Annotated in this window: 98 protein-coding genes and 16 pseudogenes (2 of these 114 running past the window's edge); 45 read left to right on the top strand and 69 right to left on the bottom strand. The window is 63.2% G+C overall.

The window, feature by feature from the left end:
* The 5 genes from LG388_RS09125 to LG388_RS09105 all read right to left on the bottom strand — a co-directional run.
* Window positions 1-397 carry the beginning of a D-alanyl-D-alanine carboxypeptidase family protein gene (locus LG388_RS09125; RefSeq protein ID WP_225782497.1) on the bottom strand. The gene continues 776 nt to the left of window position 1, outside the view, so only the first 397 of its 1,173 coding nucleotides appear in the window; the start codon lies at window positions 395-397; its stop codon lies beyond the left edge, outside the window.
* A 77-nt stretch (window positions 398-474) separates the two neighbouring features.
* The gene (locus tag LG388_RS09120) at window positions 475-1,104 is read right to left on the bottom strand and encodes an alpha/beta hydrolase (RefSeq protein WP_225782496.1); all 630 of its coding nucleotides are present in this window, start codon (window positions 1,102-1,104) and stop codon (window positions 475-477) included.
* A gap of 103 nt (window positions 1,105-1,207) precedes the next feature.
* Window positions 1,208-1,552, bottom strand: a complete 345-nt coding sequence (locus LG388_RS09115; protein WP_225782495.1) for a ferredoxin — start codon at window positions 1,550-1,552, stop codon at window positions 1,208-1,210.
* A gap of 77 nt (window positions 1,553-1,629) precedes the next feature.
* Complete coding sequence (locus LG388_RS09110) at window positions 1,630-2,760, bottom strand: VanZ family protein (RefSeq protein WP_225782494.1); 1,131 nt, start codon at window positions 2,758-2,760, stop codon at window positions 1,630-1,632.
* Between the two features lie 40 nt (window positions 2,761-2,800).
* Window positions 2,801-3,229: a CopD family protein gene (locus LG388_RS09105; protein WP_225782493.1), complete on the bottom strand. Its 429-nt coding sequence runs from the start codon at window positions 3,227-3,229 to the stop codon at window positions 2,801-2,803.
* A 349-nt stretch (window positions 3,230-3,578) separates the two neighbouring features.
* Here LG388_RS09105 and hemB point away from each other — a divergent pair, with 349 nt between their 5' ends.
* On the top strand, window positions 3,579-4,583 hold the full coding sequence (hemB, locus tag LG388_RS09100; RefSeq protein ID WP_225782492.1) for a porphobilinogen synthase: 1,005 nt from the start codon (window positions 3,579-3,581) through the stop codon (window positions 4,581-4,583).
* A 61-nt stretch (window positions 4,584-4,644) separates the two neighbouring features.
* Window positions 4,645-5,766: a magnesium transporter CorA family protein gene (locus LG388_RS09095; protein WP_225782491.1), complete on the top strand. Its 1,122-nt coding sequence runs from the start codon at window positions 4,645-4,647 to the stop codon at window positions 5,764-5,766.
* A 104-nt stretch (window positions 5,767-5,870) separates the two neighbouring features.
* Here the strand turns inward: LG388_RS09095 and LG388_RS09090 are convergent, their stop codons facing one another.
* Window positions 5,871-6,233 (bottom strand): DUF4148 domain-containing protein, encoded by a 363-nt coding sequence (locus tag LG388_RS09090; protein ID WP_370630132.1) that lies wholly within the window; start codon window positions 6,231-6,233, stop codon window positions 5,871-5,873.
* Between the two features lie 12 nt (window positions 6,234-6,245).
* Window positions 6,246-6,674 (bottom strand): annotated as a pseudogene (locus LG388_RS09085) (DUF4158 domain-containing protein); the annotation flags it as partial.
* A 175-nt stretch (window positions 6,675-6,849) separates the two neighbouring features.
* On the opposite strand from LG388_RS09085, the pseudogene LG388_RS09080 reads away from it, so the two are divergent.
* Both LG388_RS09080 and LG388_RS09075 read left to right on the top strand, forming a co-directional pair.
* Window positions 6,850-7,320, top strand: a pseudogene (locus LG388_RS09080) (IS21 family transposase); the annotation flags it as partial.
* 23 nt (window positions 7,321-7,343) lie between these two features.
* Window positions 7,344-8,015 (top strand): ATP-binding protein, encoded by a 672-nt coding sequence (locus tag LG388_RS09075; RefSeq protein WP_003049898.1) that lies wholly within the window; start codon window positions 7,344-7,346, stop codon window positions 8,013-8,015.
* Window positions 8,016-8,272: 257 nt separating this feature from the next.
* On the opposite strand, the gene istB (LG388_RS09070) is transcribed toward LG388_RS09075, so the two are convergent.
* Together istB (LG388_RS09070) and istA (LG388_RS09065) are read right to left on the bottom strand one after the other, a co-directional pair.
* Window positions 8,273-9,088 (bottom strand): IS21-like element helper ATPase IstB, encoded by an 816-nt coding sequence (istB, locus tag LG388_RS09070; RefSeq protein WP_225782451.1) that lies wholly within the window; start codon window positions 9,086-9,088, stop codon window positions 8,273-8,275.
* Window positions 9,081-10,607 carry an IS21 family transposase gene (istA, locus tag LG388_RS09065; protein ID WP_225782461.1) on the bottom strand — a complete coding sequence of 509 codons (1,527 nt, stop codon included), beginning with the start codon at window positions 10,605-10,607 and terminating at the stop codon, window positions 9,081-9,083. Before istA (LG388_RS09065) ends, istB (LG388_RS09070) begins: the two co-directional genes overlap by 8 nt.
* Before the next feature lie 106 nt (window positions 10,608-10,713).
* On the opposite strand from istA (LG388_RS09065), the pseudogene LG388_RS09060 reads away from it, so the two are divergent.
* Window positions 10,714-11,481, top strand: a pseudogene (locus tag LG388_RS09060) (Tn3 family transposase); the annotation flags it as partial.
* Window positions 11,482-11,709: 228 nt separating this feature from the next.
* Here LG388_RS09060 and LG388_RS09055 read toward each other — a convergent pair.
* The 10 genes from LG388_RS09055 to LG388_RS09010 form a co-directional block, all read right to left on the bottom strand.
* Window positions 11,710-12,759 carry a ParB/RepB/Spo0J family partition protein gene (locus tag LG388_RS09055; protein WP_011114060.1) on the bottom strand — a complete coding sequence of 350 codons (1,050 nt, stop codon included), beginning with the start codon at window positions 12,757-12,759 and terminating at the stop codon, window positions 11,710-11,712.
* Window positions 12,756-13,520 (bottom strand): ParA family protein, encoded by a 765-nt coding sequence (locus LG388_RS09050; protein WP_011114061.1) that lies wholly within the window; start codon window positions 13,518-13,520, stop codon window positions 12,756-12,758. The genes LG388_RS09055 and LG388_RS09050 overlap by 4 nt, the downstream gene beginning before the upstream one ends.
* Window positions 13,517-13,825 carry a transcriptional regulator KorA gene (locus LG388_RS09045; RefSeq protein WP_011114062.1) on the bottom strand — a complete coding sequence of 103 codons (309 nt, stop codon included), beginning with the start codon at window positions 13,823-13,825 and terminating at the stop codon, window positions 13,517-13,519. Before LG388_RS09045 ends, LG388_RS09050 begins: the two co-directional genes overlap by 4 nt.
* 106 nt (window positions 13,826-13,931) lie before the next feature.
* Window positions 13,932-14,261, bottom strand: coding sequence for a DUF2761 domain-containing protein (locus LG388_RS09040; protein ID WP_011114064.1), 330 nt, complete (start codon window positions 14,259-14,261; stop codon window positions 13,932-13,934).
* 1 nt (window position 14,262) lies between these two features.
* Entirely contained in the window at window positions 14,263-14,589 is a 327-nt protein-coding gene (gene kleE, locus LG388_RS09035) for a KleE stable inheritance protein (RefSeq protein WP_011114065.1), read from the bottom strand.
* Between the two features lie 208 nt (window positions 14,590-14,797).
* Window positions 14,798-15,034, bottom strand: a complete 237-nt coding sequence (kleA, locus tag LG388_RS09030) for a stable inheritance protein KleA (protein ID WP_011114066.1) — start codon at window positions 15,032-15,034, stop codon at window positions 14,798-14,800.
* 157 nt (window positions 15,035-15,191) lie between these two features.
* On the bottom strand, window positions 15,192-15,449 hold the full coding sequence (gene korC / locus LG388_RS09025; protein ID WP_011114067.1) for a transcriptional repressor KorC: 258 nt from the start codon (window positions 15,447-15,449) through the stop codon (window positions 15,192-15,194).
* 16 nt (window positions 15,450-15,465) lie between these two features.
* The gene (locus LG388_RS09020) at window positions 15,466-16,674 is read right to left on the bottom strand and encodes a hypothetical protein (RefSeq protein WP_011114068.1); all 1,209 of its coding nucleotides are present in this window, start codon (window positions 16,672-16,674) and stop codon (window positions 15,466-15,468) included.
* Window positions 16,675-16,685: 11 nt separating this feature from the next.
* Window positions 16,686-16,904: a hypothetical protein gene (locus LG388_RS09015; protein ID WP_012478187.1), complete on the bottom strand. Its 219-nt coding sequence runs from the start codon at window positions 16,902-16,904 to the stop codon at window positions 16,686-16,688.
* 44 nt (window positions 16,905-16,948) lie between these two features.
* The gene (locus tag LG388_RS09010; RefSeq protein WP_011114069.1) at window positions 16,949-17,377 is read right to left on the bottom strand and encodes an antirestriction protein; all 429 of its coding nucleotides are present in this window, start codon (window positions 17,375-17,377) and stop codon (window positions 16,949-16,951) included.
* A 172-nt stretch (window positions 17,378-17,549) separates the two neighbouring features.
* Between LG388_RS09010 and LG388_RS09005 the strand changes: the two genes are divergently transcribed.
* Window positions 17,550-17,813 (top strand): type II toxin-antitoxin system RelB/DinJ family antitoxin, encoded by a 264-nt coding sequence (locus LG388_RS09005; RefSeq protein WP_011114070.1) that lies wholly within the window; start codon window positions 17,550-17,552, stop codon window positions 17,811-17,813.
* A complete protein-coding gene (locus LG388_RS09000; RefSeq protein WP_011114071.1) occupies window positions 17,800-18,081 on the top strand; it encodes a type II toxin-antitoxin system YafQ family toxin in 282 nt (93 codons plus the stop codon). The genes LG388_RS09005 and LG388_RS09000 overlap by 14 nt, the downstream gene beginning before the upstream one ends.
* 1,121 nt (window positions 18,082-19,202) lie before the next feature.
* On the opposite strand, the pseudogene LG388_RS08995 reads toward LG388_RS09000, so the two are convergent.
* Window positions 19,203-20,900 (bottom strand): annotated as a pseudogene (locus LG388_RS08995) (Tn3-like element IS1071 family transposase); the annotation flags it as partial.
* Between the two features lie 82 nt (window positions 20,901-20,982).
* Here LG388_RS08995 and LG388_RS08990 point away from each other — a divergent pair.
* Window positions 20,983-22,071, top strand: a complete 1,089-nt coding sequence (locus LG388_RS08990) for an IS5-like element ISCte5 family transposase (protein WP_225781276.1) — start codon at window positions 20,983-20,985, stop codon at window positions 22,069-22,071.
* A 151-nt stretch (window positions 22,072-22,222) separates the two neighbouring features.
* On the opposite strand, the pseudogene LG388_RS08985 reads toward LG388_RS08990, so the two are convergent.
* The 10 genes and pseudogenes from LG388_RS08985 to LG388_RS08940 all read right to left on the bottom strand — a co-directional run.
* Window positions 22,223-23,443 (bottom strand): annotated as a pseudogene (locus LG388_RS08985) (Tn3-like element IS1071 family transposase); the annotation flags it as partial.
* 294 nt (window positions 23,444-23,737) lie between these two features.
* Window positions 23,738-23,887 carry a hypothetical protein gene (locus LG388_RS08980; RefSeq protein WP_225782783.1) on the bottom strand — a complete coding sequence of 50 codons (150 nt, stop codon included), beginning with the start codon at window positions 23,885-23,887 and terminating at the stop codon, window positions 23,738-23,740.
* A gap of 323 nt (window positions 23,888-24,210) precedes the next feature.
* A complete protein-coding gene (locus tag LG388_RS08975; RefSeq protein ID WP_225782490.1) occupies window positions 24,211-25,134 on the bottom strand; it encodes a hypothetical protein in 924 nt (307 codons plus the stop codon).
* Window positions 25,131-25,961: a hypothetical protein gene (locus tag LG388_RS08970; protein WP_225782489.1), complete on the bottom strand. Its 831-nt coding sequence runs from the start codon at window positions 25,959-25,961 to the stop codon at window positions 25,131-25,133. Before LG388_RS08970 ends, LG388_RS08975 begins: the two co-directional genes overlap by 4 nt.
* Before the next feature lie 551 nt (window positions 25,962-26,512).
* Entirely contained in the window at window positions 26,513-27,835 is a 1,323-nt protein-coding gene (locus tag LG388_RS08965) for a TRAP transporter large permease (RefSeq protein ID WP_225782488.1), read from the bottom strand.
* Between the two features lies 1 nt (window position 27,836).
* Complete coding sequence (locus tag LG388_RS08960) at window positions 27,837-28,283, bottom strand: TRAP transporter small permease (protein WP_225782487.1); 447 nt, start codon at window positions 28,281-28,283, stop codon at window positions 27,837-27,839.
* Window positions 28,284-28,418: 135 nt separating this feature from the next.
* Window positions 28,419-28,991, bottom strand: a complete 573-nt coding sequence (locus LG388_RS08955) for a hypothetical protein (protein WP_225782486.1) — start codon at window positions 28,989-28,991, stop codon at window positions 28,419-28,421.
* A gap of 66 nt (window positions 28,992-29,057) precedes the next feature.
* Entirely contained in the window at window positions 29,058-30,260 is a 1,203-nt protein-coding gene (gene pcaF / locus LG388_RS08950) for a 3-oxoadipyl-CoA thiolase (RefSeq protein WP_225782485.1), read from the bottom strand.
* Between the two features lie 21 nt (window positions 30,261-30,281).
* Window positions 30,282-30,926, bottom strand: coding sequence for a 3-oxoacid CoA-transferase subunit B (locus LG388_RS08945; RefSeq protein ID WP_225782484.1), 645 nt, complete (start codon window positions 30,924-30,926; stop codon window positions 30,282-30,284).
* A 14-nt stretch (window positions 30,927-30,940) separates the two neighbouring features.
* Window positions 30,941-31,657, bottom strand: coding sequence for a 3-oxoacid CoA-transferase subunit A (locus LG388_RS08940; protein WP_225782483.1), 717 nt, complete (start codon window positions 31,655-31,657; stop codon window positions 30,941-30,943).
* Between the two features lie 98 nt (window positions 31,658-31,755).
* Here LG388_RS08940 and LG388_RS08935 point away from each other — a divergent pair, with 98 nt between their 5' ends.
* A complete protein-coding gene (locus LG388_RS08935) occupies window positions 31,756-32,844 on the top strand; it encodes an IS5-like element ISCte5 family transposase (RefSeq protein WP_225781276.1) in 1,089 nt (362 codons plus the stop codon).
* A gap of 237 nt (window positions 32,845-33,081) precedes the next feature.
* On the opposite strand, the gene LG388_RS08930 is transcribed toward LG388_RS08935, so the two are convergent.
* Genes LG388_RS08930 through LG388_RS08915 form a run of 4 tightly spaced genes read right to left on the bottom strand, consistent with a single transcriptional unit; the run spans window position 33,082 to window position 35,638 of the window.
* Window positions 33,082-34,158: a maleylacetate reductase gene (locus LG388_RS08930; RefSeq protein WP_225782482.1), complete on the bottom strand. Its 1,077-nt coding sequence runs from the start codon at window positions 34,156-34,158 to the stop codon at window positions 33,082-33,084.
* Window positions 34,155-34,544 (bottom strand): Dabb family protein, encoded by a 390-nt coding sequence (locus tag LG388_RS08925; protein WP_225782481.1) that lies wholly within the window; start codon window positions 34,542-34,544, stop codon window positions 34,155-34,157. The genes LG388_RS08930 and LG388_RS08925 overlap by 4 nt, the downstream gene beginning before the upstream one ends.
* A complete protein-coding gene (locus LG388_RS08920) occupies window positions 34,498-34,797 on the bottom strand; it encodes a YciI family protein (RefSeq protein WP_225782480.1) in 300 nt (99 codons plus the stop codon). Before LG388_RS08920 ends, LG388_RS08925 begins: the two co-directional genes overlap by 47 nt.
* 4 nt (window positions 34,798-34,801) lie before the next feature.
* The gene (locus LG388_RS08915) at window positions 34,802-35,638 is read right to left on the bottom strand and encodes an intradiol ring-cleavage dioxygenase (protein ID WP_225782479.1); all 837 of its coding nucleotides are present in this window, start codon (window positions 35,636-35,638) and stop codon (window positions 34,802-34,804) included.
* A 108-nt stretch (window positions 35,639-35,746) separates the two neighbouring features.
* Between LG388_RS08915 and LG388_RS08910 the strand changes: the two genes are divergently transcribed.
* Window positions 35,747-36,667, top strand: coding sequence for a LysR family transcriptional regulator (locus LG388_RS08910; protein ID WP_225782478.1), 921 nt, complete (start codon window positions 35,747-35,749; stop codon window positions 36,665-36,667).
* On the opposite strand, the gene LG388_RS08905 is transcribed toward LG388_RS08910, so the two are convergent.
* A complete protein-coding gene (locus tag LG388_RS08905; protein WP_225782477.1) occupies window positions 36,660-38,165 on the bottom strand; it encodes an FAD-dependent monooxygenase in 1,506 nt (501 codons plus the stop codon). The genes LG388_RS08910 and LG388_RS08905 overlap by 8 nt on opposite strands.
* Before the next feature lie 296 nt (window positions 38,166-38,461).
* Here LG388_RS08905 and LG388_RS08900 point away from each other — a divergent pair, with 296 nt between their 5' ends.
* The 3 genes and pseudogenes from LG388_RS08900 to LG388_RS08890 all read left to right on the top strand — a co-directional run.
* Window positions 38,462-41,377, top strand: a complete 2,916-nt coding sequence (locus LG388_RS08900) for a Tn3-like element IS1071 family transposase (protein ID WP_003049965.1) — start codon at window positions 38,462-38,464, stop codon at window positions 41,375-41,377.
* A 296-nt stretch (window positions 41,378-41,673) separates the two neighbouring features.
* Window positions 41,674-41,850, top strand: a pseudogene (locus LG388_RS08895) (transposase domain-containing protein); the annotation flags it as partial.
* Between the two features lie 57 nt (window positions 41,851-41,907).
* A pseudogene (locus LG388_RS08890) lies at window positions 41,908-42,108 on the top strand (IS3 family transposase); the annotation flags it as partial.
* Window positions 42,109-42,269: 161 nt separating this feature from the next.
* On the opposite strand, the gene LG388_RS08885 reads toward LG388_RS08890, so the two are convergent.
* From LG388_RS08885 to LG388_RS08870, 4 genes and pseudogenes are all read right to left on the bottom strand, one after another.
* A complete protein-coding gene (locus LG388_RS08885; protein WP_225782476.1) occupies window positions 42,270-43,328 on the bottom strand; it encodes a YeiH family protein in 1,059 nt (352 codons plus the stop codon).
* A gap of 206 nt (window positions 43,329-43,534) precedes the next feature.
* Entirely contained in the window at window positions 43,535-43,873 is a 339-nt protein-coding gene (locus tag LG388_RS08880) for a transposase (RefSeq protein ID WP_225782475.1), read from the bottom strand.
* Window positions 43,874-44,022: 149 nt separating this feature from the next.
* A pseudogene (locus LG388_RS08875) lies at window positions 44,023-44,472 on the bottom strand (Bug family tripartite tricarboxylate transporter substrate binding protein); the annotation flags it as partial.
* A 104-nt stretch (window positions 44,473-44,576) separates the two neighbouring features.
* Window positions 44,577-44,717, bottom strand: a complete 141-nt coding sequence (locus LG388_RS08870) for a hypothetical protein (protein ID WP_225782474.1) — start codon at window positions 44,715-44,717, stop codon at window positions 44,577-44,579.
* A 125-nt stretch (window positions 44,718-44,842) separates the two neighbouring features.
* Between LG388_RS08870 and LG388_RS08865 the strand changes: the two genes are divergently transcribed.
* The 7 genes from LG388_RS08865 (at window position 44,843) to LG388_RS08835 (ending at window position 50,233) form a co-directional block, all read left to right on the top strand.
* On the top strand, window positions 44,843-45,298 hold the full coding sequence (locus LG388_RS08865) for a transposase (protein WP_225782473.1): 456 nt from the start codon (window positions 44,843-44,845) through the stop codon (window positions 45,296-45,298).
* A 15-nt stretch (window positions 45,299-45,313) separates the two neighbouring features.
* Window positions 45,314-45,724, top strand: coding sequence for a transposase (locus tag LG388_RS08860; protein ID WP_225782472.1), 411 nt, complete (start codon window positions 45,314-45,316; stop codon window positions 45,722-45,724).
* A gap of 201 nt (window positions 45,725-45,925) precedes the next feature.
* Window positions 45,926-46,336, top strand: coding sequence for a transposase (locus LG388_RS08855; RefSeq protein WP_225782472.1), 411 nt, complete (start codon window positions 45,926-45,928; stop codon window positions 46,334-46,336).
* A complete protein-coding gene (gene tnpB / locus LG388_RS08850) occupies window positions 46,333-46,665 on the top strand; it encodes an IS66 family insertion sequence element accessory protein TnpB (RefSeq protein WP_225782471.1) in 333 nt (110 codons plus the stop codon). Before LG388_RS08855 ends, tnpB (LG388_RS08850) begins: the two co-directional genes overlap by 4 nt.
* A 66-nt stretch (window positions 46,666-46,731) precedes the next feature.
* Complete coding sequence (locus LG388_RS08845; protein ID WP_370630124.1) at window positions 46,732-48,315, top strand: IS66 family transposase; 1,584 nt, start codon at window positions 46,732-46,734, stop codon at window positions 48,313-48,315.
* Window positions 48,206-48,583 (top strand): IS66 family insertion sequence element accessory protein TnpB, encoded by a 378-nt coding sequence (gene tnpB, locus LG388_RS08840; protein ID WP_225782470.1) that lies wholly within the window; start codon window positions 48,206-48,208, stop codon window positions 48,581-48,583. The genes LG388_RS08845 and tnpB (LG388_RS08840) overlap by 110 nt, the downstream gene beginning before the upstream one ends.
* Before the next feature lie 66 nt (window positions 48,584-48,649).
* On the top strand, window positions 48,650-50,233 hold the full coding sequence (locus tag LG388_RS08835; protein WP_370630124.1) for an IS66 family transposase: 1,584 nt from the start codon (window positions 48,650-48,652) through the stop codon (window positions 50,231-50,233).
* A 27-nt stretch (window positions 50,234-50,260) separates the two neighbouring features.
* Here LG388_RS08835 and LG388_RS08830 read toward each other — a convergent pair.
* A pseudogene (locus tag LG388_RS08830) lies at window positions 50,261-50,362 on the bottom strand (MerR family DNA-binding protein); the annotation flags it as partial.
* 154 nt (window positions 50,363-50,516) lie between these two features.
* Between LG388_RS08830 and LG388_RS08825 the strand changes: the two are divergent.
* Together LG388_RS08825 and LG388_RS08820 are read left to right on the top strand one after the other, a co-directional pair.
* Window positions 50,517-53,432 (top strand): Tn3-like element IS1071 family transposase, encoded by a 2,916-nt coding sequence (locus LG388_RS08825; RefSeq protein WP_225782468.1) that lies wholly within the window; start codon window positions 50,517-50,519, stop codon window positions 53,430-53,432.
* Between the two features lie 165 nt (window positions 53,433-53,597).
* Window positions 53,598-54,089, top strand: a complete 492-nt coding sequence (locus LG388_RS08820) for a DUF4113 domain-containing protein (protein ID WP_255632145.1) — start codon at window positions 53,598-53,600, stop codon at window positions 54,087-54,089.
* 644 nt (window positions 54,090-54,733) lie between these two features.
* Here the strand turns inward: LG388_RS08820 and LG388_RS08815 are convergent.
* On the bottom strand, window positions 54,734-55,183 hold the full coding sequence (locus LG388_RS08815; RefSeq protein ID WP_225782467.1) for a MarR family winged helix-turn-helix transcriptional regulator: 450 nt from the start codon (window positions 55,181-55,183) through the stop codon (window positions 54,734-54,736).
* Between the two features lie 34 nt (window positions 55,184-55,217).
* The gene (locus tag LG388_RS08810) at window positions 55,218-55,955 is read right to left on the bottom strand and encodes an SDR family NAD(P)-dependent oxidoreductase (protein WP_225782466.1); all 738 of its coding nucleotides are present in this window, start codon (window positions 55,953-55,955) and stop codon (window positions 55,218-55,220) included.
* Between the two features lie 127 nt (window positions 55,956-56,082).
* On the opposite strand from LG388_RS08810, the gene LG388_RS08805 reads away from it, so the two are divergent.
* From LG388_RS08805 to LG388_RS08785, 5 genes and pseudogenes are all read left to right on the top strand, one after another.
* On the top strand, window positions 56,083-57,678 hold the full coding sequence (locus LG388_RS08805) for an NAD(P)/FAD-dependent oxidoreductase (protein ID WP_225782465.1): 1,596 nt from the start codon (window positions 56,083-56,085) through the stop codon (window positions 57,676-57,678).
* Window positions 57,679-57,727: 49 nt separating this feature from the next.
* A complete protein-coding gene (locus tag LG388_RS08800; RefSeq protein WP_225782464.1) occupies window positions 57,728-58,774 on the top strand; it encodes a TRAP transporter substrate-binding protein in 1,047 nt (348 codons plus the stop codon).
* An 86-nt stretch (window positions 58,775-58,860) separates the two neighbouring features.
* Window positions 58,861-60,614: pseudogene (locus tag LG388_RS08795) on the top strand (FAD-dependent oxidoreductase).
* A 13-nt stretch (window positions 60,615-60,627) separates the two neighbouring features.
* On the top strand, window positions 60,628-61,437 hold the full coding sequence (locus tag LG388_RS08790) for an SDR family NAD(P)-dependent oxidoreductase (protein ID WP_225782463.1): 810 nt from the start codon (window positions 60,628-60,630) through the stop codon (window positions 61,435-61,437).
* A 22-nt stretch (window positions 61,438-61,459) separates the two neighbouring features.
* Window positions 61,460-62,401: an alpha/beta hydrolase gene (locus LG388_RS08785; protein ID WP_225782462.1), complete on the top strand. Its 942-nt coding sequence runs from the start codon at window positions 61,460-61,462 to the stop codon at window positions 62,399-62,401.
* A gap of 430 nt (window positions 62,402-62,831) precedes the next feature.
* On the opposite strand, the pseudogene LG388_RS08780 reads toward LG388_RS08785, so the two are convergent.
* Window positions 62,832-63,278: pseudogene (locus LG388_RS08780) on the bottom strand (transposase); the annotation flags it as partial.
* A gap of 145 nt (window positions 63,279-63,423) precedes the next feature.
* On the opposite strand from LG388_RS08780, the gene LG388_RS08775 reads away from it, so the two are divergent.
* The 3 genes from LG388_RS08775 to istB (LG388_RS08765) all read left to right on the top strand — a co-directional run bounded on the left by LG388_RS08775 (window position 63,424) and on the right by istB (LG388_RS08765) (window position 68,833).
* A complete protein-coding gene (locus LG388_RS08775; protein WP_003049965.1) occupies window positions 63,424-66,339 on the top strand; it encodes a Tn3-like element IS1071 family transposase in 2,916 nt (971 codons plus the stop codon).
* A gap of 159 nt (window positions 66,340-66,498) precedes the next feature.
* Complete coding sequence (gene istA, locus LG388_RS08770) at window positions 66,499-68,025, top strand: IS21 family transposase (protein ID WP_225782461.1); 1,527 nt, start codon at window positions 66,499-66,501, stop codon at window positions 68,023-68,025.
* Entirely contained in the window at window positions 68,018-68,833 is an 816-nt protein-coding gene (gene istB, locus LG388_RS08765; protein ID WP_225782451.1) for an IS21-like element helper ATPase IstB, read from the top strand. The genes istA (LG388_RS08770) and istB (LG388_RS08765) overlap by 8 nt, the downstream gene beginning before the upstream one ends.
* 41 nt (window positions 68,834-68,874) lie before the next feature.
* Here istB (LG388_RS08765) and LG388_RS08760 read toward each other — a convergent pair whose 3' ends face one another.
* Together LG388_RS08760 and LG388_RS08755 are read right to left on the bottom strand one after the other, a co-directional pair.
* Entirely contained in the window at window positions 68,875-69,033 is a 159-nt protein-coding gene (locus LG388_RS08760; protein ID WP_225782460.1) for a DUF805 domain-containing protein, read from the bottom strand.
* A 260-nt stretch (window positions 69,034-69,293) separates the two neighbouring features.
* Window positions 69,294-69,515, bottom strand: a complete 222-nt coding sequence (locus LG388_RS08755; protein ID WP_225782459.1) for a hypothetical protein — start codon at window positions 69,513-69,515, stop codon at window positions 69,294-69,296.
* A gap of 792 nt (window positions 69,516-70,307) precedes the next feature.
* Between LG388_RS08755 and LG388_RS08750 the strand changes: the two genes are divergently transcribed.
* On the top strand, window positions 70,308-70,631 hold the full coding sequence (locus LG388_RS08750; RefSeq protein WP_225782762.1) for an alpha/beta hydrolase fold domain-containing protein: 324 nt from the start codon (window positions 70,308-70,310) through the stop codon (window positions 70,629-70,631).
* Between the two features lie 213 nt (window positions 70,632-70,844).
* Here the strand turns inward: LG388_RS08750 and LG388_RS08745 are convergent, their stop codons facing one another.
* From LG388_RS08745 to LG388_RS08735, 3 genes are read right to left on the bottom strand one after another with little or no spacing between them, the layout of a single operon-like run.
* The gene (locus tag LG388_RS08745) at window positions 70,845-71,825 is read right to left on the bottom strand and encodes a ketopantoate reductase family protein (protein WP_003060866.1); all 981 of its coding nucleotides are present in this window, start codon (window positions 71,823-71,825) and stop codon (window positions 70,845-70,847) included.
* A gap of 5 nt (window positions 71,826-71,830) precedes the next feature.
* Window positions 71,831-72,622 carry a class II aldolase/adducin family protein gene (locus LG388_RS08740; protein ID WP_003060868.1) on the bottom strand — a complete coding sequence of 264 codons (792 nt, stop codon included), beginning with the start codon at window positions 72,620-72,622 and terminating at the stop codon, window positions 71,831-71,833.
* Between the two features lie 9 nt (window positions 72,623-72,631).
* Complete coding sequence (locus LG388_RS08735; RefSeq protein ID WP_225782458.1) at window positions 72,632-73,111, bottom strand: MarR family winged helix-turn-helix transcriptional regulator; 480 nt, start codon at window positions 73,109-73,111, stop codon at window positions 72,632-72,634.
* 112 nt (window positions 73,112-73,223) lie between these two features.
* On the opposite strand from LG388_RS08735, the gene LG388_RS08730 reads away from it, so the two are divergent.
* From LG388_RS08730 to LG388_RS08710, 5 genes are read left to right on the top strand one after another with little or no spacing between them, the layout of a single operon-like run.
* Window positions 73,224-74,348, top strand: a complete 1,125-nt coding sequence (locus LG388_RS08730; protein WP_225782457.1) for a nitronate monooxygenase — start codon at window positions 73,224-73,226, stop codon at window positions 74,346-74,348.
* Between the two features lie 8 nt (window positions 74,349-74,356).
* Entirely contained in the window at window positions 74,357-75,931 is a 1,575-nt protein-coding gene (locus LG388_RS08725; RefSeq protein WP_225782456.1) for an acetyl-CoA acetyltransferase, read from the top strand.
* A gap of 5 nt (window positions 75,932-75,936) precedes the next feature.
* Complete coding sequence (locus LG388_RS08720; RefSeq protein ID WP_225782435.1) at window positions 75,937-78,060, top strand: acetate--CoA ligase family protein; 2,124 nt, start codon at window positions 75,937-75,939, stop codon at window positions 78,058-78,060.
* 12 nt (window positions 78,061-78,072) lie between these two features.
* On the top strand, window positions 78,073-78,864 hold the full coding sequence (locus LG388_RS08715; protein WP_225782436.1) for an enoyl-CoA hydratase-related protein: 792 nt from the start codon (window positions 78,073-78,075) through the stop codon (window positions 78,862-78,864).
* Window positions 78,861-81,074, top strand: a complete 2,214-nt coding sequence (locus LG388_RS08710; protein ID WP_225782455.1) for an acyl-CoA dehydrogenase family protein — start codon at window positions 78,861-78,863, stop codon at window positions 81,072-81,074. Before LG388_RS08715 ends, LG388_RS08710 begins: the two co-directional genes overlap by 4 nt.
* A 29-nt stretch (window positions 81,075-81,103) precedes the next feature.
* Here the strand turns inward: LG388_RS08710 and LG388_RS08705 are convergent.
* Window positions 81,104-81,870 (bottom strand): IS5 family transposase gene (locus tag LG388_RS08705; RefSeq protein WP_225781940.1). Its coding sequence is split into 2 segments (ribosomal slippage): window positions 81,104-81,555 and window positions 81,555-81,870, totalling 768 coding nucleotides; the frame shifts between segments, so codons are not numbered across the junction.
* 78 nt (window positions 81,871-81,948) lie between these two features.
* Here LG388_RS08705 and LG388_RS08700 point away from each other — a divergent pair.
* From LG388_RS08700 to LG388_RS08690, 3 genes are all read left to right on the top strand, one after another.
* Complete coding sequence (locus LG388_RS08700) at window positions 81,949-82,923, top strand: tripartite tricarboxylate transporter substrate binding protein (RefSeq protein ID WP_225782454.1); 975 nt, start codon at window positions 81,949-81,951, stop codon at window positions 82,921-82,923.
* A gap of 395 nt (window positions 82,924-83,318) precedes the next feature.
* Entirely contained in the window at window positions 83,319-84,803 is a 1,485-nt protein-coding gene (locus tag LG388_RS08695) for a class I adenylate-forming enzyme family protein (protein ID WP_003060885.1), read from the top strand.
* Window positions 84,800-85,438 carry a MaoC family dehydratase N-terminal domain-containing protein gene (locus LG388_RS08690; RefSeq protein ID WP_225782453.1) on the top strand — a complete coding sequence of 213 codons (639 nt, stop codon included), beginning with the start codon at window positions 84,800-84,802 and terminating at the stop codon, window positions 85,436-85,438. Before LG388_RS08695 ends, LG388_RS08690 begins: the two co-directional genes overlap by 4 nt.
* 174 nt (window positions 85,439-85,612) lie before the next feature.
* Here LG388_RS08690 and LG388_RS08685 read toward each other — a convergent pair whose 3' ends face one another.
* Window positions 85,613-87,268: an NAD(P)/FAD-dependent oxidoreductase gene (locus tag LG388_RS08685; RefSeq protein WP_225782452.1), complete on the bottom strand. Its 1,656-nt coding sequence runs from the start codon at window positions 87,266-87,268 to the stop codon at window positions 85,613-85,615.
* Window positions 87,269-87,440: 172 nt separating this feature from the next.
* Window positions 87,441-87,551 (bottom strand): annotated as a pseudogene (locus tag LG388_RS26795) (type VI secretion system tube protein Hcp); the annotation flags it as partial.
* A gap of 250 nt (window positions 87,552-87,801) precedes the next feature.
* On the opposite strand from LG388_RS26795, the pseudogene istA (LG388_RS08680) reads away from it, so the two are divergent.
* From istA (LG388_RS08680) to LG388_RS08670, 3 genes and pseudogenes are all read left to right on the top strand, one after another.
* Window positions 87,802-89,328: pseudogene (gene istA / locus LG388_RS08680) on the top strand (IS21 family transposase).
* On the top strand, window positions 89,321-90,136 hold the full coding sequence (gene istB / locus LG388_RS08675; RefSeq protein ID WP_225782451.1) for an IS21-like element helper ATPase IstB: 816 nt from the start codon (window positions 89,321-89,323) through the stop codon (window positions 90,134-90,136). The pseudogene istA (LG388_RS08680) and the gene istB (LG388_RS08675) overlap by 8 nt, the downstream one beginning before the upstream one ends.
* 78 nt (window positions 90,137-90,214) lie before the next feature.
* Window positions 90,215-90,703, top strand: a complete 489-nt coding sequence (locus tag LG388_RS08670) for a hypothetical protein (protein ID WP_225782450.1) — start codon at window positions 90,215-90,217, stop codon at window positions 90,701-90,703.
* A 145-nt stretch (window positions 90,704-90,848) separates the two neighbouring features.
* On the opposite strand, the gene LG388_RS08665 is transcribed toward LG388_RS08670, so the two are convergent.
* The 5 genes from LG388_RS08665 to LG388_RS08645 form a co-directional block, all read right to left on the bottom strand.
* Window positions 90,849-91,646, bottom strand: a complete 798-nt coding sequence (locus LG388_RS08665; RefSeq protein ID WP_225782449.1) for an IclR family transcriptional regulator — start codon at window positions 91,644-91,646, stop codon at window positions 90,849-90,851.
* Window positions 91,647-91,676: 30 nt separating this feature from the next.
* Entirely contained in the window at window positions 91,677-92,687 is a 1,011-nt protein-coding gene (locus LG388_RS08660) for a 2Fe-2S iron-sulfur cluster binding domain-containing protein (protein WP_225782448.1), read from the bottom strand.
* Between the two features lie 111 nt (window positions 92,688-92,798).
* The gene (locus LG388_RS08655) at window positions 92,799-93,128 is read right to left on the bottom strand and encodes a Rieske 2Fe-2S domain-containing protein (RefSeq protein ID WP_225782447.1); all 330 of its coding nucleotides are present in this window, start codon (window positions 93,126-93,128) and stop codon (window positions 92,799-92,801) included.
* Window positions 93,129-93,139: 11 nt separating this feature from the next.
* Window positions 93,140-93,613, bottom strand: a complete 474-nt coding sequence (locus LG388_RS08650; RefSeq protein WP_225782446.1) for a nuclear transport factor 2 family protein — start codon at window positions 93,611-93,613, stop codon at window positions 93,140-93,142.
* Window positions 93,606-94,859 (bottom strand): aromatic ring-hydroxylating dioxygenase subunit alpha, encoded by a 1,254-nt coding sequence (locus tag LG388_RS08645; protein WP_225782445.1) that lies wholly within the window; start codon window positions 94,857-94,859, stop codon window positions 93,606-93,608. Before LG388_RS08645 ends, LG388_RS08650 begins: the two co-directional genes overlap by 8 nt.
* A 136-nt stretch (window positions 94,860-94,995) precedes the next feature.
* On the opposite strand from LG388_RS08645, the pseudogene LG388_RS08640 reads away from it, so the two are divergent.
* Window positions 94,996-95,259 (top strand): annotated as a pseudogene (locus LG388_RS08640) (IS6 family transposase); the annotation flags it as partial.
* Between the two features lie 53 nt (window positions 95,260-95,312).
* Here the strand turns inward: LG388_RS08640 and LG388_RS08635 are convergent.
* The gene (locus LG388_RS08635; protein WP_225782444.1) at window positions 95,313-96,050 is read right to left on the bottom strand and encodes an IS6 family transposase; all 738 of its coding nucleotides are present in this window, start codon (window positions 96,048-96,050) and stop codon (window positions 95,313-95,315) included.
* Between the two features lie 42 nt (window positions 96,051-96,092).
* Here LG388_RS08635 and LG388_RS08630 point away from each other — a divergent pair.
* Window positions 96,093-98,282, top strand: a pseudogene (locus LG388_RS08630) (Tn3-like element IS1071 family transposase); the annotation flags it as partial.
* A 144-nt stretch (window positions 98,283-98,426) separates the two neighbouring features.
* Here LG388_RS08630 and LG388_RS08625 read toward each other — a convergent pair.
* The 12 genes and pseudogenes from LG388_RS08625 to LG388_RS08570 form a co-directional block, all read right to left on the bottom strand.
* Window positions 98,427-98,798: pseudogene (locus LG388_RS08625) on the bottom strand (DUF4158 domain-containing protein); the annotation flags it as partial.
* 118 nt (window positions 98,799-98,916) lie between these two features.
* Window positions 98,917-99,657 carry an SDR family oxidoreductase gene (locus LG388_RS08620; protein WP_225782443.1) on the bottom strand — a complete coding sequence of 247 codons (741 nt, stop codon included), beginning with the start codon at window positions 99,655-99,657 and terminating at the stop codon, window positions 98,917-98,919.
* A 330-nt stretch (window positions 99,658-99,987) separates the two neighbouring features.
* Window positions 99,988-100,488: a MaoC family dehydratase gene (locus tag LG388_RS08615; RefSeq protein ID WP_225782442.1), complete on the bottom strand. Its 501-nt coding sequence runs from the start codon at window positions 100,486-100,488 to the stop codon at window positions 99,988-99,990.
* On the bottom strand, window positions 100,485-101,786 hold the full coding sequence (locus tag LG388_RS08610; protein WP_225782441.1) for a CaiB/BaiF CoA-transferase family protein: 1,302 nt from the start codon (window positions 101,784-101,786) through the stop codon (window positions 100,485-100,487). Before LG388_RS08610 ends, LG388_RS08615 begins: the two co-directional genes overlap by 4 nt.
* A 32-nt stretch (window positions 101,787-101,818) precedes the next feature.
* On the bottom strand, window positions 101,819-102,973 hold the full coding sequence (locus tag LG388_RS08605; protein ID WP_225782440.1) for an MFS transporter: 1,155 nt from the start codon (window positions 102,971-102,973) through the stop codon (window positions 101,819-101,821).
* Between the two features lie 23 nt (window positions 102,974-102,996).
* Window positions 102,997-103,311, bottom strand: coding sequence for a hypothetical protein (locus tag LG388_RS08600; protein WP_225782439.1), 315 nt, complete (start codon window positions 103,309-103,311; stop codon window positions 102,997-102,999).
* Window positions 103,312-103,494: 183 nt separating this feature from the next.
* Window positions 103,495-104,469, bottom strand: a complete 975-nt coding sequence (locus tag LG388_RS08595) for a tripartite tricarboxylate transporter substrate binding protein (RefSeq protein WP_225782438.1) — start codon at window positions 104,467-104,469, stop codon at window positions 103,495-103,497.
* A gap of 46 nt (window positions 104,470-104,515) precedes the next feature.
* On the bottom strand, window positions 104,516-106,729 hold the full coding sequence (locus tag LG388_RS08590) for an acyl-CoA dehydrogenase family protein (protein WP_225782437.1): 2,214 nt from the start codon (window positions 106,727-106,729) through the stop codon (window positions 104,516-104,518).
* Entirely contained in the window at window positions 106,726-107,517 is a 792-nt protein-coding gene (locus LG388_RS08585) for an enoyl-CoA hydratase-related protein (protein ID WP_225782436.1), read from the bottom strand. Before LG388_RS08585 ends, LG388_RS08590 begins: the two co-directional genes overlap by 4 nt.
* A gap of 12 nt (window positions 107,518-107,529) precedes the next feature.
* Window positions 107,530-109,653 carry an acetate--CoA ligase family protein gene (locus LG388_RS08580; RefSeq protein WP_225782435.1) on the bottom strand — a complete coding sequence of 708 codons (2,124 nt, stop codon included), beginning with the start codon at window positions 109,651-109,653 and terminating at the stop codon, window positions 107,530-107,532.
* A 5-nt stretch (window positions 109,654-109,658) separates the two neighbouring features.
* Entirely contained in the window at window positions 109,659-111,233 is a 1,575-nt protein-coding gene (locus LG388_RS08575) for an acetyl-CoA acetyltransferase (protein ID WP_225782434.1), read from the bottom strand.
* Window positions 111,234-111,241: 8 nt separating this feature from the next.
* Window positions 111,242-112,366 carry a nitronate monooxygenase gene (locus LG388_RS08570; protein ID WP_225782433.1) on the bottom strand — a complete coding sequence of 375 codons (1,125 nt, stop codon included), beginning with the start codon at window positions 112,364-112,366 and terminating at the stop codon, window positions 111,242-111,244.
* A 285-nt stretch (window positions 112,367-112,651) separates the two neighbouring features.
* Between LG388_RS08570 and LG388_RS08565 the strand changes: the two genes are divergently transcribed.
* Window positions 112,652-113,931, top strand: partial view of a Tn3-like element IS1071 family transposase gene (locus LG388_RS08565; protein ID WP_225782432.1) — the 5' portion only. It continues 1,636 nt past the right edge of the window; the window shows 1,280 of its 2,916 coding nt (coding positions 1-1,280); it begins with the start codon at window positions 112,652-112,654; its stop codon lies off the right edge, out of view.

Here is a 113,931-nt window from a genome sequence, read left to right as displayed (position 1 = left end):
CGGCCAGCGCCACGGTGGCGTCATTGCCCGACTGCACGATCATGCCCTTGATCAGGTCGTCCACCGGCACCTGCATCTTCGGGTCGATGAACATGCGCGAGCCCGGCATCTTCCAGGCGCGCTCGCTCACCGGCAGTGTCTGGGTCAGCGTGATCTTCTTGGACTTGAGCGCGTCGAAGACCAGGTAGGCGCTCATCAGCTTGGTCAGCGACGCCGGCTCGACCGGCATGTCGATGTCCTTTTGCGCCAGCACCTGGTTGGCCGTGACGTCCACCAGCAGGTACGCGCGGGCCGCCACTTCGGGCGGTTGCGGGGCGCCCTGGGCATGGGCCCAGGAGACGGCGAAAGTGATGACGGCCAGCGCCAGCCAGCGGCGCATTGCGGAGAGTCGGATCATCGGGAGCACGAGGATGAGAAAGGCAGGGGCCGCGCCCAGGCGGGCGCGGTCGACGGGACCGATGCGGCAGGCGGGCCTCAGGCGCGCAGATGGCGCGCCACCAGGGTCTTGAGCAGCGGCAATTGTCCGTGAAAGAAATGGCCCCCCCCGGGAATCACTGTCACGGGAAGTGACTGCGGGCGGGCCCAGTCCATGACGGCGGACAGGGGCACCGTGTCGTCCTGCTCGCCGTGCACGACCAGGGTGCGCTCATGGGCCTCGGGCGGCAGGGCGGCCACGGAAAAACGGGAAGCCGCGGTGCCCACCAGCACGGCCTGCCGGATGTCGCGGTCGGCCCACAAGGCCTGCAGCGCCTGGCTGGCGACGAAGGCGCCGAAGGAGAAGCCGGCGATGGCCAGCGGACCCTGCGGCGCCACCTGCTCCACCACGCGCAGAAAGTCCTGCGCCTCGCCGCGGCCCTCGTCATGCACGCCCTCGCTGGCGCCCACGCCGCGGAAGTTGAAGCGCACCGCGGTCCAGCCGCAGGCCACGAACGCACGGGCGAGCGTCTGGACCACCTTGTTGTCCATGGTGCCGCCGAACAGCGGATGGGGATGCGCGATGACGGCCACGCCGACCGAAGCCCTGCCGTCGGCGGGCGGGTCGCGCAGGGCCTCCACGGCGCCGGCAGCGCCTTGCAGCAAGAGCTTTTCAGTCTGCGCGTTCATGAAGTGAGCCAATGGGAAAGAGAAAAGCCAGGAAACAGGCCGAAGCCCGGCGACAGATCGCGGCCGCGGCCGAAGGTTCCGCCGCGCAGCGACGATCCCGGGGTCAGCGGCCCACGTCGGGCGGCAGCCGCAGGCGCTCGACCACCCGGCCGTTCCTGAGGTGGGACTCGACGATCTCGTCGATGTCTTCCTTGTCCACGAAGCTGTACCAGACGCCTTCCGGATAGACCACGGCCACGGGGCCGCCCGCGCAGCGGTCCAGGCAGCCGGCCTTGTTCACGCGCACGCGGCCCGGGCCGGCCAGGCCCTCGGCCTTCACGCGCGACTTGCAATGGTCGAAACCGGCCTGCGCATCATGCCGGGCGCAGGAGTCTTCTCCGTTTTTCCGCTCGTTGAGGCAAAAGAAAATGTGGCGGGCGTAGTAGCCGTCGGCAGGGGGTGCAGACATGCGGGCATTGTAGGGAGCCGCCTGGCCCCGTGCGCGCGCCGTCCGGCGGACGATGGGCCGGTGGCCGCTGCGAGAACCTACGCGGCTGCAGTGGGCGCCGGCCGGCGCGACAGCGCAACGCCGGCATAGAGGATCACCGCGAAGGGCCACAGCCAGCCCAGCCACTGCGCCAGCCCATGGAAGCGGATGAAGCGCCCCTGCTCCCAGGTGGCCAGGGTGAGGGCGAAATAGGCGTTGAGCGGGGCCTGGTTCAGCAGGCTCAGGTGCAGCGCGGTGGCGAGCAGCAGCAGCACCATGCCGAGCCGCCGCGGCACGCGCAGCAGCGCGCCCATCACCAGCACGGCGAGCACCCCGCCGGCCCACACGGGCGGGCCGACCCAGGCCCAGGCATGCACGGGCCCCCAGCTGAGCGCTGCCGACAGCGCACTGGCGGCGGTACCGGCCGCCAGCACACCCGCCGCCAGCAGCGCCCGGCGCGGCAGCGATCGCGCGACGGTGAAGGCCAGCAGGCAGGGCACCAGCAGCCCCAGCGCGACGCAGAGCATCTCGCCCGCCGGCACCAGCGGCTGCAGTTCGAACTGGCGCACCGGCAGCCATTCCAGGAAGGGCGTGTCCGTCAGCCAGACCGCGACCGCCTCCTCCAGCCGCTCGAAGACCTGGCCCAGGCCGAAGGGCACGGCCGGCGGGAACAGCAGCGCGGGCGGCCACAGCGCCAGCAAGACCAGCGCCCCGCGCGACTCGTCCACGAACCAGCGCCCCCGCGCGCGCTGCCAGCGCGAGATCAGGCCGATGCGCACCAGGCCGGCCGCAACGACGGCCCCGCCCAGCGCGCCGGCCGCGTTGAGGCCGAGGTCCAGATTCGACGGGATGCGCGCCGGCAGATAGCTCTGCAGCGCCTCCATCACGAAGGACAGCAGCGCGCCTCCCAGGCCGCCCACCGCCACGGCCACCGCGGGCCCGGCCCGCCACAGCGGCCGGGAACGCAGCACCGCCACCGCCAGCAGAAAACCCAGCGGCAGGTAGCCGACCACGTTGATGCCCAGATCGAAGCCGGTCCACCAGCGCGGCCAGGGCGCGGACAGGTAGGACCAGGGGGGCAGCCCCTGGTCGCGCCAGCCCGTGAACGGGAACAGGCTGGCATAGACGATCAGCGCCGCATAGCTCAGCGCCAGCGGCCAGGCGGCGGATTTGTGGCCCGGGCCGGTCACGGCTGCACGACGGGCATCAGGCGGCGCCGCACAGGCCGGCTCAGAAGGGCTTGACCACCGCCAGCACGACGATGCCCAGCAGCAGCAGCACGGGCACCTCGTTGAAGACACGGTACCAGCGATGGCTGCGCCGGTTCTGCCCGGCGACGAAGCGGCGCAGCAGCACCGCGCAGCCATGCTGGTAGCCCAGCACCAGCAGCACCAGGGCCAGTTTGGCATGCAGCCAGCCGTTGCCCGCGCCGCGGCCGATGCCGTAGCCCAGCCACAGCCACAGACCGAAGCCCAGCGCCGGCACGGCGAGGAAGGACGTGAAACGCCTGAGCTTGCGCGCCATCGTCAGCAGGCGCTCGCGCTCGGCCACCGACTCGGGCGGCACCATGGCCAGGTTCACGAAGATGCGCGGCAGGTAGAACAGGCCCGCGAACCAGCTGGCGACGAAGACGATGTGGAAGGACTTGACCCAGAGCATGAGCGGCAGTGTACGAATGCGTTCCAGCCCCGGGGGCCGCGACCCGGCCAGGGCCCGGCGCCCTCCCGCGCCCGCCCGCCGAGGCCAAAAAAAAGCCCGGCGTCGAAAAACGCCGGGCCTGGGAAGCCCTTTTGCTGTCACACATCAAGGCACCCGCTCAGGGAGGAAAAGCGGGGGACGGCAAGCCGTCCGAGACAGAATTTAACAAAGTCCCTCCCCCCTCACAAGAAGGTTCCTTACTTTTTTTGTAGCCCCCGAACGTGGCAGATAGTTGTAATTTATCGGCCGCCGGGCTGCTTCCATGCGTCCCTCCCCGACAGGGGATCGGGCCCTGGCTCACAATCCCGCCATGACCTTGCACGCTCCCTTTCCCGCCGGCCGGCCGCGGCGCCTGCGCCGCGACGCCTTTTCCCGCCACCTGGTGCGCGAGAACGCGCTCACGCCGCACGACCTGATCTACCCGGTCTTCGTGCATGAACAGGCGGGCCGGGCGCCGGTGCCCTCGATGCCGGGGGTGGAGCGGCTGTCCATCGACGAGCTGCTGCACGTGGCCGAAGAGGCGCTGACGCTGGGCGTGCCGGTGCTCGACCTCTTCGGCGTGCCCGATCCGGCAGCCAAGACCGCCGACGGCGCCGTCGCCTGGGACGAGAACGGCATCGTCCCGCGCGCCATCCGCGCGCTGAAGTCGCGCTTTCCGGAGCTGGGCGTGATGAGCGACCAGGCGCTGGACCCGTACACCACCCACGGCCAGGACGGGCTGATCGACGAGACCGGCTACATCCTCAACGACGCCACCGTCGAGGCGCTGATCAAGCAGTCGCTGGCGCATGCGGCGGCGGGCGTGGACGTGCTCTCGCCCAGCGACATGATGGACGGGCGCATCGGCGCGATCCGCGCGGCGCTGGAGGCCAACGGCTTCATCCACACCCGCATCATGGCGTACAGCGCCAAGTACGCCAGCGCCTTCTACGGCCCCTTTCGCAGCGCGGTGGGCAGCGCCGGCAACCTGGGCAAGGGCAACAAGTACACCTACCAGATGGACCCAGCCAACAGCGACGAGGCGCTGCGCGAGGTGGCGATCGACATCGCCGAGGGCGCCGACATGGTGATGGTCAAGCCCGGCATGCCGTACCTGGACATCGTGCGCCGCGTGAAGGACGAGTTCCGCGTGCCCACCTTCGCCTACCAGGTCAGCGGCGAATACGCGATGCTCAAGGCCGCTGCGCAGAACGGCTGGCTGGACCACGACGCTGCCATGATGGAGAGCCTGCTGGCCTTCAAGCGCGCAGGCGCCGACGGCGTGCTGACCTATTTCGCGCTCGACGCGGCGCGGCTGCTACGCCGGCAGGCCTGATCCGAGCCGGGGCGCCTGCGGCCTCGCCCGCCGTGCGCAGCCCTTCTCCTTGCCCCCGCCGATGCGCATCCTCCAGATCCAGGCCCACCGCGTGCAGGAACATGCGGCGCTCGCGCCGCTGCTGGCCACGCCGGGCGCGATGGATGGTTTCCTGTGGCTGTCGGTCACGCGCGACGAACTGCAGGCCGAACTGCCCGCGCTCCAGGGCGCGCTGCAGGCGCTGTGCGGCACGGCGCTGGTCGACCTGCACGTGAGCGACCTGCTCAACGACCAGTTGCCCTCGCATTGCGACTACACCTCGCGCTACGACGTGCTGGTGATGCGGCGCCTGGCCGCAGGCACGCCGGCCGGCGCCCTGCCCGACGCCGCGCTGCGCCACGGTCCGCCGGCGCTGCGCCGCATCGACACGCGGCCGGTGGGTTTCGCCGTCTTCGACCAGGTGCTGCTGTCCGTGCATCCGCCGGATGGCAGCATGCGCGAGGCCATGGCCGCCCGGCTGCTGGCGGCCGCCAGCGCGCCGGCGGCCGAACCGGCGCTGGATGTGCGCGCCACCTCGGCCCGGCTGCCCACCAGCCCGGCCGACCTGATGCTGCGCATCGTCAACCAGATCGTGGACGGCTATCTGGCCCTGCGGCGCGACCTCACGCGCCAGCTCGACCACTGGCAGGCCGAACTGATCGATCCGAAGACGCGCTTTTCCAACTGGAGCGCGCTCATGCATTCGCGCCAGGCACTGCACCACCTGGACGAGATCTGCGAGGACCAGCGCGCCGCCATGCAGGACTGGATCGACGCGATGGAAACGCTGCCTCCGCCCGCCACGCCCGAGGCCGCGCGCGAGCGCGAACTGCTGCTGGTGCGCAGCCGCGACCTGCTGGAGCACATCCAGCGCGTGGTGCACCACGTGCGGCGGCTGGAACAGAACGCCGAGACCGCCGTGCAGCTGCACTTCAGCGTGCAGAGCCACCGCACCAACGACATCATGCGCGTGCTCACGGTGCTCACGGCTGTGTTCCTGCCGCTGAACCTGATCGCCGGCATCTTCGGCATGAACTTCGAGTTCGTGCCGCTGATCCACAAGGCCGACGGCTTCTGGATCGCCATGGCGCTGATGGCGGTCATCGCGCTGGCCTTGGTGCTGCTGTTCTGGCGCAAGCGCTACCTGGCCCGCACGGCGCGCTGAGCCTCATGCACGCGCCCAACAAAAAACCCGGCCATGCGTGCGCATGCCGGGCTTTTTGTCGATCACCGCGCCGGACGGGCGCGATGCCTGACAAGGCCAGGGAATCAGAGCTTGCCAGCGTTGCCCTGGGCAGCGGCGCGCACGTCGACCGGGTTCTGCAGGGTGGAGATCACCTTGCTGTCCACACGCGAGCCCGAGCTCACGTTCTGGTCGGGCGCATGGGCCGTGCGCACGGCTTCGGCTTGCACCAGGGCGCGGTCCTTGGACACCGCCACGGTCTCGGCGCCGCGCGAGCCGCGGGTCACGTTCTGGTCCTTGGCGTGGGCAGCGGCCACGGCCTGGGCCTGCACTTCCGCGCGGCTCAGGGCCGACACGGAACCCTGCACGCCTTGATACTCCTCGGCATGCACGCCAGCAGCGGCGGCGAAGGACAGGGCGGCGACAGCAAGAATTGCCCGCTCGTGCACGATCACCAGCTTGTTCTTGTACAGCCATTGACGCGCCCGCACGAGTAGCTGATCGCGGTCGGCGCAGCGCGCCACTTCGTCGCGCAGTTCACGTACCAGTGAGCGGCGCTGGTGCTCGCTCATCCACTGGAATCCAAGGACCGTGCAGGCTACTTGTTGGTGATCGAATAGCGTGCGCCCGCGTTCATACATGGCTCTCAGCGAGGCGACTTCTGGTGCTGCAATGCCAAGCTCGTTGCCAAGGTGGCGCCACAAGGCTACTGGAATTACCCGAAAGGCACCGAGCAAACGCCCACTCATGCGCAGGAAACCAATATGGAGCGCCAGACCAAGCTTGTGGGAATCACCTCGGCGTGCATTGATTGCGTCGCGCTCGGCACCATCGAAGGTGAAAAATGCCTTCATCTCGAAGTCGCTGATATCGCGGGGGAGCCCACGCATCCCCAAAAACGTTGTGTGCCAACCCTGCATCGTGAACCTCAAAAGTGGGAGGCCACCATACCCGTTTACAAAGCGAACAGGAAAGTCAATGAAATCAACGGTCTACCCAGACCACCCCCGCGCCAGTGCTAGCTTTGCGTACCGTCACTTATTGCACTGAAAACGAGGAGACCCCGTCAGCCAGGTGCTGGAGGCGCGGTTGACGACTCGCGGGGTGGAGCTGCTGCATCGCGGCCAGCGGGTGGCAGCGCACGCCCGCAGCGCCCACCAGGGCGGCTTCACCACGGTGGTGGAGCACCTGCCGGCGGCGCATCGGGCGCACCTGCAGTGGACACCCGAGCGCTTGGTGCACTGGGGCCAGAGCATCGGCGTGGCCACCGGCCGCACGGTGCAGCGGCTGCTGGAGGAGCAGCGCCATCCCGAGCACGGCTACCGGGCTTGCCTGGGGCTGCTGTCGCTGGTGCGCAAGTACGGCAAGCCGCGGCTGGAGGCGGCCTGCCTGGTGGCCCTGGAGCTGGGCACGGCGCGCTACAGCCACGTGCGCGACATCCTGGCCAACGGCCGCGACCGGGTCCATGCGGCTGACACGCCGCAATGGACCAGCCCGCAGCATGCCCATGTGCGCGGCCCCGGCTACTACCAATGAACCGAGACCAGCAGGGAACACCGATGATGATGAACACCACCCTGGAGCAGCTGCGCGGATTGCGGCTGCACGGCATGGCCAGCGGGCTGCAAGAGCAGATGGCCGCCGGCGGCGGTACGCACTCCCTGAGCTTCGAGGAGCGCCTCGCGCTACTGGTCGAACGCGAGCTGCACCAGCGCGACGACAAGAGGCGCGAGCGGCTGCTGAAGGAGGCGCGCCTGAAGTACCCGCAAGCCGCCATCGAAGATCTGGACGGCCGCCCAGGGCGCGGCGTCGACCGCCGTGCGGTCATGAGCCTGGCGCTGGGCGACTGGATCGACTCCGGTCACAGCGTCCTGATCACAGGGCCGACCGACGCCGGCAAGTCCTGGCTGGCTTGCGCCCTGGCGCAGTACGCCTGCCGGCGCGGTCACAGCGCCGTCTACCAGCGCGTGCCGCGCCTGGGCGAGGAGCTACGCATCCGGCACGGCAACGGCACCTTCGGCAAGTGGCTGCTGCAGGTGGCCAAGACCGACGTGCTGCTGCTGGACAACTGGGGCATGGCGGCGCTGGACTCGCGAACGCGGGCCGACTTGCTGGAGATCATCGACGACCGGGCGGCCAGCCGGGCCACCATCATCACCAGCCAACTTCCTATCGAACATTGGCATGCCTGGGTCGGCGACGCCGGGGTCTCCTCGTTTTCAGTGCAATAAGTGACGGTACGAAAAGCTAGCACTGGCGCGGAGGTGGTGTTGGTAGATCGTTGTTTTCCTTGATCAAGCGCCAGTCGCAGGGTGCAGCGGATCAGCCCCGACGAAAACCGACACTGGCACTTCGGGCCACTCACGGCGAATCGCTTCGAAGTTGCCCTCATTCCAGCAACGCAGGAACGCCAATCTGTTGATTCATCAGCACAACTGAGCCAGTGATCACGTTGAATATTGAGCCACTGGGTTGATGGATTCTTTGACTATTCGGTTGTGGATAAGTCTATCGGGTCTGCTGTTTTTCGATCTCCTTTCTGGCTCTTTGGGCGTTGCTTTGGGGGAGCCGCGCCAGCGGCACTGGAGTGCTTGAATCGCCAGCTCTCGTTGCCCGTCTCGACGATGTGGCAATGGTGCGTGAGCCGGTCAAGCAAGGCCGTGGTCATCTTGGCGTCTCCAAAGACGCTGCTCCACTCCGAGAAGGTGAGGTTGGTGGTGATCACCACGCTCGTTCGCTCATAGAGTTTGGAGAGCAGGTGGAACAGCATCGCGCCGCCCGACTGCGTGAATGGCAGGTAGCCCAGTTCATCCAGGATCACCAGATCGACGTACATCAGGCGGTGCGCCATTTGCCCGGCCTTGTTCTGCGCCTTCTCCAGCTCCAGGGCGTTGACCAGCTCCACCGTTGAGAAGAAGCGCACCCGCTTGCCATGCATGCGAATGGCCTCGATCCCCAGGCTCGTGGCCAGGTGGGTTTTACCCGTGCCGGGGCCACCAACCAGCACCACGTTGTGCGCCGACTCCACGAAGCGAAGGGTGTGCAACTGGCGCACCAGTGCTTCGTCGAGCTGCGCGTGGGCGAAGTCAAAGCCGGCGAGGTCACGGTGCGAAGGGAAGCGCGCCACGCGCATCTGGTAAGCCATGGAACGCACCTCACGCTGAGCGGTCTCGGCCTTGATGAGCTGGTGCAGCACGGCCTCATGATCCAGCGACTTCATGCGGGCGGTGCCCAGTACCTCCGGCCAGGCACTGGCCATGCCGTGCAGGCCCAGCGCTTTGAGGGCATCAATGACGTCATGCATGGTCGGACTCCGGTGATGCCTCATGAGGCTGGACGTTGCGCAGTGCGTCGTAGCGCTGCAGGTTGGCCAGTGGCGGCGTGTTGAGCTTGAGCATCGTGGCCACCGGTGGCTCGGGCACGCGCTGCTCCTTCAGACGCGAGAGCACGTTGAGCACGTGCTCGGCACTCACCCGCCCGGACTGCAGCGCCAGCTCTACCGCCACCACCACGGCCTCCAGTCCATGCAGGCTCACCCCCATGAGCACCTGCGCCATCACCCTGTCGCCACCGCTGTGGCGCAGCAACTGGCGCTGCATTTCCTGCAGTGGCTCGGGCATGGTCTTGAAGGGCGCGCCGTTGCGCAGCGCGCCGGGCTTTCGCTCGATGAGCGCGATGTAATGCATCCAGTCGTAGAGCGTCTGATCACGTTCGAAGCTGCGCGCCAGGCGCACCTGTCGCCCATCGGGCCCGACCACCAGCAGGCCATCCGCGTAGGCCCGCAGACTGACCACCGCATGAATCCATTCACACGGCACGCTGTAGCGGTTGCGCTGGAAGTGGATCAGTGCGGTCGCAGAGACCCGTACCGGCTGCTCCACGTAGCCATCAAACGCACGGGGGTTGGGCATGAGACGAGCACGTTCGTCCTGCCAGACATCGGCCACCGTGAGCTGAGTCCATTCCGGGTGACTCATCTCAGCCCAGGCCTTCACGCAGGCCTGCTGCAACCAGTCGTTGAGTTCACCAAGCGTCCCCCAGCGCCGCTCGCTGGCCTCACGCCAGATGTCCTTGCGCCGATCCTGAACGTTCTTCTCCACGACCCCCTTCTCCCAGCCGGCGGCCCGGTTGCAGAACTCCGGCTCGAACAGGTAGTGCCCGGTCATCGCCTCGAAGCGTGCATTGACGCTGCGCTGTTTGCCATGGCCGACCTTGTCCACAGCGGTCTTCATGTTGTCGTAGATGCCCCGCCGGGGCACGCCACCGAAGAGGGCGAACGCCCGTGCGTGCGCATCGAACAGCATCTCGTGCGCTTGGCTGTAGTACGCCACCAGGCAGAAGGCGCGACTGGCCGCCAGCTTGGTGTGCGCCACTTCCAGGCGGCGGCGCAGCCCGCCGATGAACAGGTACTCGCAGCTCCAGTCGAACTGGAACGCCTCGCCCAACTCGAAGCTCAGCGGCACGAACCCCGCACCACGCGCAGCGTTGCCTTGCTCTTGCTGCCAGCGCTGGGCAAAGGCGTAGACCGGCCCTCGGCTGCCGCTGTAGCCCTGCGCGCGCAGCGCCTCAAACATGGCCTTGATCCCGCGTCGATCGCGTTTGCTGCGATGGCTATCGGCCTTGAGCCATTGGCTCAACTGCTCCTTGTACGGATCCAGGATGCTGGGGCCCGACACCCGCTGCGGGTATCGGGGTTCGGCCATCTGCCCGTCTTTGAGCCACTTGGTGGCTGTGTTGCGCGAGATGCCCAGGCGCCGGCTGGCCTCGCGCACCGACACGTCCTGCCTCAGCACGAGGCGGCGTAACTTGCTCAATGTGCTCACGTTGATCACTCCTGCTCCCCCGTGCTGAAAAATTCAGCAGGATAGAGCGGCAACGTGGCTCAAATTTCAACGTGAATGCGTCCCGAAATGGCCCAGCTTTGGAAATGAATCAACAATCCGCCAAGAAAAGCTGGAGACCAGCCAGCTTGCTGTGGATACCCATGGCTACACCGACTTTGCCATGTCACATGCCCGTTTGCTTGGTTTTGATCTTTGCCCGCGGTTGAAGGAACTCAAACAGCGCCACCTCTTTGTGCCACGCGGCACCAAAGTGCCCGCAGAAATCGCTGCGGTGTGCGAAGCCAATGTCGACGTCGCTTTGATCGAAAAGCATTGGGATAGTCTGGTGCACCTGGCAGCCTCGGTCATGAGCGGACATGCCAGTGCGGTGGCAGCTCTTGCGCGGTTCGGTTCTGCCGCCCAGGGCGATCCAATCTATGAGGCTGGCGTGCAATTGGGGCGGTTGCTGCGTACGGCGTTTTTGGCTGACTACTTTGTCAAGGACGCTTTCAGGAACGAGTTGCGCCGGGTGCTCAATCGGGGCGAGGCTGTTAACGCCCTCAAGCGCGCCATTTATACCGGCCGGATCAGCCCGGCGCAGGCCAAACGTGTCGATGAAATGCAGGCTGTGGCCGATGCGTTGAGCCTGATGGCCAACATCGTGATGGCGTGGAATACCTCACAGATGCAGGCGGTCCTGGATCGCTGGTCGAACCGCCGCCAGGTCATTCCACCGGAACTGATCGGGAAGATTGCGCCCACCAGGCTGGAGAGCATCAACTTGCGGGGTGTGTTTCGCTTCCCGGTTGACCGCTATGCTGACCAAATCCTGCCTTCGCGGCCAAATGCATCGATAACTGGCACCAATGGATGAAACCGACCACGGTTTGACGCCACGAATCGCAGATTTGAAAGTGAACAGGAAAGTCAATGAAATCAACGATCTACCAACACCACCTCCGCGCCAGTGCTAGCTTTTCGTACCGTCACTTATTGCACTGAAAACGAGGAGACCCCCTAAAACGCGGGCAAAAAAAAGCCCCGCTCGATGGCGGGGCGATGGGTGGGGGTCGGTGGTCGGCGATGCCCGGCGCTGGGCGTGTCAGCCCTCCAGCAGCGCGACAAGCTGCACGGTGCCAAGGTCGGCCTCGAACTCCTGGCCGTCATCCTCGTATTTGAGCCAGGCCCAGCCCTCGGCCGGGGGCCGGCGGTTGAGGATCAGCCGTGCCGGCCGGTCGTCGTGCTTGACCTGTATGATGGCCTTCTTGAGCTTGTCGGGGTCGGCCTCCTTCGGCTCCTTCTTCCCCTTGGCGTCATCATCCTGCGGCCCCTGCTCGCCGTCGCCGGCCTCGGCGTCGGTCTTGCCGGTCAGCGCATCGACGGTGTTGGGATCACGGTCGCCGTCCTCGTGACTGCGCTTGTCCTCCAGGAACTCGCGCAGCAGCTTCACCGAGCCGCGCGTCAGCTCCTGGCTGTCGTCGGCCAGCCAGGCGGCCACCTCGTCGGGGTTCTTCTTGTAGGCCGTCACCAGCTCGTTGATGACAGTCACGTCCTTGCCCCGGCCGCTATTGAACGCCTCGGCAATGGGTTCGGGCAAGTCCAGCAGCGTGACGTGCTGCGTGACGAAGGCCGGCGACTTGCCGATCTCCTTGGCGATCTCGCCCTTCTTCTTGCCCTTCGCCAGCTCGCGGCCGATGAAGTCGGCGATCTCACGCGCCGTCAGCTCGTTGCGTTGCAGGTTCTCGATAACCTGGTCGGCCTCGTTGTAGTCGTTGTCGATGAAGGCCGGGATCGTGGTCTTGTGCGCCCACTTCGAGCCGCGATAGCGCCGCGCGCCGTGGTTGATGAGGTAGCGCCCCGGTGCGTCCGGGTTCTCGCGCACGCTGATGGGCGACTTCACGCCGCGCGCTTTGATCGTCTCGCCGATCTCCGCGATGCTCTCCGGCGAGAAGCCGGGGTTGTCGGCCGTGCGCGGCTGGTGCGGGTCTTCGTCGATCAGGTCAAGCGGCAGCTCCTGCGGGCCTGCGCCGCCGGCGTTGGCCGCCGGCTGCTCGTTCAGCAGGCCGGCCAGGTCGCCCAGCCCGTCCAGGCCCAGCCCGGACGATTGCGGCTTGTCCTGCTCCTTCTTCTTGGCGTTGGTCTTGGCGCTCATTGCGCGATCTCCATCTTCGTGAACACGTAATCCGCCAGCGCACGCACCTCCTGGGTGGCCTTCCGCGCGGCGGTCTTCTTGATCTTCCACACCGGCATCTGCTCGCCCAGCGCCTCGGCGATGCTGTCACGCGCGCCGATGCTGAACGGCAAGATGAGCTGCGGGTATGCCTGCTGCAACGTCGCCAGGTTGTTGACGTGGCGCGGCTTCCGCGCGTCCACCTTGTTCGGCACCATGCCGAGGAAGCGCAGCTTGGGGTTCTGCTTGCGCAGGTTGCTGATGACCGCGACCATCTTCTTCATGCCCTGCAAGCTGTACGCCTCCATTTCGATGGGCGACAGCATGTAGTCGGCCGTCAGCACGGCCGCCGTCATGGCGACGCCAAGGGAGGGGGCCGTGTCGATCAGGCACACGTCGAAGAACTCGCCCAGCGCGGCCACACTGGCCCGCAGCGCGGCGGCCGCCTGGGAAAGCTCCATCTTGTCCAGGTTCGCCAGGTTGGCGTCTGCCGCGATCAGCGCCAGGCCGTCATCCTCCCGGTCAGCGAACCAGGCGCGCAGCTCGTCGCCGCCGGCGGTGAACATGCGACTGGCGGGATAGCCCGAGTCGTGGCCGGCCAGCGTCCAGCTCGCATTGCCCTGGGTGTCCAGGTCGATCACTGCAACCCGAAGGCCGCGCTCCTGGAAGTCGAACGCCAGGTGGCAGGTTGCGAACGTCTTGCCTTGACCGCCTTTCTGAATTGCCGTGACCAGTGTTTTCATGAGTTGGGTTCCTGTTTCCTCTTTCCCTTGGCGTCGGCTTCCCAACGCTTGACGATGAACGCTTGATGCTCCGGCAGTACCGCCGTCACCCGCTCGAAGCCCTGCGGGAGCACTTCCCCCGCCACTGCCCACACGCGGCTGACCGCTTGCGATACCGCCCCCTTGGTCAGCCCCAGCGAGGCCACAAACTCGGCCTGGGGCCTTCCATCGACCAGCACGCCGCGCGCTATGTCGATGGTCTGTTGCCCGATCTCCAGGCCCTTGATCGCCGCCTGGAATTGGGCTTCGGTTAGCCGTTTCTTCATGGAGAACACCCATATAAACTCCACACCCGGTTGTTGAACAAAAGGCGGTGCCAGCCGCCGACCATGTGCAGAAGTTTAGCTAAACTCGCCGCCCGCGTCAAGCGTTTTAGCGGCTAAAAATGGGCGCGTGATCTTCTTTCTTGGCGTTCAACCTGGCCGCGTCAGCGGCACTCATGAAGAACGTCATCAGCGGGCCGACCGTGCGGCTCGAACCGTTGGCAAAGCACACGTCGAACTGACCGCCGGCGGTGTGCGGATCGACGCCTTCCACCAGTCGCCAGGGGTCAAGGCCCCATTCCTCGGATTGCGCGCTGTACCAATAGGCCGGCGCATCGCCGTTCAAGTCGCTGGCCGCGTACTCGCGCACCAGGACGGCCACCCGGCCGGTGTTCGGCTCCACGAATCCCGGCGGGTAGGGTAGGGTCTGTTTTTTCATGTCAAAGCCCCTTCGGCTTGTAGATCGAAACGAAGTAGGTGATCGCGGTCAGCACCGCGAAGTACGCCAGGAACGACCAACCGGCATACACGCCAGGCGTGTTCCAGTGGTAGAGCATCCGCACGAACTGGAAGAAGGTGGCAATCGACAGCACCCACTTGAGGATCGGCCAGACCAGCACGGTCGCCACCCATACGAACTTGACCAGGCCGGCCAGCAGGCCAGCACCGGGGGCCTTGTTGGGGGCAGCAGACGCGGCGGCAGGCTCCACCGGCGCGGGCGCGGCGGGCTGCTCGATCTCCTTGGGGAACTTGATGATGTTGGACATAGCTTGACCCTCCACGCGCTTACGTGTTGAATGCTGGGTGCTCCCACTCGGAAGCATGGTTACGGTGTGCCAGCACCAGGCCAAGCGCCCCGGATCACTCCGGGGCGTTCCTCCACCTGGGGCCGCCCTTGATCTTGCCTCGGCTCACGCAATACTCCTTCTTGGCGTCCTCGATAGGCCCGGCCGTTGCCGACCGGGCCATGTGCTCTTACCAGCCGGCCCGGCGCTTGGCCTGCTCGACGGCTTCCATCGACCAATGGCCCTTGGCCTGCCCCTCCAGGGAGCATCCGGCGAAGTACGCCTTGCCGCGCAGTTCCTCGGCTTTGCACACCAGCTCGGCCGCCTCGGCCATCATGGCCGCGATCTCGTCACGGCGGGCCGGGAAGTCGGTCGCTGCCGCGCCCTCCAGCTCGTCAATCCAGGGCATAATCTTGTTGTCGCTCATCGGACTTTCTCCGGTAGTTGACCTGGGCAATGTGCCCGGCCTTCAAGTGCTATATTAGGGCAAAATGCCCTAACCTGTCAAGCACTTTAGCTAAACTTTTTTCGCTTTACCGGAATCCGAAGGCTAAACTTTAGCCGCTAAAACCTTTCCCTTGGCGTCAATCCTCTTTCCAGATCACGCCCAGCCCGGCCTGGTCGCACAGGATCGCCCATGCCGCATAGGGAATCGGGGTGTCCTCGCCGATCCAGCGGCGGATCGTGCGGTCGCCCTTCGCGCCCAGCCCCAGCGCCTTCGCGGCCTTGCTGCCGCTGAACCCGGCCAGGCGCAGCACCTCTCGGACTTCCTCGCCGGTCGGTTGCGCCCAGCGTTCGGCCGGCTTCAAGCACTCCAGCCGGATATTGGCGTCGTTCGTCATTCGTTCGTTCTCCTGGTCAAGTGATAAGCCGCAACTGGTCGAAGCCGTAGATCGACTGGATGCAGCTCGGGTCTGAATCGACCACGCGCCGGCCTGCGCGATTGGTCTTGTACGTTACCGGCCTGTCGTCGTGCGCCCACACCTGGCGGGTGTCGGGATGCACCTTCACGATGATGATGCGCTTGCCGATGTAGCGGTCGAAAACCGGGTGATGGACGCTCACGATCTCGCACCGCTGGCCGGGCTTGAACTCCACCAGGTCGGCCGGGCCTCCATCGCCATTCCTGGCGATGCTGCAGGTTGCCGCGCTCGCTCGCGGCATCGTTGTTTCCGGCGATACAGGCCCGCCCTCGCCCGGCTCGGCATCGTCGGCTTTGACGATGCTGCAGGTCATCGTCGTTTCTGGCGATGCGGGATCTCGCTCCGGGCCTGCGCCGGTGATTTTTCCCTTGGCGTCCAACCCGGCGGCCCTGGCCGCCTTGATCCTGGTCGCGGCCTCGGCCGCCCAGCGCCTGGCGATGAAGGCCCGATGCGAGGGCAGCACCACATCGACCAGGACGAACCCCGGCGGCACCAGGACGGTCGCCGGTGCGCGCCGCGCCGGCGGCTCCAAGCCGGCCAGCCAAGCGGGCAGGGGAGCATCGGCCAGGCGGTCGCGGTAGCTGGCCTCGACCATCACCGGGCGCTTCTTCTCGGCTCGCTGCGCAGCCAGGATGCCGCGCGCAACCTCGTCCACCGTCATGCAGCCCTGCGCCGTGTCGAAGTGCGAGCGGTAGCCCGTTTCGGAGATAAACGGCCTGTCCAGGTCGATGACGTGGAACTGGAAGTGGGCACCCAGCGGCCCGCCGTAGCCGGCCTCGTACTCCACCAGGGCGCGCATGTCGCCATCCGCGACCAGGAACTGGCCGCGCTGGCCCCACAAGGGCACGTCGCCAGGCACCGCCGCGCAATGGCGCTCGATGACCTGGCCGGGCGCGTCGTGGTCGGCCATGCTGCCCACGTGCGTTCCGCCGTTCATCTTCCAGATGACGGCCTCGTATCGGTCGCTGGCCGCCTCGGCGGCCGCACCGTCACCGCGCATGATCGCCGCGTCGATCTCCACCACGGCCGCCACGGCGGCGGCCAGCAGCTCGTCGCGGTCGGTGGGCAGCTCGGCCAGCAGCTCGGCCGCCGGCGCGTTCCAGTCCTGGCCCGGCTGGGCCGGCGTCTTGCGTTTCTTCGCCATCGGCCGGCCCCTCAAGTGTCAGCACGCCGCCACGCGATCACGTCGCGGGCTTCGTAGCCGTGGCGCTTGCAGTCGTCGCAGAATCCCGAGCTGAACCCCTTGTGGTTCGTGCCGATCCATGCGGCCGGCTTGCCGCATTCGTGGCCGTAGGTGCCCGGCTCGGCGTTGTGGCACTTGCCGTCCGTCGCGTAGCTGTTCGTCGGTGCCTGGGGAGCGTTGTTCCTGGTCATGGTCGCCTCCTGGAAGCCCCGGCCGAAGCCGGGGCCGCCCCTCATCAGTCAATAGCCCGGTAGATCGCGGCCGCCTCGGCGTGGCTGGCTGCGAAGCCGCGCAGGAAGTGATAGCGGTCGATCAGGGCATCGCCGGCGTCCGTGTCGGCGGCCTCGGCCGCGAGCTGACCCAGCGCGAACAGGGTTGCGACAATGCCGGCGGCGTCGGCCGACAACTCGCCTCGGAAGCCGTTGCCGTCCACCTCGATCTCCAGGCGGTCGGCCAGGTCGGGGGCCATGTAAAAACCGCCGTCCGACAAGGTGTAGTAGTGCCAATACGCGCCGCTGTAGCGTTCGCAGAGCCGGCGAAGCCAGGCATACACCAGGGCCTCGCCGCGCATCATCAGACGCGGGCCGAAGTAGGCGGGCAGGAAGTCGAGGCGCTGGGCCTCGGCGACCAGGGAAGCGGTAACGGGTTGCTCTTGGGTGTTCATCGGACTTTCTCCGGTAGTTGACCTGGGCGAAATGCCCGGCCTTCAAGTGCTATATTAGGGCAAAATGTCCTAATCGTCAAGCACTTTAGCTAAACGTTTTAGCCGCTAAACCTTGCCCTTTCCCTTGGCGTGCATTACAATGTAATTCACGAACCCAACCGGAGAACCAATCATGGCTGCAAACCAGCTCGTACAAACGCGCATCGACGGCGCGATCAAGGAAGAAGCGGCGGCCGTCCTGGCCGCGATGGGCCTTACCGTGTCCGACGCGGTGCGGCTGCTGCTCACGAAGGTGGCCCAGGACAAGGCGCTGCCCTTCGAGCCGCTGATTCCGAACGCCACCACCATCGAGGCGATGAAGGAAGCCCGCAAGGGCAAGCTGCCGCGCTTCGCCACCGTCAACGATCTGATGGCCGATCTGCATGCGGCAGATTGAGCGCACCGGCCAGTTCAAGCGCGACTACAAGCGCGAGGCGAAAGGGCAGCACCGGGCCACGCTCGACGCCGACCTGGTGCCCGTCCTGGTCGCGCTCGCCGACGACCAGCCGCTGGAACCTCGGCACCGCGACCACGCGCTGACCGGGGACTGGAAGGATCACCGGGATTGCCACGTCAAGCCCGACCTGGTGCTGATCTACCAGAAGCCCGACGCCGACACGCTGCGCCTGGTGCGCCTCGGCTCTCACTCCGAACTCGGCTTGTGATCGGCGCGGGCCTGGCCCCGCGTCTCACGTTTCATTGACACTTGAGGGGCGCTTTCCGCGCCACCGGCCGAGCTGGCCGACCCCCTTCCTTGGCGTAAAACCTGCGGCGGTGGAGCTGCTGCGATGCTTGAGGATCGCGCGGCCGGTCGAACCGCGGCGACCTGGTTGGGGAGTGTGAGGGGGCTTTGCCCCCTCGCAAGCTCTCGAACTTACTGCCTTCCGCCAGGCGCTTGCGCCTGGCTCTCCTAAGCCGTAGCGCCGAAGGCGCTCCATTGTGGGGTGAGGCCGCAAGGCGGCCGAGGGGCGTAGCCCCTGGGGGGATGGGAGGCCGCTTGCGGCCGGGTGGGATCGAGAAGGGGGGTTTCCCCCCTTCGGCGGCCGGTCATGCTGCGCGGTAGCTTGGGCCGTGTTGCCGTTTTTTTCGCCAGCCTCTGGTTAAAACTACCTGGTTATATAAAAAGGTTATAAAGACGGTTAAAAACCTGGTTAGCATGACCGAAAAACGCGCATAAACCGTTGTCACGCCAAGGAAAAGCGCGAAGAGGCCGCCCCTCAAGTGTCAATGGATAAGCCCCCCATGTGTCAATACGCTGCCCCTCAAGTGTCAAGAACCGCGCCCCTCAAGTGTCAGTAGGGCCGCCCCTCAAGTGTCAATACCGGGGCAGGGTTCCTAACAGGGTTATCCACAACTTCGGTGGATAACTCCATGCCGATCAGGCACTTAGGCCGCCTCGGCGGCCGCCTGGACGGCTCGACCAGGCCGAAATCGGCCGCTGCCCCCCAAGTGTCAACATCGCGCCGGCCCCGCTGCCCCTCAAGTGTCAACGTCAGGGCTGCGCCGGCCGGCCTCGGCCGACTTGTCCCGAAACTGTCCACAACGGCCGCGCCGGTGGGGCAGGGCAGGGAAGGCCCCGGAAACGGGCCAGGAAGGCCCGTCAGGGCCGCAAAGCCCAGCGGCGAGGGCCACCGGCCCGGTGAGGGGTCTCCTCGTTTTCAGTGCAATAAGTGACGGTACGAAAAGCTAGCACTGGCGCGGAGGTGGTGTTGGTAGATCGTTGATTTCATTGACTTTCCTGTTCACTTTCAAATCTGCGATTCGTGGCGTCAAACCGTGGTCGGTTTCATCCATTGGTGCCAGTTATCGATGCATTTGGCCGCGAAGGCAGGATTTGGTCAGCATAGCGGTCAACCGGGAAGCGAAACACACCCCGCAAGTTGATGCTCTCCAGCCTGGTGGGCGCAATCTTCCCGATCAGTTCCGGTGGAATGACCTGGCGGCGGTTCGACCAGCGATCCAGGACCGCCTGCATCTGTGAGGTATTCCACGCCATCACGATGTTGGCCATCAGGCTCAACGCATCGGCCACAGCCTGCATTTCATCGACACGTTTGGCCTGCGCCGGGCTGATCCGGCCGGTATAAATGGCGCGCTTGAGGGCGTTAACAGCCTCGCCCCGATTGAGCACCCGGCGCAACTCGTTCCTGAAAGCGTCCTTGACAAAGTAGTCAGCCAAAAACGCCGTACGCAGCAACCGCCCCAATTGCACGCCAGCCTCATAGATTGGATCGCCCTGGGCGGCAGAACCGAACCGCGCAAGAGCTGCCACCGCACTGGCATGTCCGCTCATGACCGAGGCTGCCAGGTGCACCAGACTATCCCAATGCTTTTCGATCAAAGCGACGTCGACATTGGCTTCGCACACCGCAGCGATTTCTGCGGGCACTTTGGTGCCGCGTGGCACAAAGAGGTGGCGCTGTTTGAGTTCCTTCAACCGCGGGCAAAGATCAAAACCAAGCAAACGGGCATGTGACATGGCAAAGTCGGTGTAGCCATGGGTATCCACAGCAAGCTGGCTGGTCTCCAGCTTTTCTTGGCGGATGACACCTTCAATGGCCACGCCCGCCTGGCGCTCATTGAGCACAAAGGGCTGCGCATGGAAGATGCCCCACCGGTCTTTTACATGGGAGTAGATTCCAATGGAAGGTGTGTTGCGCCGAGGATCAAGCCGGGCTTGCCACACCCGTTTGGTGGTCTCCATGCTCATCATGTCAGAAGATGCCAAATCGGACCGCCCCCAGGTGGCGGCAATCGGGTGTCGCTGCATGAATTCCAGCACAGCCTGGCAGGCCTGGCTCAGACGCCGTTCGTCCCGCGCCCAGCGCATGGCCTGGCGAATGCTGGTGGCAGACAATTGCGGAATCATGCGCGCGCATTCGACCGCAGTCAGACTGGTGCCGTGGGCCATGATGCCGGCATAGACCATCAGCAGCTCGTCGGTAGAGCGCGGCTCACGTCCGAGCATGATCCAGCTAAAGCGCACCTGGGCGTCAACGGCCAGAATCACTTCCGGCAATTGAACCTCACCGATGCGGTGATCCAAAGCCGCGCGCAGCTTGGTCACTTCTGGGTCTTCGTCCTCTGCGGGCAATGGCGACAAATGGAGTTCATCATCCACGCGCAGTACGCCACTGCGGGCTGCAGCGGCCACCGCATCGACACCGGCAGTTACTCTGGCCAGCAAAGGCTTCAAGAAAGTGGCAGCCTTGCTGGGTAACGATAGACGGGCATAGTGTTTCTTGGACTCTGCCTGCCAACGCTCGTCCGTGAAGAACAAGCGCGCACGACCCCGAAAGCTCAGGCTGTGCTCAATCCAGACCGAGCCATTGCGCACCGCGCGGCGCAGGGCAAACAGGGTGGCCACCTCCAACGCCTGAAACGCCCGTTCCCGGTCTGGGCTGGAGATCGAAACCTGCCAGATCATTCCCAGACTTGGTGCCACCACTTCAACTGGCAGCTTTCTGGATCCTTTGAGATATAACAGGCCGTTGAAAAATCCCCTGCGAGCGTCCGCGTCGGCCGCTACGATCTGAAGCCATCCCGGAACAACTGCGACAAGAAAGATGAGAGGCAACCAAGACTTCCAGGGGGCGATGTTTAGCTACATCAGCCTTGAAGAAAGAGTGCCAGCGGCACACCCGCTGCGCAAGTTGCGCGCCGTGGTGGATGCGCTGCTGTCGAGCATGAACAGCGAGTTCGAAGCGGTGTACGCCCGCCGTGGCCGCCCCTCGGTGCCGCCGGAGATGCTGCTCAAGGCCTTGCTGCTGCAAATCCTGTTCTCCATCCGCAGCGAACGCCAGCTGGTCGAGGCGGTCAACTACAACCTGCTGTACCGCTGGTTCGTGGGCCTGAACATTGAAGACAAGGTCTGGGACCACTCCACCTTCAGCGCCAACCGCGAACGCCTCTTCAACGAAGACCTGGCGCGCGCCTTCTTCGAGCGCGTCAAGCTCAGCGCCCAGTGGGGCCGGCTTGCCAGCGACGAACACTTCAGCGTGGACGGCACGCTGATTGAGGCCTGGGCCTCGCACAAGAGTTTCAAACGCAAAGACGACGACAGCGGCACGCCACCCGGACGCAACCCCGAGGTGAACTTCAAAGGGCAGGAGCGCTGCAACGACACCCACGCCAGCACCACCGATGCCGATGCCCGGCTGTTCAAGAAGAGCGCGGGCGACAAATCTCGCCTGTGCCACATGGGGCACATCCTCATGGAGAACCGCAACGGGCTGATCGTGGATGTGGAGATCACACATGCCAGTGGCACCGCCGAGCGCGAGGCGGCGCTGGCGATGCTCAAACGCCGGGGAAACAAGAACAAGCGGGCCACGGTCGGGGCCGACAAAGGTTACGACAGCCAGGCCTTCATCAAGGGCTGCCGAAAGCTCAAAGTCACGCCACACGTGGCGGCCAAGGACAAGCACTCGGCGGTCGATGGCCGCATCCGGCGCCACGAGGGCTACAAGACCAGCCTCAAAGTGCGCAAGCGCATCGAGGAGGCCTTTGGCTGGATCAAGACAGTGGGTGGTCTGGCCAAGACCAAATTGATCGGTCAGGCCAAGCTCGCGGGCCAGGCGCTGCTGTGCTTTGCCACCTACAACCTGGTGCGCATGGGCAGTCTGGGCGGCTGGTGGGACGCGCATCATGCGTGAACCATGGGATACGTGCGCCCGGAACGGGCAAAACGGCCTGCAAACAGGCCGAAATGGCCGCTCCAATCGCTGCGCAGGCCAGTTTGGGCGATCCGTTTCTTCGAAATCCACGACCCTGGCGCGTTCGATGAGCATTTTTTCAACGGCCTGATAAAGCTTGCAGCTTGGCAAGGTACTCGATGGCAGGATGCTCGCCGGTGGCCTGCCAGGGCAGCTTTGCAATGGCGACGAGCAACGACCGCACGGGGCGAATTCCATCAATCAATCCCTCGCGGACCAGGGAGGCCCTGCTCGGTGGTTTGCGTTTCTGGGTTTCGGTGATCAAGGCTTCAAGACGGGCACGCAACTCAGCATCTGGCACCGCACCTTGCGCGCTCAAGGCAACAAGTTCGCCGAGCAGCGTTTTGTACATTGCGGCCCAATTGACGGTAGCGGGGACATCGGCGGCAGCCTGACGCCACAGATCGGCGATCCGGCGCTGCACCATAAGGATCAACTGGTCTGTGGTGGTGAACAGGCAATACCGAAGAAAGCATGCGACCTCCACGGTGCGCGCTGGCTCTTTGATCTTGGCTCCGGCTGAGGGCGGCCTGGAGACAAGTCGGCGCGCGTAGCGGCGCAAGATGAGATCGGGGATGTCTGCCAGGTGCTTATGAACGTCCAGCGTGTAAAGCAGGTCGATGCGCTCCAGTACCTCGCTGATTTGGCGGGTTGAGTGTTTCGCCGGTGCAGCCCATAGCCAACTCTGCTGGGTTTGTCCATCTGGGCGCAGCTCTGAAACTGAGGCTCGCCAGCGATCAAGTGTTGCTGGATCAACGCTGGCGGCGATGGCGGTGCCTGTTTCAACTTCAAGCTGGGCAAGTGCCGCCGCAATCAGTGTCCGAATTGCCCGCTCGTGCACGATCACCAGCTTGTTCTTGTACAGCCATTGACGCGCCCGCACGAGTAGCTGATCGCGGTCGGCGCAGCGCGCCACTTCGTCGCGCAGTTCACGTACCAGTGAGCGGCGCTGGTGCTCGCTCATCCACTGGAATCCAAGGACCGTGCAGGCTACTTGTTGGTGATCGAATAGCGTGCGCCCGCGTTCATACATGGCTCTCAGCGAGGCGACTTCTGGTGCTGCAATGCCAAGCTCGTTGCCAAGGTGGCGCCACAAGGCTACTGGAATTACCCGAAAGGCACCGAGCAAACGCCCACTCATGCGCAGGAAACCAATATGGAGCGCCAGACCAAGCTTGTGGGAATCACCTCGGCGTGCATTGATTGCGTCGCGCTCGGCACCATCGAAGGTGAAAAATGCCTTCATCTCGAAGTCGCTGATATCGCGGGGGAGCCCACGCATCCCCAAAAACGTTGTGTGCCAACCCTGCATCGTGAACCTCAAAAGTGGGAGGCCACCATACCCGTTTACAAAGCGAACAGGAAAGTCAATGAAATCAACGGTCTACCCAGACCACCCCCGCGCCAGTGCTAGCTTTGCGTACCGTCACTTATTGCACTGAAAACGAGGAGACCCCTTGGCACGCGGCCACAAGTTCAGCTTTGAATTGCGGGGTGTAGGTGCGGTGCGTGCGCCGCACGGTGTAACGAGGGGTTTGAGGTTCTTTGAGCATAGTGTCCACGCAAGGTTGCGTGCACACGATCTTGCTCAGACCCCCACCTCCCTTCAAGATGGGTTCGCCGTTTGCTTACGGTCCAACTCATTGATGAAGGCATCCACGATTCGAACCGTGTTGTCCTCTGCGATGAAGTCATCCAGGCACTCCGGCAGCAATGTGACTTGCTGCCTGTCCTGACCTTCGATGAATCTGGACATATTGACCTCGCTGCTCAATATGTCCACAGACTCTACCAGCTGGGTCGCAGAGGTGAGAGAGGGTTTTCACACAGCCTCCAGCGAGTGCTGTCAGTCGCTCTGGCATAGTCGGCTCAAGCTGAGGGTCGCAAAGCTGACCTTCAACCAAGCGACCGATACTTCGATGTGCGATACCGACGGGTGGAATTGCCGAGACAGTTGGCACCCTGCCGCCTCGCGCTGTGAATGATTGATTCCCATCAGAGCGGCGGACTCGAATCGCCGCACAGCTGTCCCAGCTATGCGACACTGCGCGAAAGTAAGGTTGGAATCGCCCCGGCCGTTCAAGCCAACGCAGGCTTGGCCCAGTCATAGATTTCGCGGGCAAGATCGGCGGGCTCTTGCATGCTCACGAATCGGAAACCGTCACGTTCGAGCTTCCATTCATGTTCGCCTATCGTCTCTTCGATTCGACGGAATTCGCGAGGTTCCATTGAGCTTGGATCGGGAGTCAAGAGGAACAACCCTGCGGATTCGAGGTTCTTAACCTTTCTGCATGTTTTCAGGTCAAGACCGGCTTTCAACAGGTTCAGTTCCACAGACTGCTGCGACTTGTAGACGGCAGACGCAACTGCGCCACAGCTCTTGGGAGTCATCAGATTCAAGTCGAGGTAGTGGCGATCGTTGCCATCTCCTGGGACGAGCAGACCAGGATGGTCGACCATCACAAAGCGCTCGAAATCCATGGCGGCGATTTCCTTGAGTTTCTCGTTGACGAGCTTTCTGGCTGCTGCTGTGTCGATACTCGCGAACTCTCGGACCTTCTTCACGTTCGATGGGACCATGGCGACCACATCGCTGAAAAGTCGCTCTACAGCAGCTTCCCGATCACTGCCTGAGGTGTGGACTGGCCGGGAGAGCGAAAGTACGTGGCTGTCGAATAGGATTTGACTCAAGGGAGTCTTCTCCTTGATGGCGGCTTGAAGCACACCATAGGCATAGGCCATCAATGCCTTGGCGGAACTGTGAGGGAACCCCTCCGGATAGACACAATCGAACTTCTTGAAGTCATCAAGCAGTTTGAAGTAGAGCCTTTCGTCGTCCGCCTGCACGACCACGCCAATTGGGAAGCGCTGCGGCGAAAAGATGTCGGGTTGAAACTCGATGTAGGACCACCATCCCGAGAAGCCAGGCTTGGGAGTCGCCTTTGCTGATCGCAGCAAGGCGGAGTAGTCCAGTCTTGGCCGACTCCTTGTTGTTTCGCTCATGGCGTGTTCCCCTTTGTGGCCATATCTAGAACGCCCAACTCGCTTGCCAGCCATCCTCTTTGCGAGCGTGCAGCCAGAAAGTTCATGGCGGCTGAATGCTCCGCTGCTGCTCCCGGCAGTAAGAGGTTCAGAAGGGCATTGAGCTCTGCTTGCGCGCTGGCAAGTGCTTCAGCATGACCGGCGGCGGCCCGCGTCATATCGGCCTTAAATGCCCTGACCCGCTTGTGGTCCAAGGTCTTCTCAGCATGCTTGACAAGGCAGTTGTGGTTGAAGTCCGAGGAAACCCAGAGTATGTCGTGAAGCATCGTCTCATGGTCGATGGATGCGTAACCGCCAGCCTTGTGCCGAATTACGTTGCCCATGTTTCGGTCGCGAAGCCCCGTCCACTGATCGAAAGCCGCGAACTTGCGGGCATCGTTCGAGTTCATGAAGGTCTTGTGCTCGGTGATGAACTGCATGCCCGGCCTAGATGGCGACTTCGCGTGTGAGAGCACAGAGTTGCCCGGAATGGCTTCGCTGCACCAGGCTGGGATGAAGTCGCCTTGGAAAGCGGCGCATTCGAGAGTAAGCGGCTGGCTTTTAGCAAGCCTAGCCTTGTTCACAAGAATGATGGCTCCGAATTCGGATCGGCGCAACCCCGCGTGGCCGGCAAGAACCCAGCCGAGTGCTTCGCAGAGCAGTGTCGGCTTGTCGAGCCTGGGCGCAAGTTTTACAAAACATATGCGCTCCACACCCGCATCGTCTGCCACCACTGCGATGTGAGTGGAGTTGGCCGTCGCCTTACCTGGCTGGCCGCGATATTCACGCCATGCCGATGCGTCAAGCATGGGCACTTCTACGGGGAAAGCGTGAACAGGCGCTGAAGTCTCAATGGCGGTCGCGGGCGGTGGGGCTGCAGACTGGGTATCTGGCATGGGCTTCTCCTTGAACGGGGGCTGCGCCCTTCTATTTCTCAATGTTCTATTTTTACCGCAAATGTTTACCGCAAAGTTACCCTTTTCTGATGGGCAGCATGCGGCGTGATTTACCCGCTAACGACCGCGCGGCGCGGCTCTAGGCGACTGTGAGGCTTATGCCTAGACTCGGAGTGTCGACGATTTGGGGCAATTCAGCGGCAGGTTTCGGCCATCGCCGACAGTTGCCGACCCAAAGCGTCCGACCGCAACCAGCCTTGTAGCGACACCCGTGTCTTGACCGGCAAGTCTGCAGCGAGTGCGGTCAGTCACCTGTCCCGCACGACAGTACGGTCTGCGACTTATTCCCGCCGCCCAGGACCGTGGATTTCGGTGTCGCAAGCGGCGCCGTGAACCGCTTCCTTCAAGTTAAAACACACCTGAACATATCCGAGTCATTTGATCTGTCGGGTTGACCTTCAGACTCAGGACGTCATGCGCAGCGCAATGAGCGTGATGGCCGGGAACGCCGCCAGGATGGCCGTGCGCACCAGATCACTCACCACGAAGGGCGTGACACCTCGGTAGGTCTGGGTGATGGGCGTGTCCTTGGCCATGCTGTTGATGACGAACAGGTTCATGCCCACGGGCGGTGTGATCAGACCCACCTCCACCACGATCAACACCAGAATGCCGAACCAGATGGCCGTTTCTTCCGGGTTCATGCCAAAGTCCAGGCCCATGATCATCGGGAAAAAGATCGGGATGGTCAGCAGGATCATGGACAGCGAGTCCATCACGCAGCCCAGCAGCAGGTACACCACCAGCACCGTGGTCAGCACCAGCCAGGGGCTCATGCCCAGGCCAATGACCCACTGCGCCAGTTCCTGCGGCAGTTGCGACAGCGCCAGGAAGGTGTTGTACAGGCCCGCGCCCAGCACGATCATGAAGATCATGCCCGTGGCAATGGCCGTGCCGTAGATGGAGTTTCGCAGCGTCTTGGCGTTGATGCCGCCTGCTGCCCAGGCTGCCACACCAGTGCCGAACGCGCCGACGGCCGCGCCTTCGGTGGGGGTGAAGATACCGGTGTAGATGCCGCCGACCACCGCCAGGAAGATGACCAGCACCGGCCACACCTTGAACGTGGCCTTCCAGCGTTCAGCCATGGGCATGGGGGGCATGCTGCCAGCGCTGCCGGGCTTGAGGCGAACGTACAGCGAGATCACGATGATGTAGCCCACCGCCGCTAGAATGCCCGGGATGAACGCCGCCAGGAAAAGCTTGGCAATGTTCTGTTCGGTCAGGATGGCGTAGATGACCAGAACCACGGAAGGCGGAATCAGGATGCCCAGCGTACCGCCAGCAGCCAGCGTGGCCGTGGACAGCGCACCGGAATAACCCGCGCGCTTGAGCTCCGGCAGGGCCACCTGGCCCATGGTGGCAGCCGTGGCCAGCGACGAGCCGCAGATGGCACCGAAACCGGCGCAAGCGCCGATGGCTGCCATGGCCACACCGCCCTTGCGGTGGCCCACCCAGGCTTCAGCCGCCTTGAACAGCGCCTGCGACAAGCCGCCGAGCGCGGCAAACTGCCCCATCAGCAAGAACAGCGGGATCACCGACAGGTTGTAGTTGGAGAACGTGCTGTAGGTGACCTGCTTGAGCTGGTTGAGGATGGGTGCGTGCGAGCCGTAGATGAAGTACGCCCCCACCAGGCCGCAGACCGCCATGGCCAGGCCAATGGGCACGCGAATGAAAATCAGAGCCAGCAGGACCGGAAAGGACCAGGAGGCGAGTTCAATACCAGTCATGTCAATGTCCTCCGGTGGATTCAACCGTCCAGCCTGGCGGGTACTTGGCCAGGCCAAACTGGATCAGGGTCTTGGCGATGTACGACAGGCAACCGATGACGGCGCCCACCATGCACAGCGCATACGCCCACCACACCGGCATCTGCAGGATGAAGGTGGTTTCAAAGTATTCACGCTTTTCCAGCATGCCCTCCCACAGCATCCATGTCAGTGCCAGCCACAGCACCAGCATGATCACGTCGCTGAAGGTGTCCACCAGCCATTTCATCGACTTGGGCAGGTGCATGTAGAACAGGTCCACCGTGGCATGCCCGCCTTTGAGGTAGCACCAAGGCAGAAAGAAGAACACCGCCAAGGCCGTGCCCACTTCGACCATTTCAAAGTCGCCCGGCACAGGGCCCAGCCCCACGCCAATGAGCGCACGGCCGGTGATGCTCGCCACGCTCATGAGGGTGATGGCACACAGCACCAACCCGCCCACAATGGCAGACCACTTCGCGCTCCGGAATATCCAGGCCATCATGTCGTCGTCCTTAAAAGAACGCGCATGGCCACCATGGCCATGCGCGATTTCGGTAATCGCTTATCGGTTGTATTTGGCGATCAGCGCGCGAGCCTCGCTGGCCAGCTTTTTGCCATCAATGCCTTTCTTGGCCACTTCCGTCACCCAGTCGCTTTCCACGGAGCTGGCGGTGCGCAGCCAGCGCTGCGTCTCGGCCGCGTCCAGAGTTACCAGATTGTTGCCAGCCTTGGCCGCGATGTCACGGCCAGCCTTGTCGCCCTCGTCCATGGCACGGCCGAACATGGCAGCGGCTTCCAGGCCGGAGTTGTTGTCGATCACCTTCTTCAGGTCGGGCGGCAGCTTGTCGTAGGTGGCCTTGTTCATGCTGAAGGCGAAGGCCACGCCGTCCTTGGCCTGGTCGAACAGTTGCGCGGGCGAGCCGCCCATTTGCATGGCGTGGAACATCTGCACCTTGATCTTGCCGCCAGACTCTTTTTCGACCTTCTGCGCCCAAGGAATGATGGCCTTGGCCGGAATGGTGGCCTGCGGCGGGAGGAACTGGTGCAGACGCAGGGTGACCTGCTGCGCCATCGCGCTGCCTGCAAAGAGTGTTGCGCACACCAGACCGATGGCGCGGAACTTGAGCTTTTTCATGGGGAAGTCTCCTTAAAGATATAAGTCAATAACGCAGAAAGCTTTCAGCAGATCAAAATTTCAACCTCATACCCGCTCGATGACGATTGCAATTCCCTGCCCCACGCCAATGCACATGGTGCACAGCGCGTAGCGGCCACCGGTGGTGTGCAACCGGTTGATAGCAGTGGTGGCCAGCCGCGCGCCCGAGGCCCCCAGCGGATGGCCCAGCGCAATGGCGCCGCCCCAGGCATTGACGCGCGGGTCATCGTCTTGCAAGCCCAGCAGGCGCAGCACCGCCAGGCCCTGCGCAGCAAAAGCTTCGTTGAGCTCGATCACGTCCATCTGGGCCAGCGTCAACCCGGTCTGGGCCAGCACCTTCTGCGTGGCCGGGGCCGGGCCAATGCCCATGATGCGTGGCGCCACCCCTGCAGTGGCCATACCCACAACGCGGGCCTTCGGCGTCAGGCCGTTCCTGGCAGCAGTGGCTTCGTCGGCCAGGATCAGTGCACAGGCGCCATCGTTCACGCCCGAGGCGTTACCGGCGGTCACCGTGCCGTCAGTGCGCACCACACCCTTGAGCTTGGCCAGCGCTTCCAGGCTGGTCTTGCGCGGGTGCTCGTCCGTATCCACCACGATGGCGTCGCCCTTCTTCTGCGGGATGGTGACGGCGCAGATCTCGCGCGCCAGGTGGCCTGCCTCGATGGCAGCCACCGCACGCAACTGGCTGTTGAGCGCCATCAGGTCCTGCGCTTCACGCTCGATGTTGAAGTCCACCGCCACGTTCTCGGCAGTCTCGGGCATGGAGTCCACGCCGTACTTGTCTTTCATCAGCTTGTTGATGAAGCGCCAGCCGATGGTGGTGTCATAGACCGCGTTCGCGCGGCTGAAGGCCGATTCGGCTTTGGGCATGACGAAGGGCGCACGGCTCATGCTCTCCACACCGCCTGCGATCATCAGGCCCGACTCACCGGCCTTGATGGCACGCGCCGCAGTGCCAATAGCGTCCAGCCCCGAGCCGCACAGGCGGTTGACGGTAGCGCCTGGCACCTCCAGCGGCAAGCCAGCGAGCAGGCTGCTCATGCGCGCAACGTTGCGGTTGTCTTCGCCCGCCTGGTTGGCACAGCCGTAGATCACATCGGTCACAGCAGCCCAATCGACGTTGGGGTTGCGGGCCATCAGTGCCCGCAGCGGTACGGCGCCAAGGTCGTCGGCCCGTACCGAAGACAAGGCACCACCGTAGCGGCCGAAGGGGGTGCGGATGGCGTCACAGATAAAAGCTTGATTCATGGCAGTCATGTCGTGTGTCTGTCAGGCCTGTACCGGCAGGCCAATGAGGTGTTCCAGCTCGGTGTGTTCAAGCCCTTCGACCTTGTCAATGAGCCTGAGGCCAGACGGTGTGCACTCCAGCGTCGCCAGATCGGCATAGATGCGCTTGACACAGCCGATACCGGTCAGCGGATAAGTACAGGACTGAACCACCTTGCTCTGCCCCTGTTTGGTCAGCAGGTCCATCATGACCCACGTCTCCTTGGCCCCCACGGCCAGGTCCATGGCGCCACCCACGGCGGGGATGGCACCGGCTTCGCCCGTGCTCCAGTTGGCCAGGTCACCGGTGGCCGACACCTGGAAAGCACCGAGCACGCTGATGTCCAGGTGGCCGCCGCGCATCATGGCAAAGCTGTCGGCGTGGTGAAAGTACGCGCCACCGGGCAGCAGGGTCACGGGCTGTTTGCCTGCGTTGATCAGGTCGTAGTCTTCATCGCCTGCGGCAGGCGCCGGGCCCATGCCCAGGATGCCGTTCTCGCTGTGCAGCACGACCTCCATGCCTTCGGGCAGGTAGTTGGCCACCAACGTGGGCTGGCCGATGCCGAGGTTCACATAGGCACCGTCGAATATGTCCTGCGCCACGCGCTGGGCCAGTTCCTGTTTGCTGCGTTTGGTGTAGTTGCTCATGGAAAAGACTCCTCTCAGGCTGCTCGCTTGAAGCCACCGGCCTGTGTGGCGACACGCTCGATCTTGACGATCCTGGACACGAAGATGCCCGGGGTGACGATGGCTTCGGGGTCGAGCTGGCCAAGCTCCAGGACCTCGTGCACGGTGGCAACGGTTCGCTTGGCGGCGGTGGCCATGACGGGGCCAAAGTTGCGCGCGGCCTTGCGGTAGGTCAGGTTGCCCCAGCGGTCACCCGTCTCGGCCTTGATGAGCGCCAAGTCTCCGTGAATAGGGTACTCCAGCACGTAGTCGCGGCCGTTGATGCGCCGGGTTTCCTTTGGCGTGCCGTCCGCGTTGAGCGCGAGTTCGGTGCCAAAGCCGGTTGGTGTGAAGAATGCACCCACACCTGCGCCTGCGGCGCGAAGACGTTCGGCCAGGTTGCCCTGGGGTACAAGCTCTAGTTCAATCTTTCCGCTGCGGTACAGCTCGTCAAACACCCAGGAGTCGGTCTGGCGTGGGAACGAGCAGATGATCTTGCGCACGCGCCCTGCCTTGAGCAGCGCCGCCAGCCCGCTGTCGCCATTGCCCGCGTTGTTGTTGACCACCGTGAGCTCGCGCGCGCCTTGCTCAATCAGGCCTTCGATGAGTTCGTTGGGGATGCCCGCCGTGCCAAAGCCGCCGATCAATACGGTTGAGCCATCGGCAACCCCAGTGAGCGCCTCGGCAATGGAAGGTGAGATTTTGTTGATCATGGGAGTCCATCTCTAGCAGGCCGTTGAAAAATCCCCTGCGAGCGTCCGCGTCGGCCGCTACGATCTGAAGCCATCCCGGAACAACTGCGACAAGAAAGATGAGAGGCAACCAAGACTTCCAGGGGGCGATGTTTAGCTACATCAGCCTTGAAGAAAGAGTGCCAGCGGCACACCCGCTGCGCAAGTTGCGCGCCGTGGTGGATGCGCTGCTGTCGAGCATGAACAGCGAGTTCGAAGCGGTGTACGCCCGCCGTGGCCGCCCCTCGGTGCCGCCGGAGATGCTGCTCAAGGCCTTGCTGCTGCAAATCCTGTTCTCCATCCGCAGCGAACGCCAGCTGGTCGAGGCGGTCAACTACAACCTGCTGTACCGCTGGTTCGTGGGCCTGAACATTGAAGACAAGGTCTGGGACCACTCCACCTTCAGCGCCAACCGCGAACGCCTCTTCAACGAAGACCTGGCGCGCGCCTTCTTCGAGCGCGTCAAGCTCAGCGCCCAGTGGGGCCGGCTTGCCAGCGACGAACACTTCAGCGTGGACGGCACGCTGATTGAGGCCTGGGCCTCGCACAAGAGTTTCAAACGCAAAGACGACGACAGCGGCACGCCACCCGGACGCAACCCCGAGGTGAACTTCAAAGGGCAGGAGCGCTGCAACGACACCCACGCCAGCACCACCGATGCCGATGCCCGGCTGTTCAAGAAGAGCGCGGGCGACAAATCTCGCCTGTGCCACATGGGGCACATCCTCATGGAGAACCGCAACGGGCTGATCGTGGATGTGGAGATCACACATGCCAGTGGCACCGCCGAGCGCGAGGCGGCGCTGGCGATGCTCAAACGCCGGGGAAACAAGAACAAGCGGGCCACGGTCGGGGCCGACAAAGGTTACGACAGCCAGGCCTTCATCAAGGGCTGCCGAAAGCTCAAAGTCACGCCACACGTGGCGGCCAAGGACAAGCACTCGGCGGTCGATGGCCGCATCCGGCGCCACGAGGGCTACAAGACCAGCCTCAAAGTGCGCAAGCGCATCGAGGAGGCCTTTGGCTGGATCAAGACAGTGGGTGGTCTGGCCAAGACCAAATTGATCGGTCAGGCCAAGCTCGCGGGCCAGGCGCTGCTGTGCTTTGCCACCTACAACCTGGTGCGCATGGGCAGTCTGGGCGGCTGGTGGGACGCGCATCATGCGTGAACCATGGGATACGTGCGCCCGGAACGGGCAAAACGGCCTGCAAACAGGCCGAAATGGCCGCTCCAATCGCTGCGCAGGCCAGTTTGGGCGATCCGTTTCTTCGAAATCCACGACCCTGGCGCGTTCGATGAGCATTTTTTCAACGGCCTGCTAGAAAAACAGGTGCACTTCCCCTTGGCGTTCGCGAACGAACACCCTGTAAGGGGGCGTGCCTAGGCCCTCGTGGGCCGAAGGCCGTCAGTCCGGCCGGATGCCTTCGTAAGCGCGTTGGAGCAGGTCGCGTATCTCGCCACGCTGTGCTGCTCCGAACGGGCGAGGGTTCCAGTACGGGTTGCTCACAGCAATCTCGGCTGCCCGGTCCAGGTCAGCCTCGTTCATGCCGATGTCCTTGAGTGCTACGGGAGCCCCGTTGGTGTGGGCCAGGTCAAAAAGGCCCGCTGCGGCACTGGCTCGGCCAGTTGCGCCCAAGGCGCGTTCGATGCGCCGCATTGCCTCGGGTGCGGCCGCTGCGTTGAATGCCATCGCCTGTGGCAGCACGACGGTGTGAACCTCCGCGTGCGGAAGGTTGAAGCTGCCTCCAAGGGTGTGACACAGCTTGTGGTGCAGCGCCATGCCCACGTTACCCAGCACCGAGCCGCAGAGCCAGGCGCCGTAAAGTGCATCGCCGCGTGCAGCCACGTCATCAGCGCGCTGGTGAATCACTGGGAGCGCCTGCGCAATGGCGCGGATACCTTCTTCGGCCATCAGATCCATCACCGGATTGCTGTCCTGGGCATACAGGCCTTCGGCTGCATGTGCAATAGCGTTCATGCCGCTGGTCACGCTCATGGCCACCGGTAGGGTCAGGGTCAGTTCAGGGTCGTAGATGACGGTGCGCGGCAGCACGCGTGGGTCTTTACCGGTCTTCTTGAGACCCGCCTCAGTGATGCCGTAGATCGGCGTCATTTCGCTGCCTGCGTAAGTAGTGGGAATGGCCAGAATGGGCAATCCTGAATCCAGGGCAATCGCCTTGCCAAGCCCAGTGGTGGAACCGCCACCAATTGCGATGGCACAGTCGGCACCAAGTCGGCGTGCCTCGTCCCGCGCTTCCCGGGCGGTTTCGATGGGGACATGCATCACCGCTCGCGGGAAGATTCCTGTAGCCCGGTTGCCCAGGCGATCGGCCACCATCTGAGCCTGCGCCGCCTGTTCCGGGGTGGACAGCACCAAGGCCCGCTTGGCACCCAACAGCTCGATCTCTCGCTCCAGGTGAGCCAGCGAACCTGGGCCGAACACCACACGCGAGGGTTGGCCGTTGTAAACAAAATCTTTCATGTCAATTCCTTTGCGCGCACATCGGATGGGACCACGGCGTAGTCCACTTGGTGGCGGGCGATGCGCATGTCGCCAATTTCTGCTTTTACCCTGAGATGTTCTGGATGGATGGCGTAGTCGTCGAGAGCGGATTGCGACTCGAACTCGCTGTAGAGAACTACATCGCAGGCGTAGTCCACGCCGCTGCTGTCCACGCCAATCTCCAAGTGCAGCAGTCCTGGGATGCGGCCCCGCAGGCTGAGGAAGCTCTGCGTCAGTCGTTCGACGTTGCGTTGTTTGGATAGGGGCGTGTCGCCTGCCAGCTTCCACATGACGATGTGCCTGATCACATTTCTTCCTTCATGTGGGAAATCCCGCCTTTTGGGGCCACAGGTTGACAAAGGCATGTACCGATGTGCTTGCAAAGATGCCCGCTTTCAGAAAAGGCTCTTGTGCCAACCAGTCTTGAGCTGTCTGTCGATCGGGGAAGTCAATCACCAGCAAACTGCCCAGCATGGTGCTGCCGTCATCTGTTACCAGCGGCCCTGCAAAGGCAATGTGTTCTTGCACTTTAGCCAAGTAGGTTTTGTGGACCGGGCGAATTTGCTGACGCAACTCGGCGGTCCCAGGCTTGTCCATCAGTGTGAAGGCATACAACATGGTGTCACCGGGTTCTCGTCGGGTTCAACACGAAGTCGTACTCCATTAGGTAGCTTCCATCCGTCTGCTGTACCCAGTCGCACACCAGCGACTGGCGAACGCCAAACACCGCATCGGAGTCGAGGTAGTCGCTGTGGTCGCGAAAGACATGAGTGATCAGCGTTTCGTAGCCGGGTGCTTTCACCATGAAGTGCAGATGCGCAGGGCGCCAGGGGTGGCGTCCCGTAGCTTCCAACATCTGACCCACAGGTCCGTCGTGGGGAATTGCGTACGGGACCGCCACGATGGAACGGAAGTGGTATTTGCCCTCTGCATCCGCTGTCACGATGCCGCGCGCCTGTGCATGACCAAGATCCGCGTGCTGTACGTCATACAGTCCGTCATCATCCGACTGCCAGACGTCCATGACGGCGCCGGGGATGGGCTGGCCGTCGATCCCTTTCACCGTGCCACGCACCGTGCAGGGCGTACCTTTGGCGCCGTTGGCAATGTCGTCACCCAGCTCGTAGTGGGGGGCGCCCTCCACATGGAAGGGGCCAAACACAGTGGCTTCGGTACAACCCGCAGGCTTGTCGTTGTTCATCGCGACGGTCAGCATTGACAAGCCGAGAACGTCTGACAGCAGTATGAACTCCTGGCGTTTGTCGTCTGTGATATGGCCACACCTTGTCAGGAAGTCAATGCCCTGGAACCATTCTTCCTCGGTCAGCTTCACGTCCCGGGCAAAGGCGTGCAGGTGCTGGACCAGGCTCGTCATGATTTCTTTGAGCCGAGCGTCAGGCGTTTTGGCGAAGCTGGCAATGACTGCCTGTGTGATGTTGTCTTGGTTGAGGTTGCGCATGGCTTGTTTGCAGTTGGCAGTGTTGAGTTGCCATGACCTGAACTCTATAATTTCAAAAAGATTTCTCAAATATCAAAATGGGAAATTACTTTTCCGAAAGATGGAAAAATGGATCGGTTCACAGAAATGGCGCTCTTTGTGGAGGTTGCCGATCGAGGCAGTCTCGGTGCGGCTGCAGAGGCCTTGGGACTGTCCAATCCAGCGGCCACTCGTTACTTGGCTTCGCTGGAAGAGCGCCTGCAGGTCCGTCTAGTCGAGCGCAACACGCGTCGGCTCTACCTGACCAGTGAGGGGCAGGATTTCTTGGAGCGGGCTCGTCACGTCCTAACTGAGTTGCGCGACGCAGAGGCGGCAATACATCAAACCACGCTGAACCCGTCGGGGGTGTTACGTGTGAGTGCTTCGCTGTCGTTCGCCATGCAACTCATCGCCCCGCGATTGCCGAAGTACCATCAGCGGTATTCACAAGTAAGAGTGCATGTTGAAACTGCGAACCGCTACTTGGACATCATTGACAACGGTATTGACGTAGCCATACGGACGCGTGAGTATGAGCCTGACAGCACCATAACCATTAGGCGTCTAGCTTCGACGCGCCGCATATTGGCGGCGTCTCCCGCTTATCTGGCCCAAAGGGGGCGTCCACAGTTCCCATCAGACCTGACTGACCACAATGTTCTTGTCTACTTGCACGCCAACCACCCCAACGAACTGAAGTTCAGTCGTGGAGGCGAAAGTCAGACGGTGAATGTCCAGGGGGTGTTGGAGTCCAACGACGGGCAGGTATTGCGTGCTGCTGCACTTAGTGGCTTGGGTATCCTCGTGCAACCTAGTTATATCGTCTATGAGGATATCGTCGCCGGACGCCTCGTACCCGTACTCGGTGACTGGGATCTGCCACGTTTGCAAATCAACATCGCATATCCCAGCCGAAAGCACCTGTCAGCGAAAGTCCGATCCTTCATTGACTTCATGGTGGATGAGTTCGCGACCCACGAGTACGAAAGAAAGTGGACTGGTCTTATGTGATTCGATGTATTCCCAGGGCAAGGGACAGAACCTGCTGGCCATCTTCATCGGAGGCCCCTCGCCAGGCGACGATCTGATCAGGGCGTATCAATACCAGTGGTGATTCGTATAGCTCCAGTAACTGCTGGGCGGGCAAACGGACCACCTTCAGGTCGATGCCCATAGACTGGGCCGCGTTCTTGAAGCCATCGGTTGCCGGGTCGGTTGCACCGAGGGCGAGCAATGTCCACTCGGTGTGGAATGTGTCGTACAGGGAACGGCCATCTTCCAGCCATGCATGGGGCGGGCGCCCCCCAGGACTGGCGGTGGGCACGTAGTCATTGGGTTCGTCGGGAGGTAGGTCCACACCGTCCTGCGCGATGATGGGCGAGTCGCCGTAGCGACCTCCAAAAGTCACGCCGGGGATGTTGAATTCAAGCCGGGCATGGCGGTTGAGGTACTCAGAGGCCTTGGCTCGCTCTTCGTTACCTTGTGCGGAGTCATCGTCCAGCTCAGGCTTCGCAGAGAAAAGACCGACGGAGTCAGCAAAGTGCCGGGCGTAGCCTGTGTTGCGCTGCGCGAGCGGTCGACGCTCTGCCTCATAAGTGTCTAGTAGCGTCAGCGTTGCATGCCCCCGGATTACGCTGGCCAGCTTCCAGGCGAGATTGACCGCGTCTTCCACCGCTGTGTTGTAGCCCAAGCCCCCTGTGGGCGTGAACAAATGGGCTGCATCACCGGCAATGAACACTCGTCCGCGCTGGAATTTTTCTGCAACCAAGGCATGCCCTGCCAGCCAAGTGCCCATGGACAGAATTTCGATCGGAATGTCAGCGCCCATTGCTTCTGAGAATACCCGTTTCGCATCCTTTTCCGTCCATGTGTCTGCGTCTTCTCCCGGTTTGATTGCTGCATGGAACGCATATTCGGCCACGCCGTCCACCGACGCCATGAACGAGCGTCGTTGGTAGTTGACCGCGACGTACATCCAGGCTTTAGGGTAACGTAGCAAGGACAGGAACTGGGGCGCGCGCAAATACAACGCGAACATTTTCCCGCCCATGAACTCCCTCTGGATCCCGGTTTCTCCTCCCCAGGGGATGCCCAGTTGGTTCCTCACGAGGCTTCGCGCACCGTCTGCGCCAACGAGGAACTTGGCTGTAACCCTTGCAGGTGTTCCGCCCGCCGTTGGGCGTACGGATGCGCTTACACAGTCGCCTTGGTCTTCAAAGTCCTCTAGCGTCCAGCCATACCGAACGTCATTGCAGTCAGGGGCCTCGGCATGTCGGCGAAGCACCTGCTCAACGAACTTCTGGGACACGCGGTGTGGCAGCTCAGCCGCACTCCAAGAGCCCGACATTGTCTTGATTTTTTTCACTGCTTGCGCGGCGGTAGGTAGACTGATACGAGCCAGTTCGTGATGGGCATACCGTGTGAAATAAGCGATGTCAGTCGGATGATCTGGAGGCAAACCCATGGCTCGGATCTCGTGTGCAAAGCCCAGTCGACGGAAGTGCTCCATGGGGTCTCCTCGTTTTCAGTGCAATAAGTGACGGTACGAAAAGCTAGCACTGGCGCGGAGGTGGTGTTGGTAGATCGTTGATTTCATTGACTTTCCTGTTCACTTTCAAATCTGCGATTCGTGGCGTCAAACCGTGGTCGGTTTCATCCATGGGGTCTCCTCGTTTTCAGTGCAATAAGTGACGGTACGCAAAGCTAGCACTGGCGCGGGGGTGGTCTGGGTAGACCGTTGATTTCATTGACTTTCCTGTTCGCTTTGTAAACGGGTATGGTGGCCTCCCACTTTTGAGGTTCACGATGCAGGGTTGGCACACAACGTTTTTGGGGATGCGTGGGCTCCCCCGCGATATCAGCGACTTCGAGATGAAGGCATTTTTCACCTTCGATGGTGCCGAGCGCGACGCAATCAATGCACGCCGAGGTGATTCCCACAAGCTTGGTCTGGCGCTCCATATTGGTTTCCTGCGCATGAGTGGGCGTTTGCTCGGTGCCTTTCGGGTAATTCCAGTAGCCTTGTGGCGCCACCTTGGCAACGAGCTTGGCATTGCAGCACCAGAAGTCGCCTCGCTGAGAGCCATGTATGAACGCGGGCGCACGCTATTCGATCACCAACAAGTAGCCTGCACGGTCCTTGGATTCCAGTGGATGAGCGAGCACCAGCGCCGCTCACTGGTACGTGAACTGCGCGACGAAGTGGCGCGCTGCGCCGACCGCGATCAGCTACTCGTGCGGGCGCGTCAATGGCTGTACAAGAACAAGCTGGTGATCGTGCACGAGCGGGCAATTCGGACACTGATTGCGGCGGCACTTGCCCAGCTTGAAGTTGAAACAGGCACCGCCATCGCCGCCAGCGTTGATCCAGCAACACTTGATCGCTGGCGAGCCTCAGTTTCAGAGCTGCGCCCAGATGGACAAACCCAGCAGAGTTGGCTATGGGCTGCACCGGCGAAACACTCAACCCGCCAAATCAGCGAGGTACTGGAGCGCATCGACCTGCTTTACACGCTGGACGTTCATAAGCACCTGGCAGACATCCCCGATCTCATCTTGCGCCGCTACGCGCGCCGACTTGTCTCCAGGCCGCCCTCAGCCGGAGCCAAGATCAAAGAGCCAGCGCGCACCGTGGAGGTCGCATGCTTTCTTCGGTATTGCCTGTTCACCACCACAGACCAGTTGATCCTTATGGTGCAGCGCCGGATCGCCGATCTGTGGCGTCAGGCTGCCGCCGATGTCCCCGCTACCGTCAATTGGGCCGCAATGTACAAAACGCTGCTCGGCGAACTTGTTGCCTTGAGCGCGCAAGGTGCGGTGCCAGATGCTGAGTTGCGTGCCCGTCTTGAAGCCTTGATCACCGAAACCCAGAAACGCAAACCACCGAGCAGGGCCTCCCTGGTCCGCGAGGGATTGATTGATGGAATTCGCCCCGTGCGGTCGTTGCTCGTCGCCATTGCAAAGCTGCCCTGGCAGGCCACCGGCGAGCATCCTGCCATCGAGTACCTTGCCAAGCTGCAAGCTTTATATCTCAAAGGATCCAGAAAGCTGCCAGTTGAAGTGGTGGCACCAAGTCTGGGAATGATCTGGCAGGTTTCGATCTCCAGCCCAGACCGGGAACGGGCGTTTCAGGCGTTGGAGGTGGCCACCCTGTTTGCCCTGCGCCGCGCGGTGCGCAATGGCTCGGTCTGGATTGAGCACAGCCTGAGCTTTCGGGGTCGTGCGCGCTTGTTCTTCACGGACGAGCGTTGGCAGGCAGAGTCCAAGAAACACTATGCCCGTCTATCGTTACCCAGCAAGGCTGCCACTTTCTTGAAGCCTTTGCTGGCCAGAGTAACTGCCGGTGTCGATGCGGTGGCCGCTGCAGCCCGCAGTGGCGTACTGCGCGTGGATGATGAACTCCATTTGTCGCCATTGCCCGCAGAGGACGAAGACCCAGAAGTGACCAAGCTGCGCGCGGCTTTGGATCACCGCATCGGTGAGGTTCAATTGCCGGAAGTGATTCTGGCCGTTGACGCCCAGGTGCGCTTTAGCTGGATCATGCTCGGACGTGAGCCGCGCTCTACCGACGAGCTGCTGATGGTCTATGCCGGCATCATGGCCCACGGCACCAGTCTGACTGCGGTCGAATGCGCGCGCATGATTCCGCAATTGTCTGCCACCAGCATTCGCCAGGCCATGCGCTGGGCGCGGGACGAACGGCGTCTGAGCCAGGCCTGCCAGGCTGTGCTGGAATTCATGCAGCGACACCCGATTGCCGCCACCTGGGGGCGGTCCGATTTGGCATCTTCTGACATGATGAGCATGGAGACCACCAAACGGGTGTGGCAAGCCCGGCTTGATCCTCGGCGCAACACACCTTCCATTGGAATCTACTCCCATGTAAAAGACCGGTGGGGCATCTTCCATGCGCAGCCCTTTGTGCTCAATGAGCGCCAGGCGGGCGTGGCCATTGAAGGTGTCATCCGCCAAGAAAAGCTGGAGACCAGCCAGCTTGCTGTGGATACCCATGGCTACACCGACTTTGCCATGTCACATGCCCGTTTGCTTGGTTTTGATCTTTGCCCGCGGTTGAAGGAACTCAAACAGCGCCACCTCTTTGTGCCACGCGGCACCAAAGTGCCCGCAGAAATCGCTGCGGTGTGCGAAGCCAATGTCGACGTCGCTTTGATCGAAAAGCATTGGGATAGTCTGGTGCACCTGGCAGCCTCGGTCATGAGCGGACATGCCAGTGCGGTGGCAGCTCTTGCGCGGTTCGGTTCTGCCGCCCAGGGCGATCCAATCTATGAGGCTGGCGTGCAATTGGGGCGGTTGCTGCGTACGGCGTTTTTGGCTGACTACTTTGTCAAGGACGCTTTCAGGAACGAGTTGCGCCGGGTGCTCAATCGGGGCGAGGCTGTTAACGCCCTCAAGCGCGCCATTTATACCGGCCGGATCAGCCCGGCGCAGGCCAAACGTGTCGATGAAATGCAGGCTGTGGCCGATGCGTTGAGCCTGATGGCCAACATCGTGATGGCGTGGAATACCTCACAGATGCAGGCGGTCCTGGATCGCTGGTCGAACCGCCGCCAGGTCATTCCACCGGAACTGATCGGGAAGATTGCGCCCACCAGGCTGGAGAGCATCAACTTGCGGGGTGTGTTTCGCTTCCCGGTTGACCGCTATGCTGACCAAATCCTGCCTTCGCGGCCAAATGCATCGATAACTGGCACCAATGGATGAAACCGACCACGGTTTGACGCCACGAATCGCAGATTTGAAAGTGAACAGGAAAGTCAATGAAATCAACGATCTACCAACACCACCTCCGCGCCAGTGCTAGCTTTTCGTACCGTCACTTATTGCACTGAAAACGAGGAGACCCCAACTGGCACCAATGGATGAAACCGACCACGGTTTGACGCCACGAATCGCAGATTTGAAAGTGAACAGGAAAGTCAATGAAATCAACGATCTACCAACACCACCTCCGCGCCAGTGCTAGCTTTTCGTACCGTCACTTATTGCACTGAAAACGAGGAGACCCCAGAGCTGGCCAGCGTGCGGCTGCGGTCATGAGCCTGATTCAGAGTGCCAAGCTCAATGGGCATGACCCGTATGCCTATCTGAAAGATGTGCTGCAGCGCCTGCCCACGCACAAGAACAATCAGATCACAGAACTACTGCCTCATCGCTGGCAGCCACTTCCCTCGTAACTGCAGTTCAGTACCGCCACGTCGACCGCGTCAAGGTGTATTCGCCGGGTGCTTACCTTCTTTCTGAATTTGAAGACAGAGCGCGTTTGGCAAAAAGATTACGCCAACCATGCCGAGGCCACACAAGACGTGGCGGACTACATTGTGAATTTTTACAACGCACAGCGCTTGCATTCAACACTGGGTAACTTGTCACCCATTGCTTTCGAGCATCAATCGGCAATTAAAAAACCTATTGAAGTGTCTGAAAAGACTTGACCGCCACAACGTGTCGTTGAAGCGCTCAATGTGGCCGAGCCACCTTGCAAGGCTTTAGCGCGAATCTGGCGCACGAAGGCGTTCGGCTTCAGCGCCAAGACCAAAAGTATCGCGAGGGAAGTTGCTCCCAAGCGCTCGCCCCGATTTGAGCGAGTGACCCTTCAGAAATGCCCCTGCTCGCGAGCGTAGATCGCCAGCAGCACAAAGGCTGCCATCCAGACAGTTTCAACCACCAACAGGGTAAACGGTTTCCAGCCGGATTTGGCCAGTTCCTGGAATGAGGTCTTGATGCCCAGCGCGGAAATAGCCACCACCAGACACAGGCGTGAGAGATCGTTCATCCCCTTGCCCACCTCGGTCGGTACGAAACCAAGCGAGTTGATCCCCACCAAGAAAACGAACACCCAGAGGAACCACGGCACCAGAGGCTGCTTTTTGATGGCAGTCAGACCGCCGGCTGCTGACCTGTCATGCTCAAGCTGCTCTCGCTCAGTCTTGAACATGGTCGAGACCACCACCACCACCACCGCCAACATGGCGACGCGGAACAGCTTGACGATGGTCGCGTAGTCACCGGTTGGATGGTCGATGGTGTAGCCCGCGCCGACCACCTGGGCCACGTCGTGGATGGTGCCACCCAGGAACAGACCCGCCAGTTCGGGCGGCAGTTTGAGTGCGACTGCAATCAGCGGGTAGAAAACCATGGCCACGGTGGACAGCACCGTCACCGTCACCACCACGGTCAGGGTGAAGCGTTCGCTTTCCTTGTTATGCGGCAACACCGACGAGATCGCTAAGGCCGCCGAGGCGCCGCATATTGCCACCGAACCACCAGAGAGCACGCCTCGGGCTGGGTTCAGTCCCAGACGTTTGCCCAGAAAATACCCCAGCAGCATAGTGGAGGCCACCGCAACGATCACGATCGCCGCAGTCGACCAGCCCAGACCAGCGATCTGCGTGGCGGTGATGCGCGCGCCGAGCAAGCCCACGCCTAGACGCAACACGTTGCGCGAGCAGAACTCAATGCCGGGCTTGGCTTTGGGGTCTGCGCTCAGGTAATGAAAAGCGACGCCGAAAAACAGTGCGTAGAGCAGCTGCGGACCACCGTGCAGGGTCGAAACCAGGGTGGCGGCCATGGCCACCACGCCGGCCAGCATTGTGCCGGGCAGCACATTCATGGCGAACTTCATCGGTTGAAACACGTTGTCAACGGCGCTCATGCTTTGGCTCCTCTACCGTCTATGCTCACCAGGTCAGCCCACGAGCCGTCGAGCACCGCGAAGGTGATTTGACTGTTGCCGTGCCTATGAGACCCATTCGGAACGGTGGTGCGCGGTTGATCGGCTCAGTAGCCAGCCACACAGCATCGATGCGGATCAACGCAGCCACTCGCGCAGCCAGGACGAGGCCGACTCAATTGGCCAGTTTACCACTGCAGTGGTGCCGCCCTCTTTAGTTCGATGCGGATGTCGCGCGCCGGGCTCTCGGCTTCGTGCTGCACGTCCAGCGCGATGAAGGCTGGGGTCGGCAACGCAGGGACTTCGGCCGCATTCGGCAAAGCCGCCTTGCGCGCGTCTGCGCGCCACCGATGCACAACATTCGCGTTCAGGTTGTACAGCCTGGCGATCGCCGCGGCAGAGGCATCGGGTTGCCGGCATGCCTCCAAGACCTCAGCCTTGAAACGCGCACTGTGCTTGCGACGGGTTGCCCGCTTAACCACACCATCCATCGTGTCCACACCATCCATCGTGTCCACATCATTCATCGTGAACACGATGCCTGCCGACTCTCACGCAATCAAGATGACTTCACCGCGCGCTTACACATCACCTACAAGATCGATCGTACGGAAGGCCACATGTTTATTCCGAGAGCACGCCGCTTGCCAGCCTGGGGGGCACCCACGGCACACCGTCAATCAAGCTGCAAATTTAGCGCGCTCACAAGAGCGGAATAGCGGGTCGTGTCCGCATTCATCGCGGCCGACATTTCCGCCGGCCCGCCAGCTCGTACTGTCAAGCCCGCGCCAATGAGCTTGGTACGTAGCTCCGGCAAGTTTGCCGCTACAGCGAACGCGGACGCGATTGCCTGAATTCGCTTGGCTGGCGTCCCGCGCTTGGCGGCGACGCCAATCCAACTCTCCCCGGTAGCGGAGGCGTATCCCGAAGAGGCCAGCGTAGGAACCTCAGGCAGCTGTATCGCAGATTGCGCGCTCGTAACTGCAAGCACCCGAATTTTGCCGGCGCGGTGCGGCTGAATCAGGTTCGGGAGTGCATCGAAAACCATGGGAATGTGCCCGGCCATCAAGTCCTGAGCCATCGGCGCGCCACCTTTGTAGGGGACGAAGTTCAGCTGAATGCCCGCTTCACGAGCGAAGGAGTAGGGGTCGTCTCAGAATTCGGAAAATAAAGCACGGTAAGCAGTTTGCAGCGCCCGTGCGCGTCGTTACCAGCACCTCAACTGCCCGCTCAATCCTTGGCCAGCACGTCGATGATCGGACAAGTCGTATGGCCGTCCCTCGCGTCGCACTGCTGTACCAGTTCCTCCAGCACCCGCTGCATGGCCACGAGGTCAGCCATCTTCTGCTCGATCAGACCCAGCTTGCGCACGGCCAATTCCTGAGTCTCGCCGCAGGCGCACGCCGCATCCAAGGTCGTATCCGTCCGGCAAAGTCATCTTGAGCCCGAGCGGGATACCAAGGATGCTCGTGTCCGCGTAACTTCATTGCGGACACATGAACACTTTGGGAATCGAGTTGCCAAGCAGGCGGACACGGCGGCGGCATGCGCCGGAGTTCAGGGAAAGAGTGGTGCAGGCATGCCGTCAGCCTGGCGTGTCGATTGCGGCCGTCGCGCTGGCCAACGGCCTGAACGCGAACATGGTTCGCAAGTGGGTGATTGAAGCCGAGGCGCGCACAGGCACGCCGCCGGTGTCAAAGACAGACATCCCCGCCGCTTGCAGTGACATGCCAGCGGCGCGCGTGCCACTGCACTTCTTGCCCTTGGCCGTGCCCGCACCGCTGGCGTCAGCGCCTGCCGATGAGATCCGTATCGAGCTGCAGCACGGCACCACCGCGATCAAGGTGTCTTGGCCGACAGCGGCTGCTGCCGAGTGTGCAGCCTGGCTGTATCCGTCCGGCAAAGTCATCTTGAGCCCGAGCGGGATACCAAGGATGCTCGTGTCCGCGTAACTTCATTGCGGACACATGAACACTTTGGGAATCGAGTTGCCAAGCAGGCGGACACGGCGGCGGCATGCGCCGGAGTTCAGGGAAAGAGTGGTGCAGGCATGCCGTCAGCCTGGCGTGTCGATTGCGGCCGTCGCGCTGGCCAACGGCCTGAACGCGAACATGGTTCGCAAGTGGGTGATTGAAGCCGAGGCGCGCACAGGCACGCCGCCGGTGTCAAAGACAGACATCCCCGCCGCTTGCAGTGACATGCCAGCGGCGCGCGTGCCACTGCACTTCTTGCCCTTGGCCGTGCCCGCACCGCTGGCGTCAGCGCCTGCCGATGAGATCCGTATCGAGCTGCAGCACGGCACCACCGCGATCAAGGTGTCTTGGCCGACAGCGGCTGCTGCCGAGTGTGCAGCCTGGCTGCGAGAGTTGCTTCGATGATCCGCGTGGACGCCTGGTGGCTGGCGGTACAACCGCTGGACATGCGCGTGGGCACCGAGGCCGCACTGGCTCGCGTGGTGCAGGTCTTTGGTCAGGCGCACCCACACCATGCCTACCTGTTCGTATCCGTCCGGCAAAGTCATCTTGAGCCCGAGCGGGATACCAAGGATGCTCGTGTCCGCGTAACTTCATTGCGGACACATGAACACTTTGGGAATCGAGTTGCCAAGCAGGCGGACACGGCGGCGGCATGCGCCGGAGTTCAGGGAAAGAGTGGTGCAGGCATGCCGTCAGCCTGGCGTGTCGATTGCGGCCGTCGCGCTGGCCAACGGCCTGAACGCGAACATGGTTCGCAAGTGGGTGATTGAAGCCGAGGCGCGCACAGGCACGCCGCCGGTGTCAAAGACAGACATCCCCGCCGCTTGCAGTGACATGCCAGCGGCGCGCGTGCCACTGCACTTCTTGCCCTTGGCCGTGCCCGCACCGCTGGCGTCAGCGCCTGCCGATGAGATCCGTATCGAGCTGCAGCACGGCACCACCGCGATCAAGGTGTCTTGGCCGACAGCGGCTGCTGCCGAGTGTGCAGCCTGGCTGCGAGAGTTGCTTCGATGATCCGCGTGGACGCCTGGTGGCTGGCGGTACAACCGCTGGACATGCGCGTGGGCACCGAGGCCGCACTGGCTCGCGTGGTGCAGGTCTTTGGTCAGGCGCACCCACACCATGCCTACCTGTTCGCCAACCGGCGAGCCAATCGCATGAAGGTGCTGGTGCACGACGGCATCGGGGTGTGGCTGGCAGCACGGCGCCTGAACATCGGCAAATTCGCCTGGGCCAACGATGTGGTCAGCACACTACCGCTATCTCGCACGCAGTTTGACGCGTTGGTGTTGGGCTTGCCGTGGCAACGGCTGGGCGATGCAGGGATCATCCGGGTGATTTGATCGGTCACTGGCAATTGCCGGATGTACCGATGCGTGCAACGCTGGAGCGCGGCACGATAGCCACCCATGATCAGCGCACAGCAACTGCACGCCCTGGATCCGCAGACGCGGCAGGTGATGCTGTCGCTGCTCGAGCAGATCCGCGCCAAGGATGCCCTGATCGCGCAGCGCGAGCAAGAAGCTGCGTTCAAGCAGGCCCTGATCGACAAGCTCACGCACGAGATGGCGGTTCTCAAGCGGCTGAAGTTCGCGGCGACCAGCGAGCGTTTTGCCAGCACCCTGGCACCCGAGCAGAAGAGCCTGCTGGAGGAGACGCTGGAGACTGATCTGGCCGAACTCGACCGGGAGCTCGATCACGAGCGTGGCCAGGGCAAGGACAAGGCCGAGAAGAAGGCACCCAAGCGTGCCCCGCTGCCGCCAAACCTGCCGCGCCGGGATGTAGCGCACGAGCCGGCCGACACCCGCTGCGGCTGTGGCCAACCCATGCAGCGCATCGGCCAGGACGTGGCCGAGAAGCTGGACTACCAACCGGGCGTGTTTACTGTGGAGCGCCATGTGCGCGGCAAGTGGGCATGCCGCTGCTGCCAGAAGTTGGTGCAGGCGCCAGTCCCGCCGCACGTCATCGACAAGGGGATCCCGACGGCTGGTTTGCTGGCACACCTGCTGGTGGCCAAGTTCATGGACCACCTTCCGCTGTACCGGCAGGAACATATCTTCGAGCGCGCCGGCCACTTGATCGCACGCTCGACCCTGGCGCAGTGGGTGGGCGAGTGCGGCGCACAACTGCAGCCACTGGTGCAGGCGCTGGCCGACGAACTGCGCCGCCATGTGGTGCTGCACGCCGACGAGACGCCGGTGGCGATGCTCAAGCCCAAGCACCTGAGCGACGGCAAGACACACAGGGCCTACATCTGGTCGTACTGCACGACCAGCGCCAACCCGACGAAGGCCGTGGTGTTCGAGTTCTGCGAGACGCGCAGCGGCGAGAACGTGCGCGAGTTTCTCAAGCTGGACACGCCCCGCGCGTGGCAGGGCACGTTGGTAACCGATGGCTTCAGCGGCTACACCGCCACCACGACCAAGGGCGTGACCTCGGCGCAGTGCATGGCGCACGCCAGGCGAAAGTTCAACGATCTGTGGGCCAACCACGGTAGCGAGGTGGGCCGCAAGGCACTGCTTTATCACCAGAGCCTGTTCAGGATCGAGCGCGAGATCGAGGAACTGCCCAGCGATGAGCGACGACGGATACGCCAGCGCAAGTCACGGCGGGTACTGGCTGTCTTCCATCGTTGGCTGCTGGCTCAACGGCAACTGGTGCCGCCTGGATCGGCGACGATGAAGGCCATCGACTACAGCCTCAAGCGCTGGAGAGAGCTCACCCGTTTCGTCGATGACGCTGACGTACCGATCTCCAACAACTGGGTGGAGAACCACATCAGGCCGATTGCCCTCGGACGAGCGAACTGGCTGTTCGCCGGTAGCCTGCGTGCAGGCAAACGGGCTGCGGCCATCATGAGTCTGCTGCACTCAGCACGCATCAATGGGCACGAGCCTTACGCGTACCTCAAGGACGTGCTTGAGCGCTTGCCAACCCATCCGGCCAGCCGTATCGAAGAACTGCTACCGCATCGTTGGTCGCCGGCCATCTGAGGGGCGACGACGGCATCGTGCAGGCGGTCAAGATGACTTTGCCGGACGGATACACCTGTTCGCCAACCGGCGAGCCAATCGCATGAAGGTGCTGGTGCACGACGGCATCGGGGTGTGGCTGGCAGCACGGCGCCTGAACATCGGCAAATTCGCCTGGGCCAACGATGTGGTCAGCACACTACCGCTATCTCGCACGCAGTTTGACGCGTTGGTGTTGGGCTTGCCGTGGCAACGGCTGGGCGATGCAGGGATCATCCGGGTGATTTGATCGGTCACTGGCAATTGCCGGATGTACCGATGCGTGCAACGCTGGAGCGCGGCACGATAGCCACCCATGATCAGCGCACAGCAACTGCACGCCCTGGATCCGCAGACGCGGCAGGTGATGCTGTCGCTGCTCGAGCAGATCCGCGCCAAGGATGCCCTGATCGCGCAGCGCGAGCAAGAAGCTGCGTTCAAGCAGGCCCTGATCGACAAGCTCACGCACGAGATGGCGGTTCTCAAGCGGCTGAAGTTCGCGGCGACCAGCGAGCGTTTTGCCAGCACCCTGGCACCCGAGCAGAAGAGCCTGCTGGAGGAGACGCTGGAGACTGATCTGGCCGAACTCGACCGGGAGCTCGATCACGAGCGTGGCCAGGGCAAGGACAAGGCCGAGAAGAAGGCACCCAAGCGTGCCCCGCTGCCGCCAAACCTGCCGCGCCGGGATGTAGCGCACGAGCCGGCCGACACCCGCTGCGGCTGTGGCCAACCCATGCAGCGCATCGGCCAGGACGTGGCCGAGAAGCTGGACTACCAACCGGGCGTGTTTACTGTGGAGCGCCATGTGCGCGGCAAGTGGGCATGCCGCTGCTGCCAGAAGTTGGTGCAGGCGCCAGTCCCGCCGCACGTCATCGACAAGGGGATCCCGACGGCTGGTTTGCTGGCACACCTGCTGGTGGCCAAGTTCATGGACCACCTTCCGCTGTACCGGCAGGAACATATCTTCGAGCGCGCCGGCCACTTGATCGCACGCTCGACCCTGGCGCAGTGGGTGGGCGAGTGCGGCGCACAACTGCAGCCACTGGTGCAGGCGCTGGCCGACGAACTGCGCCGCCATGTGGTGCTGCACGCCGACGAGACGCCGGTGGCGATGCTCAAGCCCAAGCACCTGAGCGACGGCAAGACACACAGGGCCTACATCTGGTCGTACTGCACGACCAGCGCCAACCCGACGAAGGCCGTGGTGTTCGAGTTCTGCGAGACGCGCAGCGGCGAGAACGTGCGCGAGTTTCTCAAGCTGGACACGCCCCGCGCGTGGCAGGGCACGTTGGTAACCGATGGCTTCAGCGGCTACACCGCCACCACGACCAAGGGCGTGACCTCGGCGCAGTGCATGGCGCACGCCAGGCGAAAGTTCAACGATCTGTGGGCCAACCACGGTAGCGAGGTGGGCCGCAAGGCACTGCTTTATCACCAGAGCCTGTTCAGGATCGAGCGCGAGATCGAGGAACTGCCCAGCGATGAGCGACGACGGATACGCCAGCGCAAGTCACGGCGGGTACTGGCTGTCTTCCATCGTTGGCTGCTGGCTCAACGGCAACTGGTGCCGCCTGGATCGGCGACGATGAAGGCCATCGACTACAGCCTCAAGCGCTGGAGAGAGCTCACCCGTTTCGTCGATGACGCTGACGTACCGATCTCCAACAACTGGGTGGAGAACCACATCAGGCCGATTGCCCTCGGACGAGCGAACTGGCTGTTCGCCGGTAGCCTGCGTGCAGGCAAACGGGCTGCGGCCATCATGAGTCTGCTGCACTCAGCACGCATCAATGGGCACGAGCCTTACGCGTACCTCAAGGACGTGCTTGAGCGCTTGCCAACCCATCCGGCCAGCCGTATCGAAGAACTGCTACCGCATCGTTGGTCGCCGGCCATCTGAGGGGCGACGACGGCATCGTGCAGGCGGTCAAGATGACTTTGCCGGACGGATACCCAAGGTCAGCAGTGCGGCCACCTCATCGAGTGTGAAGCCGAGCGCCTGTCCCCGCTTGATGAATCGCACACGCTTGGCCTGCTCGGGGTCTCCTCGTTTTCAGTGCAATAAGTGACGGTACGCAACGCTAGCACTGGCGCGGGGGTGGTCTGGGCAGACCGTTGATTTCATTGACTTTCCTGTTCGCTTTGTAAACGGGTATGGTGGCCTCCCACTTTTGAGGTTCACGATGCAGGGTTGGCACACAACGTTTTTGGGGATGCGTGGGCTCCCCCGCGATATCAGCGACTTCGAGATGAAGGCATTTTTCACCTTCGATGGTGCCGAGCGCGACGCAATCAATGCACGCCGAGGTGATTCCCACAAGCTTGGTCTGGCGCTCCATATTGGTTTCCTGCGCATGAGTGGGCGTTTGCTCGGTGCCTTTCGGGTAATTCCAGTAGCCTTGTGGCGCCACCTTGGCAACGAGCTTGGCATTGCAGCACCAGAAGTCGCCTCGCTGAGAGCCATGTATGAACGCGGGCGCACGCTATTCGATCACCAACAAGTAGCCTGCACGGTCCTTGGATTCCAGTGGATGAGCGAGCACCAGCGCCGCTCACTGGTACGTGAACTGCGCGACGAAGTGGCGCGCTGCGCCGACCGCGATCAGCTACTCGTGCGGGCGCGTCAATGGCTGTACAAGAACAAGCTGGTGATCGTGCACGAGCGGGCAATTCGGACACTGATTGCGGCGGCACTTGCCCAGCTTGAAGTTGAAACAGGCACCGCCATCGCCGCCAGCGTTGATCCAGCAACACTTGATCGCTGGCGAGCCTCAGTTTCAGAGCTGCGCCCAGATGGACAAACCCAGCAGAGTTGGCTATGGGCTGCACCGGCGAAACACTCAACCCGCCAAATCAGCGAGGTACTGGAGCGCATCGACCTGCTTTACACGCTGGACGTTCATAAGCACCTGGCAGACATCCCCGATCTCATCTTGCGCCGCTACGCGCGCCGACTTGTCTCCAGGCCGCCCTCAGCCGGAGCCAAGATCAAAGAGCCAGCGCGCACCGTGGAGGTCGCATGCTTTCTTCGGTATTGCCTGTTCACCACCACAGACCAGTTGATCCTTATGGTGCAGCGCCGGATCGCCGATCTGTGGCGTCAGGCTGCCGCCGATGTCCCCGCTACCGTCAATTGGGCCGCAATGTACAAAACGCTGCTCGGCGAACTTGTTGCCTTGAGCGCGCAAGGTGCGGTGCCAGATGCTGAGTTGCGTGCCCGTCTTGAAGCCTTGATCACCGAAACCCAGAAACGCAAACCACCGAGCAGGGCCTCCCTGGTCCGCGAGGGATTGATTGATGGAATTCGCCCCGTGCGGTCGTTGCTCGTCGCCATTGCAAAGCTGCCCTGGCAGGCCACCGGCGAGCATCCTGCCATCGAGTACCTTGCCAAGCTGCAAGCTTTATATCTCAAAGGATCCAGAAAGCTGCCAGTTGAAGTGGTGGCACCAAGTCTGGGAATGATCTGGCAGGTTTCGATCTCCAGCCCAGACCGGGAACGGGCGTTTCAGGCGTTGGAGGTGGCCACCCTGTTTGCCCTGCGCCGCGCGGTGCGCAATGGCTCGGTCTGGATTGAGCACAGCCTGAGCTTTCGGGGTCGTGCGCGCTTGTTCTTCACGGACGAGCGTTGGCAGGCAGAGTCCAAGAAACACTATGCCCGTCTATCGTTACCCAGCAAGGCTGCCACTTTCTTGAAGCCTTTGCTGGCCAGAGTAACTGCCGGTGTCGATGCGGTGGCCGCTGCAGCCCGCAGTGGCGTACTGCGCGTGGATGATGAACTCCATTTGTCGCCATTGCCCGCAGAGGACGAAGACCCAGAAGTGACCAAGCTGCGCGCGGCTTTGGATCACCGCATCGGTGAGGTTCAATTGCCGGAAGTGATTCTGGCCGTTGACGCCCAGGTGCGCTTTAGCTGGATCATGCTCGGACGTGAGCCGCGCTCTACCGACGAGCTGCTGATGGTCTATGCCGGCATCATGGCCCACGGCACCAGTCTGACTGCGGTCGAATGCGCGCGCATGATTCCGCAATTGTCTGCCACCAGCATTCGCCAGGCCATGCGCTGGGCGCGGGACGAACGGCGTCTGAGCCAGGCCTGCCAGGCTGTGCTGGAATTCATGCAGCGACACCCGATTGCCGCCACCTGGGGGCGGTCCGATTTGGCATCTTCTGACATGATGAGCATGGAGACCACCAAACGGGTGTGGCAAGCCCGGCTTGATCCTCGGCGCAACACACCTTCCATTGGAATCTACTCCCATGTAAAAGACCGGTGGGGCATCTTCCATGCGCAGCCCTTTGTGCTCAATGAGCGCCAGGCGGGCGTGGCCATTGAAGGTGTCATCCGCCAAGAAAAGCTGGAGACCAGCCAGCTTGCTGTGGATACCCATGGCTACACCGACTTTGCCATGTCACATGCCCGTTTGCTTGGTTTTGATCTTTGCCCGCGGTTGAAGGAACTCAAACAGCGCCACCTCTTTGTGCCACGCGGCACCAAAGTGCCCGCAGAAATCGCTGCGGTGTGCGAAGCCAATGTCGACGTCGCTTTGATCGAAAAGCATTGGGATAGTCTGGTGCACCTGGCAGCCTCGGTCATGAGCGGACATGCCAGTGCGGTGGCAGCTCTTGCGCGGTTCGGTTCTGCCGCCCAGGGCGATCCAATCCATGAGGCTGGCGTGCAATTGGGGCGGTTGCTGCGTACGGCGTTTTTGGCTGACTACTTTGTCAAGGACGCTTTCAGGAACGAGTTGCGCCGGGTGCTCAATCGGGGCGAGGCTGTTAACGCCCTCAAGCGCGCCATTTATACCGGCCGGATCAGCCCGGCGCAGGCCAAACGTGTCGATGAAATGCAGGCTGTGGCCGATGCGTTGAGCCTGATGGCCAACATCGTGATGGCGTGGAATACCTCACAGATGCAGGCGGTCCTGGATCGCTGGTCGAACCGCCGCCAGGTCATTCCACCGGAACTGATCGGGAAGATTGCGCCCACCAGGCTGGAGAGCATCAACTTGCGGGGTGTGTTTCGCTTCCCGGTTGACCGCTATGCTGACCAAATCCTGCCTTCGCGGCCAAATGCATCGATAACTGGCACCAATGGATGAAACCGACCACGGTTTGACGCCACGAATCGCAGATTTGAAAGTGAACAGGAAAGTCAATGAAATCAACGATCTACCAACACCACCTCCGCGCCAGTGCTAGCTTTTCGTACCGTCACTTATTGCACTGAAAACGAGGAGACCCCGCTTACGCCGCTGGTGGAGGCGGTGAGCGAATTCGCGGGCCGCGCCGCCGAGAAGCTGAGGAAACAGAACTGCCTTGCCACCGAGCTGCTGGTATTCATGCACACCTCGCCGTACCGGCCGGGGGCGCAATGCTCGCGCAGCGTGGTGGTGCCCCTGCGAAGACCGACCGACGACACGCTGGCACTCGCCAATGCGGCGGCGGACGGCATGCGCTACATGTATGTGCCGGGCTTCCGCTTCATCAAAGCCGGCGTGATCTTGGTGGACCTACAGCCGGCAAGCCTTCTGCAGCGGGAACTGGACCTGGAGCCAGAAGAGACCCTTGAAGTCCCGCGAGACCGCTCCCGGCTGATGGTAGCCATGGACGCCATCAACGGGCGCTATGGCAAGGGCACGGTGCATCCGGCGGCCACGGGAAAGGCAGGGCCACAGCGGGTGTGGGGCATGAAGCAGGAGCGGCGCACGCCGCAGTACACGACGCGGCTGGAGGATGTGCCGATGGTGCGGGCGTGAAACGACTGGTCAGACCCACCCAGGGCATGAACCTGGTACTTTGCGCTCGCCAGCGGCTTCAGGCTGCTTGCTGTCGGTGACCTGGCACGCTTGAATGTCGGTAGCCGAGGTCACCAGTCCTTCCAGGATGGAAGGGTCGAACGACCGCTGCACCTCCGTCACCAGCCTCTCAACACATGCCGGCCTGGTCGCGCTTCGAGAATGACCCCTCGCGTCCGAGGTTAGCGGCTGTGCCCGACCCTGAGATGACATCCGGGTCAATACCTCAATCCGGCCAGTCCAGTCACGACAGATCAGGGGCGTAACCTCTGAGGAATCGGGGAAGCTGGAGTTACAGAGTGCAGCCGCCGTAGACCGCCGGCTGCTCGAAGCTGCCAGTTCTCCAAAGTGAACTCACCGGGCGTTGCGGCGCTTGCCGATGGCTCGATCGTCACATTCACAGGTCGATCGGCCGAACTGGAACAGCCAATCCCGAACAGATGTTGCACAGCTCGCCCCTGACAGCAGACATTCAACTGAAGTTCACTCCACCATACGACCCCGTCAATGCCAGTCCGGCCTGTATCCAAATCTGACACGCATTCCGAGATCTGGTGATCTTTCAACCTATTGAAGTCTGTGACGGCAACATGGACGCATGCATCTCACTTTTCACGACCAACTTGCTGTACGGCGTCAAGGTTGCCGAGCATGCGCTTGAGCAGGTCAATCAGCATTTCTCGCTCGGTCGCGCTGATGCCTTTAAGTAGTGCTTCTTCGCGAGCCATAGCGTATCGGTAAATGGCGTTGTGCCATTTGCTGCCTTCACCGGTCACTTGGTACTCGATCTTGCGCAACCCCTGCGGCCTCGAATCCAGCCATCCGTTGCCCACAAGCGTGGCGATTGCCCGGCTCACTGCTCCCTTGTCGAGACCCATGAGCTCAGAGGCCTTGGATGCTGTGGACCAAGGATAGATATTGAAATAGGCAAGTACGCGCCATTCCGTTACCCCTACGCCGAATTTCTCGTTGTAGAGAAGGGATGCGCTGCTGGACACCTTGTTGGAGAGCCACAGCAGCAAGCCGGGTACGTACCTTTCCAGTTCGAGTTGCATCGTGGTCTCTGAGCGGTCTGTCGATTCGCGAAATCTAGCCATTGATGACACCTCCATCAACCGTGATGACCTGCCCTGTGACGTAGGAAGCTGCGCCACCACACAGGAAGCCGACAACGCCCGCCACATCCTCTGGCTCGCCGAAGCGCCCAAGTGGTATCTCGGCCAAGCGTTCCGGTCCCATGGCCGCAACCAGATCGGATGTCATTCTGGTTCGGATCAGTCCGGGTGAAACGGCATTGACCAGCGTCCTAGGTGCCAGATCGCGCGAGAAAGACCGCACCAGGCCTACGATGCCGCCCTTGGCTGCGGCATAAGCCGCGCGCCCAGGCGTGCCACGCTGGAACGCGCGAGACGTGCACAACACCACACGGGTCGTCTCTCCAGGATCGCGAACTTCGCGAAATGCCAACACCGCCTCATAGGCTGTCGTGAGGTTGCTGGCGATGGCCCGATCCCAGACCGACCGGTCTTCTGCGTCGAGTGGATCCTGTTCGAACAACCCGGCCATATGCACCAACGCATAAAGCGGCTCTCCAGCCGCTTGCGCGGCCAGCGCGCATTCATGGGCGTTAGACAAGTAAGAAACCTGAGTGCCGGTTCGTTCAGGAAAACCCAAGGCTATACGGGTCTGCTGCAACCGTTGGGCATCCACATCCACCAACGTCACCTTAGCGCCTCGCTCCAGGAAGTGGCGCGCACACGCGCTGCCAATGCCCCCGGCACCACCCGTCACAAGCACGTGCCTGTCTTGAAATTCATGTGTTTCCATTCGTCGGATTGTGAAGATAGCATGTTGACATGCCAACCTAAATTGCGAGATACTTCGATTAGGTTGATTCAACAACCTAATCGAAGTATCGTTACGACGTGTGACTCAAGTCGATGAAGGAGACAAGATGCAACTGGATATGTTGGTGGTGGGTGCCGGATTTGCCGGTATCTACCAACTGTACAAAGCGCGCGAAGCAGGCATGACGGTGCGCGTGCTCGAAGCTGGTGAAGGCGTGGGTGGGACCTGGTTCTGGAACCGTTACCCAGGTGCGCGATGCGACGTTGAAAGCCTGGACTACTCCTACTCATTTTGCCGCGAGCTGGAAGAGGAATGGGAATGGACTGAACGCTACGCAACCCAGAGTGAGATCCTGAGCTACATCAACCATGTGGTCGACCGATTCGACCTGCGTCGAGACATTCAGCTCAACACGCGGGTGGCTTCTGCTCACTTCGATGAGGATCGCGCGCTCTGGTCGGTTCGAAGTGAAGACGGCGAACACTTAGAGGCCAAATTTCTGGTGATGGCGACAGGGCAATTGTCTGTTCCGCAAAAACCCGACCTTCATGGATTGGATGACTTTAAGGGCCAGTGGTACCACAGCGCGCGCTGGCCCATGGAAGGTGTCGACTTCACCGGACAGCGCGTCGTGCTCATAGGTACCGGCTCCAGTGGTGTGCAGATGACGCCGATCATTGCGGCCCAGGCTAGCCAACTGACCGTGCTGCAACGAACTGCCAACTTCAGTGTGCCCGCGCACAACGTGCCCTTCACACCCGAATCGCTGAAGGCCGCCAAGGCCCGTTACCCGGAGCGTCGCGCCATGGGGCGCGAAGCCATCACGGGAGTGTTCCTCAACGCCAACACCAAGACGGCGGCCGAGATGACAGAGGATGAGCGCATCGCGGAACTTGAGTACCGCTGGAAAGGCGCCGGTGGCGGGTTTCGCATGCTCCGCGCCTTTGCCGACCTGATGTCGAATCCGCAGACCAATCACCTGGTGGCCGAGTTCGCGCGAAACAAGATCCGCGCTGTCGTCAAAGATCCTCGGAAAGCCGAAATTCTTTCTCCCAAGGGTGATCTGCCCTTCGGCGCCAAGCGATTGTGCGTGGACTCGAACTACTACGACACGTTCAACCAGAACCACGTCGACATCGTTGATGTCGCGATCGACCCCATCGTCGAAGCAACGCCCAGCGGCATCCGCACCCAGACGCGCGAGTTTGCATGCGATGCGATTGTGTTTGCCACCGGCTTCGACGCCATGACCGGCGCGCTCAAGTCCATCGACATACGCGGCGAACGAGGCATTTCCCTGCGCGACAAGTGGAAGGACGGCCCAACTTCGTATCTGGGTATCAGCATTGCTGGATTCCCCAACCTGTTTGTGATTGCGGGGCCTGGAAGCCCCTCGGCTTTGAGCAACGTGGTGCACTCGATCGAGACCCACGTGGACTGGATCATGCGCCTGCTGCGCACCGCGCAGACCAGACAAGTGCGTCGCATCGCGGCCCTGCAGGAGGCCGAAGACGGCTGGGTACATCGTTGTGTCGAAGAGGCCAACAAGACCCTCTACCCCAAGGCCAAGAGCTGGTACATGGGTTCCAACATCGAGGGCAAGCCGCGCGTCTTCATGGCATTCGTGTCGGGTGTACCGCTCTACCGAGCGCTCATTGAGGAAGTTGCATCGAACAACTATCAGGGATTCGAACTCGCCTGAAGCCTGCCGGCTCAGGGTACCATTTCATCAATTCAAAGGAGACATACCCATGGACCGCCGAACCCTCATCAAATCCGCCGCCGTACTGGCGGCCCCCGCTATCGTCACCAACGCCAGGGCACAGAGTGTCACCACACTGCGTTTCCACACTTTCGTCCCCGCTATGTCCACCGCGTACAGCCGCTTGATCACCCCCTGGATGGCGAAGATCGAACAGGAATCGGGAGGACGTCTCAAGTTTCAAGCATTCCCGTCTATGCAAATGGGTGGTGCTCCCGCTCAGCTCTACGATCAGGCTCGTGATGGTGTCGTCGATGTCGTTTGGTCCTTGGCGGGCTACACCCCGGGCCGATTTCCGCGCTCAGAAGTCTTTGAACTGCCCTTCTTCACCTACGACGCTGAAGGGTCCTCACGCGCGGCCTGGGATTACATCGCCAACTACGCTCCTGACGAATTTCGCGAGGTCAAGCTGCTTGCTTGTCACACCCATGGGCTGAACATCTTGCACATGAAGAGCAAGCTTGTCACCAAGGCCAGCGACATGCGCGGGCTCAAGGTCAGGGGCTCGACCCGCAAGAATACCCAGATCCTCTCGGCTGTTGGTGCGATCCCGGTAGCCTTGCCGCTATCGGAGGTTCCGAATGCCCTGTCTAAAGGCGTGATTGAGGGCGCCATCATGCCCTGGGACACCGTACCGGCGGGCAAACTCGACGAGCTTACGAAGTTCCATACCGAATTCCCCAAGGGCATGCAGGGCTTCAACAACAGCATCCAGTTCTTGGCCATGAACAAGGCCAGCTATGACAGTCTACCTGCAGACTTGAAAAAGGTCATAGATCAGAACAGTGGCGCGGACGTGTCGGCCATGTACGGTCGTGAGGCTGAGGTCCAGGGCCAAGTGGTCCGCCAAGCCACGGTGGCGCGTGGCCACACCGTCCATGTGATGGGCAAAGCAGAGGCCGAGGAATTCAGGCGCCTCATCACCAACCCTATCGTGGAAGAGTGGGTGAAGGAGATGAATGCCAAGGGATTCGATGGTGCCAAGCTGCTCGCCGCTGGGCGCGAACTTGTCGAGCGCTATCGCCCCAAGGCTTGACGACCAGCAGATAGCCACATGGCCGGCGCCCTGTGCCGATCAGGCGCGCCGAGCCCCACCATCTCAGGAGCAGTTTTTTGGAACACATGGAATGTGATGTGCTGGTCGCCGGCTCAGGCGCAGGGGGCTTGTCGGCGGCGATTGTCATGGCAAAGGCCGGGTTGGATGTGCTGGTCGTTGAAAAGGCGGATCTGTTCGGTGGCACGACCGCACTCAGCGGTGGGGTTCTCTGGATTCCTGGCAACCGCTGGGACCCACAGAAGGGTGAAGAAGCCCGTGTCATGGCGAGGCGCTACCTCAACGCTGAAGCGGGTGAAACACTCGATTCCGAGTCGGTCGAGCAATTCCTGAAGAACGCGCCACACATGGTGGAGTGGTTCGAGCGTGAGACCTGCGTTCGTTTTGTGCCCACGCAGTACCCGGACTACCACCCGGATCAACCGGGCGGCGCCGTCGTGGGGCGTTCCATCCTGGCTCAGCCGTTCGACATCCGGGCACTCGGTGATGACATGGCTCGATTGCGCCCGCCGCGCTCAAGACAATCACCTTCATGGGCATGATGTTCAACTCCTCGAACGCGGACCTCAAGCACTTCTTCAACGCCACCCGCTCGCTGCGTTCATTCACCTATGTGGTGCGTCGTCTGGTCGCGCACCTGTGGGACTTGCTTCGCTACCGCCGTGCCGTCCAGTCCACCAGCGGCAATGCCCTTGCAGCACGACTGGCCCGAGCGGCGCTGGATGCGGGCGTGCCTATCTGGACGTCCGCCCCCATCAAGCACTTGCTTGTGCAGGCGGGCAGTGTCGTCGGAGCGGGCATCGAGCGGGAGGGCACGGTCGTGCGTGTGAACGCTAGACGTGGTGTGGTCCTTGCCTGCGGTGGGTTCCCGCACGATCCAGCGCGCATGAAGCAGGCCTATCCGCACATGCGGCGGGGCGCCCAGCACATGTCGCCAACACCGGAGGAAAACACGGGCGATGGCATCCGCCTGGCAGAGCAGGTGGGCGGCGCATGCCAGACCGGTCTGCCGCACGCCGCGGCCTGGATGCCCGTGTCGCGAGTGCCATTCTCAAACGGAAGCTATGGCCTGTTCCCCCACCTGCTCGACCGGTACAAACCTGGCGTGATCGGGGTCAACCGTGCCGGACGCCGCTTCTGCAACGAGTCTGACTCTTACCACGACGTGGGCGCTGCCATGATCCGAGACGGCTCCTCCTCCCCGGACACCTCGATATGGCTGCTTTGCGATCGACGCGCGCTGCGCAAGTACGGGCTGGGCGTGGTCAAGCCCGCGCCGGTGCCCATCGGAACTTACCTGCGCAACGGCTACTTGATCGAAGGCAGCACGCTGGTGCAACTCGCGCAAAAGACAGGCATCGATCCCGACGCACTGCAGCGCACGGTCGCCGAGTTCAATGCAGATGCGGCGCAAGGTCAGGACAGCCGTTTCGGTCGTGGCCATTCGGCGTTCAACCGCTACCTGGCTGATCCCGAAAACCGCCCCAATCCTTGCGTTGCGCCCATCTTGCAAGCGCCGTTCTATGCGGTGCAGTTGCACGTGGGCGACCTGGGCACCTTTGAAGGACTGGAGACCACGCCATGGGGCGCGGTGCGCACAGATGATGGCGCGGTGATCCCGGGGCTTTACGCGGTGGGCAATGACCGGGTCAGCGTCATGGGCGGCCACTACCCGGCTGCTGGCATCACCCTCGGGCCGGCCATGACTTTTGGCTGGATGACCGGCCAGCACATCGCGCAGGTGGCGCGAGCGCAAACCCGTTCGGAATCGCTGGCGTCCGCTTCAACGATGTATCGCGGGGCGGTTCCAGCCCATGAATGAGAAAGGACAAAGAATGAACACCGATCAACCTGATACGGCGCGAGTGGCCGTGGTGACGGGCGCGGGAGACGGAATTGGACTGGCCACAGCGCAGAGGCTCGCGCGCGACTTCGAGCACGTGGTGATCGCTGATGTGCGTCCCGCCGCAGCGTTCGCACGCGCCGCCGAACTCGGGCAGCGCCATCTTGGGGTTGCCTGCGATGTGACGAATGAGTCCGATGTCGTGGGCCTGTTCGACGCTGTGCTTCAGCGTTTTGGCCGACTGGATGTCCTGGTCAACAACGCCGGGATCGGCGAGCAGTCCGTGATGACCCTGGAGCAGACCGTGGAGGGCTTCGACCGCATTCTCGCGGTGCACCTGCGCGGCACTTTTCTGGCCAGCCGTGAGGCAGCGCGCCATTTCGTGGCGCAGCAATCTGGCGCCATCGTGAACTTGGGCTCCATTGCCGGCCTGGCTGGGCACCCTGGCCGAAACGCCTATGGGGCCGCAAAGGCCGGCATTGTCGCCATGACCGAGGCGATGGCCAGCGAATGGGCGCGTGATGGCATCCGCGTCAATGCGGTGGCGCCGGGCTACGTGATGACCGATCTTGTGCGAGATCTGATTGCGCGCGGCGCGCTCAACCCATCAGACATTGAAGACCGCACGCCGATGGCGCGCTTCGCACGACCCGAGGAGATCGCCGAAGCCATCGCCTTCCTCGCCTCACCGAGCGCCAGTTACATCACGGGTGTGACCCTACCTGTGGACGGAGGCTGGCAGGCCTTTGGCGCGCCTCCAGCGCGACTGGGGCGTGTCGCCGACAAACGCGAGTCCCATTAAATTTCATAGAAGGACAAAGTACATGGACGCAGAAATCACCGCCTTGCTGCAAAAGGTCAAGGACGCCAAGCGCACGCCTTTCTGGCAAAGCACGCCTGCACAAGCTCGCGAAGGTCCCATGCTGATGGACCTGCTGTTTGGTGCAGCGCCTGATGTGGCTCGGGTAGAAGATTTCAGCATCACCTCTTCCGATGGACACGCGCTTCCGGTGCGTCTGTACGTGCCACAGAAACAGCCGCGCGGATTGATCGTCTACTTTCACGGGGGCGGATGGGTCATCGGCTCCGTCGCGGCCTACCACCCTTTGACGGCCACGTTGGCGGTGCGCACCGGCTGTGCTGTACTGTCTGTGGACTATCGGTTGGCTCCTGAGCATCCCTTTCCGCTTCCCCTGGAAGATGCCATATCGGCTTTGAAGTGGAGTGCCGAGCACGCAGATGCAAGGCTCGGTTCAAGCTTCGAGCGCCTCATCGTCATGGGAGACAGCGCGGGCGGCAACCTGGCCACCGTGGCAGCGCGACTACACAACGGGACCGTTGCTGCCCGGCCCGTCGATCTTCAGATCTTGGCCTACCCAGTGACGGCGCATGACTTCAGTACCGAAAGCTATGAATCGTTTGCCGAGGACCACCTGCTGACGCGTCGCGACATGATGTGGTTTTGGGATCAGTACTTGCCAGATCCCGCCAAGCGCGATGACCCGTTGGCGTCACCACTGGCCACACCTGATCTGGCGGGCTCGCCTGCAGCATTGATTTTGTCTGCTGGCTGTGATCCGCTGCGCGACGAGGGTGAGGCTTACGGACGGCGTCTGCTTGAGTCCGGGGTGTACGCGGACATCGTCCGTTGCGATGGCCTGTTGCATGGATTCCTGTCGATGATCAACTATGCGCCGAGCGCATCCCAGGCGTTTGATCGCATCCTTGCGGCAGTGAAACAGTCACTGACCGATAGCAGCACTTGAAGTTCATTCTCCCAATAGCCACGCGTTGACATCCCGCAGCGTAGAACTCAAGTAGTTTCGTGAGCGAACGGGAATTGCCCTAAGCATAGGGATGGAGTTGAACCGACGTCGGCTGTGCACCTGAAGCCGGCCGCCGGGTCCTCGAGGATCGTTGCCTCTCGAATAACAGCTGCTGGCCACATACTGTGAGGTCGCGGTGAGCTCTTCGCCGACAACACCCGCAGTAAACTTGCCGGTCACCGGTGAGCACCCGCTTGAGGCTGGCTGCCGTCGTTCACCTCTGAAGTACCAATGACCGCTGCTACCGAAAGCAGTCATTGCACTAGGACTTTCGAGAAGGTCAGCTCTACACCTTAAAGCTGCCAGTGGAATCTCACGATCACCAAGTGTGGAGTTGACCCACTTTCGTGGACGGGTATTGGTTTGATTCTCAAACCGTTTCGGGTGTTGTCTCGATATGCACGACGGCATCTTCGACAACATCAAACAGGGCTTCGTTGTTCCTTTCAAAGTTCAGGGGTGAGAGGTAGCCCAGGCCGCTGTGACGGCGCCGGGGGTTGTACCAGCCTTCAATCCAGGTGAAGACCGCCATGCGGGCCTGCGCCTTGCTCTGGAAGCTGTTGCGCTCGATGAGCTCGCCCTCCAGGCTGGCGAAGAAGCTCTCAGCCATGGCGTTGTCGTAGGCATCCCCTACCGTTCCCATCGAAGGGCGCACGCTCATCTGTCTGCACCGTTCACCAAAGGCCAGGCTGGTGTACTGGCTTCCTTGGTCCGAGTGGTGAATGACGCCCTTGGCTTTGCGCTGCTCCAGCGCCATGTTCAACGCTGCGAGCACGAGGTCTGCAGTCATGCGCTCGCCCATGGCCCAACCCACGACGGGGTCTCCTCGTTTTCAGTGCAATAAGTGACGGTACGCAAAGCTAGCACTGGCGCGGGGGTGGTCTGGGTAGACCGTTGATTTCATTGACTTTCCTGTTCGCTTTGTAAACGGGTATGGTGGCCTCCCACTTTTGAGGTTCACGATGCAGGGTTGGCACACAACGTTTTTGGGGATGCGTGGGCTCCCCCGCGATATCAGCGACTTCGAGATGAAGGCATTTTTCACCTTCGATGGTGCCGAGCGCGACGCAATCAATGCACGCCGAGGTGATTCCCACAAGCTTGGTCTGGCGCTCCATATTGGTTTCCTGCGCATGAGTGGGCGTTTGCTCGGTGCCTTTCGGGTAATTCCAGTAGCCTTGTGGCGCCACCTTGGCAACGAGCTTGGCATTGCAGCACCAGAAGTCGCCTCGCTGAGAGCCATGTATGAACGCGGGCGCACGCTATTCGATCACCAACAAGTAGCCTGCACGGTCCTTGGATTCCAGTGGATGAGCGAGCACCAGCGCCGCTCACTGGTACGTGAACTGCGCGACGAAGTGGCGCGCTGCGCCGACCGCGATCAGCTACTCGTGCGGGCGCGTCAATGGCTGTACAAGAACAAGCTGGTGATCGTGCACGAGCGGGCAATTCGGACACTGATTGCGGCGGCACTTGCCCAGCTTGAAGTTGAAACAGGCACCGCCATCGCCGCCAGCGTTGATCCAGCAACACTTGATCGCTGGCGAGCCTCAGTTTCAGAGCTGCGCCCAGATGGACAAACCCAGCAGAGTTGGCTATGGGCTGCACCGGCGAAACACTCAACCCGCCAAATCAGCGAGGTACTGGAGCGCATCGACCTGCTTTACACGCTGGACGTTCATAAGCACCTGGCAGACATCCCCGATCTCATCTTGCGCCGCTACGCGCGCCGACTTGTCTCCAGGCCGCCCTCAGCCGGAGCCAAGATCAAAGAGCCAGCGCGCACCGTGGAGGTCGCATGCTTTCTTCGGTATTGCCTGTTCACCACCACAGACCAGTTGATCCTTATGGTGCAGCGCCGGATCGCCGATCTGTGGCGTCAGGCTGCCGCCGATGTCCCCGCTACCGTCAATTGGGCCGCAATGTACAAAACGCTGCTCGGCGAACTTGTTGCCTTGAGCGCGCAAGGTGCGGTGCCAGATGCTGAGTTGCGTGCCCGTCTTGAAGCCTTGATCACCGAAACCCAGAAACGCAAACCACCGAGCAGGGCCTCCCTGGTCCGCGAGGGATTGATTGATGGAATTCGCCCCGTGCGGTCGTTGCTCGTCGCCATTGCAAAGCTGCCCTGGCAGGCCACCGGCGAGCATCCTGCCATCGAGTACCTTGCCAAGCTGCAAGCTTTATATCTCAAAGGATCCAGAAAGCTGCCAGTTGAAGTGGTGGCACCAAGTCTGGGAATGATCTGGCAGGTTTCGATCTCCAGCCCAGACCGGGAACGGGCGTTTCAGGCGTTGGAGGTGGCCACCCTGTTTGCCCTGCGCCGCGCGGTGCGCAATGGCTCGGTCTGGATTGAGCACAGCCTGAGCTTTCGGGGTCGTGCGCGCTTGTTCTTCACGGACGAGCGTTGGCAGGCAGAGTCCAAGAAACACTATGCCCGTCTATCGTTACCCAGCAAGGCTGCCACTTTCTTGAAGCCTTTGCTGGCCAGAGTAACTGCCGGTGTCGATGCGGTGGCCGCTGCAGCCCGCAGTGGCGTACTGCGCGTGGATGATGAACTCCATTTGTCGCCATTGCCCGCAGAGGACGAAGACCCAGAAGTGACCAAGCTGCGCGCGGCTTTGGATCACCGCATCGGTGAGGTTCAATTGCCGGAAGTGATTCTGGCCGTTGACGCCCAGGTGCGCTTTAGCTGGATCATGCTCGGACGTGAGCCGCGCTCTACCGACGAGCTGCTGATGGTCTATGCCGGCATCATGGCCCACGGCACCAGTCTGACTGCGGTCGAATGCGCGCGCATGATTCCGCAATTGTCTGCCACCAGCATTCGCCAGGCCATGCGCTGGGCGCGGGACGAACGGCGTCTGAGCCAGGCCTGCCAGGCTGTGCTGGAATTCATGCAGCGACACCCGATTGCCGCCACCTGGGGGCGGTCCGATTTGGCATCTTCTGACATGATGAGCATGGAGACCACCAAACGGGTGTGGCAAGCCCGGCTTGATCCTCGGCGCAACACACCTTCCATTGGAATCTACTCCCATGTAAAAGACCGGTGGGGCATCTTCCATGCGCAGCCCTTTGTGCTCAATGAGCGCCAGGCGGGCGTGGCCATTGAAGGTGTCATCCGCCAAGAAAAGCTGGAGACCAGCCAGCTTGCTGTGGATACCCATGGCTACACCGACTTTGCCATGTCACATGCCCGTTTGCTTGGTTTTGATCTTTGCCCGCGGTTGAAGGAACTCAAACAGCGCCACCTCTTTGTGCCACGCGGCACCAAAGTGCCCGCAGAAATCGCTGCGGTGTGCGAAGCCAATGTCGACGTCGCTTTGATCGAAAAGCATTGGGATAGTCTGGTGCACCTGGCAGCCTCGGTCATGAGCGGACATGCCAGTGCGGTGGCAGCTCTTGCGCGGTTCGGTTCTGCCGCCCAGGGCGATCCAATCTATGAGGCTGGCGTGCAATTGGGGCGGTTGCTGCGTACGGCGTTTTTGGCTGACTACTTTGTCAAGGACGCTTTCAGGAACGAGTTGCGCCGGGTGCTCAATCGGGGCGAGGCTGTTAACGCCCTCAAGCGCGCCATTTATACCGGCCGGATCAGCCCGGCGCAGGCCAAACGTGTCGATGAAATGCAGGCTGTGGCCGATGCGTTGAGCCTGATGGCCAACATCGTGATGGCGTGGAATACCTCACAGATGCAGGCGGTCCTGGATCGCTGGTCGAACCGCCGCCAGGTCATTCCACCGGAACTGATCGGGAAGATTGCGCCCACCAGGCTGGAGAGCATCAACTTGCGGGGTGTGTTTCGCTTCCCGGTTGACCGCTATGCTGACCAAATCCTGCCTTCGCGGCCAAATGCATCGATAACTGGCACCAATGGATGAAACCGACCACGGTTTGACGCCACGAATCGCAGATTTGAAAGTGATGTTGATTCATTTCCAAAGCTGGGCCATTTCGGGACGCATTCACGTTGAAATTTGAGCCACGTTGCCGCTCTATCCTGCTGAATTTTTCAGCACGGGGGAGCAGGAGTGATCAACGTGAGCACATTGAGCAAGTTACGCCGCCTCGTGCTGAGGCAGGACGTGTCGGTGCGCGAGGCCAGCCGGCGCCTGGGCATCTCGCGCAACACAGCCACCAAGTGGCTCAAAGACGGGCAGATGGCCGAACCCCGATACCCGCAGCGGGTGTCGGGCCCCAGCATCCTGGATCCGTACAAGGAGCAGTTGAGCCAATGGCTCAAGGCCGATAGCCATCGCAGCAAACGCGATCGACGCGGGATCAAGGCCATGTTTGAGGCGCTGCGCGCGCAGGGCTACAGCGGCAGCCGAGGGCCGGTCTACGCCTTTGCCCAGCGCTGGCAGCAAGAGCAAGGCAACGCTGCGCGTGGTGCGGGGTTCGTGCCGCTGAGCTTCGAGTTGGGCGAGGCGTTCCAGTTCGACTGGAGCTGCGAGTACCTGTTCATCGGCGGGCTGCGCCGCCGCCTGGAAGTGGCACACACCAAGCTGGCGGCCAGTCGCGCCTTCTGCCTGGTGGCGTACTACAGCCAAGCGCACGAGATGCTGTTCGATGCGCACGCACGGGCGTTCGCCCTCTTCGGTGGCGTGCCCCGGCGGGGCATCTACGACAACATGAAGACCGCTGTGGACAAGGTCGGCCATGGCAAACAGCGCAGCGTCAATGCACGCTTCGAGGCGATGACCGGGCACTACCTGTTCGAGCCGGAGTTCTGCAACCGGGCCGCCGGCTGGGAGAAGGGGGTCGTGGAGAAGAACGTTCAGGATCGGCGCAAGGACATCTGGCGTGAGGCCAGCGAGCGGCGCTGGGGGACGCTTGGTGAACTCAACGACTGGTTGCAGCAGGCCTGCGTGAAGGCCTGGGCTGAGATGAGTCACCCGGAATGGACTCAGCTCACGGTGGCCGATGTCTGGCAGGACGAACGTGCTCGTCTCATGCCCAACCCCCGTGCGTTTGATGGCTACGTGGAGCAGCCGGTACGGGTCTCTGCGACCGCACTGATCCACTTCCAGCGCAACCGCTACAGCGTGCCGTGTGAATGGATTCATGCGGTGGTCAGTCTGCGGGCCTACGCGGATGGCCTGCTGGTGGTCGGGCCCGATGGGCGACAGGTGCGCCTGGCGCGCAGCTTCGAACGTGATCAGACGCTCTACGACTGGATGCATTACATCGCGCTCATCGAGCGAAAGCCCGGCGCGCTGCGCAACGGCGCGCCCTTCAAGACCATGCCCGAGCCACTGCAGGAAATGCAGCGCCAGTTGCTGCGCCACAGCGGTGGCGACAGGGTGATGGCGCAGGTGCTCATGGGGGTGAGCCTGCATGGACTGGAGGCCGTGGTGGTGGCGGTAGAGCTGGCGCTGCAGTCCGGGCGGGTGAGTGCCGAGCACGTGCTCAACGTGCTCTCGCGTCTGAAGGAGCAGCGCGTGCCCGAGCCACCGGTGGCCACGATGCTCAAGCTCAACACGCCGCCACTGGCCAACCTGCAGCGCTACGACGCACTGCGCAACGTCCAGCCTCATGAGGCATCACCGGAGTCCGACCATGCATGACGTCATTGATGCCCTCAAAGCGCTGGGCCTGCACGGCATGGCCAGTGCCTGGCCGGAGGTACTGGGCACCGCCCGCATGAAGTCGCTGGATCATGAGGCCGTGCTGCACCAGCTCATCAAGGCCGAGACCGCTCAGCGTGAGGTGCGTTCCATGGCTTACCAGATGCGCGTGGCGCGCTTCCCTTCGCACCGTGACCTCGCCGGCTTTGACTTCGCCCACGCGCAGCTCGACGAAGCACTGGTGCGCCAGTTGCACACCCTTCGCTTCGTGGAGTCGGCGCACAACGTGGTGCTGGTTGGTGGCCCCGGCACGGGTAAAACCCACCTGGCCACGAGCCTGGGGATCGAGGCCATTCGCATGCATGGCAAGCGGGTGCGCTTCTTCTCAACGGTGGAGCTGGTCAACGCCCTGGAGCTGGAGAAGGCGCAGAACAAGGCCGGGCAAATGGCGCACCGCCTGATGTACGTCGATCTGGTGATCCTGGATGAACTGGGCTACCTGCCATTCACGCAGTCGGGCGGCGCGATGCTGTTCCACCTGCTCTCCAAACTCTATGAGCGAACGAGCGTGGTGATCACCACCAACCTCACCTTCTCGGAGTGGAGCAGCGTCTTTGGAGACGCCAAGATGACCACGGCCTTGCTTGACCGGCTCACGCACCATTGCCACATCGTCGAGACGGGCAACGAGAGCTGGCGATTCAAGCACTCCAGTGCCGCTGGCGCGGCTCCCCCAAAGCAACGCCCAAAGAGCCAGAAAGGAGATCGAAAAACAGCAGACCCGATAGACTTATCCACAACCGAATAGTCAAAGAATCCATCAACCCAGTGGCTCAATATTCAACGTGATCACTGGCTCAGTTGTGCTGATGAATCAACAAACAGATCAGCCGCCAGCAGCACGACTGACAAGCTCAGGTGAACCACCAGGAACCACCAGTATTCAGGGCGCGACGCCCTGCCTGTGAAATCACCATATTTTCGGAAACACTCCAGAAACCAATTCACGCTCTTCTCCTAATCGTATTTGCCATCCGCGGGTATCACCCACCTACCGTTGTCCATTTTTACCACCGCACATCAACCGAACTTGTCACCTCGCATATTCATGGGGGGTGGACTTCGGATGCACATTGAGTGGCCACCAAGTCGCATGAAGACGCCAATTGCAAACCCGGTTTGCATCGGCCTGTCTTCGCTCGTCAGCCAAAGAAAAAGCCCGCCAATCTGGGACTGGCGGGCTTTTGTACCTGGACTGTGATCCTGCTTCACGCCGCCTGCATTTGCATGCCGGTGGCGAGACCAGACGAGACCATCAAGCTGCGCACCTTGCTGAGAATCGCTTCTCCGCGCGGTGTGCGCAAGGCCACGATGCGGTCGCGGGTGCTCGGCATCATGTTGAACCAGCTTGCATCTTCAATCGGAACACCGGCCGCCGCGAGGACGTTCGGTGCCAGAGGATCTTGAATGTCTTTGGCGATGGTTTGCATTGGGTTCTCCTATCTGAATCGGGCATGCCGCCCTTTTGAAACTCTGAAATCCAAAGCGTCAAAAGGACGACACGCACCGACCGCAAGAAGGTCAATGCAAGACAGCTTAGACCGCCGGCGTTGGAGAACCCAATGCAAACCGAAGCTGCATCAAATTCGACTCAAGGCGGTCTTGGCCGGGCCAGCATGTACAAGACACGCTGACGATGAAAAGAAGAGCGTTTACCACCTTTGCAGGTGCAGGCAGAGCACGATGTCTTTGCCAATGAATCCCGGCTTGACGGTCATCGCACCGAAATGCGAGGCATATGTATATAGGCGGTCCGTGGAGCCGCAGTAACACCCAGAGGGCGAAACGAGCCGCGATGGTACCAGCGTTTTTGGAGAACCTCGCGATCCCCTCCGCACCTGTTCGCGCACGGTGTAAACGTCAAACGCGAGTTATCCGGATCTTCTGTGGATAACTCCCGCCCGAGGTCGGCCGGAACAAGCCCCAAGCCCCGAAAACACAGCGACTTCATTGGATTGCTGAAATTTTGAGCAGCGACTCGGCGGTGCAGGCTTGGCCCCTGGAGATAAGCAAACCGGGTTTGCATGTGAGCACCCGATGGTGGGCGGCTTTGGGGCACAACCACTGCAAGGCCAGCTAAAATTTGCGCAACTGCGTTTCGCCGTTCGAGCTGTCGCACAGCATCTTTCTGATCTTCAACCCGGCACTGCTGTCGGTTTGTTCTTGATCTTTTCCACAACCCTTGCGGGCCTGCACCCGCACAGGGACATGCGTCCGCATTCATTTCAGAGCGTTCGCATGAACAGAAAATTTTCTGGGGGCACTACCAGCCGGACGCGGGCAAGCGATCGGACCCGAACGCCTCGCCGATGCACGCGAAGGACCTGTCGAAGGTGCCGCCCGGGATCATCGTGAGTGCGGGGCGCGATCCGCTGCGCGATGAAGGCGAGGCCTACGGCAAGCGCCTGAACGATGCGGGCGTTGCCACCGAAGTCGTGCGCGGCGAGGGACTCGTGCACGGCTTCCTGTCGATGATCAACTACGCGCCCAGCGCGGGCAAGGCGTTCGACAGGATGGCGGCCGCGATCGCGAAGGCGACTGGCTGACCGGAACGCGTCATCCCGCCTCCCCCGGAACGCGTCATCCCGGGCTTGACCCGGGATCGTGTGCGCCCGCAGGCCCACGACCCCGGGTCAAGCCCGGGGTGACAGCGCCGCACCCGTTTGAGCCACGGGTGACCCACCCGCGGGCCGGGCAATCCACCCCCCCGGCACGGGTAGGGTGGGGTCGAAGCGCGAAGCGCGCGCCCCACCGCCAGCTCACGGATACATCCCCGCCGCCCGCAACTTGAGCGTGCACAGCGCCACCAGCAAGTCCAGCGTCGGCGTTGCCACGCCCTTTTCGCGCGCCATCGCCAGCGGCGCGCGGAACATCGCTTCCAGCTCCGGCTTGCGGCCCGCTGCGACGTCCTGCCCGATGCTGGGCACGTGCGGCAATTTCCGCGTGGCCTCGATGGACCGGCTCACCGTGACGGGGCAACCCATGGCGGCGGCGATCGCTTCCACCTCGTCCTGGATGCGAAACCGTGCCTGCACGCACGCCTCTTCGGCATAGAGCGCCGCGAGCGAGACGGGGGCGAGCACCGCGAGCGGGCCCGAGCCGAGATTGAGCGCGAGCTTCTGCCAGATCGCATCGCGGATGCGCGGGGTCGCCTCCGCTGGCAGCCCCGCCGCCTTGAACAACTCGGCGATCGCCATGAGGCGCGGCGACATCGAGCCATCGGGTTCGCCGAACACCATCGTGCCGTTCTTCCCCGCGAGCTTCACCACGCCAGGTTCGACCACCGTGCACGGGCTCGACGTGACGCCGCCGACCGCGCGCTGCGGTCCGACTGTGTTCCACAACACGTCCCCCGGGTCGAGCTCGGGAATCCGCTTGCCTTCGTCCGCATTCCCCTGCCCGTGGAAGTACCACCACGGGATGCCGTTCTGCAGGAACACGGCCGGCGTGTCCCTGCCGAGCAATGCGGTGATGGCCGGCGCGGACGCGGTGAGCGCGGTCTGCTTGACGGTGACCAGCACCGCATCCTGCTCGCCCAGTTCGCGCGGGTCGTCGCTCGCGCGCACGTTCGCACGCACCACGCCGTCTGGCGTGTGCAGTTCGAGCCCGCGCGCCCGCACCGCCTGCAGCGTGGCGCCGCGCACGAGCACGCTCACGTCGGCGCCGGCGCGCGCGAGCATCACGGCGATGTTCCCCCCGACGGCGCCGGCCCCGAAGACGCAGACGCGCATCGCACGCATGGCGGTCACTCGCGCCACGACGGATCGTCGCGATCCAGCTGGCGCAGCAGCGCCGACCATTCGCGCTGGCCGTTCCAGTTGCCCAGGCTCGCCTCGCTGCCCTTGCGGTCCGTCACCGTGGGCGGCGCGAGAATGCGCGCGGTCTTCGCAACAGCCTCGGGGCTCGGCATGTGCAGCGGCGTGTTCGCCGCGAGGAAGTCCACCTGCACCTTGCAGGCCGTCTCCAGCCGCTGCATGAGCAGGAACGTCTCGGCCACGCTGCGCCCGCAGGTGAGCAGGCCGTGGTTGCGCAGGATCATCACGTCCTTGTCGCCCAGGTCTGCGACGAGGCGTTCGCGCTCGGCCTCGTCGACCGCCGGCCCCTCGAACGCGTGATACGCGATGCGGTCATGGAAGCGCAACGCCCCCTGCGTCGCGGGCATCAGGCCGCACTCCATCGTCGCGACCGCCATGCCCGCGCGCGTGTGCGTGTGCAGCACGCAGGCAATGTCGTGCCGCGCGGAATGGATCGCGCTGTGGATCACGTAGCCGGCCTGGTTCACCTCGTACGGCACGTCCCCGGGCTTGTCGACCACGTTGCCCGCCAGGTCGATCTTGTAGAGGCACGACGCCGTGATCTCCTCGTACAGGTAGCCGAAGGGGTTGATGAGGATGTGGCCCGCCTCACCCGGCACGCGCACGGTGATGTGGTTGTAGATCAGGTCCGCCATGCCGTAGCGCGCGACCAGGCGGTAGCACGCGGCAAGGTCGAGGCGGGCCTGCCATTCGGCGTCCGAAATGCGTTGGCGGATCGTCAATGTGTTCTCCTACTTCCCTGTGAGCTCGGCCTGCACGCTCGGCGAATGCCGGCTCGTGTGCAGCTCCACCAGCTTTTCCAGCAGCTGCATGAACTGCCTGCGTTCTTCGGGCGGCAGGGGGCCCAGCAGCACGTCGCGGCTTTCGTGCGCGGCGCGGTCGGCGGCTTCCAGCACGCGCAAACCTTCCGGTGTCAGGAAGAGCAGGCGGGCGCGCCGGTCGTTCGGGTCGACCTCGCGCATCACGAGGCCCTTGGCCTGGAGCCGGTCGATCACGCCCGTCATCGTGGGGCGGTCGTAGTCGATCAGCGCGGCCAGGCGCGTGGCGTCCAGGCCGGGCGAATCGTTGATCGCCACGAGGGCGGCGAACTGGATCGACGTGAGGTTCAGCGGCGTGAAGTGCTCCGCCACGATCGCCACGGCGAACTGGTTCGCGCAGCGCAGGAGGAAGCCCGGGGACCTGCGCATCTTCTTGACGTTTGTGATGGGCATGGGGGCAGTGTACGGGCAGGCTTGCGATTTGTGATCGATGAATATATGATCCATGCAACACATATTTGGTCAACCAAAAGAACTTCCCAACCATAGAGAGCCAGGAGACGAATTGAAGACTCCCATCTGCGAGCGCCTCGGCTGCGAGGTGCCCATCTTCGCCTTCACGCACTGCCGCGACGTCGTGGTCGAGGTCACCAAGGCCGGCGGCTTCGGCGTGCTGGGCGCGGTCACGCACTCGCCCGAACAGCTCGAGCGCGAACTCAAGTGGATCGACGAGCACGTGGGCGGCCGGCCCTACGGCGTGGACGTGCTCATTCCCGTCGTCTACGACCGCGAGGCCGAAGCATCGACCGAGGAGGTGATCGACCTCATCCCCGCCGAGCAGAGGCAGTTCGTCGACAAGCTGCTGGATGCGGAAGGCGTGCCCCCGCTGTCCGCCGACGACGCGGCCGAAGCGCGCCGCGAGCTGATCGGGCGCGGGCGCAACACCACGCCGCTGGGCGCGCGCAGGCTGATCGACGTGGCGCTGCGCCACCCGCAGGTCAAGCTGGTGGTCAGCGCCCTGGGTGCGCCGCCGAAGGAACTGGTCGACGAGCTGCACGGCCGCGGCATCCTCGTCGGCTCGCTGTGCGGAAAGGCCGAGCACGCGAAGGCGCAGCGCGCGGTGGGCGTGGACATCATCGTCGCGCAGGGCACCGAAGCCGGCGGCCACACGGGGCAGATCGCCACCATGGTGCTCGTGCCGCAGGTGGTCGATGTCGCCGGCCCCGACATCGCGGTGCTCGCCGCCGGCGGCATCAGCCGCGGCAGGCAGATCGCGGCAGCCTTTGCGCTCGGCGCGCAGGGCGTGTGGACCGGAACGATCTGGCTGGGCACGCGCGAGAGCGAGCTCACGCCCATGGAAAAAGAGGTGCTTTTCAAGGCGAAGTCCGAAGACGCCGTGCAGCGCAAGTGGATGACGGGGAAGACCGTTCGCATGATCCGCAGCAAGGCCTCGGAAGCGTGGGAACAGCCCGGTGCGCCCAGGCACCTGAAGCCGCCGCTGCAGAACATCCTGTACCTCGGCGCGCGCATCCGCATCGAGAAGGCGCATCGCGACGACCTGTGCTCGTTCCCCGCCGGGCAGGTCGTCGGGAACATGAAGGAAGAGACCTCCGTGCGCCAGGTCATGCAGGACCTGATGCAGGAGTACATCGACACCGCCGAGCGCATCTCTCCCTTGATCAACCTCTGAAAGCACAGATGGACAAGACACGCATCCCCGTCATCGTCGGCACCGGCCAGGTCACCGACACCACTTCGAAGCCCGAAGAGGGCCGTTCGCCGCTGCAGCTGATGCACGACGCGGTCAAGCTCGCCGCGGCGGACAGTGGCGCGCAGGACCAGGGCGCCGCACTGCTGCGCGGGCTGGACTCCGTCACGGTGATCCGCCTGTTTGCCGACACGCTGCCGCGTTTCGCATCGCCCTTCGGCAAGCTCGCGAATGCGCCGTGGGCCATCGCGCAGCGCGTGGGCGCGGCGAACGCCACGGACCTCGTGTGTCCCCCGCAAGGCGGCGATTCGCTGGTGATGCTCGCGCGCGCGTGCGAACGCATCGCGCAGGGAGAGTCGCAGGCGGCGCTGGTCGTGGGCGGCGAGGCGCTGCGCACCGAGCTCGCGGCCAAGCGCGCTGGTCTGCAGCTGCAGTGGGGCGAGGACGCCCCCACCACGCCCAACCAGCTCACGGGCGTGAGATCGTTCCGGTCCACACGCCCTGAGGACATGTACACCAAGGCCGAAGAGAAGCACGGCATGCGCTCGGCCATCGCAATGTACGCGCTCATCGGGCAGGCCCTGCGCCACGCCGCGGGGCAGACGGTCGACCAGTACCGCGAAGCCAGCGCCAAGCTCTTTGCACGCTTCGCCGCCGTGGCCAGGGACAACCCGCTCGCCACGCGCCGCAAGGGGTACAGCGCCGAGCAGATCGCCGAGGTGAACGCGGAGAACCCCTTCGTGGGCTTCCCGTACACCAAGCTCATGACGGCCAACGTCTTCGTCGACCAGTCGGCCGCGTTCATCGTGGTGTCCGAAGCGCGTGCCGACGAGCTCGGCATCCCGCAGGACAAGCGCGTGTACCTGCACGGCGAAGCGCATGCGCACGACACGTGGTTCGTGAGCGACCGCGAGCGCCTCGACCAGTCGCCCGCGATGCGCCTGACCTCGCGCGCCGCTCTGGCGCAGGCGGGCAAGACCATCGCCGACGTGGATGTGTTCGACATCTACAGCTGCTTCCCGTCGGTAGTGCAGATCGCCTGCAAGGAGCTGGGCATCTCGCCCGACGACAAGCGCGGCCTCACCGTCACGGGCGGCCTGCCGTACTTCGGCGGACCGGGCAACAACTACGTGACGCACGCCATCGCCGAGATGGTGCAGCGCGTGCGTGCGAAGCCCGGCGCCTATGGCCTCGTCATGGCCAACGTCGGCCTCGTCACCAAGGAGTCGGTCGGTCTGTTTTCCACCGAGCGGCCGAACAAGCCCTTCATGCGCGCGGATTCCGACGCCATCCAGCGCGAGATCGACGCGCAGACCAAGGTGCGCTTCACCGAGGCACCGCAGGGTGACGCGACCATCGAGACCTATGCCGTGCTGCACGGCAAGAACGGTCCCGAAAGCGGCGTGCTGTTCGGGCGCCTGGCTGCTACGGGCGAGCGCTTCGTCGCGAACACGCCCGCCGATGCGGCAACGCTCGCGAAGCTGGAGCAGGTCGAAGGCATCGGGCTGCCCGGCACCGTGACGCAGGTGGACGGCCGCAACGTGTTCACGCCGCGCTTCGGATAAACGCGATGGCGGCACCGGACACAGGCCTCGCACGCCTCTTCAACCCGCGGTCCGTCGCGCTCGTGGGCGCGACCGACCGCTCCACGTGGTCGAAGATGGCCTTCGACAACCTGAAGCTGCTGGGCTTCGAGGGGAAGGTCCATCTCGTCAACCGCAGCGGCGGCGTCGTGCATGGGCAGCAGTCGTTCAAGACGGCAGTCGACATCGGCGAGAGCGTCGACGTCGCGCTGCTCATGGTGCCCAACCCCGCGATGGAGGACGCACTGCGCGACCTGGGCGCCGCGGGCATCCGCCACGCCGTGGTGCTCGCCGGCGGCTTCGCGGAAACCGGCAGCGAAGGCCGCACGATGCAGGAGCGCATGGTCGCCACGGCGCGTGAACTCGGCATCACGCTGCTGGGGCCCAACTGCCTGGGCTTCATCAACTTCACGACCGGCGCGGTGTGCTGGACGGGCGCCATGCGCACGCCACCCCTGAAGGGCGGCATCAGCATCGTGTCGCAAAGCGGCGCGGTCGCCACCGTGATGAAGCACTTCGCGCACCAGCACGGCGTAGGCATGAACGTGGTCGCCGCCACCGGCAACGAGGCAATGCTGGGCCTGGCCGAATGCGTGGACTACCTCGTGGACGACGAGAGCACGAAGGTGATCGCGGTGTTCGCGGAGACGGTGCGTGACACGCGCCTGTTCCGCGCCGCCGCCGAGCGCGCGCTCGCGAAGGCCAAGCCGATCGTGGTGCTCAAGGTGGGCCGCTCCGACATCGCGACGCAGGCTGCGCAGTCGCACACGGGCTCGCTCGTGGGCGACGACAGCGTGTTCGACGGCGTGTGCCGCCAGCTCGGGCTGGTGCGCGTGCGCAGCATCGAGGAGCTCGTGTTCACCGCGGCGCTGCTCGAGAAAACCGGCGTGCTGGCCGAAGGCGGGGTCGCGGTGCTGTCGTCCTCGGGCGGCATGGGCGAGCTGGCCGCGGACTATGCGCAGCTGGAAACACTGCGCCTGCCCGCCTTGTCGAATGAAACGCTCTCGGCGCTGCGCGAGATCCTTCCGCCGATGGCCACACCCGCCAACCCGCTGGACCTGACGGGCGCAGTCGTCAACGATTGGGCGCTCTTCACCCGCTGCATGGATGCGATGCAGCGCGATCCGGCCGTCTCCGTGCTGGTCTGCGTGGCCGACGTGCCCACGGCGAACAACAACGACTGGGCGCCGTTTGCGGTGGGAACGCTGCAGGCCATCGGGCAGTTCAAGCCGGACGGACGCGCGCGCTACCTCGTGGTGAGCAACACGGTGAAGGCGGTGTCGGACAAGAGCCGCGAAGAAGTGGAGAAGGCGCAGATTCCGTACCTCGCCTGCGGGCTGGACATCGCGTTGCGCGCGTTGCGCTACGCCGCGGACTGGTCCCGGATGTCCCGCAGTGCAGGGGGCGAGCGCGCGGCACGCGCCTTGCCGGGTGCGGCGTCGACGGCAGGCGCCGACTTGCCGCAATCCGAGCGCGAAACGGTGGACTACCTCAAGCGCTTCGGCGTCCCCGTGGTTCCCCAGGTGCTCGCCACCGACGCGAAGCAGGCCGTCGCCGCGGCGCGCGACATGAACGGCCCGGTCGTCCTCAAGATCGCCTCGCCGGACATCGCGCACAAGACCGAGGTCGGCGGCGTCGTGCTCAACCTGCAGGGCGACGACGCGGTCGAAGCGGCGTTCCGCAGGATCATGGACGCGGCCGCCTCCGCGATGCCGAAGGCACGGCTCGACGGCGTGATCGTTTCGCCCATGCGCAAGGGCGGCATCGAGCTCTTCACGGGCGTGCGCGTCGACGCCCAGTGGGGCCCCGTCATCGCGCTCGGACTGGGCGGCGTGTGGATCGAGGCGCTGCAGGACGTGAGCCTGCGCCTCCTGCCCGTGACGCCAGCCGACGTGGAACAGATGGTGTCCGAGCTGCGCGGCGCGAAGCTGCTGCAAGGCTTTCGCGGCGCGCCGCCGGTCGATGTCGCGAAGCTCGCCGACGCCGTGGCGCGCATCGGCGACGCCGCGCTCGCGCTCGGCGCCACGCTGGACACGCTGGAAGTCAACCCGCTGCTCGCCGACGGCGCGCGCATCGAGGCACTCGATGCCCTCGCCACCTACAACCACTGAAAGAGACACACCATGGCCATCACGCAACGCGAGTTCTGCACCGTCGAGAAAGACGGACACCTCACCATCGTCACGATCAACCGTCCCGACGTGATGAACTCCACGCACTACGAGGCGGACCTCGAACTCGACCAGGTGTGGGACGAGTTCGCAGAGGACCCCGAGCAGTGGGTCGGCATCATCACCGGCGCGGGCGACCGCGCGTTCAGCACCGGCAACGACCTGAAGATGCACGCCAAGCGCGGCGTGCGGCAGATTCCCAAGGGCGGCTTCGCCGGCCTGACCACGCGATTCGACCTGGACAAGCCCGTCATCGCCGCGGTGAACGGCATCGCCATGGGCGGTGGCTTCGAGCTCGCGCTGGCGTGCGACCTCGTCATCGCGGCGGAGAACGCGTTCTTCGCCTTGTCCGAGCCGCGCGTGGGCCTGTCGGCACTCGCGGGGGGCGTGCAGTACCTGCCGCGCGCCATCGGCCTGCCGCGCGCCATGGGCATCCTGCTCACGGGGCGCCGCGTGCCGGCGAAAGAGGGCTACGAACTCGGCTTCGTCACCGCGGTGGCGCCGGCAGGCGGCGCGATGGAAGAGGCGCGCAAGTGGGCCGCGCAGATGCTGGAGTGCTCGCCGCTCGCGCTGCGCGCCACCAAGGAAGTCGCGCGCAAGACCATGCTGGGTGAGGACTTCGAGCGCAAGCTGGTGGACGCGCGCGAGTTCCCGGCGGCCAAGCGCCTGCGCACCAGCAACGACTACGTCGAAGGCCCGCGCGCCTTCGCCGAGAAGCGCAAGCCGAACTGGACCAACACATGAGCGAGGCCCTTCCCCTGGTGGAGAGCGAGGACCTCGTCCTCGTGCGCGATTCGGCGCGCGGCCTGCTGCAGGACGCCTGGCCCGCATCGCGCGCCGTCGCCGCTGCGAAGGACGCGGCCGCGCTGAAGGACATGTGGCGCAAGGCCGCGCTGCAGGGCTGGACTGCGCTCGCGCCGTCGCAGGACGAGATGGGACTTGCCGCGTCCATCGTGCTGATGCAGGAACTCGGCCGTGCGGCCTGCCCGCTGCCGCTGGCGGATGCGGTGCTCGCGAACGCGGTGCTCGCCCAGGCGCAGGGCGAGGCGGCCGCGCAACTGCTGGCAAGCGTGCAGTCGGGCGAGGCCATCGTCGCGTGGGCGGCCGATCCGCACGGCGGCAGGGTGACGGATGGGGCCACACTCGATGGCACCGTCTCCTTCGTCGAGCACGGCGCCATCGCCACGCACTTTCTCGTCGCGACCGGCAAAGGCGAAATCGCGATCGTGCCGCGCGAGGCCGCGGGGCTCGCGATCGATGCCACGCCCGGCCTGAACGTGCCGCCCCTGTCGCAGCTGCGCTTCACGCGGGTGGACACGTTCCAGCGCGTCACCACGTCGTTCGACGTCGGCACGCTCACGCCCCTGATGCGCCTGCTGCTTGCAGCACGCGCCACGGGTTCGGCGGGCTATGGCCTGGAGCTGCTGACCGACTACGCCAAGGTGCGCTCGCAGTTCGGCCACAAGATCGGCAGCTACCAGGCCATCCAGCACAAGCTCGCGAACTGCTTCACCAGCGTGGAGATCTGCCGGCTCGCGCTCGTCGCGGCGGGCCGTGCATCGCAGCACGAGCGCGCCTACAGCGCCGCCGTCGCGGCCGCGAATGCGGGCCAGCTGCTGCGCGACGTGGTGCGCGAACTGCATCACGGCTTCGGCGGCATTTCGTTCTGGGACGAGCACGAGCTGCCGCGCCACTTCCGCCGCATCCACGGCGACCTCACGCGGCTCGGTGGCGTGCAGCAGGCCCGGCGCGACGTCGCGGCCCTGCTGCTCGAACGCGGCGCCGTCCCCGACATGGCGCTCACGCCGGCGGCCGATGCCTTCCGCGCCGAGGTGCGCGAGTGGCTGGCGCACAACTGGGACCATGCCTATCCGCCCGAAACGTATGCGCTCCCGGTGAATCACCGCAAGGCGCGTCAGGACTTCAGCCGCAAGGTGGGCGCCAAGGGCTGGCTCGGCGTCAACTGGCCCAAGGCCTACGGCGGACAGGGACGCACGGCCTTCGAACATCTCGCCTTCGAGGAGGAGATGGCCTACGCGGAGGCGCCCGTCACCTTCCACAACACCTCGGCCAACATGATCGGCCCGACGCTCGTCATCCACGGCAGCGACGCGCAGAAGGCGTTCTTCCTGCCCGGCATCGCGCGCGGCGACATCTCGATCGCCCTCGGCTACAGCGAGCCGGACCACGGCTCCGACCTCGCGGGCATCAGAACATCCGCGAAGCGCACCGAGGACGGCGGCTGGGTGGTGAACGGTCAGAAGATATTCACGTCGACCGCCGGGTTCTCGCAATACGTGTGGCTGGCCGCGCGCACCGACCCGGCCAACCAGCGGCACGGCGGCATCAGCGTCTTCCTTGTGCCGCTGGCCACGCCCGGCATCACGATCCAGCCCATGAGCGGCCTCAACGGCCACCGCGCGAACGTGGTGTTCTTCGATGACGTGAAGCTGCCCGCCGACGCGCTCGTCGGGCCGGGCAACGGCGGCTGGGAGCTCCTCACCGATGCACTCGCCTTCGAGCGCGAGACGGTGGGCGCGATCGGCGCACGTGCGCGGGGTTACTTCGACAAGCTGCTCGCGCACGTGAAGGCCGACGCTTCGCTGCGCAGCGACCCGCTGGTGCTCGACCGCATCGGCGGGCTGGGCGCGGAGATCGAGGCGTCGCGCCTGCTCGCCGTGCGCACCGCGCAGGTGGTGGAGCAGGGCGAGGTGCCGCTGTGGCAGGCCGCCATGCTGAAGGTGTACGCGAGCGAGCTGATGGAGCGCCTGTCCGAGACGGCGTTCGACCTGCTCGGCCCCGGCGCCACGCTCGCCGAGGGCGCGCAAGGCGCGCTGTGCGACAGCGTGTTCGAGTACGGCGTGCGCGATGCGCTGCTTTACACGATCGGTGGCGGCACCAACGAGATCCAGCGCACCCTGATCGCGCTGCGAGGGCTGGACCTGCCTCGTTGATCCGGCTGTTTCATTCCAACTAGGGCGTGTTAACACAAACTGCGAAGTCCATCGGCCACCAGCACAAAGCTGAGGAAGCCGAGGAACATCACGTCGAGCTTCTCGAATCGGGAGAAGATGCGTCGATAACCCTTGAGCCGCCTGAACAGACGCTCCACTTCGTTGCGGCGTTTGTACATAGCCCGGTCGTACTCCCATGGATCCAGCCTCTTCCTTGAGGGTGGAACGACGGGAATGAAACCCAAGTCCAGCGCCAGTTGGCGCGTCTCGTTGCCCTCGTAGGCGCGATCCATGAGCAAGTGCACGGGTCTGCTGGTCTTTCCCAGACTTTCGATCAGGCGTCGACCTGCAGGCGCATCGTGCGCCTGACCTGGTGACAAACAGAATGTCACGGCCGTTCGAGCATCCGCGGCAACCATATGAATCTTGGTGTTCCATCCGCCTCGAGACTTGCCGATGGATTGCGGCCCGTTTTTTTTAAAGCGCCAGCGCCATCGGGGTGCACTTTGATGCTGGTGCTGTCGAGCGAGACTGCCTCAATCTTGATGCGAATGACCTGCTCGCGCTGTAGCTCTTCAAACATCTTGTCCAGCACGCCAGCCTTGGTCCAGCGGCGCATGCGCGTGTAGATGGTGTGCCAGTTTCCAAACCGCTTGGGCAATCCACGCCACTTGCAGCCGTGCTCGGCAACATACAACATGGCGTTGACCACTTGCAAATTGGTCAGGCTGACATTGCCGCGCTGCAGAGGCAGGCAATGCTCAATGCGCGAGAACTGTTCAGGGGTGATTTCCATACTCGCAGTTTCTTGGAAAACTGCCAGTCTGGAAATTAGTGTTAACACGCCCTAGATCCTCATCCTGGAGACTCTCTCATGCAAGGCTTCCGACGTTCCCTCTTGCTGGCGGCATCGCTGCTGGCGCTCGCGCCCCTCGCGCCTCTCGCCCACGCGCAAGGCTTCCCCACGAAGCCGATCAAGATCGTCTTCACGTACGCGCCCGGCGGCACGGGTGAAGTGATCGTGCGCACGCTTGCCACGTCGATGAGCGAGCTGCTCGGCCAGCCGGTGGTGGTGGAAAACAAGACCGGCGCTTTCGGCTCCATCGGCACCATGGCCGTGAAGCAGGCACCCCCTGACGGCCATACGCTGCTGGTGACGACCATCGGCACCGTCGTGCTGGCGCCGATGGTGACCAAGGACGCGAGCTTCGACCCGGTCAAGGGCCTCACGCCGATCGCCAACCTCGCAATGACGCCAATTGTTCTGCTCGTGCACCAGAGCGTTCCCGCCAACGACTTCCCGGGCTTCGTCACGTGGGCGAAGCAGCAGGCCAAGGGCGTGGACATCGCCGTCGCCGGCCCTACGCCGGAGTTGGCGACCGCGCTGCTCGCGCAGCAGGCCAAGCTCAATCTCGTGAACGTGCCTTTCCGCGGCAGCGGCCCCGCGCTGCAGTCGGTGCTGGCCGGCGACACCAAGGTCATCTTCCAGGCGCCGTCGGTGCAGATGATGGAGTTCATCAAGCAGGGCAAGCTCAAGGTGATCGGCGTGACGAGCGCGCAGCCCAGCCCCGCGGTGCCTGGCGCGGTGCCGCTCAACAAATTCGTGCCGGGCTATGTGCAGGACATCAACTTCGCGCTGTGGGCGCCGCCCGGCACGCCGGCCGACGTGGCCGCCAAGCTGACCGAGACCGTGCGCAAGGGCCTGTCGGCACCGGGCATGGCCGAGAAGTTCGTCGCGTCCTCCGTGCCGCTTGCAGTGGCCGGGCCCGATGAAGTGACCCGCATCACCACGCGCGAGTCGAACAACATCAAGAAGATCATGGAAACCGTGCCGATCAAGTTCGAGTGAGGTCGACCCACCCCCGAAGCGCCTGCGGCGCTACCCCCTCAAGGGGTCGCCCCCAGCGGACCGGCAAAGCCGGATCCGCGGCGGCACTGGAAACACGTAACGAAAGCCTCCTATGAACGTGCGTACCTTTCTCAAGACCATCATGGAAACGACAACCGTCAAGTTCGGGGAATGACGATGCAGATGAATCGACGCAACGCCCTGGCCGCCTTCGCGGCGGCTGCCGTTCCTGGCGCATGGGCGCAGGACCGCTATCCGAGCCGCCCCATCCGCATCATCGTGACGAACGCCGCCGGCGGCGCATCGGACATGATCGCGCGCATGATCGGCACGGGCCTGACCGCTGCACTGGGGCAGCCCGTCGCGGTCGAGCCGATGCCGGCCGCCAACGGCATGTGTTCGAAGACCAGGTCGCGCTCAAGCCGCAGGCCGTGGCGGTCCAGTCGCCACAGGGGGACTGGACGTATGCGCAGCTCGGCGAGCAGGTCGCGCGCATGTCCGCGTGGCTGCGCGTACAAGGCGTTGCGCGAGGCGACCGCGTGGCGATCCTCTCGGAGAACCGGCGCGAGTTCGTGCTGACCCTGCTGGCGGCCGCGAAGGTCGGCGCGATCGTCGCGTGCATGAACTGGCGGCAGACGGCGGAGGAGCTCGCGCATTGCATCACGCTCGTCACGCCGAGGATCGCGCTGGTGTCGCCACGGTACGAGCAGCATGTGAAGCTGTTCGGCGAAGTTGCGGTCACGATGATCGGCGAGGAGCTCGAAAGCGACATCGGTGGGGTGCGCTTCGCTTCGACCCCACCCTGCGGGAACGGCGACGTCGTGGAGCCGGAGGACGGCCTCTACATCCTGTACACCAGCGGCACGACCGGCAAACCCAAGGCTGCGCTCGTGAGCCACCGCGCGCTCGTTGCACGCGGCGCGGTCAACACCATGGACCGTGGCGTGCGGCGGGGCGCGACCTTCATCGCCTGGCCGCCGATGTTCCACATGGCCTCCGCCGACAGCATGCTCGTCACCCTCATCGGCGGCGGCAAGGTGATCGTGATGGACGGCCTCGACGTGGGCGTGCTTTGCGACCTTGGCGAGCGCGAGGACAACGTCGGCTGGTTCGTGCTGATGCCCGGCATGATCGACAAGGTGCTGGACGAATACGCGCGCCGAGGCACGCGTCCGCACCCGGCGGATTCGGTGGGCTGCATGGCGGACCTCGTGCCGCGCCAGCAGATCGTCGACGTCACGCGGCTGTTCAACGCACCGTTTCGCAACACCTTCGGATCGACCGAAGCCGGCCCCGCGCCGGGCAGCGGCGGGCGTGTTCCCGTGGGTGTCGCCCCGGAGAACCTCGCCAAGAACCAGAGTTCGCTGTGCCGCGTGCGACTGGTGGACGAGGCGGGCCAGGATGTCGCACCGGGCGAGCCCGGCGAGCTGCTGCTGCGCAGCCCCACGCTCTTTTCCGGCTACTGGGGCATGCCTGAGGCGACAGCCGAAGCCTTCGCTGGGGGATGGTTCCACACGGGCGACGTGTTCACGCGCCAGCCCGATGGCACGCTGCAGTTCGTCGACCGACGCAAATACCTGATCAAGTCCGGCGGCGAGAACATCTACCCTGCCGAGATCGAACAGCTGCTGCTCGCGTCCCCGCGCATCGCCGACGCCGCCGTGGTGCGCAAGCGCGACGCGAAGTGGGGCGAAGTGCCCGTCGCATTCGTCGCCGTGCGCGACGAAACGCTCTCGGCGGAAGAAGTCGTCGCGCTGTGCCGCGGCCGCATCGCGAACTACAAGCTGCCGCGCGAGGTGCGCTTCATCCGCAACGAAGACATGCCGCGCAGCACCACCGGCAAGATCGTGCGCTCCGAGCTGGAGGCGCTGCTGCAGTGAAAGGCGACTGGACGCACGCGTGGCAGCCGATGGTCGATGCCGTCGGCCGCGACTTCGGCGAGGGGCGCACCGAGGTGTGGGGCGAGACGATCGAAGCGAGCATGGTGCGCCGCTACATCGAGCCGCTCGAGCTCGACTCGAAGCTGCATTCCGACGCGGCCTTCGCGCGCGCGCACGGCTACGCGGACATCGTCGTGCCGAGCACCGCCATCGCGAGCTTCGCGATGCCCCTGCTGTGGAACCCCGGCGATTCGCCGCTCTTCGACGACGCGGCGCGGGACGCGCAACCCACGCGCAGCCACATCGGCGGCGTGCGCTTCGGCCTGGAGCCGCCCACCACGCATTTCTTCGGCGTCGACGCGGAAGCGGACTACCTGCTGCCGGTGGTCGTCGGCGACCGGCTGTGCAGGCGCGGCGCATTGCTGCTGTCGTGCAAACCGAAAGAGACGCGGGTGGGACAGGGCGCCTTCATCTCTTGGCAAACCGAGGTGATCAACCAGCGCCGCGAGCGGGTCGCGCTGCTGCGCACGACGTTCTTCCGCTACAACGTGCTGCGCGCCGAGCCTGTCACCCGGGGCTCGACCCGGGGTCGTGGGCCCGCGAGCGCACACGATGCCGGGTCGAGTCCGGCATGACAGGAACACCATGACCCAGCGCCGCTTCGACGACGTGACGGCAGGCGAACCGCTCGCGCCGGTGCACTATCCGGGCTCTCCGGAATAACTTGTGGAACAGGTGACCATGCAGTATCCTCCTGAGTCGGATTTTCGGGTTATCGCCATCGTTGCGATAACCCGATGGCACGATGCCTAAGCTACTTTGTTGGAAGATTGTGTTGCCGGACTGAGTGTGTAACCTTGGTAGCCGTCTTCCGCGACTTTCAAAATACGTTGGTAGTAATTGCCAACCCCGCCAACATAAGGCATGAACACAACGGGTTTGCCGGGCGTGTTCGAACCATAAAACCACGTGTCTTTTGAGTGGGCGTAAAGTGTTCGGTTGGCGGCTTCAGTTACATGCTCCGTCCATGTGTCCTGAGCCTCGACAGAGGCTTCAATAGTGGCGATATTATGGGCCTCCATATATTTTGCGCAATCGGTTACCCATTCCACATGTTGTTCAATGGATGTCACCATATTGCTGAACACGGACGGGCTGCCGGGGCCTGCGATGATGAACATATTGGGAAAACCGTTCACAGTCATGCCCAGGTAAGTGCGCGGGCCCGCCGCCCACTCGTCTTTAAGCCGGCGGCCGTTACGTCCCACCGGATTGATACGATTCATCGCGCCGGTCATGGCGTCGAAGCCGGTGGCAAAAATAATCATATCCAGTTCGTACTCAGTGCCGTCTTGCAGCAATACGCCTTTCGGGGTGATGCGGTCGATGGCGTTCTTGCGCACATTAACCAGCGACACGTTGTCGCGGTTAAACGTTTCGTAGTATTGCGTTCCTGAACATAAACGTTTTGTGCCGATGTAAAGCTCTCCAGGGGGGCATAGTGCCTCCGCCGTTTCCGGATCTTTCACAATACTGCGGATTTTGTCGCGCACAAACTCGGCCGCCTCATGATTCACTTCGGGGTCGGTCAGAATATCCTTAAAGGCGCGCATCATGTAAAGGCCCCCCAGGTCCCAGCGCCGTTCCAGTTCGGCCCTGCGTTCTTCGTCGCTAACCTCTTTACCCGATTGGTGGTTGCTGACCTGGTTGTGGCCGAAGCCCGACTGGCGCGCAAACTTGCGGCGCTCAGGGTAGGTGGCTTTCCATTCTTTTTCCACATCCGGCTTCATGGGGTGGTTTTGCGCCGGCATGGTGTAGTTGGGTGTGCGCTGGAAGACATATAAATGTTTCGCGTCTTGCGCAACAATGGGAATCAGCTGAGTCGCAGACGAGCCAGTCCCAATGACGCCTACCCGTTTTCCACTGACATCCACACCTTCTTTTGGCCAATCGCCTGTATGGAACCATTGCTTTTCAAAGCTTTCCAGGCCTTTCATATTGGGAACCTGGTGCACCGATAAAACACCGGTTGCCATCACTGCATACTTGGCTGAGAACGTTTCGCCTTGCTCGGTTGTAATAAGCCAGCGGTTCGACTCTTCGTTGAATGTGGCCCCAGTGACGCGGGTATTCAACTGTATATCTTTTGCCAGGTCGAAGCGGTCCACGACATGGTTGATATACGCCAGGATTTCAGGTTGGCTTGCGTAGCGTTCCGACCAGTTCCATTCCTGTTGCAGCTCGTTTGAGAACGAAAAGGAATAATCAAGCGATTCAATATCGCATCGGGCGCCGGGATAGCGATTGTGATACCACGTTCCTCCAACACCGTCGCCCGCTTCCAGGACACGTACCGACATGCCCATTTGGCGGAACTTATAGACGGCGTATACGCCGCCGAACCCGGCTCCGACAACAATGGCGTCGAACTGCCGGACAGCGGGATCCTGCTGTTTTTCCTGCATCTAAGAGTCTCCTCTGCCTACCGCGACGGGCAGGCAGTTACTTCTATAATAATTTGCTTAAATAGTACTGATAACTGCAACAAATAGTACGGTTAACTGACGATTTAGATTAACGCAGGTATGAGAGGGCGTCAACTACGTGTTTTCCCTGATAACGCCCTTGGTATTAAGGTTACGACTTGGGCGTATTCCAGGAGTCTTGTGCTTCGATACCGTTCGGTGTGAAGGTTTCGATGATGGTTTCATACGTAAAGGAGACGTCTTCCATGTGTCCCATGCTTTTGGGCACCTCGAAAAACCTCAAAACTCTTCAATGTTGGTACAATAAAGCCTATCAAAACCAACGTGATCTGACGGACCCGCCATGTCTCGCAACGCCATTAAAAACGATCTGTTTTCCCACGATCAGCGCCGCCAGTGTTGATTCATTTCCAAAGCTGGGCCATTTCGGGACGCATTCACGTTGAAATTTGAGCCACGTTGCCGCTCTATCCTGCTGAATTTTTCAGCACGGGGGAGCAGGAGTGATCAACGTGAGCACATTGAGCAAGTTACGCCGCCTCGTGCTGAGGCAGGACGTGTCGGTGCGCGAGGCCAGCCGGCGCCTGGGCATCTCGCGCAACACAGCCACCAAGTGGCTCAAAGACGGGCAGATGGCCGAACCCCGATACCCGCAGCGGGTGTCGGGCCCCAGCATCCTGGATCCGTACAAGGAGCAGTTGAGCCAATGGCTCAAGGCCGATAGCCATCGCAGCAAACGCGATCGACGCGGGATCAAGGCCATGTTTGAGGCGCTGCGCGCGCAGGGCTAGAGCGGCAGCCGAGGGCCGGTCTAGGCCTTTGCCCAGCGCTGGCAGCAAGAGGAAGGCAACGCTGCGCGTGGTGCGGGGTTCGTGCCGGTGAGCATCGAGTTGGGCGAGGCGTTACAGTTCGACGGGAGCTGCGAGTCCCTGTGCATCGGCGGGCTGCGCCGCCGCCTGGAAGTGGCACACACCAAGCTGGCGGCCAGTCGCGCCTTCTGCCTGGTGGCGTACTACAGCCAAGCGCACGAGATGCTGTTCGATGCGCACGCACGGGCGTTCGCCCTCTTCGGTGGCGTGCCCCGGCGGGGCATCTACGACAACATGAAGACCGCTGTGGACAAGGTCGGCCATGGCAAACAGCGCAGCGTCAATGCACGCTTCGAGGCGATGACCGGGCACTACCTGTTCGAGCCGGAGTTCTGCAACCGGGCCGCCGGCTGGGAGAAGGGGGTCGTGGAGAAGAACGTTCAGGATCGGCGCAAGGACATCTGGCGTGAGGCCAGCGAGCGGCGCTGGGGGACGCTTGGTGAACTCAACGACTGGTTGCAGCAGGCCTGCGTGAAGGCCTGGGCTGAGATGAGTCACCCGGAATGGACTCAGCTCACGGTGGCCGATGTCTGGCAGGACGAACGTGCTCGTCTCATGCCCAACCCCCGTGCGTTTGATGGCTACGTGGAGCAGCCGGTACGGGTCTCTGCGACCGCACTGATCCACTTCCAGCGCAACCGCTACAGCGTGCCGTGTGAATGGATTCATGCGGTGGTCAGTCTGCGGGCCTACGCGGATGGCCTGCTGGTGGTCGGGCCCGATGGGCGACAGGTGCGCCTGGCGCGCAGCTTCGAACGTGATCAGACGCTCTACGACTGGATGCATTACATCGCGCTCATCGAGCGAAAGCCCGGCGCGCTGCGCAACGGCGCGCCCTTCAAGACCATGCCCGAGCCACTGCAGGAAATGCAGCGCCAGTTGCTGCGCCACAGCGGTGGCGACAGGGTGATGGCGCAGGTGCTCATGGGGGTGAGCCTGCATGGACTGGAGGCCGTGGTGGTGGCGGTAGAGCTGGCGCTGCAGTCCGGGCGGGTGAGTGCCGAGCACGTGCTCAACGTGCTCTCGCGTCTGAAGGAGCAGCGCGTGCCCGAGCCACCGGTGGCCACGATGCTCAAGCTCAACACGCCGCCACTGGCCAACCTGCAGCGCTACGACGCACTGCGCAACGTCCAGCCTCATGAGGCATCACCGGAGTCCGACCATGCATGACGTCATTGATGCCCTCAAAGCGCTGGGCCTGCACGGCATGGCCAGTGCCTGGCCGGAGGTACTGGGCACCGCCCGCATGAAGTCGCTGGATCATGAGGCCGTGCTGCACCAGCTCATCAAGGCCGAGACCGCTCAGCGTGAGGTGCGTTCCATGGCTTACCAGATGCGCGTGGCGCGCTTCCCTTCGCACCGTGACCTCGCCGGCTTTGACTTCGCCCACGCGCAGCTCGACGAAGCACTGGTGCGCCAGTTGCACACCCTTCGCTTCGTGGAGTCGGCGCACAACGTGGTGCTGGTTGGTGGCCCCGGCACGGGTAAAACCCACCTGGCCACGAGCCTGGGGATCGAGGCCATTCGCATGCATGGCAAGCGGGTGCGCTTCTTCTCAACGGTGGAGCTGGTCAACGCCCTGGAGCTGGAGAAGGCGCAGAACAAGGCCGGGCAAATGGCGCACCGCCTGATGTACGTCGATCTGGTGATCCTGGATGAACTGGGCTACCTGCCATTCACGCAGTCGGGCGGCGCGATGCTGTTCCACCTGCTCTCCAAACTCTATGAGCGAACGAGCGTGGTGATCACCACCAACCTCACCTTCTCGGAGTGGAGCAGCGTCTTTGGAGACGCCAAGATGACCACGGCCTTGCTTGACCGGCTCACGCACCATTGCCACATCGTCGAGACGGGCAACGAGAGCTGGCGATTCAAGCACTCCAGTGCCGCTGGCGCGGCTCCCCCAAAGCAACGCCCAAAGAGCCAGAAAGGAGATCGAAAAACAGCAGACCCGATAGACTTATCCACAACCGAATAGTCAAAGAATCCATCAACCCAGTGGCTCAATATTCAACGTGATCACTGGCTCAGTTGTGCTGATGAATCAACAACCAAGATGCTCACAGCGCTCGGGGCGACACCAGTGCCAATGCCGCTGCCGCAGACCCCCGAATCACTGGCCAAAGGAGTGATTGATGGCGCGTTGATCCCATGGGAAGTTTCGCCCGCGTTGAAGTTGGAGGAAATCGCACAGTTCCACACCGAACTGGATCCATCGTCGGGCCAGATCTCAAACTCGGTATTCATCTTTGCAATGAACCCGGCCAAGTATAACAGCCTGCCGCCCGACTTGAAAAAGGTTATCGACGCAAACAGCGGGCCCGAGGCGTCGGCTTGGGTAGGAAGGGTGTTCGCCGAGTCCGGGCTGCCCGGACGCAAGATCGCCGCGGATCGCAAGAATATCTTCTACACAGTGCCGGCTGCGGAAGTTCAACGCTGGCAAGCGGCTTCTGAAGGTGTCGTGGCCGAATGGGTGAAGGACGTGACTGCTAAAGGCTATGACGGGAAAAAACTGCTCGAAGAAGCTAAAGCCTTAATGAAATAAACAGAATGCCGGTAGTCACGACACTCACGCGCGGCTGCCGGCGCAATCCCCGGCATCTCCAGCGAAACGGGACTGATGCAAGTCGCCGCCATCAATCGCGTGGTCTGACTCTGCCGGTGACGCAGGTCCTGTCCGAGATCCGCTTTCAAGCGTCTTTATACGGTTTATGGCCAAGGCTACGGGAAATCGATTCTGCTGTTCGCAAGGTGAGTGGCACAAGCGCTTCGATCTGCCCTTCTGTAATCCGTGCGGACGGTCCGACGACGGCAATTGCCGCAATAACCGTGCCGTTGAAGTCGAAGACCGGCGCCGCGATGCCCCGGATGTCGGCAATGAATTCTTCCCGTTCGATGCAGTAGCCGGCTTGTCGGATCTCGGCAAGCTGACTGCGAAGCACGGCCGGGTCGACGATCGTATTTTCCGTGTATCGGGCTCGGGGCGCGCGCAGCGCTTCTTCGATCACTTCATTAGGCTGAAAGGCGAGCAGGACCTTTCCGTTTGCCGTGCAATGCAGCGGCGCCCTTCCTCCTATGCGCGCCGCCACGCGCACCGGCTGGCTGCTCTCGATCTTTTCGAGGTAGAGCAGTTCGTTGCGATGGAGGATCGCCAAATGGGTTGTTTCGTTTGTCTCATGGGAAAGCCGGGCCAGATGAGGTCTTGCCACATGGGACAGCTCGCTTTGGGCCAGTTTGGTGCCCGCAAGCACGATGATGCCGTGACCAAGGGTATATTTCTTGGTGTCGGAAAGCTGCTCGACCAGGCTGTGTGCTTCAAGTGTCTTGAGCATATTGAAAACGGTCGCTTTGTTGAGGCCGAGCCTTGTCGCGAGCTCCGTGATCCCGAATGCCGGCGCCTCGGGGGTAAATTGCTCAAGAAGCGTCAATGCATTGTCAAGCGACTTCATGAGGGCGCCCTTTGCCTGGCCCTTGCTGTCCTGTTCCATATGCTTGTCCCATCATCTGATCCGTGAGGATTAAGCGAATTTGTCGAAGCGAATCTGGGATCGCTTAACCCGTGACTTGAGCAGCAAACGTACCATGGCATCAATCATGGCGGGCGGCCCCCCCATATAGACCTGGCGCGCAGAAAGGTCTCCCGCACTGCGGGCGACCACCTCATGTACATAGCCGCGTTCGCCTTTCCAATCCGCGAACTCGCCCGCTTCCGAAATGGCCCAGGTAACTCGCACCGCCCCTCCAGCCGCCTCAATGAGCTCTTGGAGGGACGCGGTCGCGAAAATGTCGGCGGGCGTCCTTACTCCGATAAAAATATCCAGACGCTGCTTGCGAAGCAGGCCGCGGGATAGCGCATCGCGCGCAATCGACAGGATAGGCGCGAGGCCGGTACCGCCGGCGACGCAGAGTATATCGCGCTGTGCGGTCGCATCGATGAATGCGTGACCCACCGGCACCACCAGGCGCAAGGGGATGTCGCGCGCCCCGACCAGAATTGGCGATGACACGCCACCCGGGACGCGGCGGATATAGAACTCGAGAGTGGAGGTCAGCGTATTGCCGGTGTTTGCCATCGAGTAGGCGCGATATCCTGTGACGCCGGGCACTTCAAACAATGCGTATTGGCCGGCGAGGAAAGTAATCGGCTCGTCGAGTTGAACCATCACGCGTGCGATATCGCTCGTCTCAGTTTCCGCGCTTGCCCGGCCCTTCACGATGCGGACCGGGGGTAGACTCGCGTCCCGCGATTTACATAACGCGTCCGGCAATCTACAGTCACTCTGTGGTAATGCCTGGCACAGGAGCACATGGCCCTCTTGGCGCTTTGTCTCGGGCAGCCCGGGCGCATCCGGCCAGCGGACGACGACAGCACCTTCAATGATCTGGGTACGGCATGAGCCACAAGTTCCTGTCGCGCATTCATACGGAAGCGCATAGCCTGCCCGCAGGCCTGAAATCAGGAGCGGTTCGTCCGTTGCAGCGTCGAAGCCGTTGGCGGCGTCAAAATGGATTCGATGAGGCATGGTCATTAGTCGAGAGTCCGGCAGTTGGTGATGAGGATTCCACTAGTGCGGAAAGAAATGGGCGATATCCGCCTTTATTGCCTGGTCTTGCTGGTTCTATCCGGCAAGACCAGGCAATTACTCGGCCGCTTCCGGGAGTTCGACGAACACCTCGTCGCCGATGACGCTCACAGGATACTGTTGCAGTTTTGCGTCCTCGGGTTCAATCCCGGCGCCCGTCTGTGCGTCGAACTGCCAAAGATGTTCTGTACAAGTGATTACTTCACCATCAAAGGCGCCTTGGCAAAGCGGGATGTCCATATGTGGACACTTGTTCTGGAAGGCACGGATTGCTCCTTTGGTAGAGACCAAGAGCAGGCTGTTGTCAGTGCCCGGGACGGACATTTCGATCATCTCACCCTCCGGAATGTCGGTCCTGGCACATAGCTTGATCGGTTGCGTATTCATCAGTTATCTCGTTAAAGCGGCAAGGGGGTTGGCACTGTGAACATGCGCGTATGGAGCCGTACTGTCCGGCTGTCGATGAGCCAGGTGTCTCCGTTTTTCACGAGCCGATCCTCATAGTGGCCCACGGCGAACAGGTCGCTCTGTCCCTTCATGTCAGTACGGAACACTGAAAAGGTCGACCGCGCCAATGCCTCGCCTTTTTCGAGGCTGATTTGATCCACAGTGATCTGATGCGTCCGGTCGGCCAGGTCATGCACATGTTCCGCCGACTCCTTCAACAGGCGTAGAAGCTCGGCGCGTTTAACCGACATCCAAATCATTTCCTTGCCAATCTCGGGACTGTATGCGCGCAACACATAGCTCCCCGGTTCTGCAAAGGAAGCGATGACGGCAGCAAAATCCTTAGTGTCAAGCAGCCGCCCCACGCGCGCAATCAGCTCGCGTATCGCTTCACGCTCGAAGAGTTGGCTTGCGACGTCAGACATTGGTGATCTCCTTTATTGAATGAGAAACATCGGTATCCACATTACCGTGCCTGAACGGATCATTCGGCGCGCGTCCAAGGCACCGACCCCATTCCTGATAGAAGGCGCGGAGGTTGGCATCGTCCTGCGGTTTCAGCCCTTCTTCCCTGGCAAAGAGGCTGTATCGCGATCCACCCTGGACCATGGTCTCCCACTGCGTTTCGACGGCGGCGATATCCTCTGGGAGATTGCGACCGGCCGGTCCCCATACCTCATTGTGGTGCTGGATCCGCATTGCGCGGACGTCCGGTGTATCGGACTTGAGCCCTACGCCGCGCCATTCGACGAGGGTCTTGCCGGGTGCGAGTGGCGTCATTGTGTCTATACGCATCACGGTCGCGCGAATATTGAGCATCACGTCAGGAAACAGCAGCATGACGACCATGCCGTTCGGCTGCATTCCCGGCAATGCGCCCTCGCTCCGCTCCCCCAGCCCGTAACTGTCGTAGTGAATTACACCCTGCTCAATGATGTTGTGGGAATTCTGGTAAAGCAACCAATTGCGTTCGTGATAGCTCTTGTGTGCGACGGCGGTGCGCCGGTTCAGCACATGCAGGAATTCATGATAGAGCTCGGAGTTGTTGTCTACGAAGAGCTTCCAGTTCGTATTGATGATCGCGCGATGGTAATGGAATACCTCAAGCTCTTCCTGGCCAAGGTGGGTCTTCATATGGTCCGCCATACCACCCAAGAATTGCTCGAGTGGTGGCACGTCGTCCTTCAGGCAAACGAACACCATGCCGCAGAAGATTTCCGTTCGGACAGAGCGCAGTCCAACGTCGTCTTTTTTCAGACTGCAGCCGTCATATCCCTTGCTTCGGGTGATGCTTGTGCACTTACCGTCGAGCGCAAACGTCCATAGATGATAAAGGCACTGCAGGCCCTTCTTCGCATTTCCACGCTCGTCGCGCACTAGGCGCGCGCCCCGGTGTGGGCAAACGTTAAAGAACGCCATAATCGACCGGTCCTCGCTGCGCAGGATGACAACCGGTACCCCGGCGATTTCCTTCGCCCGGTAGTCGCCGGGTTCTGGCAGTTCCGATTCGTGACAGACAAGCCGCCACGTTGCAGCCAGGATTTTCTCTCGCTCTTCCTCGAAAATCACCGGATCCGTATAGATTCGGTTATCTACATAGTGCGTAGACGGAAGCTTAGGGGCAGTAGCCCAGGGACTGACATGATCCATTGCGTTCTCCACATGATCCATTGCGTTCTCCGTTTAGGTATAATAAACATCATTTATTTATAATAAATGATGGCATGTGTACCTCAAGCTGTCAACCACCACACGACGGTTGTGGTGCAAATAGCGGCATCGGTTAGAATCGGTCGATTTGACTGACATGGCCAAGCGCAAGACCATCGAAGAGCTGTTCAAGGGCAGACACTTTGAGCGGGAGATCATCATTCTGTGTGTGCGCTGGTACTTGCGCTTCAAGCTTTCATCGCGCGATCTGGTGGAAATGATGGCCGAGCGCGGTTTGACTGTCGCGCATACAACCATCCTGCGTTGGGTGCAGCGCTTCGTTCCCGAGTTCGAGAAACGCTGGAACCGGTATGCCACTGCAGCCGGCTCCGCTTGGCGCGTCGACGAGACATATGTGAAGGGCCTTGTCAACTTAACGCCGTATTGGCGAAGTGAGAGCTGGTGAAATGGTGCTCAGACTGCGGTAGACGGATTTTGGGTAACGCCAGTGACGAGATGCCAGATAGCGAAGCGTCTGGCGAGTTGATTACGATAGCGCACAGCGCCGAGTTGGTGGCGCTTGATGGCGAAATGCTGTCGGATCGGTCCGAAGCTGGACAGGAATGTTTGCGTTCGTCCTGGCGAGCGAAAGCCTTTCATGCGCCGTTCGCGTTCGCGTGTTGGCTGATGACTATTCTCGGCCCGGTTGTTGACCCGGGCTGCAGCTTTGACGAACACATGCTTGACGTCAGCCAGTTCGGGAATCTCGACTTTCGCCGCCGGATAGCTGCGTAGCTGGTCGGTGACGATCTTACGCGGGCCATTTGGATATTGGGCCAGCAGACGCTGGAAGAAGCGCTTGGCTGCCGCCTTGTCGCGGCGTTTCTGCAGCAGGATATCGAGCTCAGCACCATGCTGGTCGATGGCGCGCCACAGCAGATAAGGCTCACCGCCGACATTGACGAAGACCTCGTCGAGATGCCACGTTGCGCCGGGAGCAGGCCTGGCCTGCTTTACCCGATGGGTAAAGTGCGCGCCGAACTTGTCACACCACCGCCGGATCGTTTCGTAGCTGACGACCACGCCGCGCTCGAAGAGCAGCTCTTCGATATCCCTCAAGCTCAACTGAAATCGGAAATACCAGCGCACCGCGCGACTGATGACGGCGTCTGGAAAACGATGGCGGTGGTAAAGGGGCTTGGATGTCTGCATCGATCGACTTTACCAGCTTCAATCGTTACCGTGACAATGCCCCTGGCAGACATCCCCGATCTCATCTTGCGCCGCTACGCGCGCCGACTTGTCTCCAGGCCGCCCTCAGCCGGAGCCAAGATCAAAGAGCCAGCGCGCACCGTGGAGGTCGCATGCTTTCTTCGGTATTGCCTGTTCACCACCACAGACCAGTTGATCCTTATGGTGCAGCGCCGGATCGCCGATCTGTGGCGTCAGGCTGCCGCCGATGTCCCCGCTACCGTCAATTGGGCCGCAATGTACAAAACGCTGCTCGGCGAACTTGTTGCCTTGAGCGCGCAAGGTGCGGTGCCAGATGCTGAGTTGCGTGCCCGTCTTGAAGCCTTGATCACCGAAACCCAGAAACGCAAACCACCGAGCAGGGCCTCCCTGGTCCGCGAGGGATTGATTGATGGAATTCGCCCCGTGCGGTCGTTGCTCGTCGCCATTGCAAAGCTGCCCTGGCAGGCCACCGGCGAGCATCCTGCCATCGAGTACCTTGCCAAGCTGCAAGCTTTATATCTCAAAGGATCCAGAAATCTGCCAGTTGAAGTGGTGGCACCAAGTCTGGGAATGCTCTGGCAGGTTTCGATCGCCAGCCCAGACCGGGAACGGGCGTTTCAGGCGTTGGAGGTGGCCACCCTGTTTGCACTGCGCCGCGCGGTGCGCAATGGCTCGGTCTGGATTGAGCACAGCCTGAGCTTTCGGGGTCGTGCGCGCTTGTTCTTCACGGACGAGCGTTGGCAGGCAGAGTCCAAGAAACACTATGCCCGTCTATCGTTACCCAGCAAGGCTGCCACTTTCTTGAAGCCTTTGCTGGCCAGAGTAACTGCCGGTGTCGATGCGGTGGCCGCTGCAGCCCGCAGTGGCGTACTGCGCGTGGATGATGAACTCCATTTGTCGCCATTGCCCGCAGAGGACGAAGACCCAGAAGTGACCAAGCTGCGCGCGGCTTTGGATCACCGCATCGGTGAGGTTCAATTGCCGGAAGTGATTCTGGCCGTTGACGCCCAGGTGCGCTTTAGCTGGATCATGCTCGGACGTGAGCCGCGCTCTACCGACGAGCTGCTGATGGTCTATGCCGGCATCATGGCCCACGGCACCAGTCTGACTGCGGTCGAATGCGCGCGCATGATTCCGCAATTGTCTGCCACCAGCATTCGCCAGGCCATGCGCTGGGCGCGGGACGAACGGCGTCTGAGCCAGGCCTGCCAGGCTGTGCTGGAATTCATGCAGCGACACCCGATTGCCGCCACCTGGGGGCGGTCCGATTTGGCATCTTCTGACATGATGAGCATGGAGACCACCAAACGGGTGTGGCAAGCCCGGCTTGATCCTCGGCGCAACACACCTTCCATTGGAATCTACTCCCATGTAAAAGACCGGTGGGGCATCTTCCATGCGCAGCCCTTTGTGCTCAATGAGCGCCAGGCGGGCGTGGCCATTGAAGGTGTCATCCGCCAAGAAAAGCTGGAGACCAGCCAGCTTGCTGTGGATACCCATGGCTACACCGACTTTGCCATGTCACATGCCCGTTTGCTTGGTTTTGATCTTTGCCCGCGGTTGAAGGAACTCAAACAGCGCCACCTCTTTGTGCCACGCGGCACCAAAGTGCCCGCAGAAATCGCTGCGGTGTGCGAAGCCAATGTCGACGTCGCTTTGATCGAAAAGCATTGGGATAGTCTGGTGCACCTGGCAGCCTCGGTCATGAGCGGACATGCCAGTGCGGTGGCAGCTCTTGCGCGGTTCGGTTCTGCCGCCCAGGGCGATCCAATCTATGAGGCTGGCGTGCAATTGGGGCGGTTGCTGCGTACGGCGTTTTTGGCTGACTACTTTGTCAAGGACGCTTTCAGGAACGAGTTGCGCCGGGTGCTCAATCGGGGCGAGGCTGTTAACGCCCTCAAGCGCGCCATTTATACCGGCCGGATCAGCCCGGCGCAGGCCAAACGTGTCGATGAAATGCAGGCTGTGGCCGATGCGTTGAGCCTGATGGCCAACATCGTGATGGCGTGGAATACCTCACAGATGCAGGCGGTCCTGGATCGCTGGTCGAACCGCCGCCAGGTCATTCCACCGGAACTGATCGGGAAGATTGCGCCCACCAGGCTGGAGAGCATCAACTTGCGGGGTGTGTTTCGCTTCCCGGTTGACCGCTATGCTGACCAAATCCTGCCTTCGCGGCCAAATGCATCGATAACTGGCACCAATGGATGAAACCGACCACGGTTTGACGCCACGAATCGCAGATTTGAAAGTGAACAGGAAAGTCAATGAAATCAACGATCTACCAACACCACCTCCGCGCCAGTGCTAGCTTTTCGTACCGTCACTTATTGCACTGAAAACGAGGAGACCCCGTGAGCGGCGCTGGTGCTCGCTCATCCACTGGAATCCAAGGACCGTGCAGGCTACTTGTTGGTGATCGAATAGCGTGCGCCCGCGTTCATACATGGCTCTCAGCGAGGCGACTTCTGGTGCTGCAATGCCAAGCTCGTTGCCAAGGTGGCGCCACAAGGCTACTGGAATTACCCGAAAGGCACCGAGCAAACGCCCACTCATGCGCAGGAAACCAATATGGAGCGCCAGACCAAGCTTGTGGGAATCACCTCGGCGTGCATTGATTGCGTCGCGCTCGGCACCATCGAAGGTGAAAAATGCCTTCATCTCGAAGTCGCTGATATCGCGGGGGAGCCCACGCATCCCCAAAAACGTTGTGTGCCAACCCTGCATCGTGAACCTCAAAAGTGGGAGGCCACCATACCCGTTTACAAAGCGAACAGGAAAGTCAATGAAATCAACGGTCTACCCAGACCACCCCCGCGCCAGTGCTAGCTTTGCGTACCGTCACTTATTGCACTGAAAACGAGGAGACCCCGAGATCCGGATCCAGGGCCGTCGGCGAGGCCGAGCCGCGCAGCGAGTCGGCCGGCGGCATGTCGAGCTCGGGCAGTCCGCGCAGCCGGCGCGTGCTTTTCCAGAGATTCGTGCGCACCGGCCCCGGGCAGAGCACGCTCACACCCACGCCTTGCGGCGCGAGTTCCTGCCGCAGCACTTCCGACAGGCCCATCACGGCGTACTTGCTGGCTGCATAGGCCGCCGTGCCGGCCGAGCACAAGCCCAGCGCGGAAATGGAGGCCGTGTTGACGAGATGCCCGCGCCCGCGCGCGGCCATGCGGCGCGCGGCGACGCGGCTACCGGCGAACACGCTGTCGAGGTTCACGCGCATGGTGAGGTCCCAGTAGGCGTCATCCATGTCTGCCACGGTCATGCCAAGCGCGCTCAGCCCCGCGTTGTTGCACAGCACGTGCAGCGGGCCCAGGTCTTCCTCGACGCGGTCGGCCGCCTGCTCCCAGGCTGCGCGGTCCGTCACGTCCAGCCGCAGCGCGAGCACGCGGTGGCCATGCGACTGGAGTTCCTGCGCCCGCGCACCCAAGCTATCCTCGTCGATGTCGGCCATGGCGACCGCCATGCCGGCCTGCGCCAGGGCGCGCGAGAGGGCGAGGCCGATGCCGCCAGCCGCGCCCGTGACGAGGGCCGCGCCCGGCGCGAAGGCCTCCAGGCGCGGCACGGGCGAACTCTGCGATGTCATTGTTCTCATCCTTGATCCTGCATGCGATGCTGGATTCTGCGGTGCGGGATGCGCCGCGCCCGAGCGACGATTTGTCATGCGCCGTGAGCCGCCGTCACTCGGGCACCCTGCCCGGGCGCAGCGCGGATCCAGGGCGCGAGACATCGACCGCGGCCTCGGCGCTCTCTAGGGACGGCAAGATCGTCGACAGGTCCGGCGGAGATTCGCTACGAGTGAACAGGCGCTTCCTGACCACCATTGCACTGCTGCATGCCCACGCCCTTGGTGATGGAGCAACGCCCGCGTCTTTGGCAGGCCCCGCCCGCCGCCGCGGGGCGTTCGCCCTGCTTGCTAGAACATCGCCACCCGGATCCACTGCGCGATCAGCGCGGGCTTGTCCTCGCCGTCGATCTCCACCGTGATGTCGTAGACGAGTTCCGTGCGGCTGCCGTCTTCCTTCGTCTTTGCGCTCGCCAGCACGAAGGCGCCGCGCACGCGGCTGCCCACGCGCACGGGCGCGACGAAGCGCACCTTGTTCAGGCCGTAGTTCATGCCCATGGTGGACTCCTGCACGCGAGGCAGCACCTCGTAGGCCATCGTCGGGATCAGCGACAGCGTGAGGAAGCCATGCGCGATCGTGCTGCCCACCGGCGACTTCGCCGCGCGCTCGGGGTCCACATGCAGCCAGTTGTGGTCGTTGGTGAGCGTGGCGAAGCGGTCGATCATGGCCTGGTCGATCGCGATCCAGCGCGAGTGCACGGGTTCGCCACCGACGCCCGCCACGATGTCCGTGATGGGCGCTTCGGTCAGCGCGTGGGCGAGTTTCCCGATCGAGTCGACGGCGTCGTTCATGCAAGGGCCTCCTGTTTGCGTTGCGTTGCGCCCTGCGCGCCGAAGACGCCGGCGGCGGCGAGTTCAGCCAGGCGTGCGTCGTCCATGCCGAGCAGGTCGCGCAGCACCTCGTGCGTGTGCGCGCCGAGCGCGGGCGCCGCGACGGGGTCGACCACCGGCGTGTCCGACAGGCGCGCGGGCGGCGTGAGATTGGGCACCCACCCTGCCACGGGGTGCGGGATGCGCGTGACGAGCCCGCGCGCGGCGGCCTCGGGCGAGTGCAGCGCCTGCGCGAGCGTGCGCACTTCGCCGCTCGGGATGGCGAGCTCGCGGAACTTCGCGCGCCAGTGCGCCCAGGGCTGCTTCGCGAATGCGTCGATCAGGATGGCGAAGATCGCGTCGCGGTTCGCCATGCGGCCGGCGCGCCCTTCGAAGCGCGGGTCGGTCGCGAGCTGCGGCATGCCGATGGCCACGGTGAGCCGCTGGAAGATCTTGTCGTTGCCGCTGTTCACGTAGAACGCGACGTCCGACGCGCGGAACACGCCGGAGGGCGACGTGTCGGGGCTGGTGTTGCCGTTGCGCTTCGGCTCCATGCCGGCGAACAGGTACTGCATGGGCGCGTGGGCCGTCATGGCGATGGCGCTGTCGAAGAGCGCCACCTCGCAATACTGGCCCGCGCCCGTGTGGTGCCGCGCCATCAGCGCCGCCAGCACGGTGTTGCACACCATGAGCGAGGTGCCCATGTCCATCACCGGGGACAGCGCGCGCACGCCTTCGCGGTCGGCGTAGCCGTTCATCGAGATGAAGCCGCTTTCGGCCTGCACGATCGGGTCGAACCCCGTCCGGTCGGCGAACTCGCCGTCGCGGCTGTACGCGGGCACCGAGCAGTACACGAGCCGCGGGTTGATCGCGCGGCAGGTCTCCCAGTCGAGCCCGAAGCGCTGCATCACGCCGGTGGAGAAGTTCTCCACGAGCACGTCGCTCTTTGCGACCAGTTCCTTCACCACGTCCAGGGCGCGCGGGTTCTTGAGGTCCAGCGCGATGCTGCGCTTGTTGCGGTTGGCGAAGAAGAACGACGACCCCTGTGCGGGCATCTGCGCATCCACGGGCGGGTAGTGGCGGAGGTCGTCGCCCTTGCCGGGCGTTTCGATCTTGAGCACGTCCGCGCCGAAGTCGGCCAGCATCATCGTGGCGTAGGGGCCGGCGATGAAATGGCTGAAGTCGAGCACGCGGATGCCGCCGAGGGCCGTGGGAGCACCGGGCTTGCGCGCAGGCGCCGTGGGGAATTCGTTCGCAAAGTCTTGCAGGCGTGGGTACATGGTCGTGTGGTTCGAGGTCTTGGTTTGCTGGTTCAGGCCGCCAGGGCATGCATGCGGGCAAGGCGCGTTGCCAGCGCGCTCCCGGCCATGGCCACGAGCATGGCGGCCAGCGCGGCCCAGTGCAGCGCGTCCCAGCGGCCAAGTGCGATCAGCGCCGCGCCGATGGCGCTGCCGGCAGCCTGGCCGCCGTAGATCGCGGAGGTGTTGAGTGCGATGGATGCGGACGCGAGCTGCGGCGCGATGCCCGCGAGCCGCGCCTGCTGCGCCGAGTTGGACGCGTAGTAGCCGAGCGCCCACGGCGCGATGATGACCGCGACCAGCGCGAAGCCTGTCGCGAGCGGCCATGCTGCCAGCGTGACCGCGCTCAGGGCCAGCGATGTCATGACGGCTGCTGCCGGCCCCGTGCGGTCGACCGTGCGCGACATGAGCGCGTTGCCGGCCAGGCCCACCATGCCGAACCACATGAGCACCAGGCTCAGTTCCCCCGTCGAAAAGCCCACCTGCCCCTTGAGATAGGGCGCGATGTAGGACCACAGGATGAACTGCCCCGTGCCGAACGTGAGCGTGACGGCCAGCGTGCTCATGAGCGCCGGTGAGCGCAGCGTGCGGCTCCAGGCGGCCGCGGACAGCCGCGTCGCGCGCACGCCGTCGGGCATGGTGCGCCAGATCCAGATGGCATTGATGACGCCCATCGCGCCGATGAAGGCGAAGGTGACACGCCAGCCCCAGGTGCCGCCGATCCAGGCCGCCAGCGGCACGCCCAGCACCGCGGAGCTGGAGAAGCCGAGGAAGATGAACGTGATCGCCCGCGCACGCAGCTCGGGCGGAACGAGCATGGGCACGCTGGACGCGGCCTGTGGCGTGAAGATCGCGGGCGCGATCATGGCCATCACGCGCACCGCCATCAGCGAGTCGATGCCCGGCACGGCCGCGGCCACGATGTGCAGCAGGCCGAACCACAGCGCCGCGAACGAGAGCAGGCGCCTGCGGTCCCAGCCCGCGACCACCGCCGCGCACAGCGGCGCGCCCACGGCGACCATGAGCGACGACGCGGTGATGAGCCCACCCGCGCGCGCGACGCTCACGCCGAGCGAGCTGCTGATCTCCGGCAGTGTCGCGGCCAGCCCGCTGACGCCGCAGCCGATCGCGAAGTTGCCGAAGAGCAGTGCCTTCAGGACGGGCGGCATCCTGTCCGCGTTCGATGGCGTCGTCACGGCAGCGGCAATTCCACGACCACGCGGCCCGGGCCCACGGTCACGCCGCGTTCCGTGCGTGACTGCATCGACAGTTCCACCAGTCCGGCGCCAGCCTCGATCCACTTGCGCTCCACAAGGCCTTCGACGGTGACGGTCTGCCCCAGTGCAGCGGTCAGGCCCGTGCCGATCATGCGCGCGATCATGTCCGATGCGCCGCCGGCGGCGTTCGTCACGATGATGCGGATGGGGCGGCTCGGATAGCGGTCCTGCGCCCATGCGCCAGGAACGGCAGCCGCCGCGAAGGCGGCCAGGGCGTTGCGTCGATTCATCTGCATCGTCATTCCCCGAACTTGACGGTTGTCGTTTCCATGATGGTCTTGAGAAAGGTACGCACGTTCATAGGAGGCTTTCGTTACGTGTTTCCAGTGCCGCCGCGGATCCGGCTTTGCCGGTCCGCTGGGGGCGACCCCTTGAGGGGGTAGCGCCGCAGGCGCTTCGGGGGTGGGTCGACCTCACTCGAACTTGATCGGCACGGTTTCCATGATCTTCTTGATGTCGTTCGACTCGCGCGTGGTGATGCGGGTCACTTCATCGGGCCCGGCCACTGCAAGCGGCACGGAGAACGCGACGAACTTCTCGGCCATGCCCGGTGCCGACAGGCCCTTGCGCACGGTCTCGGTCAGCTTGGCGGCCACGTCGGCCGGCGTGCCGGGCGGCGCCCACAGCGCGAAGTTGATGTCCTGCACATAGCCCGGCACGAATTTGTTGAGCGGCACCGCGCCAGGCACCGCGGGGCTGGGCTGCGCGCTCGTCACGCCGATCACCTTGAGCTTGCCCTGCTTGATGAACTCCATCATCTGCACCGACGGCATCATGAAGATGACCTTGGTGTCGCCGGCCAGCACCGACTGCAGCGCGGGGCCGTAGCCGCGGAAAGGCACGGTCACGAGATTGAGCTTGGCCTGCTGCGCGAGCAGCGCGGTCGCCACCTCCGGCGTAGGGCCGGCGACGGCGATGTCCACGCCCTTGGCCTGCTGCTTCGCCCACGTGACGAAGCCCGGGAAGTCGTTGGCGGGAACGCTCTGGTGCACGAGCAGAACCATTGGCGCCATTGCGAGGTTGGCGATCGGCGTGAGGCCCTTGACCGGGTCGAAGCTCGCGTCCTTGGTCACCATCGGCGCCAGCACGACGGTGCCGATGGTCGTCACCAGCAGCGTATGGCCGTCAGGGGGTGCCTGCTTCACGGCCATGGTGCCGATGGAGCCGAAAGCGCCGGTCTTGTTTTCCACCACCACCGGCTGGCCGAGCAGCTCGCTCATCGACGTGGCAAGCGTGCGCGCGATCACGTCACCCGTGCCGCCGGGCGCGTACGTGATGACGATCTTGATCGGCTTCGTGGGGAAGCCTTGCGCGTGGGCGAGAGGCGCGAGGGGCGCGAGCGCCAGCAGCGATGCCGCCAGCAAGAGGGAACGTCGGAAGCCTTGCATGAGAGAGTCTCCAGGATGAGGATCTAGTTGGAATGAAACAGCCGGATCAACGAGGCAGGTCCAGCCCTCGCAGCGCGATCAGGGTGCGCTGGATCTCGTTGGTGCCGCCACCGATCGTGTAAAGCAGCGCATCGCGCACGCCGTACTCGAACACGCTGTCGCACAGCGCGCCTTGCGCGCCCTCGGCGAGCGTGGCGCCGGGGCCGAGCAGGTCGAACGCCGTCTCGGACAGGCGCTCCATCAGCTCGCTCGCGTACACCTTCAGCATGGCGGCCTGCCACAGCGGCACCTCGCCCTGCTCCACCACCTGCGCGGTGCGCACGGCGAGCAGGCGCGACGCCTCGATCTCCGCGCCCAGCCCGCCGATGCGGTCGAGCACCAGCGGGTCGCTGCGCAGCGAAGCGTCGGCCTTCACGTGCGCGAGCAGCTTGGCGAAGTAACCCCGCGCACGTGCGCCGATCGCGCCCACCGTCTCGCGCTCGAAGGCGAGTGCATCGGTGATGAGCTTCCAGCCGCCGTTCTCCGGCCCGACGAGCGCGTCGGCGGGCAGCTTCACGTCATCGAAGAACACCACGTGCGCGCGGTGGCCGTTGAGGCCGCTCATGGGCTGGATCGTGATGCCGGGCGTGTCCAGCGGCACAAGGAAGACGCTGATGCCGCCGTGCCGCTGGTTGGCCGGGTCGGTGCGCGCGGCCAGCCACACGTATTGCGAGAACCCGGCGGTCGACGTGAATATCTTCTGACCGTTCACCACCCAGCCGCCGTCCTCGGTGCGCTTCGCGGATGTTCTGATGCCCGCGAGGTCGGAGCCGTGGTCCGGCTCGCTGTAGCCGAGGGCGATCGAGATGTCGCCGCGCGCGATGCCGGGCAGGAAGAACGCCTTCTGCGCGTCGCTGCCGTGGATGACGAGCGTCGGGCCGATCATGTTGGCCGAGGTGTTGTGGAAGGTGACGGGCGCCTCCGCGTAGGCCATCTCCTCCTCGAAGGCGAGATGTTCGAAGGCCGTGCGTCCCTGTCCGCCGTAGGCCTTGGGCCAGTTGACGCCGAGCCAGCCCTTGGCGCCCACCTTGCGGCTGAAGTCCTGACGCGCCTTGCGGTGATTCACCGGGAGCGCATACGTTTCGGGCGGATAGGCATGGTCCCAGTTGTGCGCCAGCCACTCGCGCACCTCGGCGCGGAAGGCATCGGCCGCCGGCGTGAGCGCCATGTCGGGGACGGCGCCGCGTTCGAGCAGCAGGGCCGCGACGTCGCGCCGGGCCTGCTGCACGCCACCGAGCCGCGTGAGGTCGCCGTGGATGCGGCGGAAGTGGCGCGGCAGCTCGTGCTCGTCCCAGAACGAAATGCCGCCGAAGCCGTGATGCAGTTCGCGCACCACGTCGCGCAGCAGCTGGCCCGCATTCGCGGCCGCGACGGCGGCGCTGTAGGCGCGCTCGTGCTGCGATGCACGGCCCGCCGCGACGAGCGCGAGCCGGCAGATCTCCACGCTGGTGAAGCAGTTCGCGAGCTTGTGCTGGATGGCCTGGTAGCTGCCGATCTTGTGGCCGAACTGCGAGCGCACCTTGGCGTAGTCGGTCAGCAGCTCCAGGCCATAGCCCGCCGAACCCGTGGCGCGTGCTGCAAGCAGCAGGCGCATCAGGGGCGTGAGCGTGCCGACGTCGAACGACGTGGTGACGCGCTGGAACGTGTCCACCCGCGTGAAGCGCAGCTGCGACAGGGGCGGCACGTTCAGGCCGGGCGTGGCATCGATCGCGAGCCCCGCGGCCTCGCGCGGCACGATCGCGATTTCGCCTTTGCCGGTCGCGACGAGAAAGTGCGTGGCGATGGCGCCGTGCTCGACGAAGGAGACGGTGCCATCGAGTGTGGCCCCATCCGTCACCCTGCCGCCGTGCGGATCGGCCGCCCACGCGACGATGGCCTCGCCCGACTGCACGCTTGCCAGCAGTTGCGCGGCCGCCTCGCCCTGCGCCTGGGCGAGCACCGCGTTCGCGAGCACCGCATCCGCCAGCGGCAGCGGGCAGGCCGCACGGCCGAGTTCCTGCATCAGCACGATGGACGCGGCAAGTCCCATCTCGTCCTGCGACGGCGCGAGCGCAGTCCAGCCCTGCAGCGCGGCCTTGCGCCACATGTCCTTCAGCGCGGCCGCGTCCTTCGCAGCGGCGACGGCGCGCGATGCGGGCCAGGCGTCCTGCAGCAGGCCGCGCGCCGAATCGCGCACGAGGACGAGGTCCTCGCTCTCCACCAGGGGAAGGGCCTCGCTCATGTGTTGGTCCAGTTCGGCTTGCGCTTCTCGGCGAAGGCGCGCGGGCCTTCGACGTAGTCGTTGCTGGTGCGCAGGCGCTTGGCCGCCGGGAACTCGCGCGCGTCCACCAGCTTGCGCTCGAAGTCCTCACCCAGCATGGTCTTGCGCGCGACTTCCTTGGTGGCGCGCAGCGCGAGCGGCGAGCACTCCAGCATCTGCGCGGCCCACTTGCGCGCCTCTTCCATCGCGCCGCCTGCCGGCGCCACCGCGGTGACGAAGCCGAGTTCGTAGCCCTCTTTCGCCGGCACGCGGCGCCCCGTGAGCAGGATGCCCATGGCGCGCGGCAGGCCGATGGCGCGCGGCAGGTACTGCACGCCCCCCGCGAGTGCCGACAGGCCCACGCGCGGCTCGGACAAGGCGAAGAACGCGTTCTCCGCCGCGATGACGAGGTCGCACGCCAGCGCGAGCTCGAAGCCACCGCCCATGGCGATGCCGTTCACCGCGGCGATGACGGGCTTGTCCAGGTCGAATCGCGTGGTCAGGCCGGCGAAGCCGCCCTTGGGAATCTGCCGCACGCCGCGCTTGGCGTGCATCTTCAGGTCGTTGCCGGTGCTGAACGCGCGGTCGCCCGCGCCGGTGATGATGCCGACCCACTGCTCGGGGTCCTCTGCGAACTCGTCCCACACCTGGTCGAGTTCGAGGTCCGCCTCGTAGTGCGTGGAGTTCATCACGTCGGGACGGTTGATCGTGACGATGGTGAGGTGTCCGTCTTTCTCGACGGTGCAGAACTCGCGTTGCGTGATGGCCATGGTGTGTCTCTTTCAGTGGTTGTAGGTGGCGAGGGCATCGAGTGCCTCGATGCGCGCGCCGTCGGCGAGCAGCGGGTTGACTTCCAGCGTGTCCAGCGTGGCGCCGAGCGCGAGCGCGGCGTCGCCGATGCGCGCCACGGCGTCGGCGAGCTTCGCGACATCGACCGGCGGCGCGCCGCGAAAGCCTTGCAGCAGCTTCGCGCCGCGCAGCTCGGACACCATCTGTTCCACGTCGGCTGGCGTCACGGGCAGGAGGCGCAGGCTCACGTCCTGCAGCGCCTCGATCCACACGCCGCCCAGTCCGAGCGCGATGACGGGGCCCCACTGGGCGTCGACGCGCACGCCCGTGAAGAGCTCGATGCCGCCCTTGCGCATGGGCGAAACGATCACGCCGTCGAGCCGTGCCTTCGGCATCGCGGAGGCGGCCGCGTCCATGATCCTGCGGAACGCCGCTTCGACCGCGTCGTCGCCCTGCAGGTTGAGCACGACGCCGCCGACCTCGGTCTTGTGCGCGATGTCCGGCGAGGCGATCTTGAGGACGACCGGGCCGTTCATGTCGCGCGCCGCGGCGACGGCCTGCTTCGCGTCGGTGGCGAGCACCTGGGGAACCACGGGGACGCCGAAGCGCTTGAGGTAGTCCACCGTTTCGCGCTCGGATTGCGGCAAGTCGGCGCCTGCCGTCGACGCCGCACCCGGCAAGGCGCGTGCCGCGCGCTCGCCCCCTGCACTGCGGGACATCCGGGACCAGTCCGCGGCGTAGCGCAACGCGCGCAACGCGATGTCCAGCCCGCAGGCGAGGTACGGAATCTGCGCCTTCTCCACTTCTTCGCGGCTCTTGTCCGACACCGCCTTCACCGTGTTGCTCACCACGAGGTAGCGCGCGCGTCCGTCCGGCTTGAACTGCCCGATGGCCTGCAGCGTTCCCACCGCAAACGGCGCCCAGTCGTTGTTGTTCGCCGTGGGCACGTCGGCCACGCAGACCAGCACGGAGACGGCCGGATCGCGCTGCATCGCATCCATGCAGCGGGTGAAGAGCGCCCAATCGTTGACGACTGCGCCCGTCAGGTCCAGCGGGTTGGCGGGTGTGGCCATCGGCGGAAGGATCTCGCGCAGCGCCGAGAGCGTTTCATTCGACAAGGCGGGCAGGCGCAGTGTTTCCAGCTGCGCATAGTCCGCGGCCAGCTCGCCCATGCCGCCCGAGGACGACAGCACCGCGACCCCGCCTTCGGCCAGCACGCCGGTTTTCTCGAGCAGCGCCGCGGTGAACACGAGCTCCTCGATGCTGCGCACGCGCACCAGCCCGAGCTGGCGGCACACGCCGTCGAACACGCTGTCGTCGCCCACGAGCGAGCCCGTGTGCGACTGCGCAGCCTGCGTCGCGATGTCGGAGCGGCCCACCTTGAGCACCACGATCGGCTTGGCCTTCGCGAGCGCGCGCTCGGCGGCGGCGCGGAACAGGCGCGTGTCACGCACCGTCTCCGCGAACACCGCGATCACCTTCGTGCTCTCGTCGTCCACGAGGTAGTCCACGCATTCGGCCAGGCCCAGCATTGCCTCGTTGCCGGTGGCGGCGACCACGTTCATGCCTACGCCGTGCTGGTGCGCGAAGTGCTTCATCACGGTGGCGACCGCGCCGCTTTGCGACACGATGCTGATGCCGCCCTTCAGGGGTGGCGTGCGCATGGCGCCCGTCCAGCACACCGCGCCGGTCGTGAAGTTGATGAAGCCCAGGCAGTTGGGCCCCAGCAGCGTGATGCCGAGTTCACGCGCCGTGGCGACCATGCGCTCCTGCATCGTGCGGCCTTCGCTGCCGGTTTCCGCGAAGCCGCCGGCGAGCACCACGGCGTGGCGGATGCCCGCGGCGCCCAGGTCGCGCAGTGCGTCCTCCATCGCGGGGTTGGGCACCATGAGCAGCGCGACGTCGACGCTCTCGCCGATGTCGACTGCCGTCTTGAACGACTGCTGCCCATGCACGACGCCGCCGCTGCGGTTGACGAGATGGACCTTCCCCTCGAAGCCCAGCAGCTTCAGGTTGTCGAAGGCCATCTTCGACCACGTGGAGCGGTCGGTCGCGCCCACGAGCGCGACGGACCGCGGGTTGAAGAGGCGTGCGAGGCCTGTGTCCGGTGCCGCCATCGCGTTTATCCGAAGCGCGGCGTGAACACGTTGCGGCCGTCCACCTGCGTCACGGTGCCGGGCAGCCCGATGCCTTCGACCTGCTCCAGCTTCGCGAGCGTTGCCGCATCGGCGGGCGTGTTCGCGACGAAGCGCTCGCCCGTAGCAGCCAGGCGCCCGAACAGCACGCCGCTTTCGGGACCGTTCTTGCCGTGCAGCACGGCATAGGTCTCGATGGTCGCGTCACCCTGCGGTGCCTCGGTGAAGCGCACCTTGGTCTGCGCGTCGATCTCGCGCTGGATGGCGTCGGAATCCGCGCGCATGAAGGGCTTGTTCGGCCGCTCGGTGGAAAACAGACCGACCGACTCCTTGGTGACGAGGCCGACGTTGGCCATGACGAGGCCATAGGCGCCGGGCTTCGCACGCACGCGCTGCACCATCTCGGCGATGGCGTGCGTCACGTAGTTGTTGCCCGGTCCGCCGAAGTACGGCAGGCCGCCCGTGACGGTGAGGCCGCGCTTGTCGTCGGGCGAGATGCCCAGCTCCTTGCAGGCGATCTGCACTACCGACGGGAAGCAGCTGTAGATGTCGAACACATCCACGTCGGCGATGGTCTTGCCCGCCTGCGCCAGAGCGGCGCGCGAGGTCAGGCGCATCGCGGGCGACTGGTCGAGGCGCTCGCGGTCGCTCACGAACCACGTGTCGTGCGCATGCGCTTCGCCGTGCAGGTACACGCGCTTGTCCTGCGGGATGCCGAGCTCGTCGGCACGCGCTTCGGACACCACGATGAACGCGGCCGACTGGTCGACGAAGACGTTGGCCGTCATGAGCTTGGTGTACGGGAAGCCCACGAAGGGGTTCTCCGCGTTCACCTCGGCGATCTGCTCGGCGCTGTACCCCTTGCGGCGCGTGGCGAGCGGGTTGTCCCTGGCCACGGCGGCGAAGCGTGCAAAGAGCTTGGCGCTGGCTTCGCGGTACTGGTCGACCGTCTGCCCCGCGGCGTGGCGCAGGGCCTGCCCGATGAGCGCGTACATTGCGATGGCCGAGCGCATGCCGTGCTTCTCTTCGGCCTTGGTGTACATGTCCTCAGGGCGTGTGGACCGGAACGATCTCACGCCCGTGAGCTGGTTGGGCGTGGTGGGGGCGTCCTCGCCCCACTGCAGCTGCAGACCAGCGCGCTTGGCCGCGAGCTCGGTGCGCAGCGCCTCGCCGCCCACGACCAGCGCCGCCTGCGACTCTCCCTGCGCGATGCGTTCGCACGCGCGCGCGAGCATCACCAGCGAATCGCCGCCTTGCGGGGGACACACGAGGTCCGTGGCGTTCGCCGCGCCCACGCGCTGCGCGATGGACCACGGCGCATTCGCGAGCTTGCCGAAGGGCGATGCGAAACGCGGCAGCGTGTCGGCAAACAGGCGGATCACCGTGACGGAGTCCAGCCCGCGCAGCAGTGCGGCGCCCTGGTCCTGCGCGCCACTGTCCGCCGCGGCGAGCTTGACCGCGTCGTGCATCAGCTGCAGCGGCGAACGGCCCTCTTCGGGCTTCGAAGTGGTGTCGGTGACCTGGCCGGTGCCGACGATGACGGGGATGCGTGTCTTGTCCATCTGTGCTTTCAGAGGTTGATCAAGGGAGAGATGCGCTCGGCGGTGTCGATGTACTCCTGCATCAGGTCCTGCATGACCTGGCGCACGGAGGTCTCTTCCTTCATGTTCCCGACGACCTGCCCGGCGGGGAACGAGCACAGGTCGTCGCGATGCGCCTTCTCGATGCGGATGCGCGCGCCGTGGTACAGGATGTTCTGCAGCGGCGGCTTCAGGTGCCTGGGCGCACCGGGCTGTTCCCACGCTTCCGAGGCCTTGCTGCGGATCATGCGACCGGTCTTCCCCGTCATCCACTTGCGCTGCACGGCGTCTTCGGACTTCGCCTTGAAAAGCACCTCTTTTTCCATGGGCGTGAGCTCGCTCTCGCGCGTGCCCAGCCAGATCGTTCCGGTCCACACGCCCTGCGCGCCGAGCGCAAAGGCTGCCGCGATCTGCCTGCCGCGGCTGATGCCGCCGGCGGCGAGCACCGGGATGTCGGGGCCGGCGACATCGACCACCTGCGGCACGAGCACCATGGTGGCGATCTGCCCCGTGTGGCCGCCGGCTTCGGTGCCCTGCGCGACGATGATGTCCACGCCCACCGCGCGCTGCGCCTTCGCGTGCTCGGCCTTTCCGCACAGCGAGCCGACGAGGATGCCGCGGCCGTGCAGCTCGTCGACCAGTTCCTTCGGCGGCGCACCCAGGGCGCTGACCACCAGCTTGACCTGCGGGTGGCGCAGCGCCACGTCGATCAGCCTGCGCGCGCCCAGCGGCGTGGTGTTGCGCCCGCGCCCGATCAGCTCGCGGCGCGCTTCGGCCGCGTCGTCGGCGGACAGCGGGGGCACGCCTTCCGCATCCAGCAGCTTGTCGACGAACTGCCTCTGCTCGGCGGGGATGAGGTCGATCACCTCCTCGGTCGATGCTTCGGCCTCGCGGTCGTAGACGACGGGAATGAGCACGTCCACGCCGTAGGGCCGGCCGCCCACGTGCTCGTCGATCCACTTGAGTTCGCGCTCGAGCTGTTCGGGCGAGTGCGTGACCGCGCCCAGCACGCCGAAGCCGCCGGCCTTGGTGACCTCGACCACGACGTCGCGGCAATGGGAAAAAGCAAAGATGGGCGCCTCGATGCCGAGGCGCTCGCAGATGGGGGTGCGCATGGGTGTCTCCTGATTCGACGACGCGGAATGAACGATGTTGTTTGTATACGAACTATATCTACTCAAATAAAATATGGCAAGCCCCATGCGACCCCTCTACACTGCGCCCATGCCCGCACTCTCGATCAAAGACCTTCGCCGGGGTCTCCTCGTTTTCAGTGCAATAAGTGACGGTACGCAAAGCTAGCACTGGCGCGGGGGTGGTCTGGGTAGACCGTTGATTTCATTGACTTTCCTGTTCGCTTTGTAAACGGGTATGGTGGCCTCCCACTTTTGAGGTTCACGATGCAGGGTTGGCACACAACGTTTTTGGGGATGCGTGGGCTCCCCCGCGATATCAGCGACTTCGAGATGAAGGCATTTTTCACCTTCGATGGTGCCGAGCGCGACGCAATCAATGCACGCCGAGGTGATTCCCACAAGCTTGGTCTGGCGCTCCATATTGGTTTCCTGCGCATGAGTGGGCGTTTGCTCGGTGCCTTTCGGGTAATTCCAGTAGCCTTGTGGCGCCACCTTGGCAACGAGCTTGGCATTGCAGCACCAGAAGTCGCCTCGCTGAGAGCCATGTATGAACGCGGGCGCACGCTATTCGATCGCCAACAAGTAGCCTGCACGGTCCTTGGATTCCAGTGGATGAGCGAGCACCAGCGCCGCTCACTGGTACGTGAACTGCGCGACGAAGTGGCGCGCTGCGCCGACCGCGATCAGCTACTCGTGCGGGCGCGTCAATGGCTGTACAAGAACAAGCTGGTGATCGTGCACGAGCGGGCAATTCGGACACTGATTGCGGCGGCACTTGCCCAGCTTGAAGTTGAAACAGGCACCGCCATCGCCGCCAGCGTTGATCCAGCAACACTTGATCGCTGGCGAGCCTCAGTTTCAGAGCTGCGCCCAGATGGACAAACCCAGCAGAGTTGGCTATGGGCTGCACCGGCGAAACACTCAACCCGCCAAATCAGCGAGGTACTGGAGCGCATCGACCTGCTTTACACGCTGGACGTTCATAAGCACCTGGCAGACATCCCCGATCTCATCTTGCGCCGCTACGCGCGCCGACTTGTCTCCAGGCCGCCCTCAGCCGGAGCCAAGATCAAAGAGCCAGCGCGCACCGTGGAGGTCGCATGCTTTCTTCGGTATTGCCTGTTCACCACCACAGACCAGTTGATCCTTATGGTGCAGCGCCGGATCGCCGATCTGTGGCGTCAGGCTGCCGCCGATGTCCCCGCTACCGTCAATTGGGCCGCAATGTACAAAACGCTGCTCGGCGAACTTGTTGCCTTGAGCGCGCAAGGTGCGGTGCCAGATGCTGAGTTGCGTGCCCGTCTTGAAGCCTTGATCACCGAAACCCAGAAACGCAAACCACCGAGCAGGGCCTCCCTGGTCCGCGAGGGATTGATTGATGGAATTCGCCCCGTGCGGTCGTTGCTCGTCGCCATTGCAAAGCTGCCCTGGCAGGCCACCGGCGAGCATCCTGCCATCGAGTACCTTGCCAAGCTGCAAGCTTTATATCTCAAAGGATCCAGAAAGCTGCCAGTTGAAGTGGTGGCACCAAGTCTGGGAATGAT

Source organism: Xenophilus sp. Marseille-Q4582 (genome assembly GCF_916700565.1).
Classification (GTDB): Bacteria; Pseudomonadota; Gammaproteobacteria; order Burkholderiales; family Burkholderiaceae_C; genus Xenophilus.
This window is presented reverse-complemented; position numbering and strand designations above follow the sequence as displayed.

Excerpts from the sequence above, each read along its gene's own strand:
- kleE (WP_011114065.1), bottom strand. The coding sequence starts at position 14,589 with ATGTCCAACATCATCAAGTTCCCCAAGGAGATCGAGCAGCCCGCCGCG.
- LG388_RS08810 (WP_225782466.1), bottom strand. The coding sequence starts at position 55,955 with ATGGAAACACATGAATTTCAAGACAGGCACGTGCTTGTGACGGGTGGT.
- tnpB (WP_225782471.1), top strand. The coding sequence starts at position 46,333 with ATGATCCGCGTGGACGCCTGGTGGCTGGCGGTACAACCGCTGGACATG.
- istB (WP_225782451.1), bottom strand. The coding sequence starts at position 9,088 with ATGCATGACGTCATTGATGCCCTCAAAGCGCTGGGCCTGCACGGCATG.
- LG388_RS08975 (WP_225782490.1), bottom strand. The coding sequence starts at position 25,134 with ATGAGCGAAACAACAAGGAGTCGGCCAAGACTGGACTACTCCGCCTTG.
- LG388_RS08785 (WP_225782462.1), top strand. The coding sequence starts at position 61,460 with ATGGACGCAGAAATCACCGCCTTGCTGCAAAAGGTCAAGGACGCCAAG.
- LG388_RS08755 (WP_225782459.1), bottom strand. The coding sequence starts at position 69,515 with ATGCAAACCATCGCCAAAGACATTCAAGATCCTCTGGCACCGAACGTC.
- LG388_RS08910 (WP_225782478.1), top strand. The coding sequence starts at position 35,747 with ATGGATCGGTTCACAGAAATGGCGCTCTTTGTGGAGGTTGCCGATCGA.
- LG388_RS08645 (WP_225782445.1), bottom strand. The coding sequence starts at position 94,859 with ATGGATCATGTGGAGAACGCAATGGATCATGTCAGTCCCTGGGCTACT.
- LG388_RS08700 (WP_225782454.1), top strand. The coding sequence starts at position 81,949 with ATGCAAGGCTTCCGACGTTCCCTCTTGCTGGCGGCATCGCTGCTGGCG.
- LG388_RS08745 (WP_003060866.1), bottom strand. The coding sequence starts at position 71,825 with ATGCGTGCGATGCGCGTCTGCGTCTTCGGGGCCGGCGCCGTCGGGGGG.
- LG388_RS08665 (WP_225782449.1), bottom strand. The coding sequence starts at position 91,646 with ATGGAACAGGACAGCAAGGGCCAGGCAAAGGGCGCCCTCATGAAGTCG.
- LG388_RS09055 (WP_011114060.1), bottom strand. The coding sequence starts at position 12,759 with ATGAGCGCCAAGACCAACGCCAAGAAGAAGGAGCAGGACAAGCCGCAA.
- LG388_RS08650 (WP_225782446.1), bottom strand. The coding sequence starts at position 93,613 with ATGTCTGACGTCGCAAGCCAACTCTTCGAGCGTGAAGCGATACGCGAG.
- pcaF (WP_225782485.1), bottom strand. The coding sequence starts at position 30,260 with ATGAATCAAGCTTTTATCTGTGACGCCATCCGCACCCCCTTCGGCCGC.
- LG388_RS08860 (WP_225782472.1), top strand. The coding sequence starts at position 45,314 with ATGAACACTTTGGGAATCGAGTTGCCAAGCAGGCGGACACGGCGGCGG.
- LG388_RS08615 (WP_225782442.1), bottom strand. The coding sequence starts at position 100,488 with ATGAACGACGCCGTCGACTCGATCGGGAAACTCGCCCACGCGCTGACC.
- LG388_RS08660 (WP_225782448.1), bottom strand. The coding sequence starts at position 92,687 with ATGACCATGCCTCATCGAATCCATTTTGACGCCGCCAACGGCTTCGAC.
- kleA (WP_011114066.1), bottom strand. The coding sequence starts at position 15,034 with ATGAGCGACAACAAGATTATGCCCTGGATTGACGAGCTGGAGGGCGCG.
- LG388_RS08685 (WP_225782452.1), bottom strand. The coding sequence starts at position 87,268 with ATGCAGGAAAAACAGCAGGATCCCGCTGTCCGGCAGTTCGACGCCATT.
- LG388_RS08815 (WP_225782467.1), bottom strand. The coding sequence starts at position 55,183 with ATGCAACTCGAACTGGAAAGGTACGTACCCGGCTTGCTGCTGTGGCTC.
- LG388_RS08855 (WP_225782472.1), top strand. The coding sequence starts at position 45,926 with ATGAACACTTTGGGAATCGAGTTGCCAAGCAGGCGGACACGGCGGCGG.
- LG388_RS08805 (WP_225782465.1), top strand. The coding sequence starts at position 56,083 with ATGCAACTGGATATGTTGGTGGTGGGTGCCGGATTTGCCGGTATCTAC.
- hemB (WP_225782492.1), top strand. The coding sequence starts at position 3,579 with ATGACCTTGCACGCTCCCTTTCCCGCCGGCCGGCCGCGGCGCCTGCGC.
- LG388_RS08600 (WP_225782439.1), bottom strand. The coding sequence starts at position 103,311 with ATGAATCGACGCAACGCCCTGGCCGCCTTCGCGGCGGCTGCCGTTCCT.
- LG388_RS08945 (WP_225782484.1), bottom strand. The coding sequence starts at position 30,926 with ATGAGCAACTACACCAAACGCAGCAAACAGGAACTGGCCCAGCGCGTG.
- LG388_RS08905 (WP_225782477.1), bottom strand. The coding sequence starts at position 38,165 with ATGGAGCACTTCCGTCGACTGGGCTTTGCACACGAGATCCGAGCCATG.
- LG388_RS08610 (WP_225782441.1), bottom strand. The coding sequence starts at position 101,786 with ATGTACCCACGCCTGCAAGACTTTGCGAACGAATTCCCCACGGCGCCT.
- LG388_RS09050 (WP_011114061.1), bottom strand. The coding sequence starts at position 13,520 with ATGAAAACACTGGTCACGGCAATTCAGAAAGGCGGTCAAGGCAAGACG.
- LG388_RS08570 (WP_225782433.1), bottom strand. The coding sequence starts at position 112,366 with ATGCGCACCCCCATCTGCGAGCGCCTCGGCATCGAGGCGCCCATCTTT.
- LG388_RS08880 (WP_225782475.1), bottom strand. The coding sequence starts at position 43,873 with ATGAATGATGTGGACACGATGGATGGTGTGGACACGATGGATGGTGTG.
- LG388_RS08900 (WP_003049965.1), top strand. The coding sequence starts at position 38,462 with ATGCAGGGTTGGCACACAACGTTTTTGGGGATGCGTGGGCTCCCCCGC.
- LG388_RS08935 (WP_225781276.1), top strand. The coding sequence starts at position 31,756 with ATGAGAGGCAACCAAGACTTCCAGGGGGCGATGTTTAGCTACATCAGC.
- LG388_RS08725 (WP_225782456.1), top strand. The coding sequence starts at position 74,357 with ATGGACAAGACACGCATCCCCGTCATCGTCGGCACCGGCCAGGTCACC.
- LG388_RS08955 (WP_225782486.1), bottom strand. The coding sequence starts at position 28,991 with ATGAAAAAGCTCAAGTTCCGCGCCATCGGTCTGGTGTGCGCAACACTC.
- istB (WP_225782451.1), top strand. The coding sequence starts at position 68,018 with ATGCATGACGTCATTGATGCCCTCAAAGCGCTGGGCCTGCACGGCATG.
- LG388_RS08800 (WP_225782464.1), top strand. The coding sequence starts at position 57,728 with ATGGACCGCCGAACCCTCATCAAATCCGCCGCCGTACTGGCGGCCCCC.
- LG388_RS09105 (WP_225782493.1), bottom strand. The coding sequence starts at position 3,229 with ATGCTCTGGGTCAAGTCCTTCCACATCGTCTTCGTCGCCAGCTGGTTC.
- korC (WP_011114067.1), bottom strand. The coding sequence starts at position 15,449 with ATGACGAACGACGCCAATATCCGGCTGGAGTGCTTGAAGCCGGCCGAA.
- LG388_RS08735 (WP_225782458.1), bottom strand. The coding sequence starts at position 73,111 with ATGCCCATCACAAACGTCAAGAAGATGCGCAGGTCCCCGGGCTTCCTC.
- LG388_RS08575 (WP_225782434.1), bottom strand. The coding sequence starts at position 111,233 with ATGGACAAGACACGCATCCCCGTCATCGTCGGCACCGGCCAGGTCACC.
- LG388_RS08835 (WP_370630124.1), top strand. The coding sequence starts at position 48,650 with ATGATCAGCGCACAGCAACTGCACGCCCTGGATCCGCAGACGCGGCAG.
- LG388_RS08605 (WP_225782440.1), bottom strand. The coding sequence starts at position 102,973 with ATGCCGCCCGTCCTGAAGGCACTGCTCTTCGGCAACTTCGCGATCGGC.
- LG388_RS08930 (WP_225782482.1), bottom strand. The coding sequence starts at position 34,158 with ATGAAAGATTTTGTTTACAACGGCCAACCCTCGCGTGTGGTGTTCGGC.
- LG388_RS08845 (WP_370630124.1), top strand. The coding sequence starts at position 46,732 with ATGATCAGCGCACAGCAACTGCACGCCCTGGATCCGCAGACGCGGCAG.
- LG388_RS09015 (WP_012478187.1), bottom strand. The coding sequence starts at position 16,904 with ATGACCAGGAACAACGCTCCCCAGGCACCGACGAACAGCTACGCGACG.
- LG388_RS09005 (WP_011114070.1), top strand. The coding sequence starts at position 17,550 with ATGGCTGCAAACCAGCTCGTACAAACGCGCATCGACGGCGCGATCAAG.
- LG388_RS09040 (WP_011114064.1), bottom strand. The coding sequence starts at position 14,261 with ATGAAAAAACAGACCCTACCCTACCCGCCGGGATTCGTGGAGCCGAAC.
- LG388_RS09045 (WP_011114062.1), bottom strand. The coding sequence starts at position 13,825 with ATGAAGAAACGGCTAACCGAAGCCCAATTCCAGGCGGCGATCAAGGGC.
- LG388_RS09120 (WP_225782496.1), bottom strand. The coding sequence starts at position 1,104 with ATGAACGCGCAGACTGAAAAGCTCTTGCTGCAAGGCGCTGCCGGCGCC.
- LG388_RS08940 (WP_225782483.1), bottom strand. The coding sequence starts at position 31,657 with ATGATCAACAAAATCTCACCTTCCATTGCCGAGGCGCTCACTGGGGTT.
- LG388_RS09010 (WP_011114069.1), bottom strand. The coding sequence starts at position 17,377 with ATGAACACCCAAGAGCAACCCGTTACCGCTTCCCTGGTCGCCGAGGCC.
- LG388_RS08590 (WP_225782437.1), bottom strand. The coding sequence starts at position 106,729 with ATGAGCGAGGCCCTTCCCCTGGTGGAGAGCGAGGACCTCGTCCTCGTG.
- LG388_RS08710 (WP_225782455.1), top strand. The coding sequence starts at position 78,861 with ATGAGCGAGGCCCTTCCCCTGGTGGAGAGCGAGGACCTCGTCCTCGTG.
- LG388_RS08670 (WP_225782450.1), top strand. The coding sequence starts at position 90,215 with ATGCTCACAGCGCTCGGGGCGACACCAGTGCCAATGCCGCTGCCGCAG.
- LG388_RS09020 (WP_011114068.1), bottom strand. The coding sequence starts at position 16,674 with ATGGCGAAGAAACGCAAGACGCCGGCCCAGCCGGGCCAGGACTGGAAC.
- istB (WP_225782451.1), top strand. The coding sequence starts at position 89,321 with ATGCATGACGTCATTGATGCCCTCAAAGCGCTGGGCCTGCACGGCATG.
- LG388_RS08825 (WP_225782468.1), top strand. The coding sequence starts at position 50,517 with ATGCAGGGTTGGCACACAACGTTTTTGGGGATGCGTGGGCTCCCCCGC.
- LG388_RS08915 (WP_225782479.1), bottom strand. The coding sequence starts at position 35,638 with ATGCGCAACCTCAACCAAGACAACATCACACAGGCAGTCATTGCCAGC.
- LG388_RS08925 (WP_225782481.1), bottom strand. The coding sequence starts at position 34,544 with ATGCCTTTGTCAACCTGTGGCCCCAAAAGGCGGGATTTCCCACATGAA.
- LG388_RS08965 (WP_225782488.1), bottom strand. The coding sequence starts at position 27,835 with ATGACTGGTATTGAACTCGCCTCCTGGTCCTTTCCGGTCCTGCTGGCT.
- LG388_RS08980 (WP_225782783.1), bottom strand. The coding sequence starts at position 23,887 with ATGTCCAGATTCATCGAAGGTCAGGACAGGCAGCAAGTCACATTGCTG.
- LG388_RS08885 (WP_225782476.1), bottom strand. The coding sequence starts at position 43,328 with ATGAGCGCCGTTGACAACGTGTTTCAACCGATGAAGTTCGCCATGAAT.
- LG388_RS08775 (WP_003049965.1), top strand. The coding sequence starts at position 63,424 with ATGCAGGGTTGGCACACAACGTTTTTGGGGATGCGTGGGCTCCCCCGC.
- LG388_RS08655 (WP_225782447.1), bottom strand. The coding sequence starts at position 93,128 with ATGAATACGCAACCGATCAAGCTATGTGCCAGGACCGACATTCCGGAG.
- LG388_RS09000 (WP_011114071.1), top strand. The coding sequence starts at position 17,800 with ATGCGGCAGATTGAGCGCACCGGCCAGTTCAAGCGCGACTACAAGCGC.
- LG388_RS08585 (WP_225782436.1), bottom strand. The coding sequence starts at position 107,517 with ATGGCCATCACGCAACGCGAGTTCTGCACCGTCGAGAAAGACGGACAC.
- LG388_RS08790 (WP_225782463.1), top strand. The coding sequence starts at position 60,628 with ATGAACACCGATCAACCTGATACGGCGCGAGTGGCCGTGGTGACGGGC.
- LG388_RS08970 (WP_225782489.1), bottom strand. The coding sequence starts at position 25,961 with ATGCTTGACGCATCGGCATGGCGTGAATATCGCGGCCAGCCAGGTAAG.
- LG388_RS08635 (WP_225782444.1), bottom strand. The coding sequence starts at position 96,050 with ATGCAGACATCCAAGCCCCTTTACCACCGCCATCGTTTTCCAGACGCC.
- LG388_RS08580 (WP_225782435.1), bottom strand. The coding sequence starts at position 109,653 with ATGGCGGCACCGGACACAGGCCTCGCACGCCTCTTCAACCCGCGGTCC.
- LG388_RS08920 (WP_225782480.1), bottom strand. The coding sequence starts at position 34,797 with ATGTTGTATGCCTTCACACTGATGGACAAGCCTGGGACCGCCGAGTTG.
- LG388_RS08960 (WP_225782487.1), bottom strand. The coding sequence starts at position 28,283 with ATGAGCGTGGCGAGCATCACCGGCCGTGCGCTCATTGGCGTGGGGCTG.
- LG388_RS08720 (WP_225782435.1), top strand. The coding sequence starts at position 75,937 with ATGGCGGCACCGGACACAGGCCTCGCACGCCTCTTCAACCCGCGGTCC.
- LG388_RS09095 (WP_225782491.1), top strand. The coding sequence starts at position 4,645 with ATGCGCATCCTCCAGATCCAGGCCCACCGCGTGCAGGAACATGCGGCG.
- LG388_RS08620 (WP_225782443.1), bottom strand. The coding sequence starts at position 99,657 with ATGACATCGCAGAGTTCGCCCGTGCCGCGCCTGGAGGCCTTCGCGCCG.
- LG388_RS09115 (WP_225782495.1), bottom strand. The coding sequence starts at position 1,552 with ATGTCTGCACCCCCTGCCGACGGCTACTACGCCCGCCACATTTTCTTT.
- LG388_RS09075 (WP_003049898.1), top strand. The coding sequence starts at position 7,344 with ATGATGATGAACACCACCCTGGAGCAGCTGCGCGGATTGCGGCTGCAC.
- LG388_RS08715 (WP_225782436.1), top strand. The coding sequence starts at position 78,073 with ATGGCCATCACGCAACGCGAGTTCTGCACCGTCGAGAAAGACGGACAC.
- LG388_RS08990 (WP_225781276.1), top strand. The coding sequence starts at position 20,983 with ATGAGAGGCAACCAAGACTTCCAGGGGGCGATGTTTAGCTACATCAGC.
- LG388_RS08595 (WP_225782438.1), bottom strand. The coding sequence starts at position 104,469 with ATGCAAGGCTTCCGACGTTCCCTCTTGCTGGCGGCATCGCTGCTGGCG.
- LG388_RS08865 (WP_225782473.1), top strand. The coding sequence starts at position 44,843 with ATGAACACTTTGGGAATCGAGTTGCCAAGCAGGCGGACACGGCGGCGG.
- tnpB (WP_225782470.1), top strand. The coding sequence starts at position 48,206 with ATGGGCACGAGCCTTACGCGTACCTCAAGGACGTGCTTGAGCGCTTGC.